Source organism: Neobacillus sp. C211 (assembly GCF_051842875.1).
Lineage (GTDB): Bacteria > Bacillota > Bacilli > Bacillales > Cytobacillaceae > Neobacillus.
This window is the reverse complement of sequence record NZ_JBPXRO010000024.1, coordinates 1-95,822: the sequence shown is the minus strand read 5'-3', so window position 1 is coordinate 95,822 and position 95,822 is coordinate 1. Positions and strand designations below refer to the sequence as shown.

Below are 95,822 nucleotides of genomic sequence, written 5' to 3'. Positions count from 1 at the left end.
CAGGCATTGCCTGTTTTTTATTATTGTGTTTGATAATTAAACAAAATCCTTTACTGGTGCGAAACTTTTTCTGTGATAAGTGGTTATTCCGTGTTTTTGGATGGCTTCGATATGCTCCTTTGTTCCGTAGCCCATGTTGCGCTGAAATCCATAGGCTGGATGGGCCTCTGAAATTTCCTTCATCAAATCATCTCTTGCTACTTTCGCTATAATCGAAGCGGCGGCGATAGAGATACTTTTTGAATCACCCTTAATAATAGATTCAGAGGTAAAGGGGGTTTCCAGTTTCATTGCGTCAATTAGCAATAAATCCGGCTTTGGATCTAAGGATGAGATGGCAGCTTTCATAGCTTTTTTTGTAGCTTCATAAATATTAATTTCATCTATTTCCTTGGCATGGATCATTGCAATACTGAAGGCAATCGCTTCTTTTCTAATAATCGAATCGAATTCCAAGCGTTTTTTTTCAGATAGCTTCTTAGAGTCGTCTATCCCTGCTAAGTAAAAGTCTTTTGGCAAAATGACAGCTGCTGCAACTACCGGACCTGCAAGAGGCCCTCTACCCACTTCATCGATACCGGCAATCTTCTCATATCCTCTTTTGCGCCATTTATGCTCATAGACATTCATTTCAACAAACTTTTCTTTTAGTCGATGATTCTCTGCAAATTTCTTACTCCATCTATGTACCAGCTGTTGGACACCCTTCCGCTCATCTTGAAGAATACCCAACAAGAATGGATCAGTTTCTACTAATATATTTTCCAATTGTCGTTCAATTTCTGCGATTGTTAATTGTTTCATTTTATCACCCATTGAAATTGTTATCTTGGTCATTATGTTAAAAAACAACAAAATAACACCCAATATTCGAGATGAACTTGGGTGTTATTTCATTCCGTTAGGATATAACTAAGTCTTTTAGTTTGAATGTTTTGCTTGTGCCAAAAATTTCTTGTTCAAGTCTTTTTCCTGTCGGTGTCGCTGCAAGACCACCTTCCGCTGTTTCCCTTAAGGCAGATGGCATGGATTGGCCAATTAAGAACATGGCATGAATGACTTCATCGCAGGGGATTCTGCTTGTAATGCCAGCAAGTGCCATATCTGCAGCCGTGATGGCATTGGATGCACCCATTGCATTTCTTTTCACACAAGGAACTTCAACTAAGCCTGCTACAGGATCACAAACTAATCCAAGCATATTCTTCAATGTGATTGCCATCGCTTCTGCAGCTTGCTTAGGTGACCCGCCAGCCAATTCTACAATCGAAGCTGCAGCCATACCACTTGCAGAGCCTACCTCTGCTTGACATCCACCTGCCGCACCAGAAATAGAGGCATTATTTGCGACAACAAATCCGAAAGCTGCTGAGGTAAATAAAAATTCAATCATTTCTTGTCTGGTTGGATTTAATTTTTCTTTTACTGCAAATAATGTACCTGGTACGACACCTGCTGAACCAGCTGTTGGCGTTGCACAAATTACGCCCATTGCAGCGTTCACTTCATTGGTCGCCACCGCTTTACTGACGGCATCTAATAAAATGGTCCCCCCCAGCGCCTTGCCACTTTTAATATAGTTTTGGAGCAATACTGCGTCTCCACCGGTAAGGCCTGTATGTGAGTACACACCGTTAAGTCCTCTTTCCACTGCTTGTTCCATAATCGTTAAGTTCTTATCCATTTTAGCAATAATATCTTCTCTAGAAAGGCCAGAAACTTCTATTTCTTGCCGGATCATAATTTCCGCTATTTTTACTTGATTACTCTCTGCCATCTGAACAAGTTCTGCTACATTTCTAAACATAATGACACCTCCCGCTGGCTAATTAATGGTCTATTCCACCATACGAATAATTTGCGATACACTTGAAAGTTGATGTAGTTCCTCTATTACTAATTCATCAATTTTCTGATCAACTTCAATAACCATTAAAGCCATTTCTCCTTTTTCTAATCGAGAAACTTCCATATGACCGATATTTATTTGATTTTTTGATAACACACTTGTTACTGCTGAGATAATACCAAATCGATCTTGATGAACAACCAAGATTGCGGGATGTTCACCGGAAAGCTTCAACGGAAAGGAGTTTAACTCGGTTATCTCAATCGTACCCCCGCCAATTGAAATCCCAACTAATTCGAGTTCGTTATCATCATTATATAAATTAATTTTTACGGTATTGGGATGATCCATCACAGCCTCTTCAATACAAAAGATCACCTCTAAACCCATTTGTTTTGCTATTTCTAAGGATTGTGGCATCCGACCATCAAAAGTATCAAAATCTAACAGCCCTGCCACTATGGCAAAGTCTGTTCCATGTCCCTTATAGGTTTTTGCAAATGAACCGTATAATGAGATGATGGCTTTCTTTGGCAGTTGACCAAATAAGGTTCTTGCTACCCTGCCAATTCGCGCTGCGCCTGCGGTATGAGAGCTGGATGGTCCAATCATGACGGGACCAATAATATCAAATGCAGATCGATATTTCATTTAGAACGCTCCTTTACTTTCACTCAATTTATTTTACAAGATATACGGCTAAATTGCCTACAATAAATACTGGTAAATTATTACATAAAAAAGACTCTCCGTCTAGGAGAGCTTAAACTATATTTTTTCTTTATTCAACCAAAAAATCAGTCGGTCGTTCAAATGTAATCCGACCAAACTTTTCTGATCTAATTTCCTTGATAACCAATTCTGAAACCTTATCATAATCAACGATACCACCAGCCATAAGACATCCACGCAGTACTCCTATTTTGTCAAACATCTCTACAACATCCTCAGGAAGGGTATCAAGATTGTACCGTTCTTTTAAACGATCTGGATATGCTCGTTCTAAATACTTAAGAGTATAGACAGTAAGATCCTGAAGATTTAATAACGTATCTTTGATTGCGCCTGTAACGGCAAGTTTTTTGCCGACTTCTTGGTCCTCAAATTTTGGCCATAAAATCCCGGGGGTATCAAGCAGTTCCATTTCCTTCCCCACTTTAATCCATTGTTGGGCCTTTGTTACACCAGGCGTATTTCCTGTTTTAGCGATATTTTTCTTTGCCAATCGATTGATTAACGTCGATTTACCAGCGTTAGGAATTCCAACTATCATCGCTCGGATCGCTCTTGGATTATTGACACCTCTAGCTCTTAAACGGTCAAACTTTTCCTTCAATATTTCCTTTGAAGCATTGGCAATGTCTCTCATGCCTTCTCCCGCATGAGAATTTATTGCGAGTGCCTTAATACCTTTATTCGCAAAAAACTCAATCCATTCCCTTGTTGCTTCTTTATCAGCCATGTCAGCCTTATTTAATAGGACAAGCCTTGGCTTATGCTGAATGATTTCATCTATCATCGGATTTCTCGAGGAATAGGGAATCCTCGCATCCACTAATTCAAAAATAATATCTACTAATTTTAACTTTTCCGTGACCTCTCTGCGAGCCTTAGCCATATGGCCTGGAAACCATTGGATCGTCATGCTTGGCCACCTCCCAAACTCTATTTCACTGTTACGATATGTGCATCATTTAACGGCCAGTAAACGAAACTGGTTTTACCGATAATTTTATCATAGGAAATGGTCCCAATATGCCGACTATCTTTACTGAAGCGGCGATTATCGCCCATAACAAACAATTCACCTTCCGGAACCGTTTTACGTCCTATTTTTTCTTCCAAGGTAAATGGATCTGTTAACGGTCCATCCTCTACTTCTTTTTTATATTTATCCAAATATGGCTCTTTATACGCTTTTCCATTAACATATAATGTATCATCTTTATACTCAATTGTGTCGCCGGGCAATCCAATCACGCGCTTTATGTAATCCTTTTGTTCTGGTGCATGAAAGACAATGATATCAAATCGCTTTGGCTCACCAATATTATAACTAAACTTATTTACAATCATTCGATCCTGATCCTTCAATGTCGGCATCATCGATAAACCATCGACAACGATTGGAGCAAAAAGGAAGTACCGGATAACTGCAGCTAATATGACAGCAATCAAAAGGGCCTTTGTCCATTCCCAGAGTTCATTTTTCTTTTTTGTCATAACAATCCCCGCCATTCTCCGTAAAAAAATGTTTTATAAAATTCATTTTACATAATTTCAATAATTTTAACACGATGGGATCATATTTTTAATCAAACTTTAATAATTTGTTAAAAAATCAGCACCAATTTATAAACTCATAATTTAATATTACAAGGGCATCAAATCGATTATATAAAAAAAAGAGCCTGCTCCCGAGCAAGCTCTTTTTCTTTTCATATTATCGAATCTCTTTAATTCTTGCTTTTTTACCACGAAGGTTACGCAAGTAGTAAAGCTTAGCACGGCGAACTTTACCGCGACGAAGTACTTCTAGCTTCGCAATTTTTGGTGTGTGTACTGGGAAAGTACGCTCAACGCCTACTCCGTAAGAAATTTTACGAACTGTAAAAGTTTCGCTAATTCCACCACCACGACGCTTAATTACAACACCTTCAAATAACTGAATACGCTCACGAGTACCCTCGACAACCTTAACGTGTACACGCACAGTGTCACCAGGACGGAAAGCAGGAAGATCAGTACGAAGTTGTTCTTTTGTAATTTCTTCAATCAATTTTTGCATCGTTTTCAACTCCTTCCAACAGACGCTCATGCACATCAAACTCTTAATTATATTGCAGCGGAACATCGTTATAAGACCACAATCTGATTCATATCAGCTCAAGTCACAAGTAGTATCATACCATAATCGCTAAACTCGCGCAATACTACTCGTATTCTTTTTTTACTTCTTTAAGCCATTTTTCCTGTTCATTCGTCAATTCTATTTTCTCAAGTAGGTCTGGACGTCTTAAAATTGTTCGCCGTAACGCTTCTTTATTACGCCATTCTTCTATTAATTTATGATTACCTGATAATAGAACTTCTGGAACCTTTAGTCCCCGGAAGTCAGCAGGTCTTGTGTAGTGTGGATGCTCAAGCAGTCCTGTGCTGAAAGAGTCCTTCATATGAGATTCTTGATTTCCCAGCACTTCTGGTAAGAGTCGGACTACACTATCAACGATAACCATCGCACCAAGTTCACCGCCAGTTAAGACATAATCACCAATTGAGATTTCATCTGTTACTACATGTTCACGAATTCGTTCATCATAACCCTCGTAATGCCCACAGATAAAAATCAAATGCTCTTCCTTTGCCAATTCCTCCGCTTTCCGCTGCTCATATTGTTCACCCTGCGGACAAAGAAGAATCACCCGTGGATTCGTACCTTTTGCTTTTTCCTTGAGGGCTGTTACAGCATCAAAAATGGGCTGCGGTTTTAATACCATACCAGCTCCGCCGCCGTAGGGATAATCATCTACAGTTGAGTGTTTATTATCAGCAAACCCGCGAAAATTGACGACGTTATAGTTGACCGCAGATTTCTCAGCAGCCTTTTGCAAAATCGATTGTCCCAGTACCCCGGTAAACATCTCCGGAAATAAGGTGAGAATATCTATTTGCATCATGAAAGTAACCCTTCGATTGGATCGATTAGTATGACTTTTTCTTTCACATCTACTTTCTTGACCACATCATGGATATAAGGGATTAGTATTTCTTTGCCGCCTTTACCTTTAACCACCCAAACGTCATTGGCACCAGGAGATAGAATTTCAGAAACTTTTCCAAGCTCCTCGCCTTTTGTTGTAGCAACAAGGCATCCAATAATCTCATGATAATAAAATTCATCCTCATTTAATGCACCAAGCTGTGTTTCAGGTACTTTTAGAATTCCATCCCTAAACTTTTCTACTTCATTGATATTGTTATAACCTTCAAATGAAAGTAATTCAAAATTTTTATGGGTTCGGCGGCTTTTAACTGTTAGTTCAATCGGCGAACTAGAATTAGGCATAAACAAATATAATACATTTCCTGCTTTATAGCGTTTCTCAGGGAAGTCAGTCTTTGATATAACTCGGACTTCCCCCTTTAGCCCCTGTGTGTTTACAATTTTTCCGACATTAAACCATTTTTCCATAGCTTTACACCTCTAGCGTATATCTTCTATTATTCCGTCTTTTATGATAATTGTAGGTTGCCCAATCCGCCCGTCCCATATGTCACCTATTTTAATTTCAACGAGGGCTTGTACTTCCTTTTCCTTTAACTCACTGCCTAATGGCAGCATATGTAATTGTTCGATTTGAAACTCAATAAGCTTTTCTTTTTCCAAACGTTTATTGATTTCTTTTTCAAAATGATTCTTTAATGCTCCAGGTGAATATCCCTTGGTTTTTTCCAAACGCTTCAACTCAAATTGAAGCTGACTAATCTCCCTTTGATACTGCAGCTTTTGTGCCTCGTAATGGTCAGCTAATTTTTTCTTACTATTTTCCGTTAGAATTTGTTTTACCACAACAGTTTGAATGATTTGCAAAGAAATGCCTCCCTCAAGCTTCCGCTTCTGCTTTTCTTATAGCAAAAAAGGGAGGAAATAATTCCTCCCTTTTATCTAGATGCAAAAAGCTATTCACCAATTTCTAGAAAAATTTTCTTTTGTTGTGATGATCCTGCTGCATAAACAACAGTTCTAATGGCCTTTGCAACGCGCCCCTGTTTACCGATAACTTTTCCCATATCTGTTTTATTAACAAATAACTGATAGGTTACACGATTGTCATCTTCCACAACATCCACACGAACGTCTTCTGGAAAATCAACTAGGGGCTTAACAATCGTTTCGACTAATTGTTTCATCGTCGTCCCTGAGTTACTTACTTAATTTTGCATTATGGAATTTTTCCATGATGCCTTGATTAGAGAAAAGGTTACGTACTGTATCAGATGGTTTAGCACCGTCTTGTAACCATTTAAGAGCTAATTCTTCATTGATGTCAACCTTAGCTGGTTGTGTTACTGGATTGTAAGTTCCTACAATCTCAATGTAACGTCCATCACGTGGTGAACGAGAATCTGCTACTACGATACGATAGAAAGGAGTTTTGTTTGCTCCCATACGTTTTAAACGAATTTTTACTGCCATTTTAAATAAGCACCTCCGAATAGTTTCACACAAGATAGTATAATATCAATTCTTTTATAGTTTGTAAAGTGTTTTTTCTTTACATACAGTATTACCAATTTTATACAGCTTAAAACGGCTTGAAAGGAAGTTTAAATCCACCTTTTTTCTTACCTTTTTGCTGCATTCCAGTCATTTGTTTCATCATTTTTTTCATATCTTCAAACTGTTTTAACAAACGGTTTACTTCAGTTACAGAACGACCGCTGCCTTTGGCAATTCGGTTTTTCCGTTTGGCGTTCAAGATTTCTGGATTATTTTTTTCAAGAGTCGTCATTGAACGGATGATTGCCTCAACATGAGCAATTTGCTTTTCATCGATTTGAAGATTATTTAACCCTTTAATCTTGTTTGCACCAGGCATCATCTTTAATAGTTCATCAAGCGGACCTAAATTACGAACCTGTCCAAGCTGATCCAAAAAATCCTCCAGCGTAAACGTAGCTGTCCGCATTTTTTGTTCCAACTCTTTAGCCTTTTCTTCATCAACATTGGCTTGTGCCTTCTCAATCAATGTCAGCACGTCACCCATACCAAGGATTCTAGATGCCATACGTTCAGGGTGAAAAGGTTCAAGTGCATCTAACTTCTCGCCTAAACCGACAAATTTAATTGGTGTTTGCGTTACTGCCCGGATTGAAAGTGCCGCCCCGCCTCTGGTATCACCATCCAGCTTTGTTAACACAACCCCAGTTAATCCGAGTTGTTCGTTAAAGCTTTGGGCCACATTGACTGCATCTTGACCAGTCATGGCATCAACGACTAGGAAGATTTCATCAGGTTTAGTCAGTTCCTTAATGTCCTTTAACTCACCCATTAATGCTTCATCAACATGAAGTCGGCCGGCGGTATCAATAAGGACATAGTCTTGATGCTCTTCTTTTGCTTTCGCAATGGCTTGCCTTGCAATTTCGACAGGGCTTACTTGATCACCAAGTGAGAAAACTGGCATGTCTAATTGCTTTCCTAGTGTTTCAAGTTGCTTGATCGCAGCAGGCCGATAAATATCTGCAGCAACAAGCAATGGCATACGGTTATACTTTTTGCGAAGCAAGTTGGCAAGCTTTCCGGATGTTGTTGTTTTACCAGCACCCTGTAAACCGACCATCATAATAACCGTTGGCGGACGATTTGACACCGCGATTTTGCTTTGTTCTCCACCCATCAATTCCGTCAATTCTTCATTAACGATTTTAATAATTTGTTGTCCAGGTGTTAAGCTTTTCAGTACTTCCTGCCCAACGGCACGTTCACTGACCTTTTTCACAAAATCTTTAACAACCTTGAAGTTTACGTCTGCTTCTAGTAAAGCTAGACGTACTTCACGCATCATTTCTTTTACATCCGCTTCTGAAACTTTCCCTTTTCCGCGGATTTTTTGAATTGTATTTTGCAGTCGGTCGGCTAATCCTTCAAATGCCATTCATGCCGCCTCCTAATCTAAATTCTCCAACTCGGCAACAGCTTCTAACATTGCCTGCTTTGAAGGGTGATCCTCATTGAGCAATTCTTTTACATTTCTTAAAAGTTTGCTGCGCTCTTGAAATTTCTGAAATAATAGCAGCTTTTCCTCATATTCCTCGAGCATTGCCTCCGTCCGCTTGATATTATCATAAACGGCTTGGCGGCTTACATCATACTCTTCGGCAATTTCTCCTAAAGAGTAATCATCTAGATAATAGAGAGACATATAGCTTTGCTGCTTTGGGGTTAACAACGAATGGTAAAAGTCATAAAGATAGTTCATTCGTGTCGTCTTTTCAAGCATGCAATCCCCTCCAATGCGCATGTTAAGTGAAAAGCCTTTACATAAGTAGTTTACAAGGTCAGAGATTATCTGTCAAGATAATACCTTTACATCCATTAATCTGCTTTTTCCACTTCATCTGCAAATAAACCATACACATATTTTTCCGCTTCAAATTCTTGAAGGTCATCCATTTTTTCGCCGAGACCAACAAATTTCACAGGAATTTTTAATTCATTGCGGATAGCAAGGACGATTCCGCCTTTTGCCGTTCCGTCTAATTTTGAAAGAACAATTCCACTAACATTTGTCACTTCTTTAAAGGTTTTTGCCTGGATCAGGGCGTTTTGACCAGTTGTTGCGTCAAGGACTAAAATTACTTCATGTGGGGCACCGGGAATTTCTTTTTCTATCACACGTTTTACCTTTTCAAGCTCCTTCATTAAATTTACTTTGTTTTGCAAGCGGCCAGCGGTATCACATAACAAAATATCTGTTTTACGAGATTTAGCTGCCTGTATGGCATCGTACATAACCGCGGCAGGGTCAGACCCTTCCGATTGCTTAATAACATCGACGCCGACTCTTTCTCCCCAGACTTCAAGTTGTTCAATCGCACCAGCACGAAAAGTATCACCTGCTGCTAATAGTACTTTCTTTCCTTCATTCTTAAACTTGTACCCAAGCTTACCGATCGTTGTTGTTTTTCCAACCCCATTAACTCCAACAAATAGAATGACTGTCAGCCCATCCTCTTGAATATTTAATTTTGAGGATTGTTCTTCACCCGCATTGTAGATATCAACCAACTTTTCGGATATTACACTTTGTACTTCCTGTGGGTCTTGGATGTTCCGGCGTTTAACTTCCATTTTCAACTCTTCAATCAGTTTCATCACTGTATCAAAGCCTACATCAGCCTGGATCATAATTTCTTCTAATTCTTCAAAAAAGTCTTCATCTACTTTACGGTACCTGGCAACAAGGTCATTTACTTTTCCTGAGAAATTATCCCTTGTTTTTGTAAGACCTTCCTTAAACTTCTCTGTCACCGTATCCGTGGATTTTGTGATTTTTTCTTTTAATTTTTTAAAAAAACTCATTTTTTCACTTCCTAATTTTAAGATTCAACAAGCTCTTTTGTTTCCTCTAAGCGAACAGATACAAGCTTTGAAACACCTGATTCTTGCATAGTTACCCCGTAAAGCACATCTGCTTCCTCCATTGTTCCTTTGCGGTGGGTAATCACAATAAATTGCGTCTCCTTACTATATCGTTTTAAGTATTGGCTAAAGCGTTGGACATTGGCTTCATCCAATGCTGCTTCTACCTCATCAAGGATACAGAACGGAACGGGCCGTACCTTTAAAATAGAAAAAAGTAGCGCAATCGCAGTTAATGCACGTTCACCACCTGATAATAAACCTAAATTTTGCAGTTTTTTACCCGGTGGCTGCGCAACAATTTCGACACCTGTATTTAACAAATCACCTGGGACAGTTAGAACGAGGTCGGCTCTCCCCCCACCAAAAAGGGTTCTAAATACCGGCTCAAAATGTTCACGAATTCCATTAAAGGTCTGTTCAAAGCGTTTTTTCATTTCTTCATCCATTTCGTCAATAACCTTATAAAGAGTTTCTTTAGCTTCCTGGAGATCATTCTTCTGTTCATTCAGGAACTCATACCGTTCAGAGACACGCTCATACTCTTCAATCGCACCAATGTTGACATTACCAAGTTCTTCAATGGCCAGTTTGATAAGTTTGACCTTTTTTCTCGCTTCTTCAATCGATATCGTTAATGGATATTGTTCCTTTGCACCTTCAAACGATAAAAGATATTCTTCTCTTAACCGTGCAAAACGGTTTTCAAGATCGACATCCAAGCGGTTGATTTTGACTTCCTCGTCTTTTAAAACGACTATCATTCCTCGGTGGAGTCTTTTTAGTTCTTTAACTTCCAATTCTAAGTCTTCTAAGGCGGACCTTAAGGACAAACGTTCTTCTCTTCTAACCGTAATTAACTGTAATGCAGCTTCTTTATCCTGTTGTTTTCTAATTGCAGCTGTTTCTAACTGTTCTTCACCTGATGAACTGTTTGTCATTTCCGAACTTAACAGATTAAGATCTTCAGTATAAAGAGCATGCTTTTGTTCACTCTCTTCTAAATCTGTTAGCAGAAGTGTCAACCGTTCTTTTGTGCTCATATACTGTTCATTTTTAGAAGCAAACGCTACTTTTAAATCATTTATTTCAATAGTTAGAGTCTCTTTCGAAGTCAAATCACTCGACTTTTGTTCGGTAAGCTTCGCTATTTGCGCCTCAAGCTTATCTATCGTTGTTTTGTATGTTTCCATTGCAATGGCTAATTCTTTTTTTCTATTTGTTAAGGTTGTTTTCTCATCAGAAAATTGCCCTTTTTCAAGGTCATAAATAGCTAAGCGTTCATTGATATTTTTTTCTTCGAGCTCTGCTTGCCGAAGGTCACCCTTCAAAGAAAGTTCATTTAATCTCAACTCTTCGCCATCTTTGCGCATTTCTTCAAGTTGCTTTTCTATTCGATGAACATCTTCTTTTAATGACTTTACAAGTTGTTCTAGATGGATCGTTTTTTCTTCCATCACAACTAACTTCTCTTTTAATTCCTCAAGTTCTCCTTTACGAGTTAATAAGGATGAGTTTTTTTGTTTAATGGCACCACCTGTCATTGAACCGCCAGGATTAACGATATCACCATCGATCGTTACCAAACGGCCGCGGTATTGAAGAATTTTCGCTAATTCATTGGCGCCTTTTAAGTCTTTTGTAATGACAACATTCCCAAGCAGACTGCTCATAACCTCCGAGTACTTTTGATCAAATTTAACAAGACTTACGGCTGTTCCAACAAAGGATGGATGATTTTGGATGGAAGCTATTTGCGCGGAAGACAACGGTCTTCCCTTAATGACATTTAACGGTAAGAAGGTTGCACGGCCAAAAGAATTCTGTTTCAAATATTGGATTGCTGTCCGCCCATTTTGTTCATTATCAACGACGATATGCTGCAAAGCCCCGCCAAAGGATGTTTCTAGTGCAGTTTCATACTGTTTCGGAACAGTCACAAGCTCGGCAACCGCTCCCTCAATTCCCTTTAAGTTTTTCCCACGTGCTTTAAGAATTTCTTTTACTCCCTGAAAAAAGCCTGAATAATCTTCTTCCATTTCTTCGAGCATTTCTTTTCTTGACTTTGCCTGTTGGAGAATTTGGTATGCCTGATACAGTGTCTTTTCTTGTTTTTGATAATTATTTCTTGTTGTCTCAAGCTTACGCTGCTTTTCTCGAAAAGATCCTACTTGATCTTCTATTTTTTGTTGTACTTCGTCTAATGCTGATTGGATCGCAGCTTTTTTATCCTTGGCAATTTGCCGTTCCTCAATAAACTTGTCATTCTCAACATCAAGTCGTGAACTTCTTCTTTCCTGCTGTTCCAGCTGCTGTTCAATGTATTTCATTTCATTTTTTGCGCCAGCTTGATCATTTAGCCATTCGATATATTCACTTTTTAAACTCTCTATTTTATCTTCAATATTTTCGGTGAATAACTGCAGTTTCGCCTGTTTTCCCTTTAATTGAGTTTGTAATTCGGTGACCTGCTTTCCAAGATCCTCGGCAGACATTGAAAGAAAGTCGCGATTCATTTTTAGCTGGCTAATTTTTTCATTTAGTTCCGAAATGTTCGTTTGAAGCTGTTCTTTATTTTGTGAAGCATTTTTCTTTCGTTCTTTTAAGACTTCTTTTCGGCCTTCCAGTTTTTCTAACTCCTCCGTAGCATGAAGAAGAACATTCTGCAGGTCGGTGATTGACTCATCAAATGCTGTCATTTGATCTCTTTTTTCAACTATTTTTGCTTCCTTTACTTGCAATTCAGAAGAGATTTTAAGTTCTTCCTCCTGATGTTCGTTCAACAGCTTGGAAAGGCCCTCCCATTTTTGATGAAGATCTTCAATTTCATACACTGTTAAGGCAACTTCAAATTTTTCTAGTTCCTCTTTCTTCTCCAGAAAATCTTTTGCCATCGAGGCCTGAATTTTTAATGGTTCTACTTGGCTTTCAAGTTCGTGTAAAATATCATTTACACGGTTTAAATTGTCTTGTGTTTCAAACAGTTTTACTTCTGCTTTTTTCTTTCGATGTTTATACTTTAGTACTCCAGCTGCCTCATCAAATATGGTTCTTCGTTCTTCTGCTTTACTATTTAAGATTTCTTCCACTTTTCCTTGGCTAATTATCGAAAATGCTTCTCTCCCCAGCCCAGAATCCATGAATAAGTCGATAATATCTTTAAGACGACACTGTTGCTTATTTATCAAGAATTCACTATCACCTGAACGGGATACTCTCCTTGTGACACTTACTTCGTTATAATCAAGTGAAACGCCTTGATCCTGATTATCCAAGGTTAATGTTACTTCAGCAAAATTTAGGGGTTTTCTGGTATCGCTACCCCCAAAAATAATATCCTCCATTTTACTGCCTCTAAGCGATTTGGCCGACTGTTCACCCAATACCCAACGAATAGCATCGGTAATATTACTTTTCCCACTGCCATTTGGACCTACCACAGCCGTTACGCCTGGAACAAAATCAACTCCAATACGATCAGCGAAGGACTTAAAGCCAATAATGTCCAACCGTTTTAAAAACATTTCTAAATCCTCCCTATGCATACAAGCTGGACTACTTGCAAACATTTTGTCATTTCTAAGTTGTTTTTTCCTTTAATATGTCGAGAGCCATTTGGGCGGCATGTTGTTCGGCTTCCTTCTTTGATTTTCCCGTACCTACACCTAATTCCTTGCCATTCAACGAAACTTTCGATACAAATTCTTTATTATGAGCAGGCCCAATTTCTTGAAGAACACGATATTCAATAGCGCCTGTCCCATCCCGTTGAATGAGTTCCTGTAACTGGCTTTTATAATCCATCACATGAGAAAAAGCACCGGCATTAATTTTAGGAAAAACTATTTTCTCGAGAAATTTAATGACTGTTTCAATTCCTTGGTCCAAATAAAGAGCTCCAATGAACGCTTCAAAAACATCTGCTAGTAAGGCGGGACGCTCCCTTCCCCCTGTCATCTCTTCCCCTTTACCCAACAAAACTAATTTTCCGAAGTTCAGTTCGTTGGCAAAGGACACAAGAGATGGCTCGCAAACAATTGCAGCCCGAAGTTTCGTCAATTCTCCCTCTGTCATCGTAGGATATTTTTTGTATAGGAATTGTGAAACAGTTAACTCAAGAACGGCATCTCCTAAAAACTCAAGCCTCTCATTATCTTCAAAAGGCTTTCTTCGATGCTCATTCACATAAGATGAATGAGTAAAAGCTTGTTTTAATAATTTCTCGTTTTCAATCGTAATACCAATCGTATTTTGAAAACCCTTAAATAGATTTTCTTTTGCGCGATTATTTAAATCTTTTTCATTATTATTTCTGCGCATATAAAACGTCTCCACCTTGCATTAAATAATTTACACACCACTCAAGTATAAGTTTAAAAAAAGTATTTAGCAAAACGCAAAGAAACTTGGCATCACAGTTGGAAGCCAAGTTCTATTTTACAGAATAAAGCTCCGTTTGAAAACGGAGCTTTTGTGAATAAATCCAACGATTACTTCGTGCTTTGTATGTAATTAACAGCGTCACCAACTGTGCTAATTTTTTCAGCATCATCGTCAGAAATTTCCATATCGAACTCATCTTCTAATTCCATAACTAGTTCAACTACGTCAAGGGAATCAGCTCCAAGATCATCTTTAAATGAAGCTTCAAGTTTAACTTGAGATTCATCCACGCCTAAGCGGTCAACGATGATTTTTGTTACACGTTCTAATACCTCTGCCATGCCTGTTCACCTCCCCTCAAGCTATTATAGAGTATTTCAACAAAATAATACACCTTGTTTTTATTAAAATTACATTACCATGCCGCCATCAATATGAAGTGTCTGCCCTGTGATATAGGCAGAATCATCAGAAGCAAGGAATGCGGTGATTTTGGCGATGTCTTTAGGCTCTCCTAATCTTGCTAAAGGAATCAGTTTTAACATTTCTGTTTTTACATCTTCAGGTAATTTTTCGGTCATATCCGTTGTGATGAAGCCTGGTGCAATGGCATTTACGGTAATATTGCGAGATGCCAGCTCTTTAGCCGTTGTTTTTGTTAAACCAATGACCCCAGCTTTTGCCGCCACGTAGTTTGCCTGTCCTGGATTCCCACTTACACCAACAATCGATGCAATATTAATGATGCGTCCTACCCGTTGCTTCATCATTTGTCTTGTTACTGCTTTTGTACAAAGGAAGACACCCTTAAGATTGATATTAATTACGTCGTCCCATTCTTCTTCTTTCATTCTCATTAATAAATTATCTCTGGTAATACCCGCATTATTGACGAGAATGTCAAGTTTTCCAAAGCGGTCTATCGTTCCCTTAACCATTTCTGCGACTTCTCCTGAGTTTGAAACATCACATTTTACAGCGAATGCCTCTCTCCCAAGTGCCTTTATTTCATCAACAACCTCATTTGCTTTGGCTTCACTGCCGGAAAAATTAACCGCCACATTTGCTCCTTGTCGTGCAAGTTCAAGAGCGATTTCTCTGCCAATACCTCTTGATGCACCTGTTACAAGGGCTGTTTTTCCTTCAAGATTCATAGTCTTTCCTCCTTTAACGCATCTATTACAGCTTGTGCGCTTTCCTCGTCCGATACAGAATATGTTGACACTGTTTTATCAATTTTTTTGATTAAGCCTGATAAAACTTTCCCAGAACCCACTTCAATGAATGTATCGACACCCAAATCAATCATTTTTCGAACGGAGTCTTCCCATTGTACCGGGGAATAAAGTTGTTCAATTAACTTATCCTTAATTTCTGAGGCAGAACTGATTGGTTTAGCTGAAACGTTTACTACGATTGGGACCCTAGCATCCCTCATTTCAATTTCATCCAATACTTCACGCAATTGAACTGCTGCTGGCTTCATTAACACGGAATGAAAAGGACCGCTTACTTCTAATGGAAGCACTCTTTTTGCCCCTGCTTCTTTCGCTTTCACGGCTGCAAGTTCTACCCCTTTTTTCGAACCTGAAATTACAATCTGACCTGGGCAGTTTAAATTTGCTAAGGACACAGGAAAACCAGCATCACTGATTTCTGCCGTCACATTTGATAGCGGAGTGCGATCCAGACCGAGCACAGCCGCCATCGATCCTTCCCCGTTAGGTACAGCACTTTCCATAAATTCGCCTCGTTTTCTAACAGCATACACCCCTTCTTCGAAAGTAAAGGTGCCCGCTGCAACAAGGGCCGTATATTCACCTAAACTGTGACCAGCAACAAAATCAGCTTTAATCCCAGATTTTTGGAAGTATTTCAATATAGCAATACTTGTTGTTAAAAGGGCTGGCTGTGTATTATAGGTAATTGTCAATTCTTCTTTTGGTCCCTCAAATATAAGTTTACTCAGTTGAGTGTTAAGCTTTTCATCTGCTCTCTTAAAATAATCCATTACCTCGGAGTGTTTCTCTGCTAACTCTTTCCCCATCCCGACGGCTTGTGACCCTTGCCCTGGAAACACAAATGCTATTTTCTTCATTTCAATACTCCTTTACCGTTCTACTTTGGCAATACTCGCTTCTTCTGTTGACATTTTAATTAATCCAACAACATCGTTACTTACCATTTCCCTCGTTTGCCGGATGGCGCTAAAAATAGCTTGCCCATTCGAAGATCCGTGAGCCTTAATTACAGGTGCATTTAAACCAAACAGTGCAGCACCGCCATATTCGGAATAATCCATTGTATTCTTTAAAGTTTTAAGATTCGGTTTTAACACAGCGGCAGCTAGCTTACTTGTAAAACTGCTCATTAAAGCCGTTTTTAACATTTTAAACATGGACAGTGCCGTTCCTTCAATCGTCTTTAACACCATGTTACCCGTAAATCCATCGGTAACAACTACATCAGCTGCACCATCAAGTAAATCCCTTGCTTCCACATTACCGACAAAATTGATATTAGCCGTTTTTAATAGTTCAAAGGCATGCTTGGTAAGTTCATTCCCTTTCTTTTCCTCTGTGCCAATATTTAATAGACCCACTCTTGGTTGTGTAATTCCTCTTACTTTTGCACTATAAATGGAACCCATCAATGCATATTGCAATAGATGCTCTGGTTTGGCCTCAGCATTGGCCCCGACATCTAGTAAAAGGAAGCCTTCGCCGCCAATGGTCGGAAGCGTTGGCGCTAAGGCCGGGCGGTGAATCCCAGTTACCCTGCCAACCACAAAAAGGCCTGCCGCGACTAAGGCACCTGTATTTCCTGCGGAGATGCACGCATCTGCCAATCCATCTGCTACCTGCTGGGCCGCTATCACCATGGAGGCATTCTTTTTGCGGCGAACTGCTTTTACAGGCTCATCTGTTCCGAGAATCACTTCGGTTGTATGTATAACTGAAATCCGTTCATGATCAGTTAACGTTTCTTTAATTTTATTTTCATCCCCGACAAGGGTAATATGTATATCAGAAAATGCTTGTACAGCTTTTAGTGCGCCTAAAACGATTTCCTTTGGAGCATTGTCGCCGCCCATTGCATCAATTGCTAGGTTCATTTTTTTCCTCATCCTTTACCGATTTTTCGAACGGTACATTTCAAATTCTCCGGTAAAAACAAGTTCATTATTTACAAAACTTGTCACTTCGACACTTGTTCTGCCTAAGTTCCCATCGATTTTTGTTACTCTTGCCTTGGCTATGACACGCTCATTTAATTTTACCAAACGCTTAAATTGAATATTCGCCTTTGCTGTCAACGCCAATTCATCGTTAATGACAGCTACTGCTAGGGAATTTGCCTGTGCGAATACATGATGACCACGGGCAATGTTATTACGAATAAACACATGTTCTTTTTTTACATCAAAAATCGAAATGGCATTTTGATCTAATTCTATATGAATAATTTCACCAATGACTTCTTCAAGCGGAAGGGAGCGGACCTCATCATCAAATCGTTTTTCAGCAACAGTCTTAATTCGTTCCCGTAGTTCCGGGATTGATAATTCTAACCGATCAAGACGGATTGTTTGTACACTTACTTGGAATTTTTCAGCTAAATCTTCATCAGTAATAAATGGATTATCTTTTATTGTCGAGGTTAACAATTGCTGGCGCTCTTTTTTACTTTTTCTCATGAATTTTTACACCGTCCGAGATCTTATGACTAGGTACTAATAGTAGTATAAAATTTGAATTAGCAGATTGCAAGAGTTTGTTTTTTATACATAGCATCTGCTTTTTTTATTCTGGAATTCATTTAAAGGGAAAAAAACTTTATTAATCAAGCTTTTCCCCTTCTAATACACCTGATTCTTCAAGCATTTTTCTTAAAAATTGATATTCTTCCGCAGTCCAGAAGGTTTTTGATTGGATAAGCATCATCGCATCACTTCTCGCTGTTTCTAGTGCCCGATAATCATGAACCATATCTGCAACCTTAAATTCAGGAACACCGCTTTGTTTTCTGCCAAAAAAGTCACCAGGACCTCTGAGTTCTAAATCCTTTTCACTTAGAACAAATCCATCGTTTGTTTCTGTCATGATCCGCATTCTTTCTTGGCCCACTTCTGATTTAGGACTGGCAAGCAAAATACAGTAGGATTGATCGCTGCCACGTCCAACACGTCCACGAAGCTGGTGAAGCTGAGACAGGCCAAATCTTTCAGCATCATAAATAACCATCATGGTCGCATTTGGAACATTAACACCAACCTCAACAACTGTAGTTGAGACAAGCACCTGTACTTCGTTGGTACTAAACGACTTCATTACGGAGTCTTTTTCTTCCGAACTTAAACGCCCGTGCATAAGGCCTGCTTTATAACGGTTTTGAAAGTATTGGCTTAAAGTATTAAATACATCGATTGCGTTTTGGACATCAAGCTTTTCTGATTCTTCAATAAGCGGGCAAATTACATAGGCTTGGTGTCCTTTTTGTAATTCTTTTTCAACAAAGGCAAGTACACGCTCAAGCATTTCCGGCTTTGCCCAGTAAGTTTCAATTGATTTTCGGCCAGCTGGCATCTCGTCAATAATAGAAACATCCATTTCACCAAACACCGTGATTGCAAGTGTTCGTGGAATCGGTGTCGCAGTCATAAAAAGAACGTCAGGATTCTCGCCTTTTTCCCTAAGCACTCTTCGCTGCTCGACCCCAAAGCGATGCTGTTCATCGGTAATGACAAAACCGAGTCTTTTGAATGTGACCTCATCCTGTATGAGAGCGTGCGTACCAATTAATAGATCAACATTTCCTTCTGCCAGTTCATGAAGGATTTCCTTTCTCCGTTTACCCTTAATAGAACTCGTTAAAAGCTCGCATCTGACATCAAATGGTTCTAGCATGCTTTTTAAGCTTTGCGCATGTTGCTCTGCTAAAATTTCTGTTGGTACCATTAGAGCACCTTGGTAACCTGCTGTTACACTGGCATATAAACCAATTGCAGCCACTACAGTTTTCCCCGAACCAACATCCCCTTGCAACAATCGATTCATGCGTAGGGGTGATTTTAGTTCCGCTAACAATTCATTGACAACCCGTGTTTGAGCATTTGTTAACGGAAATGGAAGACTATTGATAAAACCCTCTACCTGAGTAACGTTATAGTTTTGGCAAATTCCTGGGGAATGTTCCCGTTCAAATTTCCTTAAGGCCTGCATTTTTAGTTGAAACATAAGAAATTCTTCATAAACAATGCGCCTTCGTGCCTGTTTCACATCCTCTTGGCTGCTCGGAAAGTGCATTGCTTCAATCGCCCCCTGTCTATCAAGAAGGCGATACTTTTTTAAGAATGCTGCTGGCAGTGTTTCTTCAATAAAATGTCCATATTGCTGAAAAGCAATGCTGATAAATTTTCGTATTCCCTTCGTTGTTAATTTCCCTCTTAATGAGTACACAGGCTCAAAATCCTTTGTCTTGGCGTTTGTGCCTGACTGCATTTCATTTGCAGTGATCGTTTGCCGATGGGCATCCCATTTTCCTGTGACCGTTATCGTTTCATTAATAATGATTTTATTTTTCAAATAGGGTTGGTTAAAAAAGACTACTTTGATTAAATGAGAACCAACGAAAAGTCGGATCATTAGTTTGGATTTCTTCCTTCCATAATAGACAAGAGAAGGCTCGCTATGAACCTTCCCTTCCACTGTTACTTTCTCATCATGCTGTACTTCTGTTATTTCACGAAGGCGGTAATCTTCATAGCGATAAGGAAAATATTCCAATAAATCTTGTATCGTAAAGATTTTCATTTCTGAAAAAATCTCAGCAGTCTCTTCACCAATTCCCTTAATGACAGTTATTGATTGATTAAGATGTGGATTCACTATTACCCGACTCCCCCACTAAGCGCTGTTATATCTATTGATATTGTTTTAATTTACTTTTTCTAACTTCTTTTTTACAAAAAAAAAGAAGGGAACTCCCTTCTATTTTAGCGGTTCATTATTCAATTGAAAAGATAAATGAATACAACGGCTGCCCGCCGTTATGGATTTCTACTTCTACATCTTCATAAGTCTCTTCCACAAACTGTGTCAGCTGATTTACTTCTTCTTCGCTAACGTCTTCCCCATAAATGATGGTCAAGATTTCTGAATCGTCTGCGAGCATTTGTGAAAGTAATTCTTCAGCTACTTTTCCTTTGTTCTTGTTCTTTACCACAATTTTCCCCTCAGCAATACCCATAAAATCATCTTTCTCGATTTCTAAACCATCAATCTGGGTATCTCGTACAGCGAAGGTTATTTGACCAGTCTTTACGTGTTTTAGGGCATCATTCATTGCAGACTCATTGGCGTGAAGTTCCGTTGACGGATTAAATGCTAAAAGGGCCGAAAGTCCTTGAGGGACAGTTTTGGATGGTATGACATAAATATCTTCTTCTGCCACATCGGCTGCCTGCTGGGCTGCCATAATAATGTTTTTATTATTAGGTAAAATAAATACCTTTTTAGCATTAACTTCCTTAACAGCTTTCACGATATCCTCCGTACTTGGATTCATCGTTTGCCCGCCTTCTATTACGGCATGGGCGCCAATACTTCTAAATAAATCTGCAATTCCTGCTCCCATGGAAACCGCTACAATTCCGTATTCTTGCGGCTCTTTTGGAGGCTTCTGTTGTACAGCAACGGGTGCAATATGTGTTTCACCAACTATATTGGTATGCTGTTGACGCATGTTTTCAATCTTCATATTTATTAAATTTCCGTACTTTTGTCCGTAGCTTAATACTTCGCCAGGTTGTTCGGAATGTATATGGACTTTTACAACGTCTTCATCCGCTATGACTAATAAAGAATCACCTAATTTGCTGAGGTCATTTCGGAAAACCCCTTCACTGAAAGGATGCTTGGCTGTCTTTTCCTGTTCAAAGCGAACCATAAATTCGGTGCAGTATCCAAATTCAATATCTGCCGTGTTAATATGTCCTTGGACATTTTTGTGGTGTTCAGTATTAACCAATTCATCCATAGAAAGAGATGCAGAAGGGGTATCGGGAAGTTTTTCGCCTCTTAATACCGCAAGAAATCCTTCGTAAACAAACACAAGACCTTGTCCGCCACTATCGACAACACCGACTTCCTTTAACACTGGAAGCAGATCAGGAGTGCGCTTTAATGAAGCTTTTGCTTCTTGTAAAACTTCTTCCATAATTACAATAATATCATTTGAATTCTGGGCAGCTTGTACTCCCTTTTTAGCTGAATCCTTTGCTACAGTTAAAATGGTTCCTTCAACAGGCTTCATTACTGCTTTATACGCAGTTTCTACTCCAGCCTCGAGGGCATGGGCAAAATCATTCCCTGAAATTTGCGCTTTCATTTCTACTGCCTTAGAAAAACCACGGAACAACTGTGAAAGGATCACTCCTGAATTTCCGCGAGCCCCCATCAGCAATCCTTTAGAAAGGGCTACTCCAACTTTACCAATATGTTCTTGAACATTATTTTTTACTTCTTTCGCCCCTGATGTCATTGATAAATTCATGTTTGTTCCAGTATCACCATCGGGCACGGGAAAAACGTTTAGTGCATCAACCATTTTTGCATTTGCAGCCAAATGATTTGCACCTTGAATCACCATCTCGGCAAAACGTTTTCCATCTAAAGCTGTTATTGACACAAACTTTCCTCCTCTACTTGAGGTTCATTACACAAACTTAAGGGTTCGTCACTCGAACTCCCTGAACGTAAATATTTACCGAGTCAACGGCAAGTCCAACAGTCTTATCGAGGGTGTATTTAACCTTTGATTGCACGTTGTGGGCAATTTCGGAAATTTTCGTTCCATAGCTAACAATAATGTACATATCAATATGTAATGCCTCATTTTCTTGGCGGACAATCACGCCGCGAGTGAAATTTTCTCTTCGTAGTATTTCCGTAATTCCGTCTTTAATTTGATTCTTTGAGGCCATACCGACAATTCCATAGCATTCGATTGCCGCTCCTCCAGCAATGGTCGCGATTACTTCGTTTGAAATATCAATTTGTCCGAACTTTGTTTTTAATTCAATGGACATGAATCGTTCCCCCTCTTGAAAAAATTGCTCCTTGACTACAGTCATTTTACTATAGTCAATGCAATATTGAAAGTTATTCCTGCCTGTTTAATATAAGCGCATATAATTAATAGGGATGTCAAGGCTTTTTTCTTGAAAGGTAACTATTGCAATCAAATAAGTTGTATGATAAATTATTAAGGTATCTCAAGTCTAGAAAATTTGTTCAATCAATTTTCTTTTTTCAGATGAGGATCTTAAAGATAGCTGTATAAAGCTTTTGGTAGTTAAGGAGGGAAATCATTATGCCACGTCAATGTGTTGTAACTGGAAAGAAAACAACAACTGGTAACGCACGTTCTCACGCTATGAACGCAAATAAGCGTACATGGGGTGCTAACCTACAAAAAGTACGTATTCTTGTTGATGGAAAGCCTAAACGTGTTTGGGTTTCTGCAAGAGCGTTAAAATCAGGTAAAGTAGAACGCGTTTAATATGGAAAAGGCATCCGTTGAGGATGTCTTTTCTTTATATACAAAAAGTACAATTACTCTATAACCCTATTTAACCAAATAAAAAGCACCCAAATTAAACGGGTGCCATTCGTTAATGAAAAGAATATCTAGATAAAAACCCATGCTATTCGTTCTTTTTAAACGCCCCAATCATCGCACGGACAAGTCCGCCTAAAAATCTCGGCAGTTTAATCGTATAGAATTTCATACTGTCCCTCCTCACAAATCTCCCCAGCTTATTCAACTCAACTTTTTTCGAACGCCCTACCATTTTATTCAAACGAACGAAATCAGTACCAAATTGTTTTGCATATTAATCGTGACTTCTTATCACTATTAATATGCCTTCAGAAAATGAAAAAGTACCATATTCACTAATAAGTTCATTACTAATACATAGTGTTGAGCCCATTGAAATATGACGATTTTCCAAAGGGAATTTAAAGCCTTCTAAGGTGAGATTGCGGACATTAAGTGTTAAAGGAACAAAGGAAATATATTTTTTTTTGTTTATTTTTTCAATTGTATAGTGCCCAGGTTCTTTAATAAAAATGATGTTATAGCGGTCAATCAAGCAGATATCAGCCGATTTTTTGACTTTGAACTGATTCAGCAATAAGTGCACATTGGCAAATAAATGATCAAGTCTCCCCCCAGTTGCACCAAACATACGGATCATACTTGGATTCTGATCAAGTGCCCAATTGAGGGCTAACTCCATGTCTGTTTCATCTTTTTCCGGCTTATACTTCTTCAATTCTACTACACGTTCTTCAATAAACATTAATTCCTCAGATGATACTGAATCGAAATCCCCAAAGGCAATGACCGGAGTTATATTTCTTTTTAACAAATGATAGACACCTCGGTCAACTCCGACCCAAATTGCATCTTTCTCTAGATACTCTGTTAAATCAGGTAATAGGCTTTCAGGTCCTCCGGCTAGAATATTAATAATCATAAAACTAACTCCTTTTCCATATGCAAAAAGCCAGCGCTAAAGCTGGCTCTTATCATTAACCTCTTATTTGCGAAATTGCCTTGGCATAATCTTCTTCATTATAAATAGCCGAACCTGCAACAAGTACATTTGCGCCGGCTTCCATGCATAGCTTTGCCGTTTCTGAATTAACACCGCCGTCAATTTCAATCTCAATGTCTAAGCCTTTTTGTTCTGCCATTTCTTTAACTTTTCTTATTTTCGGAAGTACCTCTGGTATGAATTTTTGCCCACCGAACCCTGGATTAACCGACATTAATAATACCATATCAATGTCTCCAATTATGTGCTGAATGGATTCCACTGGGGTTGCTGGGTTTAAAACAACACCCGCCTTGATACCAAAGGATTTAATATTTTGGACTGTGCGGTGAAGATGACGACATGCTTCCACATGTACGGTAATAAAATCGGCTCCAGCTTTGGCAAATGCCTCAATATATTGATCAGGGTTTTCAATCATTAGGTGTACATCAAGTGGCAGCTTCGTAATCGGACGAATGGCCTCAACAATGAGCGGACCAATCGTAATATTTGGGACAAAGTGACCATCCATGACATCGACATGAATATAGTCTGCTCCACCTTTTTCAACAGCAATAATCTCTTCACCTAATTTCGAAAAATCGGCGGAAAGAATCGAAGGTGCTATTTTTACCATCTTTAATACCTCGGCTTTCTATCTTTTATCTCCTGTAGGAAATCCAGATAATGTTCATATCGGTACTTAGGGATTTCACCTGATTCAACTGCATGTTTCACACCGCATTTCGGTTCTGTCCCATGCAAGCATCCTCGGAATTTACAATTCTCACTTGCTCTTTGCATTTCAGGAAAACATGAAGTCAAATCTTCGGCTTCAATATTGGTAAATTCTAATGAACTGAAGCCTGGTGTATCAGCTATTAATCCATTTCCAATCTTTATTAACTCCACATGTCTTGTCGTGTGTTTTCCACGGCCAAGATGCGACGAAATATCATTTGTTTTCAAATCAAGCTCAGGTCTAAGGACATTTAGCAAAGATGATTTTCCTACACCTGACTGACCAGCAAAAACAGATATTTTATTATCAATGTGTGGACTTAACAGTTCAACCCCTGCTTCGGTTTCGGAAGAAGTTAGGATTACTTTATACCCTGCAGACGAATACTGCTCTGCATAAATCTTAATCTTCTTTTGCTGCTCTTCGTTTGTGAGGTCCATTTTAGTGATACAAATAAGCGGTTCAATCCGATTAAATTCAACTAGCACAAGGAAACGATCTAAAAGAACAGTACTGAAATCTGGTTCAACAGCTGAAAACACAAGGATCGCTTGATCTACATTCGCTATGGGGGGACGAATCAATTCGTTCTTTCGTGTCTTCACTTCCATAATGTAGCCTTCCAAGTCATTTTCTGCTTGAAAAACAACTTCGTCTCCAACGAGGGGGGTAATTTTATTCTTTCTAAATATCCCTCTACCACGGCATTGGATCAACTTGTCATCATCAAGAACATAATAGAAACCGCTTAATGCTTTAACAATTTTCCCTTCAGGCATAGCCGCACTCCTTGTCATTCATTTCGCAAAACATCAACATATCATTCAAAATTCTGTTAACTGATTGGATAAAAGAGCATAGTAATATTAATTACTCTGTTTCTGGATAGTTAATTACGTCCTCTGCTATCACCTTGCTGTCACGAATAATCTTATAGCCCGCTTTTCCGCCATATGGAATAGTAAGTTCTATTTGTTTTTTTGTCGTTTCAGTTATAAAAAATGATTCGGCAGGTTCCGTCATACTATGATTCATATCTTCGATGTAGATTAAAACCTCTTGTTTTTGAACAGGATCTCCTGGCACTGGCACTGGGACAGTCGGTTCATAATCAATTGTTATATCTTTAACTACCGTTTTGGGCGGTTTTTCTTCTTTTCCTTTTGAAATAATGACTGATACCTTATCGCCTTTTTTCAGTTCTGTTCCAGCCTTTGGTGTTTGTGAAATTACCATGCCAGCAGGAATTTTTTCATCATATTTTTCTTCTGAGACATTTAAAGTCAGCCCTACTAATAAGGCATAATCCTCGGCCCCTTTTAAATTGTATTCGGTTAGGTCCCTTAGGACGATTATTTCAGGTCCTTTACTGACTTCAAATTCTAATACAGTATCTTCAGGAATAATTTCTTCACCTCCTGAAGGGTTTTGGCTAATAATGGTTCCTGGGTCACTATCATCGTATTTCTCAGTTTTCAAAATATCTTTAAAACCCCTGTCTTCTAATAAACGGAAAATATCATCATATATCCGGCCAACATAATTAGATAGCTCAATTTTTTCTTTACCAGTACTTATATATAAATTAACTTTTGCGTTCTCCTTGACTGTACTGCCAATTTCGGGGTCGGTTTTGATAACCTTTCCTTCAGCCACCAGATCATCAGGAATTTCAACCTGTTTGTCAACCACTATTCCGCTGAGCTGAAGCTCAGAAATCGCATCATCAACATCCATCCCACTTACGTCAGGTATTTTGACGTCCTTAGCAGACAATAAATCAGGTAAAAATGTAACTGTTAATAGTCCGAGAATGGAAAGTATAAGGAAAGTCGAAATTAAGATCATCGGCCATTTTTTCCGCTTTTTCTTACTAGTTTTCTCCTTATTAGGTGTTTCCTTTTTGACCGGCAATATTTTATCATTACTATGCACTAATGTTTCATCAAGGTTTTTATGTGGACGGTCATCTGTTATGATTGGAATGGCTTTTGTTGCCTCATCATCAATTGGAATAATAAACTTCGGTTCATCCATTCTTTCTGGATTTAGTGCCGTCCTTAAATCCTCCTCCATTTCATCGACACTGTTATAACGATGGAATGGATCCTTTGCCGTTGCTTTTAGGACTATATTCTCTACACTTTGCGGTATAGTTGAATTCCACCTTCTAACAGAAGGTGTTTCTGACTGTAGATGTTTCAATGCAATCGAAACGGCTGATTCCCCTGAGAATGGAAGCCTGCCTGTTAAAATTTCGAACATGACAATCCCAAGTGAATAAATATCTGATTTCCGATTAGCCATTCCCCCACGAGCTTGTTCCGGTGATAAATAGTGGACAGAACCCAACACAGAATTTGTTTGGGTAATGCTTGTCGCACTTAAGGCCATGGCTATCCCAAAATCAGTAATTTTCACACTGCCATTAGGATCAATTAGAATGTTATGCGGCTTTATATCACGATGAATAATATGATTTTGATGGGCATGGGAAATTGCAGATGTTAATTGCATCATTATGTCTAATGCTTTTTCTACACGGAGTGACGAATGCTGGTTTATGTATTGCTTTAATGTTTGCCCATTCACATATTCCATAACAATATAGTAAAGAGAATCCTCTTCACCCACATCATAAATACTAACGATATTGGGATGGGTAAGACTTGTTGCAGATTGTGCTTCTCTATGAAAGCGTCGAATAAATTCTTCATCATTGGCAAAATCAAGGCGGAGCATTTTCACGGCAACTTCTCTGTCCAGTATCATATCATGTGCTAAATAGACATTGGCCATTCCGCCTCCGCCTATCATTTTAAGAATTTTATAGCGGCCGCTTATTCTTTTCCCAATAATCACTGCTCATCACCCAATTCAAAATCATTAGCATATTCTAATATGATCAGGGTAATATTGTCTTCTCCACCGTTATCATTTGCAATATTAATTAATGTGGAAGCCTTTTGTTCAAGTGATTCTTCATTTTGAAGAATACTTACCATTTCCTGTTCGTTGACTTTATTTGACAACCCATCAGAGCATAAAAGGAGAAAATCTCCTTCTTCGAACATTATCGTTTTTATATCGATTTTCACATCCTGTTCTGTTCCTAACGCTCTTAATATCCAATTTTTCCTGGGATGATGTTCTGCATCCTCTTTAGTGATTTGTCCAGTTCGGACTAACTCATTCACAAGTGTATGGTCCTCAGTTAGCTGCTGGAAGCCAGTATCATTTAAGATATAACAACGACTATCCCCCACATGTGCAATCGTTGTAAAATTTTCAGAAGCAATCACTGCCTCTATAGTAGTACCCATACCTTCGCATTCCACGTGACTTCTTGAATGGTCAAACAATAATTGATTAACCTGGAGAACATGGGTTTTCAGCCATGCTTCGGCTTGATCTGCTGTATGAATTCCTTCAGATTTCTCCCACATTTCTTGAAGATGCGTAACGCTCATGCTACTAGCAACATCACCAGCAAGGTGACCGCCCATGCCATCTGCTACGATGGCAAGACGGTGTCCATCCCGATTAACAAAAGTACCACCACTATCCTCATTATTCTGGCGAACTCTACCCTGGTCCGTTTTAAAAACAGCCTTCACTTTTGTCACCTCGTCTCCTCTTTCCGCTCCTTTGCACGAAGTTGCCCGCATGCTGCAGCGATATCTGAACCTTGCTCCCTGCGAATGGTTACATTAATACCTCGGTTTTTCAATGTTTTTTCAAAAGCAAAAATTTTGTCTCGTGGAGTCCGTACATAATCTCTTTCAGGAACATAGTTTACAGGAATTAGATTCACATGACATTTTAATCCTTTTAATAATATAGCTAACTCTTCAGCATGCTCGACTGAATCGTTTACACCGCCAAAAAGACCATATTCAAAGCTTATTCTACGACCTGTCTTATCGATATAATACCTTACTGCTTCCATTAAGTCATCTAGTTTATAAGCCTTATTAATAGGCATTAGCCTTGAACGTAATTCGGTATTGGGAGCGTGGAGAGAAATAGCAAAATTAATTTGTGTATTTTCATCTGCAAATTGATAAATTTTCGGAACGATACCACTTGTTGATACGGTTATATGGCGTGCTCCGATATTAAGAGCCTTTTCATGATTGATTATTTTTAAAAATGATAACATATTATCATAATTATCAAATGGCTCACCAATTCCCATGATAACAACTGAATTTACACGCTCATCTGTTTCATCAAGTGTTTGCTGAACTTTTACAACTTGTGCGACAATCTCTCCTGCCTCTAAGTGTCTTTTTAAGCCGCCTAATGTAGAGGCACAAAAAGTACACCCTATTCGGCAGCCTACCTGTGTCGTAACACAAACGGAGTTTCCATAATCATGACGCATTAGCACCGTTTCAATGGAGTACCCATCTTGAAGTTCAAAAAGGAATTTTATGGTTCCATCAGATGATGTTTGTTGAATCGCCGTATTTAATGTTGTTAATTCAAAATGGCTAGCAAGCTTATCTCTTAAGCCCTTTGATACATTACTCATATCCTCAAATGATGTAATTCGTTTTTTATAAAGCCATTCATAGATTTGTTCGGCACGGAATGCCTTTTCAGCATTTTCAGTCAGCCAATTCTTTAATTCGTTAAGCTGCAATGAATAAATTGATTTCTTCTTAATTTCCTTAGCTGTGTTTGTCTCAGTTGTATTTAATTGTTCCAACTGTTACACCTTCTTCCTTAAAACTGCAATATAGAACCCATCTGACCCAAGATCTTGTGGGAATATCTGTACATCAAAACCTGTAATCAATGGTTGGATAGCTTCAGGCATCCTGTTTTTAAATGATAAATCTCCTTCGAATTCAGGGTTATTCTCTAGGAATGTCTTAACCGTGTATTCATTTTCCTCTTTATCTACTGTACAAGTACTATAGACAAGGATGCCATCCTTTTTCAATAAAGGGGATACGGACATTAATAAGTCTTGCTGGATCGTACTTAACCTCTCAATATCCTTCTCTGTTTTTGTATATTTCATATCAGGCTTTCTCCTCATTACTCCAAGACCCGAGCACGGAGCATCCAGAAGGATACGATCAAATGATTCTTTGTTGAATTTTTCCTGTATTTGTCTGGAATCAGAAACGCTTGTTTTTATATTTTCTAACCCTAGTCGCTTGGCATTATCATTGATTAATCTGACTTTGTGCTGATGGAGATCAACCGATATAACTTCTCCCGTATTATCCATTTTTTCAGCGATATGTGTACTTTTACCACCTGGTGCTGCACAAGCATCAAGGATAAATTCGTTTTGCTTTGCTCCTAATGCATAGGCGGCGAGCATTGAGCTTTCATCTTGAATAGTAAACATTCCATATTTAAAAGCAATAGTAGACGCTAAATTCCCCTTTAACGATCTGATCGCCTCAGGAATAATTGGACTTTTCTCGATTTGAAAACCATCTTCTTCTAAGATCGCAACACATTCATCTCTTGAAATTTTCGTGAGATTAACTCTAGCTGTTTGCAATGGTGCTGTTAGGTTTACTTCACACATTTCTTTTGTTTTTTCATAGCCAAATTGGTTTACCCATCGGGTAATTAGCCATTCTGGGTGGCTAGTTTCAAGTGATAGTCTTTTGTTTGGGTCCGTGATTTCCTCCATGGATGGGAGCCCTTCTCTTTGAATACTCCGCAATACTCCATTTACCAAACTTGCTATCCCCTTATGACCACGACTTTTGGCAATTTCTACTGCTTCGTAGATCGCTGCTCTGTCCGGAATTCGATCGAGATAAATCATTTGATAAAGCGTTAGTCTAAGTAAATGATGAACCCAATTGGCTAACTTTTTATTATCTTTGACAAAAGGCTCTAAATAATAGTCAAGTGCCATTCTTCTTTGTAAGGTTCCATACGTCAATTCCGTTAGCAGTCCGACGTCCTTAGGAGACAATTCGTGTTTTTCAATTGTATTATTAAGAAGTAAATTGCTGTAAGATTGGTTTTTCTCAATAGCAACTAAACTATCCATTGCGATTGCCCGTACATTATTTATTGTTGATGTCATTTTATTCTCCCAGCTTGGTGCCTATTGAAATTTTTGAACCCCGTAAAAATTGTTCACTCATCATTTTTGTTTTTCCAGAGGGCTGAAGTTCAATGATTTTGATTGCCGTTTCATTACCGGTTGATACCGAAAAGCCATCCGATTCTATATTAATAATTGTTCCAGGTACTTCCACATTCTGTCCAGATACCTTTTCTGCCCGCCATATTTTTAAGACCTGGCCATTCAGGGTTGTAAACGCAACTGGCCATGGATTTAGAGCACGGATATGATTAAAGATTTCTTCACCTGATTTTGTCCAATTAATTTTTTCTTGTTCTCGCTTAATATTGGCAGCAAATGTGGCTTCTTCATTGTTTTGAGGCTTAGGCGTCAGACGCCCTTCCAAAAGAAGCGGCAAGGTTTCTGCCAATAATTTTGCCCCGGCTGTACTTAATTTAATGTGCAATGTACCAACATTGTCCTCTTCAGCAATTGGGACTTCAATACTTGTTAAAATATCCCCAGCATCTAATTTTTCAACCATATACATGATGGTAACACCTGTTTTTTGTTTTCCTTGCATAATGGCATAATGAATAGGAGCACCACCACGAAGTTCCGGGAGCAGGGATGCATGAACATTTATACAACCGTATTTAGGCGCTTCTAACAGCTTATTGGGTAGGATTTGCCCAAACGCAGCAGTAACAATTAAATCTGGATTCAAGGAAAGGATTTTTTCAAGTTCTTCTTCTTGACGGATTTTTTCTGGTTGAAAGACAGGAATAGAATGTTTCAAGGCTTCTACCTTAACCGGGGGAGGTGTTAAAATCTTTTTTCTTCCCACCGGTCGATCTGGTTGTGTAACTACTCCAATGACATCATATCCATCTTTAATCAGTTGTTGTAAGATTGGCACAGAAAAATCTGGAGTACCCATAAAAACAATTTTCGTCATTCAACTTCTACTCCTTTTAACTCATCTTCCTCGAGATATCTCGTCACTTTAGATGTAAATAAAATCCCGTCCAGATGATCGATTTCATGTTGAATCGCCCTTGCTAGGAATTCTTCTGCTTCTAATGTGTATTTTCTGCCTTTACGGTCAAATGCTTCAATTTTAACAAAATTGGGCCTTGTCACTTCACCGAATAATCCAGGGAAACTTAAACAACCTTCTGGTCCAGTTTGTTCACCGGATGTTTCTAATATTTCTGGGTTAATCATTTCGATTGTCCCTAATTCATCATCGATATCAACAATTGCGATGCGTGCGTCCAATCCAATTTGAGGAGCAGCTAGTCCCACCCCATCATATTCAATCATCGTGTCATACATATTATCAAGTATTTTTGCAAGCTTTTTATCAAACTTAATCACTGGCTTGCAAGTCTGCTCAAGTATCTCAGCAGGGTAATTTATTACTTTGAGTATAGGCAAATTATTTCCCCCAATAATTCCATTCTTATATAGGCGTTTTAAATTTATTAATTGCTTACATTTTCACCAAAAATGCGAAATAATAACCTTTGATGACCAGGTTACCTTTGGCTAACTTACATTAATATAAATGGATTTACATCTATTGAAACCAATAAGCCGCTTTTAGTATCTTTCTGGTGTTGATCCAAGATGGTTTTTAACATTTTTGTCAAGTTCGGTTCCCGCTTGTATTTTATCAGACATTGATAGCGATATCTATTATTAATCCTAGGAATCGGCGAGGCTGCAGGTCCTAAAACGACGGCATCCTTTGAAACCTGTGAACGTACATAATTAACAATTTTCTCTGTCGCTGTAACGACAGTCATCAATTGGTCATGACTGACTGTTATGAGGGACAGATAATAGAAGGGTGGATAATGATGGGTTTTTCGAATCATCATTTCTCTTTGGTAAAAGAGATCATAATCCTGTGTTCCCGCAAGTTCGACACTATAGTGTTCAGGGGTGTAGGTCTGAATGATGACCTCCCCCGGCAATTGATGACGTCCCGCTCTTCCGCTTACCTGTGTTAATAATTGAAAGGTTTTTTCAGACGCACGGAAATCAGGTAAATGCAGCATCGTATCAGCCGAAAGCACACCAACTAGGGTGATATTTGGAAAATCCAGCCCTTTTGCAATCATTTGAGTCCCGAGGAGAATATCTGCTTTGCCATTCTGAAAATCAGTTAATAATCGTTCATGTGAGCCCTTTCGACCAGTTGTATCAACATCCATCCGAATAACCCTTGCTTCTGGGAGAATTTTACCAAGCTCGTCCTCTACCTTTTGAGTACCAGTCCCAAAATACCGAATATAATCACTGGAACACTCCGGGCATTGCTTAGGAACATGGCTTTCATACCCGCAATAATGGCATTTCATTTGTTCATTTACTCGGTGGTAGGTAAGCGATATGTCGCAGTTTGGGCAGTTCATCACATAACCGCAGTCCCGGCACATTACAAATGACGAATGACCCCGTTTATTTAAAAATAAAACCGATTGTTGTTTTTTTTCTATTCGGTCCTTTAGCATATCAAAAAGCTTACGTGAAAACATTGACCGATTTCCGTCACGAAGCTCCTCACGCATATCAATGATCTCTACTGAGGGCAGGGTTTGATTATTCATCCGGTTAGGGAGCGATAATAGATGATACACCTTCTTTTGAGCCCTGGCAAACGACTCGAGTGATGGGGTAGCGCTTCCGAGCACAACTGGACAGTTATACGTTTTAGCTCTTTCAATTGCAACATCCCTAGCATGATATCGAGGCATATCCTCCTGCTTATAACTTGTTTCGTGCTCTTCATCAATAATAATAATTCCTAAGTTCTCAAATGGGGCAAAAATCGCTGATCTTGCTCCTACAGCTACTTTTACTTCTTTACGTTGAATCTTCCGCCACTCATCATATTTTTCTCCAGCTGACAAACCGCTGTGCAAAACAGCCACTAAGTCCCCAAATCTCCCTTTAAAACGATTCACCATTTGGGGGGTGAGCGATATTTCTGGTACAAGCACTATTGCTTCCTGTCCTCTTTCAATAACTTCTTGAATGGATTGGAGGTAAATTTCGGTTTTTCCGCTTCCTGTTACACCATAGAGCAAGAATACCTCATGTCGATTTGATTCAATCGCGTTTAGAATCGGCCCAATCACGGTCTGCTGGGAATTTGTTAATGGTAAGGGCTTTGTTCGTTTAAAGGTCCTATGTTCAAACGGATCGCGGTAAACCTCCATTTCATACTCAGTAAGAAGTTTCTTTTCTACAAGTGCCTTAACAGTTGAAGATGTCGTATTTAATTCAGCGACAAGCTGCCTCAATTCGACTGGTTCGAAATGATTGATAAAATAGCTCAATACTAGTTTTTGCTTTTCAGCTTTTGCTGGAAATCGTACTACTTCATCTTTCAATTCAGCAAGAGATACAAGTGGGCGGACAAACTTACGCTGTTTCTTTTTGACCTTCTCCTTAACGATGTAAAGGACTTCAAGTTTACCTTTTGCTGCTTCCTTTTGTAATAAGGGAACCACTCCATTATTCAAAGCATCTTCCCAGTCAATCATTGGATTGTTTTCAAAAAGAGTTTGAAGGGGTTCTGATAAATCAGCAGCCTCCACCCCTGCAGTAATCTTCACTTTTTTTTCGTATTTAGCTTTTAACGCGGCTGGAAGCATAACCTGAAAAGCAAAGATTTTAAAACAAAGTGTATTCTCAGTTAGCCAGTCGCCCAGGTCAAGTAAATCCTTGTTTAAGATTGGCTCAAGATCCATGGGCTCGATAATTTCTCTTAATTTTTTAAATTCAGATTGTGTTTTAAGCGATGTGACAAATCCTTGGATTTTTCTCGGACCAAACGGAACGATTACCCTCATTCCCGGCTGGATTGTTCCCCACCACTGCTCTGGAATTAAATAATCGAACGCTCTATCCGTTTGTTTTGCCGGTACATCCACAATCACACTAGCTATTTCCATTTTCATCCATATCCTTCAATAAGGAAGTAATTTCTTTGATAATCCTTTTTGCTACATCACTTTTTGACATAATCGGTAAATCTATATTTGAGCCAGACCGTTTGAAAAGTGTGACAATATTTGTATCTGTCCCAAACCCTGCCCCTTCCGCTTTCACATTGTTTGCAACGATCATATCCGCATTTTTCGCATTTAATTTTTTCCTTGCATATTCTTCAACATTTTCCGTTTCAGCTGCAAAGCCTACAAGCACTTGGTTCTTCTTTCTCTTACCCAACTCAAGCAGGATATCTTTCGTTCGTTCCAACTCTATACTCGAGTCACCGGCTTGTTTCTTTACCTTATGATCAAATGTAATTTTTGGACGGTAATCGGCAACGGCGGCTGTTTTAATGACTACATCCGCAGAGTCATAATACTTCAACACAGCATTGAACATTTCTTCAGCGCTCTCGACCTTTACCACTTCCATACCTAATGGAGCCGGCAACCCAACCGGTCCCGAAACTAATACAACATGGGCACCTTGTTTTTTTGCCTCAGCTGCAAGGGCATAACCCATTTTCCCTGTTGAATGATTGGAAATAAAACGAACAGGATCAATCTTTTCCCGTGTTGGCCCCGCTGTAACCACAACTGTTTTTCCTCTTAAGGTTTGTTGGAATTGATCGGAAAAAAATTGTTGTACGAGCTGGACGATTTTTTCCGGCTCTTCCAAACGGCCCTTCCCTACATATCCACAGGCAAGATAACCTTCACTTGGTTCAATAAATTTATATCCGTACTCAGCCAATATTGAGAGGTTCTTTTTCACAGCAGGATGGTCGTACATATGCACATTCATCGCAGGGGCAATCCAGACTGGTGAGGTTGCTGCAAGCAGGACCGTTGTTATCATATTATCGGCTATTCCACCAGCTATTTTTCCCATCGTATTTGCTGTAGCAGGAGCAACAAGGATTAAATCCGCCCAATCAGCTAAATCAATATGGGCAATGACACGCGGATTTTTTTCGTCAAAGGTATCTACATATACTTCATTACGGGATAACGCCTGAAAAGTTAATGGGGTAACAAATTTCTGTGCAGATTCACTTAAAATGACTTTTACATGAGCACCAGCCTGAACAAGCTTACTTGTTAGTGCCGCTGCCTTATATACGGCGATTCCGCCTGTAACACATAATAATATTTTTTTATCCTGTACCATTATTGGATTCCCCCGCTTCTCGTTCATTTCACTCTTTCTTTATTATGCTAGAATAAAAGCAATTTTTCACCTTTTTCCACTCGTAATTCGACAAATTCTACATAACGAGGATAACCAAAATAAAAAAGGCTGACATGTAAGGATTTCCCCTTTTGTCAGGCCTTCTCTCAGAAATTTACTGTCAATCAATACCTATTTAAGACTACTCAGCAGATGTGTCTGCTTTATTAGAAATTCGGTAGGTTAGTTCACCGCTGTATATTTCCTCTAGTGCTTTTCCAACATGTTTATGGGAAACGTATTTTGGCAATCTTTCATCTCTTACCTGGGACATCACGCGAGCGCGCTTCGCAGCTACGGAAACAAGCGAGTATTTCGAATCAATTTTCTCAAGCAGCGAATCAATAGAAGGATATAACATTATAATTCAACCTCCAGCAATTTTTTATAGCGGTGTTCAACACGTTCTCTGCGGCAATGCTCCGCAGTAACAATGGATTTCACGCGTTCACAGGCGCGCTCCACTTGATCATTTTCAACAACATAATCATATAATTCCATCATTTCAATTTCTTCGCGAGCTGAAAGCAGGCGGTTTTGTATGATGTCATCTGTTTCCGTTCCTCTTGTTACAATCCGGTTCTTTAGTTCAGATAAACTTGGCGGCATAAGGAAAATAAATAATCCTTCAGGGAACTTTTCTCGTACCTGACGGGCACCCTTTACTTCAATCTCTAAGAAGACGTCTTTTCCAGCATCCAGAGTGGAACGAACATAGTCAACAGGGGTACCATAATAATTCCCGACAAATTCGGCATACTCTAACAGTTTGCCCTGTTCAATTAATTGTTCAAACTCTTCTCTTGACTTAAAAAAGTAATCCACTCCATCAATCTCCCCATCTCGAGGTGAGCGGGTTGTCATTGAAATGGAGTATTCAAAAGCTGTATCCGGATGGGAAAAAATTTCTTTCCGAACCGTTCCTTTTCCAACCCCGGAGGGCCCAGAAAGTACAATCAGCAATCCTTTTTCCTGCATTTCATAAATCCTACCCTTCATCAATTATTTCATCACGATCAGCTAAGCGGTGCGCTACCGTTTCAGGTTGTACAGCTGATAGAATAACATGATCACTATCCATAACAATCACCGCTCGTGTCCGCCTACCGTATGTGGCATCAATTAATGCTCCCCGGTCCCGGGCATCTTGAATAATTCTTTTTATTGGAGCAGATTCAGGGCTGACAATTGAAATAATTCGATTGGCAGAAACGATATTTCCAAATCCAATATTAATTAATTTTATCGACATGGTACTCATCCAATCATTAATAATATATTTTGACCGTCTCAAACAGTTTCTAAACAAGGTTCACTCGATATTTTGAACCTGTTCTTTTAGCTTCTCAAGTAGACTTTTAATATCTACAACCTTTTTAGCAATGTTTGAATCGTTTGCTTTTGAACCAATGGTATTTGCTTCTCTATTCATTTCCTGGACGATAAAATCTAATTTTCTTCCAATTGGTTCCATGCTCTCAAGGGTTTGCAAGAATTGTTGAAAATGGCTTTTTAATCGTGTGACTTCTTCATTTATATCTGCTTTATCAGCAAAAACGGCGACTTCCGTCAAGATCCTCGTTTCGTCCAATTGCCCATTAACAAACTCTTCCATTCTTTTTGTTAAACGCTCTTTAAAGGATTGAACAACTAGTGGAGCAAATTTCTGGAGTTCAAAAACATGTGATTCTAATTGAGATAAAATGGCGAGCAAATCCTTTTTTAATTCTTCACCTTCTGCCATCCGCATTTGTGTTAAAAACTTGGCAGCTTCTTCTGTTGCAGCCAGAACTAGATTATCAAGTTCTTCATTGCCAGCTTCACTTTCTTCAATATGTAAAAGTTCACTTCTACTTAGCAAATTCTGAAGTGTTAACGTTCCTTCAACATCATATTTTTCACGAGCCTGTTTGATAAATTGATAATACTCATCTAGCAGTTTCCAATCCACGATGACTTTGCGGGTTACGACGCCTTCACCCTCTAAGCTAACATAAACTTCTACCCTTCCACGGCGGATATACTGATTAAGTTTCTTTTTCATTCTATCTTCTATTTTTAAAAGCTGCCTTGGCATGCGGATATTCATTTCACAGAAACGGTGGTTCACTGTTTTTACTTCCACATTGACAGAGAAGCAATCTGATTCTGTTTTAGCTCTTCCAAAGCCTGTCATACTTATAACCATTTTTGTGCACATCCAATCTTCTGAAAAATTGATCGGCTAGCTATATTTTTCAAAAAAGACAAAAGGTAATAGAGTGGAATCTATTACCTTTTGGATTATAACACACTTTATTTTGTTTTTCTTAACAAAAATGACCCAGCTAGTAAAAAAGTTGGTATCGATGATAAACCAACAATCAACAGCCAATCCTTAGCTGCTACCGGCAGTGTGTGAAAAATAGGCTGTAATGGCGGGTAATAAATAACGACAAACATCAATGCAAGTGAAGATAAAACGGCCCAAACAAGGTACTGATTTCCGAAAGGATTTCTCGAGAGCACTGATTTCTCACTGCGGCAATCAAAAACATGAATCAGCTGAGCCATGACAAGTGTTGCAAAGGCAACAGTTTGTGCATATTGCAACTTGGAAGGATCGTTATTGTAAACAATCATAAAGGATAGTAATGTTACCAGCCCTATTAGGAAGCCACGTGACACAACCTTCCAGCCCAGACCTCGCGAGAAAACACCTTCATTTGGACTGCGGGGTTTACGTTTCATTACATTTTCTTCAGGTCGATCGAGCCCTAGTGCCATAGCCGGCAACCCATCAGTAACCAAATTCACCCAGAGGATTTGGATAGGAATAAGCGGCAGAGGCAGCGCTAAAATCATCGCAAACAACATGACCAAAATTTCACCAACATTAGAAGCCAACAAGTATCGAACAAATTTACGAATATTTTCATAGATATTTCTGCCTTCCACTATCGCAGCCTTAATCGTGGCAAAGTTATCGTCCAACAAGATAAGAGAGGAAGCTTCTTTGGCGACATCTGTCCCGGTAATCCCCATAGCGACTCCAATATCAGCGGCTTTAATAGCTGGCGCATCGTTCACACCATCACCCGTCATGGCGACAATATGTCCGCGATTTTGTAATGCTTTGACAATTTTCAGTTTATGCTCTGGTGAAACCCTTGCAAAAACTGAAACATCATCGACTATTTCTTCAAGCTCTTCGACTGTCATTTCAGATAATGCATTCCCATCAATGACCTTGCTTTTATTCGTTATAATTCCAAGTTGGGAGGCAATCGCTTTTGCAGTGATGACATGGTCACCCGTTATCATGACAGTTTTAATACCTGCTTCTTTACATTCCTTTACAGCCTTTTTCACTTCAGGTCTCGGCGGGTCAATCATTCCTTGAATACCAATAAGCGTTAAATTTTTCTCAGCTTCTCGTTCACTTAAAATAATCGTATTAGCCTGTATTGGTTTAAAGGCAATCGCGATCGTTCGAAGTGCCTGTGATGCGAGTCCATTTATTGCCTCCTGAACCTTCACTTGTGTCTCTTTATTTAAAAATTGTGTTCTCTCGTCCCAAAGAACGGATTCACTTATATCTAAAATGACGTCCGGTGCCCCTTTTGTGACTATAAAATGCCGTCCCTGCTTGTCTTTAACGTGAATACTCATCATTTTTCTGGTTGAGTCAAACGGGAATTCATTTATGATCGTAAACTCATCTAATAATTTGGGACGATCAAAACCTGCTTTCATTGCACTTACCAACAGTGCCCCTTCGGTTGGGTCTCCGTCAAGAATATAATCATCATCCTTAATGACTAAATCTGAATGATTACATAACATCCCAAAAATTAGCATTTGCTGCAATGCCTTTTCATCTTTAGGATTAATATTGCGTTCATTTCTATAGAAATTCCCTCGCGGCTGATACCCTACCCCATCAACTGTCCAAGTTTGACCCCCACTCCATAAATGGGTAACCGTCATTTTGTTTTGTGTCATTGTTCCCGTTTTATCGGAACATATGACCGAAGCACAGCCAAGTGTTTCTACCGCGGGCAATTTCCTGACAATGGCATTTTTCTTAATCATTTTTTGCACACCGAGGGATAATGCCACTGTCACGATTGCCGGCAGCCCTTCAGGTATGGCCGCAACTGCAAGAGAAACACCTGCTAAAAACATCTCATAAATGTCGTGTCCCCGCAAAACTCCAACCACTACAACCAGAACAGTTAATAGTAAGGCTACTGTAATTAGTATTTTTCCCAGCTGCTCTAAGCGGCGTTGCAATGGAGTATCTTGCGCCTCTGCATTTTGAAGCAAATCTGCAATTTGTCCCATTGCTGTTTTCATACCTGTTGCAATGACGACTCCTATCCCGCTTCCCCTCGTAATCATCGTACCCATAAATGCGATATTCTCCATATCTCCTATGCCAGGGTTAGGGTTAGTCAGGATTTCTATATGCTTGGAAACAGGGACGGATTCTCCTGTAAGCGCTGATTCTTCAATTTCTAAACTTTTTGACTCAATCACACGGACGTCGGCACCGATACGGTCCCCACTAACAAACTTCAAAATATCCCCTACCACAATTTCTTTCGAAGGAATTTTGATCCACTGACCATCCCGGAGCACAGAGACTTGTGGTGCAGATAATGCCTTTAATGCCTGTAGTGATTTCTCTGCCCGCCTTTCTTGAAAAAAACCAAGAAAGCCATTGATAATGACGATGGCAATAATAGCAATGGCATCAATATATTCGCCAAGCAATCCGGAGATTAAGGTAGCTGCGAGAAGAACTAAGACCATAAAATCCTTAAATTGACTAAAAAATAAGAGTAAAGCTGATTGCTTTTCTCCTTCGTCCAACTCATTTAGACCGTGCAAATTAATTCTCTTTTTTACTTCTTCCTGTGATAATCCAGAAGAAAAGTCGGTTTCTAGAGACTTTTCTACTTGTTCTATCTGCATTTCATGGAATTTCATCCGACCATCTCACTTCCCCCTTTAAATACCTATAAATACCTGCTCTAAAGAAAGCTTATTCAGGGTCGTCCAAAAAAATGCTATGATATAGTGAAAGATAAATTAGAGAATAAATGGAACCCTATTGATTGGAGCGGAAATCAACGTGCACGTTTAACAGAGTAAAAATAAGACAGTATATTTTTAGTAAGCTATAATTAAATTCATATGAATGTAGTAAAGGATGTTTTCCATGTCATTTGATGGTTTATTTACAAAAGCAATGGTCGATGAACTTGTTCGTTCCTTGAAGGGCGGACGAATCAATAAGGTTCACCAACCCTATAAAAATGAAGTAATTCTCACGATTCGTGCGAATGGAGTTAATCAAAAGCTGCTTTTATCAGCACACCCAAGCTACGCGCGGGTCCAATTCACGAATGAGGCATACGATAATCCTAGTGAAGCCCCGATGTTCTGTATGCTGCTTAGGAAACATATTGAGGGGTATATTTTAGAGGATATATATCAAGTAGAAACAGACCGGATGATAGTACTTGAAATAAAGGGCAGAAATGAGATTGGTGATATTAGCTATAAACAATTAATTATTGAAATTATGGGCAGGCATAGCAATATCGTACTGGTAGATAAAACACGAAATGTCATTCTTGATAGTATCAAACATGTTTCCTTTGCCGTTAATAGCCACAGGGCCATTTTGCCAGGACAACCTTATGTATTTCCACCAGAACAGCATAAGCAAAATCCGTTTCATTCGAGCGAAGATGAACTATTAAGAAAAATTGATTACAATGCAGGAAAACTCGACCGCCAATTAGTTGAGCAATTTGCAGGGATCTCTCCCCTTTTTGCCAAGGAAGTTATATTCCAAAGTGGTCTAGCCAATCGTTCTACAATACCGGGAACGTTTATTCGTATGATTAAAAAGGTGGAAACCGGTGAGATTTCTCCTTCGATTATATCGTCGGGCGGTAAGGACGCTTTTTACTTATTTCCCCTTGAGCATTTAAAAGGAGAAATAAAGACCTTCCCTACACTAAGTGAATTGCTTGACCGTTTTTATTTTGGCAAAGCGGAAAGAGACCGGGTTAAGCAGCAAGGAAATGATATTGAACGATTTATTCAAAATGAAAAAGAAAAGAATGAAAAGAAAATTAACAAACTGAAGGCTACTCTGAAAGAAGCAGAAAAGGCTGATCAATATCAACGCTCTGGCGAGTTGTTAACTGCCAATTTATATGCGGCTAAGAAAGGGATGCGTGATATTGAAGTTCTCGATTATTATGATGAATCTGGTGGAACGATTTTAATTCCGCTTGACCCCAGAAAGACACCATCTGAAAATGCCCAAAAGTATTTTTCAAAATACCAAAAGGCAAAAAATGCAGTTGAAATTGTCGTTGATCAAATTGAAAAGGCACAAGTCGAAGTAGCTTATTTTGATAATTTACTACAGCAGGTACAAGCTGCCTCTCCAAAGGATATTCAAGAGATTCGTGAAGAATTAGTTGAGGGTGGCTATATCCGCGAACGGCAGAAAAAGAAATTGAAAAAGGCTCAGAATGTTAAACCAATTTTAGATCACTTCTTATCTACAGATGGGACGGATATCATCGTTGGAAAAAATAATAAACAAAATGACTATTTAACAAATAAGCTGGCAGCAAGGGATGAGATTTGGCTCCATACGAAAGATATTCCCGGCTCACACGTGGTGATACGCAGCAAGGAACCATCTGATGAAACGATTCGTGAGGCTGCCGCTTTAGCCTCTTATTATAGTAAAGCGAGGAATTCAAGCTCTGTTCCTGTCGACTTTACGAAGGTCCGGTTTGTTAAAAAACCTAGCGGTGCAAAGCCTGGATTTGTGATTTATGACAATCAACAGACGGTTTATGTAACGCCGGATGAAGAATTAGTGCTGAAATTGAAGAAATAGAAGAAAAAGAGGGCACCCGGTAGAACTTGGATGCCCTCTTTTTCTATTTATCAGCGGATATTACCTGTATATCAGCGAAAACACATGATTTATCAGCGTTAAATTCATTTTATCACCGTATTTTCGATTATATCAGCGAATCTGTTTCAACGAACTGTTTGCTCCATTCAGATGGATCTTTCCTCCATAAAAGCAGACTTTTCTGATCCTCTGCCGTAACGTTGCCTTTTGAAATCGCTACTTCTATTAATGTCGGAAAATCAGTCAAAGAAATACTCTTAATCCCGTTTTCCTGAAGCAGTTCTCTTCCTTTTTCCAGCCCATATGTAAAAATGGAGACAACTCCAAGCACTTCACAGCCTGCTTCACGTAATGCTTGAACTGCCGTAATCACACTGCCCCCTGTTGAAATTAAATCCTCAACAACGACAACTTTTTGACCTGATTCAACCTTGCCTTCAATCTGATTTCCTTTGCCATGCCCCTTTGCCTTTGAACGAACATAGCACATTGGTAAATCCATTAGCTCACTCACCCACGCTGCATGTGGGATCCCAGCTGTCGCCGTACCAGCAATAACTTCAGCTTCTGAAAAATTCTCAAGGATGAGTTTTTGCAAGCCAGCAGCAATTTCTCTTCTAACGGCCGGGAATGAGAGTGTTAACCGATTATCACAATAGATTGGTGACCGGAGCCCTGATGTCCAAGTAAATGGATCCTGTGGCTTTAAGGCAACCGCATTAATTTCTAATAATCTTTCAGCAATCACGTGTTTCATTGTCGTATCCCCTTCCATGCTTCCATCCATTTTTCATAGCTTTTCACTGGGTCAACTGACCGAGTAATCGAACGCCCCACAACAATAGAACTTACCCCCGAATTTCTCGCAAATTCCGGTGTAGCCACTCGCTTTTGATCTCCAACCTGATCAGACTCCATGCGAATTCCTGGGCATACGGTCAAAAACGATTGCCCAGCTTTCTCCCTAATAAAAGCAGCTTCCCATGCAGAGCAGACGATACCGTCCAGGCCAGCTTCTTTTGTAAGTAACGCATAATGTAAAACGGATTCTTCCAATGAAACAGGAATGAGCTGTTCTTTATTCATTTGCTCTTCTGATGTACTCGTCAACTGTGTTACCGCGATGCAATCAGGTCGTTTCCGTCCTGCAGAAGTCCCTGCCTCCAGTCCTTCAAGTGCAGCTGCCATCATCTCTTTTCCCCCTGCAGCATGAACATTAACTAAGTCACATTCCAATCGGGCAAGCCCCTTCATCGCACTTTTCACAGTGTTCGGAATATCATGAAGCTTTAAATCCAGAAAAATATGATGACCTTTTTCTTTTAATTGATGAACGATTGAAGGGCCTTCTTGATAAAATAACTCCATACCAACTTTCACAAAAAGCTCCTTGCCTTCAAAAGGCTGCAAAAAACGATTCACTTCGCTGCCATTAGCAAAATCAAGCGCGATGATAAGTGAGTTGTCCATCTTCTTTCCAGCTCCTTCCTGTACATTCACTGATGTGTTCAAAGCCTAATTTTTCTAGTAAAGCTGGTAATTCCTCAATAATGGTCGGACATACGAAGGGATCCACAAAATTTGCAGTTCCAACTGCTATGGCACTTGCGCCTGCATAGAAATACTCAATCACATCAGCAGCCGACTCAATTCCACCCATGCCAATAATCGGAATGGATACAGCCTGACTGACTTCATAAATCATCCGTATGGCAACAGGTTTAATAGCAGGACCTGATAAGCCGCCTGTACGATTGGCTAAAATCGGTTTGCCCGTTTTTAAATCAAGCCTCATCCCAACAAGTGTATTTATCATGGTTAAACCATCGGCGCCCCCAGCTTCCACCGCTTTCGCCATATCCACAATATTAGTAACATTCGGTGACAATTTCACATACACCGGTACTTCGGAAACTTCCTTTACCTTCCGGGTTAATTGCTTAGCTACTTCAGGTATTGTACCAAATGCAATTCCTCCCGTTTTCACATTTGGACAAGAGATATTTAGTTCTAATGCATGCACATTTGGCGCTTTTGAAATACGGCGAGCAACCTCCACATAATCCTCTTCGAGTGAACCTGCAACATTTGCGATAATCGGGACATCGTACTGGGAGAGCCAAGGCAGCTCCGCGCCTAGTACTTTTTCAAGGCCTGGATTTTGCAATCCGATTGCATTTAACATCCCTGATGTTGTTTCTGCTACCCTTGGGGTTAAATTTCCGAACCGCGGTTCTACTGTTGTGGCTTTAATCATAATCGCGCCCAATACACTCAAATCATAAAATTGGCTGTACTCCCGTCCAAATCCAAAACATCCCGAGGCAGGCATGATAGGATTTTTCAGTTTTAAACCTGGTAATTCGATGTTCAAACGGCTCATATCAATACCTCCCCGGCGCGAAAAACGGGCCCATCGCTGCATACCTTTTTATAGGCAACTCCGGTTGGGTCTTCTTTACTTTTACACACGCAGGCAAAGCATGCCCCAATTCCGCAGCCCATTCGTTCTTCTAATGATAAAAACATTTTTTTATCCGAATAACTTTGTTCAATCGCCTTTAACATTGGTGTTGGACCGCATGTATAAATACAATCAAATCGTAAATCCTTCATGACATCTGTTACAAATCCTTTCCTTCCATAGGAACCGTCAACAGTAGTCACATAGGTTTCGCCATTTTCTAAAAATTCCTTTTCGTAAAAAACCGCCGTTTCCGTTTGAAAGCCTAGGACATGGATAACCTTTACACCTTTTTCGACTAATTGGTTAGAAAGTTCATATAGTGGCGGAACACCGATTCCACCGCCAACAAGCAAGGCTGTCTCACCTTTGCTGACCTCATCGACAGGAAAGCCATTGCCGAGCGGTCCAAGGATGTCAAGTTGCTTCCCTGGACCCAATTCTGCTAGCATTGTTGTTCCTCTACCTTCCTTGCGATAGATCATGGTCATGCTCTTTTGTTTTTTATCGAAGGAAGAGATACTAATGGGCCTTCGTAAAAGCGGGTCCCACCCATTTGAGACCCTAATATGCACGAATTGACCCGGGGCACTAATTTGTCCGACCAATTCTCCCTTTACAGTAAGCTCATATATGTCTGCAGCAATTTCTTTTTGGCTGCTGATTTTGCATAACTCTTTTTTAATCAAGCAAAGACAGCCTCCTTTTTCACTGAATCCATCGCTTCAGCCGAGAAGTTCATCGACTCAATCACTTTTAGGATAGCATCTGCTGTGTCTAATGAAGTTAAACACGGAACTCCATTTTCAACGGCTTCCCGGCGAATTCTAAACCCGTCGCGTTGCGGTTGTTTACCTTTGGTCAGTGTATTAATTATAAATTGCGCTTCGCCATGTTGAATGACATCCAAAAGAGTCTTTCCTACCGAACCAATCTTTCCGACCTCTTTGACTCTTAGTCCAGCCGCCTCTAAAACAGCTGCTGTACCAATCGTTGCCATTAAACGATAGCCGTTAGCGGAAAATCGCTTCGCCAGCTTTAAGGCTTCCTGCTTATCTTTATCTGCTACAGTAAACAATACCGTCCCAAACTTTTGGATATTCATACCTGAAGCAACTAATCCTTTATAAAGAGCTTTTTCAAGCGTTACATCCTTACCCATTACTTCCCCTGTCGATTTCATTTCCGGTCCGAGGGTTATATCCACACTTTTGAGCTTTGCAAAGGAGAAAACAGGAACCTTTACGAAAACCCCTTCTTTTTCAGTGGCAAGACCAGGAATGTACCCTTGATCAACAATCGATACGCCCAAAATTGCTTTAGTGGCTATTTTCGCCATTGGAAGATTCGTTATTTTGCTTAAGAATGGAACCGTACGGCTTGAACGCGGATTAACCTCAAGCACATAGACTTGATCCCCTGCCAGAACGTACTGGATATTTAATAATCCGATAATTTTTAAGCCCTTTGCTAATTTCTCTGTATACTCCACAAGAGTTTGTTTTACTGTCTCAGTAAGAGTTTGCGGCGGATAAACAGCAATCGAATCACCAGAATGGACCCCCGCTCGCTCGATATGTTCCATAATTCCAGGTATTAGTACATTTTCTCCATCACAGATGGCATCTACTTCGATTTCTTTACCTGTTAAATAGCGGTCAATCAACACTGGATGATCTGGATTAATTTTTACAGCATTTTTCATGTAGTGTAGCAATTCCTCTTCATGGTAGACAATTTCCATTGCCCTTCCCCCAAGAACATAGGATGGGCGGACTAGAACAGGATATGCGATTTCGTTGGCAATCACCACCGCTTCTTCCACTGATAAGGCTGTTTTCCCTAACGGCTGCGGAATATTTAATTGTTGAAGAGCATGTTCAAACTTATCTCTATTTTCAGCACGGTCTATATCTTCAAGGCTTGTTCCAAGGATTTTGACCCCATTTTCAGCAAGATCTGCGGCAAGGTTGATAGCTGTTTGCCCGCCAAATTGGACCACAACCCCAATTGGATTTTCTAACTCAATAATACTCATGACATCTTCAATCGTCAGCGGCTCGAAGTAAAGCTTATCGGAAATACTGAAATCGGTGGATACCGTTTCAGGGTTATTATTAATAATAATTGCTTCATATCCTGCTTCCTTAATGGCTTTAACCGAATGAACAGTAGCATAGTCAAACTCAATTCCTTGACCAATACGGATAGGTCCCGACCCGAGAACAATCACACTTTTTCTGTCCGTTACGACCGACTCGTTTTCCTCTTCATACGTACCATAGTAATAAGGTGTTTCCGATTCAAATTCTGCTGCACAAGTATCAACCATTTTATAAACAGGGATAATCCCTAGGCTCTTGCGCAGGTTAAAAATCTCTTTTTCAGTACTATTCCAAAGTTCAGCGATTTTTTTATCAGTAAAACCTTTTTGCTTTGCTTCAAAAAGGATTTCGTTATCAAAAGGATTAGAAGCAATTTTTGCTTCCAGACATATAATTCCTTCCATTTTCTTCAAGAAAAATAAATCAATTTTACTCCATTGATGCAAGGTTTCTATAGTAAGTCCTCGTTTTAACGCTTCTGCAATGTAGAAGAGACGCTCATCTCCTGCTTTTCGAATCCGCTTCTCGAGTAATTCATTATCAATTTCCTCCGCACCATTTAATTCAAAATGGAAGACGCCCGCCTCAAGGGAACGAATGGCTTTTAATAGGGATTCTTCAAACGTCCGGCCAATCGCCATAATTTCCCCGGTTGCTTTCATTTGCGTCCCTAGTGAACGATTCCCTGATTCAAATTTATCAAAAGGCCATCTAGGGATTTTTGTTACAATATAATCGAGAGCTGGTTCAAAACTTGCGTACGTTTTCCCAGTAACCGGGTTCAACATTTCATCCAGCGTTAAGCCAACGGCAATTTTTGCAGCAAGCTTGGCAATTGGATAACCAGTGGCTTTTGATGCTAATGCCGAAGAACGGCTAACACGCGGATTTACTTCGATTATATAGTAATTGTAGCTATCTGGATCTAAGGCCAGCTGAACGTTACAGCCCCCTTCAATTCCTAAAGCACGAATGATTTTTAGTGATACATTCCTTAGCAGTTGATATTCTCGATCACTTAGGGTCTGACTTGGTGCAACCACAATGGAGTCCCCAGTATGAACACCCACCGGATCAATATTTTCCATGTTACAAACGACAATTGCATTGTCGTTTCCATCACGCATAACTTCGTATTCAATTTCTTTGAAACCGGCAATACTTTTTTCGAGCAAACATTGATTCACAGGACTATGCTTTAGTCCACTTGCGATGATTTCCTCAAGTTCTTCTGGATTATGACAAATGCCGCCTCCCGTTCCTCCTAGAGTATAGGCAGGACGGACAATCACAGGGAAACCAATCTGTTCAACAAAAGCCTTAGCTTCAGCTAATTCATGAATGATTGCACTATCAGGTACCGGTTCGTTTAACTCATTCATTAAGCTGCGGAATAGGTCCCGATCTTCTGCTTGTTTAATCGCGGAAAGTTTAGTACCAAGAATTTCAACCTCGCACTCAGCTAAAACTCCGGATTCAGACAACTCAACAGCCAGATTAAGACCTGTTTGTCCGCCGAGAGTAGCTAGAAGGGAGTCTGGACGTTCTTTACGAATAATTCTGCTGACAAACTCTACTGTTAATGGCTCGATATAAACAGCATCAGCAATTTCTGTATCTGTCATGATGGTTGCAGGATTAGAGTTTACTAGAATAACACGATAGCCTTCTTCTTTTAGAGCGATACACGCCTGAGTACCGGCATAGTCGAATTCTGCAGCCTGCCCAATGACGATTGGACCCGAACCAATTACTAAAATGGAGTTGATATCTGTACGTTTAGGCATTTGCTGTAACCTCCTGTTTGTTCTCTTCCATTAGGGCAAGAAACTGATCAAATAAGCTGTTTGCATCTTCAGGTCCTGGAGATGCTTCCGGATGATACTGAACAGTAAATGCCGGATAATCTAGGTGTTTTAACCCCTCAACCGTTCCATCATTTATGGCTATATGAGTAATTTGTAATCTTGTGTTTTTGATTGACTCTTCTTCAACTGTATATCCATGGTTTTGTGCGGTAATCGCAACTTTCCCTGTAGTTAAGTCTTTGACAGGTTGATTAGAACCGCGGTGACCAAACTTCATTTTTTCGGTGTTCGCCCCGCACGCCAGGGCAAATAACTGATGGCCAAGACAAATTCCGAATAATGGAACTCTGCCTAATACTCCTTTTAACATATCGATTGCTTCTGGTACATCCTTTGGATCCCCAGGTCCATTTGACAGCATAATTCCGTCTGGACTTAATTGAAGAATTTCTTCAGCCGTAGTGTGATATGGTACAACGATCACATCACAGCCGCGCTGATTTAATTCACGTAAAATTCCATGCTTCATTCCAAAATCAACAAGTACAACTCTTTTCCCGCGTCCAGGACTAGGATAGGCATTTTTAGTTGATACTTGACGTACCTGATCGATTGGAAGCGATGTTCCACGCAATTTTTGTAGAACCTGATTTGCATCTTTTTCAATACTGCAAATTGCTCCCTTTAGTGTTCCGTAGTGGCGGATAATTCTTGTCAATTTTCGTGTATCAATCCCTGCAATTCCCGGGATTTTTTTCATTTCAAAATATTCATTCAACGTATATTCACTTCTCCAATTGGATGGGAATTCAGCCGCTTCTTTAACAATGAATCCCTTCACAGCCGGATTGATTGATTCGAAATCATCACGATTAATCCCATAGTTACCAATAAGCGGATAGGTTAGTGTTACAATTTGTCCACAATAGGATGGGTCAGAAAGGATTTCTTGATAGCCAGTCATCCCTGTATTAAACACCACTTCACCTATCGTTTCAGTATCACTGCCAAATCCTTTACCGATAAAAATTGTACCGTCTTCTAAGATAAGCTGTTTTTTCATGCTAGTACACATCCTTTTTCCCAAGCAATTTGCCCTCCAGCTATGGTCATATCAGGCCAGCCTTTACATTTCCAGCCGCCAAATGGAGTATTTTTTCCTTTTGATAAGAATTCTTCTGGTTTAATTTCATATTCTTCATCGAGGTTCAAGATTACTAAATCTCCTGGTGCGCCTACTTCTATTCTTCCATATGGAAGCCCGAATGCTTCCGCTGGTTTTATTGTTAAAAATTCAATTAATTGGTCAAGCGAGATGATATTTTTTAATACAAAATGTGTATACAGCAGTGGGAACGCAGTTTCTAGTCCAACAATTCCGAATGGAGCGAGAACCATTCCTTCACTTTTTTCTTCTGCTGTATGCGGAGCATGATCGGTTGCAATAAAATCAATCGTTCCATCTAGAAGTCCTTCGATTAGGGCCGTTCTATCATTTGCACCACGAAGCGGTGGATTCATCTTGAAATTCGTATCAAGCCCTGGAATATCATCTTCAGATAACAATAAATGATGCGGTGATACTTCTGCGGTTACATTAATGCCTGCTCGTTTTGCATCCTTTACCACCCGAACCGATTCCTTAGTACTAATATGGCAGACATGATAATGACAGCCTGTGGCTTCAGCTAAGAGGACATCTCTTGCAATCTGAACTGATTCGCAGATGGAAGGAATACCATTCAAGCCATGTTCCTCTGAGAAAGAACCTTCATGGACACAGCCTTTATTAATTAGCGTGTTTTCTTCGCAGTGTGCAACGATTGCCATATTATTGGCTGCTGCTTTCCGCATGGCTGCTAGCATCCTCTCAGCCGACTGAACTCCGACACCATCATCGGTAAAGGCAAACGCTCCCGCTTCTTTTAATGCCTCAAAATCAGTTAGTTCCTGGCCAAGCTGTCTAGTCGTAATCGATGCATATGGCAAAACCCTTACCTTTGCTGTTTCGCTGATTCTGTTTTGCAGCCATTCCATTTGTTCCTTGGTGTCAGGCACCGGTCTTGTATTTGGCATCGCTGCTATTGTTGTAAACCCGCCCCTTGCTGCGGCAAGTGTCCCTGTAGCGATGGTTTCCTTTTTTTCGCCGCCAGGCTCGCGAAGATGAACATGTAGATCAATAAATCCTGGTGAAACTAACTTCCCAGCAGCATCCACTATCCGATCCACAACCGCATCAATGTTCGTTTCAATTTTTGCAATAACACCATTTTCTACCAATATATCAGCTTGTTTTGTTTCCCCATTAGAGGCTATGTAGCATGCGTTCTGAATAAGAATGTTCATAATTTTTTCCTCCTTCAAGACTTTCAATTGATCTCTTAATTGCTGCCATTCTTACATATACACCGTTTTCCATTTGTTTAAAAATTCTTGACCGCTTGCACTCCACAAGACTATCAGCTATTTCTACATTTCTATTTACTGGAGCAGGATGCATAATGATACTGCCCGACTTCATCATTTTTTCTCTTTCCAAAGTGAGCCCAAATTGTTTATGGTACTCATTTGCTGTAAAACTGCTTTTATTATGGTGCCGTTCGTGTTGAACTCGCAGCAGCATTACTACATCTGCTTCTTGTACTGCCTGATCAATTGGCCTATACCTAGATATATCTACACTCCTAGTATCAAACCATTCTTCTGGTCCAGAAAAAACCACTTCCGCTCCCAGCCTGGTCAGAACATCTGCATTGGAACGCGCCACCCTGCTATGTCGGATGTCTCCAATAATGGCAATTTTTAATCCTGCAAATTGGCCAAATTCTTGTTGGATGGTCAATAAATCTAGAAGCGATTGTGTTGGATGATGTCCGCATCCATCACCGCCATTGATGATTGGGATATTAATCTTCCCAACTAACTCATCAAAGTATCGATCCTGATCATGACGAATGACAATCGTATTTACGCCAATTGATTCTAAGGTCTTTACAGTATCATAAAGTGTCTCCCCTTTTTGAACACTTGAGGTTAGAACTTCAAAAGGGATAACTTCTAATCCTAATCTTCTTTGTGCCACTTCAAAGCTGCTCTTAGTTCTTGTGCTTGGTTCGAAAAATAGATTGGCAGTAAACATTTGCCCTTCAGGATGCCACTTCATTCCGTTTTTGAATCCATGAGCATCTGCTAAGATTTGATTAATCTCCTCCACCTTTAATTCATTTGTGGTTAGTAAGTGATTTATCATCCGTTTTTTTCCCGCCTCTCATTTTGATAAAAAAACACCCTGACCATTGGTTGGTTCAGGGTGTAAGAATTCACGACTTAATCCATGAGACTAAAATCATGGCATCAAGCTTACACCCTTATAAATCTCTCTGGATTTATTTAAAAAGTTGAAACTTTATTATGCAGTTTTCCGCTTTTCAGAGGAGTGATTCTCCTCAAGCATATTTTCTTTAATTGGTTCTTTGCCAGGCAGGATGAGATTTAAGAGAACCCCGCAAATTGCTGCCAATGCCATACCTTGGATTTGCAATGAATCAGATACTTTTATCACAGCGCCACCGATTCCAATCACCAGGATGACAGAAGATATAACAAGGTTCCGCTTGTTTCCAAAATCAATTTTGCTATCAACCAGCATTCGCAACCCTGAAGATGCAATAATTCCGAAAAGCAGAATCGAAACTCCGCCCATAACCGGTGTTGGAATGGTCCCGATTAAGGCCGTTATTTTTCCAATAAAACCAAAGATGATAGCGAAGACTGCTGCACCAGCAATGACATATACACTGTATACTCGTGTAATGGCAAGGACACCAATGTTTTCACCATAAGTTGTTTTGGGTGGGCCGCCAACCAAGGCAGAAATAATTGTTGCTGTTCCATCACCAAGAATCGAGCGGTGCAAGCCGGGTTCTTTAATATAATCACGACCCACTACTTTACTTAGTACTAACTGGTGTCCGATATGTTCCGATAAAGTTACAATTGCAACTGGAACCATTAACAGGACTAAATCCCAAGTGAATTTTACTTTATAACTTACAAATGGAAGGATAAATTCAGGCATTTCAAACCACTTAGCATCTAATACTGGTGTGAAATCGACGATTCCAACTAATAGTGCATAGATATATCCCACAATAATCCCTGCTAAGATAGGAATCATGCTTAAGATTTTTTTTGCATAGATCGAGAAAATAATCGTCGCTGCCAAGGTAACAAGTGCGACGGAGAAATGAAGCAAGCTGTACTTGCCAGTCGCTGGATTATTCATTGCCATATTCACCGCAGTTCCAGATAGAGCTAATCCGATAACAATGATAACTGGGCCGACAACAATTGGCGGCAGCAGGTTCATGATCCAGCGGTGCCCCGCCTTGCTTATGACAAGTGCAACAATTCCGTAAACTAATCCTGCGAGAAAAGTACCGACCATCGCACCCCCAGGGCCACCTGCTGCTTTGGCAGCAATGACAGGTGCGATAAAGGCAAAGGATGAACCCAGATAAGCCGGAACCTTGAATTTAGTTATTATTAAAAACGCCAATGTTCCAAGTCCACTTGAAATAAGTGCAATCGCGGGGCTCAAACCCACCAGGTAGGGAACAAGTATTGTTGCACCGAACATAGCAAACAAATGCTGTAAGCTTAATGCTATCCATTGAAATGGTTTTGGAATCTCTTTTACGTCTAAGATAGGCTTATTGTTCATTAGGATTTCCCCCATATGATATACTGCTTTACTTTAGTATCTATTTTTTTCATAAAAAAAACCCTCCTAGCCGTTAAAGGTACAAAGAGGGTATGGAAATGCCTTAATGAAGTCTCATGTTGGCATATTCCCCTTTGTCAGCCTCACAGGACTAAATTTAAAAGGGTAGCTATTTATTTTTCAAAGATACTTACTTGATCAACCTTATCCACTTCGGCTAACTCAACAACGATTTTTTCGTCACTTGAGGTTGGGATATTTTTCCCTACATAATCTGCCCGGATTGGGAGTTCACGATGTCCTCGGTCGACTAATACCGCAAGTTGGATAACTGATGGGCGTCCTATATCCATTAAGGCATCCAGCCCAGCTCTAACTGTTCTTCCCGTATATAAAACATCATCAACAAGAATTACTTTTTTATTATTTATACCAACCGGAATAACTGAGCCTTTAACAAGTGGCTCTTGACTTTCCGTCTTCTTTGTTAAATCGTCTCGATAAAGGGTAATATCTATCTCACCTATAGCAATCGACTTGCCCTCAATCTCTTCAATTTTTGCTGCAAGTCGATCCGCAAGATAGATGCCTCTCGTCCGAATACCAACCAGAATGCAGTCCTCAATACCTTTGTTTTTTTCAATAATTTGGTGGGCAATTCTAGTCAGCGCTCTACCGATAGCTTGTTCATCAAGGACAACAGCTTTTTGGTTCATATTACACCTTCTTCTTTAGTAAAAGTAAAAAACCTCTCACCCAATTCTGGTGAGAGGTTAACTAGTTAATTCATAGATATGGACATAGTACGCCCATAATCTTAACCGTTTCCTTCTCAGCCTCTCGGGACTGTTTTAAAGGCTTATTAAGCTAAAATCATCTTACTTTAAATAAACAACTATGTCAACGATTATTTCGAAGCTGTGTTAGCAACAATTCGATATCTTCTGGAAGCGGCGCTTCAAATTCTAAATATTCGTTAGTTCTCGGGTGGTTAAATCCAAGCACACCTGCATGCAAGGCTTGTCCTTCTATGTCCAGTGTTTTTTTCGGTCCATATTTTGGATCACCAGCGAGAGGATAGCCAATATATTTCATATGAACTCGAATTTGGTGTGTTCGACCAGTTTCTAATTGGCACTCTACAAAAGTAAAGTCTTTAAACCGTTCAATCACATGGAAATGAGTGACGGCATGTTTTCCGTGGTCAACAACTGTCATGCTTTGGCGGTCTTTTGTATCCCTGCCTAGCGGAGCATCAACAGTTCCAAAGTCATGTGGAATGACACCATGGACAATCGCATTATATTTACGAGTGACAGTTTTAGCCACCAATTGATTGACAAGGCTTTCGTGAGCCATATCATTTTTGGCCACCATCAACAGCCCAGTAGTATCTTTATCAATCCGGTGAACAATCCCGGGTCTTAATACACCATTAATACCCGATAAATCCTTACAGTGGAACATTAAACCATTGACTAATGTCCCTGACAAATGCCCTGGTGCCGGATGAACAACCATCCCTCTTGGTTTATTTACAACCAATACATCTTTATCTTCATAAAAAATTTCTAAGTTTAGATCTTCAGGTAAAACATCTAGTTCTTCTGGATCTGGTATTGTGATCTCAATTTTATCATTTGTGCTGCATTTATAATTGGTTTTAATCTGTTGTCCGTTCACAAGGACATTACCTTCTTTTATCCATTGCTGTACTTGTGTTCGGGACCATTCTTCATCAAAGCTTGAGATCACCTTATCAATCCGATCTCCTTTTTGCTCCTCAAGAATGGTGTGTTCCATTTTCTCCATATGATTTCTCCTTTGATTCTCTCTCTTCTAGCAACATTTGAATCATTAACATGATGACACCGATCACTAAAGCTGAGTCTGCGATATTAAAGACTGGGAAATTATAGCCAAAAACATACGTATGAATGAAGTCGACAACTTCCTTACGAATCACACGGTCAATAAAATTGCCTATGGCACCTCCGAGCATTAATGCTAACGATAACCCTAGCAGCCATTTTCCTTTTACTGCTTTGTATAGATAATACATAATAGCAACTATTACAATGACAGTAATTACATAAAAAAGCCACATTTGACCTTGTAATATCCCCCATGCTGCTCCACGATTACGATGAGAAGTAATATAGAAAATTTTATCAATGATGGTAATACTTTCTCCTAGATACATGTTGCTTACAATTAACCATTTCGTAATTTGATCTAATAAAATAACAAAAAGAGCGATTAAGTAATAAAACACTAAGAAATACCTCCACATCAACCTAGACTTGCGATTCTAGGCGCTTTCGCTTTTCATACTTCTTAAGCATTTTAGCATACTTTTTCGCTAAACGAAAATGGAACATTATTAATTAGGAATGGTAAATTGATTTTTTGAAGTAACTTTCCAAATACTCTGAGTCTCTTTGTGATTTTAAGGTGGGAATCATCTTTAATAAATCAGCGGATAAAAATTCACCGGAAATTTCACATTGCCCAAAATTCCCATTTTCTAACTTTTGGATTGCTGTAATAGTATCTGACAATTCCTCTTCCAAAATGGTTGTAAACCAATTTTTTCCTTGTTTATTTTTTAACGAATATTCGATTTCTTCTTTCGTTTGACGGAGTTCAAAGAACAGCTTTTCCTGCGATGCATTCATAGTTGTTACCTCCGTTACTCATTTTTCTTATTATTTCCGTCATCAATTACTTAACTCGGAAAAACATTTGACAACAACTACAACAATTAACGGAGAAGGAAAAAATTAAAAGCCCTGTACATTTTTGCACAGGGCTTCACTTTATTTATGCTAAATGGGTATAGTTTTCTTTTACTACGTCCGCACAACGGTTGCAAAGTGTGGAATGTTCTGGATTTTGACCTACTTCCGGTGTAACAATCCAGCAACGCTCACATGTTTCTCCCTCAGCTTTCGTAATAACAATGGATGCAGTTTCTAACTTCACCGCATGTTCAGGTGCTTCCTCATATGTTCCAGCTACTTCGAAGCCTGAGATAATAAACAACTGTTTCATATTTTCATCAATAGAATCTAATAGCTGTCTCGATTTTTCATTAACATACAGGGTTACTTTTGCGGTTAACGATTTACCAATCACCTTTTGATTACGGGCTTCTTCAAGTGCTTTTAACACATCATCACGCAGATTCATGAATTCAGTCCACTTTTCTTCCAAAGCATTTGCATTGCTCAACTCCTGGTATTCTGGAAGGTCAGTCAATTGAACACTTTCTTCTGTTACAGATGGAATGAATTTCCACACCTCATCAGCTGTATGGGACAGAATTGGCGAAACCAACTTAGTTAAAGCGAAAAGTGATTCATATAAAACTGTCTGGATCGCACGACGCTCATGATTATCTGTTGCCTCAATATAAAGGACATCTTTTGCAAAATCTAGATAGAATGAACTTAAATCAAGGGTACAGAAATTATTAATCGCATGATAAATACCTGCAAATTCATAGTTTTCATAGGCATTACGAACATTTTTAATCAGCTTATTTAATTTAACAAGCATGAATTGATCGACTTCCCGTAGATTTTCATAAGGAACTCTATCTGCAGGGGTAAAGTCTGCTAAATTCCCCAATAAGAATCGGAAAGTATTTCGAATTTTACGATACACTTCAGCAACCTGTTTCAAAATAGCATCGGAAACACGAACATCTGCTTGATAATCAACGGAAGCAACCCAAAGGCGTAAGATATCTGCGCCTAATTGATTCATCACTTTTGCAGGGATCACTACATTCCCGATTGATTTACTCATCTTTCTACCTTCACCGTCAAGAGCAAAGCCATGGCTTAATACTCCTTTATACGGTGCTTCACCTGTCACAGCTACCGCAGTTGATAATGACGAGTTAAACCAGCCACGATACTGATCAGAGCCTTCAAGATAAAGGTCGGCAGGTCGAACTAAATCATCTCTTTCAAGTAACACTGCTTGATGTGAGGAACCTGAATCAAACCACACGTCCATGATATCCGTTTCCTTTGTAAATGTTCCGTTTGGACTTCCTTGATGGGTAAAGCCCTCCGGAAGTAAATCTTTTGCCTCACGTTCAAACCAAATATTAGAACCATACTCACGGAATAAATCTGAAACATGATTGATCGTTTCATCAGTGATGATTTCTTCCCCATTTTCTGCATAAAAAACAGGAATTGGTACCCCCCAGACACGTTGACGGGAAATACACCAGTCCCCACGGTCACGCACCATATTAAATAACCGCGTTTCACCCCAAGCAGGAATCCACTTGGTTTCCTTCACCGCATCGAGTAATTCATTACGGAAATCCTTAATAGAAGCAAACCACTGGGCTGTAGCACGGAAGATAACCGGCTTCTTCGTTCTCCAGTCGTGAGGATAAGAGTGAGTTATAAACGAAAGCTTAAGTAGTGCACCTGCATCTTCTAATGCTTGTGTAATTGGTTTATTAGCTTTATCGTAAAATAATCCTTCAAAGCCCGGTGCTTCACTTGTCATCACGCCTTTATCATCTACAGGGCATAATACTTCTAAACCGTATTTTTGACCTACATGGAAGTCATCTTCCCCGTGGCCTGGTGCTGTATGAACGCATCCAGTACCGGCATCAGTTGTTACATGTTCACCTAACATGACCAATGAATCACGACCATATAGAGGATGGATGGCAAGAATATGCTCTAATTCATTTCCTTTTACCTTCTGAATAACTGTTGCTTCTTCCCAGCCAATTACCTTCGAAACTTCTTCCAGAAGAGCTTCAGCAACTAGGTATTTGTTTTCATTTGCAGATACCACTACATAAGTTAAATCAGGATGCACTGAAATTCCTAAGTTTGCAGGAATTGTCCATGGAGTAGTCGTCCAGATAATAATTTGGGTTTCCGTGTCAAGGACACCTTTACCATCCTTTACCATAAAGCCCACATAAATGGATGCAGACTTTTTATCCTGATATTCAATCTCTGCTTCTGCAAGTGCTGATTCACTTGAAGGGGACCAATAGACAGGCTTAAGACCTTTATAAATATAACCCTTTTTGGCCATTTCACCGAAAACCTTAATTTGTTGTGCTTCATATGCTGGGTTAAGAGTAATATAAGGATTTTCCCAGTCACCACGGACACCAAGACGTTTAAATTGTTCACGTTGATTATCAATTTGTTCAAGAGCATATTTTGTACAAAGTTGACGGAATTCTGCAACCGTCATTTCTTTGCGTTTCACTCCCTTATTGGTTAACGCCTGCTCAATAGGGAGTCCATGTGTATCCCAGCCAGGTACGTATGGTGCATGATAACCACTCATAGATTTATAACGGACAATCATATCTTTTAAAATTTTATTAAGGGCATGGCCCATATGGATATCACCATTTGCATACGGAGGACCATCATGTAAAACAAACATAGGACGTCCTTTGGTCCGTTCCTGGACTTTTTTATAAATATTCATCTCTTCCCATTTTGCCTGAATCTCAGGTTCTCTTTGTGGAAGATTACCACGCATCGGAAATTCAGTTTGCGGCATTAATAACGTATTTTTATATTCCATCTTTTCTTCCTCCTGTAATCCTCTTCATATAACAAAGAATAGCCAATAGACAAACAAAAAAACCCTCTCATCCCAAAATAGGGACGAGAAGGTTTTTTTCCCGCGGTACCACCCTGATAAATAGTACGAAATAATCGTTCTACCCTCTTAAACATTCGTAACGTGAATAACACGCCTAAGCCTACTATCCTTAAAGAAGGAGGTTCGACCTGGAACTCGAGGGTGATTTTCCAATTTCCAACTTTACCGGGCTTCCACCACCCCCGACTCGCTTTTAAAAAGCCATAGAAAATTGTACTTTCCCTTTCATCGTCATTGACCATTCTTTATAACTGTTAAGAAATTATATGCTAAAAAAACGCATTTCGTCAAGCTAATGAATCTTCTTCTTGATGAACTTTTAGCTCTGTCGCATCAACCTCATACTCTAATAAGTGATCCCAATCATCCGTGTTCAACATATCAAGCTGAGCTTCAATCAACATTTTAAACCGAGTTCGGAATACTTTGGATTGTTTTTTTAAATCCTCGATTTCAAGAGCAATTTTCCTTGCTTTTGAAAGTGAATCATTGACAATTCGATCCGCGTTTTTCTCTGCTTCCTTAATGATTAACTTCGCTTCCTTTTGGGCATTACGTTTTACATCTTCCCCAGCTTCTTGAGCAATGATGATTGATTTATTCAGAGTATCCTCAATAGTAACAAAATGACCAAGACGCTCATTCATATCGTTTAAGCGTTCTTCCATTTCTTTTTTCTCTCTGAGTACTAATTCATAATCTTTGATGACTTGATCGAGAAATTCGTTCACTTCATCTTCATCATATCCTCTAAAACCCTTATTAAACTCTTTATTATGAATATCCAACGGTGTTAACGGCATTGATGCCACCTCCATACAATCTCTAATTCTATATGTATAAGCAATTATTCGACAACATTCTTCGAATTTCCTTCTTTACTTATGTAGTTATTTTTGTTTTCCGACATTTATTCGCCATTTTTCTTTTTTTGTTTTCCCTTCGATGGCGAGAATTTTTGCTCTTCCGTATCCTCTAACTGAAATCATATCACCAACATCGCATTCAAATGAAGGATTTTCGGTTAATGTCCAATTCACTTTCACGAGCCCTTGTTGAATAAGAAGTTGTGATTTTTGCCGTGATACATGATAAATACCTGAAATTACAGTATCCAATCGTAGTGAAGATACTGTTAAATCACTATCGACCAATAATTCATTGGTACGGATGGCATTCTCGATATCGGTTTCAGTTAGTTTAACGCCAGCCCTGCCAATTGTTTCGACATTAGTTTTTATATAGTCGCTTATTTCCTTTGCAGCGAAAAATTGGCATTTATCATCCTTATTGAGGATATCACCAAATTTCCCTCGCTTTAGCCCTAAAGACATTAACGTACCCAATACCTGTCGATGTTCGATCGTGACGAACTTGGTTGGATAATGGATTTCAAAAAGACTGATTTGAAATTCTTCTTCCGTGGCGGTTAGATAATCTGGAAAGATTAAGGCTCTTTTTCGTTCAACATCCGGGCTGCCGCCAAAAAGTTTATAATTTACTTGGCCATGTTCACCAATTAATATTTTTAGAATATGCTGTTCCCTTGGATCAAGAAAATCTGTTAACTTAGGAGTATATTGCGTCTCGACATAATCCTTCCAATTTAACACTTGGTCAATATATTCTCGTTCTTCTGGCCGGAAATGCTGGTAAATATTCATTTTTCAAAACACAACCTAGTTTCAGTATTCTTATGCAAGCCAGCGATATACACTGCCTAAACCACTGCTCGCGAAGTTTAAAACAAGAAATCCAACAATAGGTGATATATCCATCATACCAAGAGGTGGGATGATTTTTCTAAATGGCTCTAAATAAGGTTCACAAACTTTTGCTAAAAATTGACCAATTGAGGACTCTCTAGCATTTGGAAACCAGGACATTAAAATATAAATAATTAATGCCCACGAATAAACTTGAATTAACTGTTGTAATAAACTAAATACAAATGCCATTTAACATTACCACCTCATATTTTGATTATCAAAGTCAGGAATCAGATCGGATATATTTCCTGACACCTCAACATTATCAGGAGTACATAAAAATATACTTAAACCAATTTTTTGAATGTCACCCCCGAGGGCATAGACAACTCCGCTTAGAAAATCAACAATTTGCCTGCCTTGTTCACTATCAATCCGCTGCAGGTTCACTACAACTGCCCGGCGATTTTTTAAATGGTCTGCAATATCAGTTGACTCAGAATATGTACGTGGTTCAACTAATATTACCTTGGATGACTTTGATGAAGTGGTAGTTTTTTGGACGCTTTGCAAGCTAACAACATTTTGGTTTTTTACCACTGGCAGATGCTGTTGTTGTTGCTTTTGCTTTACAGGAGCCGGTTCAACTGTTTGTGCATAATCATCATTAGTATCATCATATTCATCATCTAAAAAGAAAAATGTTTTTAATTTTGATTTAATCGTCATTATCTTCTCTCCTAACCATCTTCACCAACAAGAGCTGTGCCTATTCTTACCATTGTTGACCCTTCTTCAATAGCAATTACATAATCATTAGACATACCCATCGAAAGCTCTGTGCATGGGGCATAATCCAAATTTAGGGCTTGAACTTGATCGCGAAGTTCTCTTAATTTGCGAAAACATTCTCGAATTTGGTCTTCATCATCCGTTAATGGTGCCATTGTCATTAAACCTTCCACGCTAATCCTCTCAAATTTGCGAAGTGATTCAATAAAGACTATCGCATCTTCAGGACTTAAGCCGTGCTTAGATTCTTCTCCAGAGACGTTGACTTGAACCAGGCATTTTACCTTTTGTTCTGCTCGTTTATTGATTTCTTCTGCAAGAGAAATCCGATCCAAAGAATGAATATATTCAACTATATTAATTATATTTTTTACTTTTCGCGTCTGAAGCGAACCAATGTAATGCCAATTAGGCTTGTCCTTAAGAACTTCCCACTTATGAAGGAGCCCCTCATCACGATTTTCACCTAAATTTATGATGCCAGCTTGTAATGCTTCAATAGCTCTCTCCGTACTAACATATTTCGTAACGCCTATCACTTTCACCTCTTCAGGGTCCCGCTCTACTCGATGGCATGTCTCAATAATTTGTTGTTTTATTTGTTCAAACTTTACTGCAACCCTCATAAACTTTTCGTAGTCTCCTTCCAGCCAATAAAACTTACCATTCTTCCTGTCCTACCTTGATCACGTCGGTGGGAAAAAAACTCTTTATCACAACTAGAACAAAATCCAGTCATCTGAATATTAATATCAGGTACACCTGAATTGACAATAATTTGTCTGTTTACTTCACGTAAATCTAAAGAGTATTGGCCATCATTAATTAAATTATAGGGTAATGTTTCGACATCTACTAGTGTATTTTCAACTAAATTTATAACACGCTGATCAACAATATAACATTTTTCACAAATTGATGGGCCAATTGCCACAAAAATCTGTTGGGGATTAATTCCTTCTCTTCCCCATGCATTTATCATTTCCTTGGCAATTTGACCAACGGTCCCTTTCCAGCCAGCATGAGCAATTCCAATCATCCTTGATTCAGGTGCAATAAAAAAAAGAGGGACGCAGTCGGCAAAGCAAAGCGATAAAAGAATACCCTCCTCATTCGTATAAAAACCATCAGTGTCTTTAAAAGAATCTTCATAGGATTTTGACCCTTTACCTCGATCTGCTTTTGAAATTTTCTTAAGATGAATACCATGTGTTTGTTCTGCCCCAACCCAGGTGTTTAGAGGAAACTTCAGAAGTTCAGAAACTTTTCCTCGGTTGATGCAAACATCGCTTCTGTCATCTCCAACATGAAAGCCAAGGTTTAGGGTTTCGTAATTCCCTTTACTCTCTCCTCCATTTTTGGTTGTCATACCCGCAGCCAAACCAGGAAATTGCCTTATCCAGCTTTCTATTGAAAAAAATGACTCATTCTTTAAAACAAAGGGTTCCATTACCATACCTCTTTTGTTTTTTTCTATAGTTTACCATGAAATGAAAAAATGGTCACCGCAAATAACTATTGTCAAACCTCTGTTTCCGCTGGAAATCTCTCTTCATTTCCTTTATACCTTACCAAAATTACGTCCTGACCAATTTTAATGATATTTTTCCACGGAATAACCACGTCATCATCTTTTCCAAAAAAGCCAAGTACTCTGCCGCTGCCACTAATCACGACGGCATCAATTTTACCTGTGGTTAAATTGATCTCTATATCACCTATATTACCAAGCCTTTTTCCGTCTGATACATTAACCACATCTTTTATTTGGAATTCGGAAATTTTCACCATCATCTCTCACTCCCAATTTTATTACTATAGAAAATATATGATTGTTGATATCATTTTAGTAAAAAGAATAAAAATAAAGCTGCCCAAAGGACAGCTTAACTTTGAATATTTTTATTCATTTGTCTTATGGCCGCTTTCTCTAGTCGAGAAACCTGAGCTTGAGATATCCCGATTTCATCCGCGACTTCCATTTGTGTTTTTCCTTGAAAAAATCGTTTACGTAAAATTAATTTTTCACGATCGTTTAACCTTCGCATTCCTTCTTTTAAAGCAATTTCTTCAATCCAGTGGATATCTTTATTTTTCTCGTCGCTTAATTGGTCCATTACATAAATTGGGTCGCCGCCATCATTATAAATTGGCTCGAAAAGGGACACTGGGTCCTGTATGGCATCAAGGGCGAACACGATTTCTTCGTGTGGAACTTCTAAGACCTTTGCAATTTCTTCTGCAGTGGGTTCACGTGAAGTTTCGCTCATCAATCGCTCCCTTACTTGGAGGGCCTTATAAGCTATATCCCTCAAGGACCTTGAAACGCGAATTGGATTATTATCACGTAGATACCTTCGAATTTCTCCAATAATCATTGGTACGGCATAAGTCGAAAACTTTACGTTTTGACCTAAATCAAAGTTATCGATTGATTTCATCAGTCCAATACAGCCAACCTGAAACAGGTCGTCAACAAACTCGCCTCGATTGTTAAATCGTTGAATGACACTTAATACGAGTCTTAAATTACCGTTGACGAGCTTTTCTCTGGCATAAATATCGCCCTCTTGCATTTGCTTGAAGAGTATTCTCATTTCTTCATTTTTTAATACAGGAAGTTTTGCTGTGTCCACACCGCAAATTTCAACTTTATTTCGAGTCAATCCTTTTCCCTCCTCACAGGAGTTGCTGTACAAAAAACAGTATTTCCTTGAGGAGGAAAAATATGCACTTATCCACGATGGTGGACAAGTGCATATTTGTCGAAAAATGTAATTAAGTCGCGAAATTCTTAGGTTTTTCGAATGAAAAAAATTTTCTTTTCTTAAACCATCTTATTAAATTCTTTTCTTAGTCTTTTTATGATTCTTTTTTCTAATCTTGATATATAGGATTGGGAAATTCCCAGCATGTCAGCTACGTCTTTTTGGGTTTTTTCTTCCCCGTTGGTCAGACCAAACCGAAGCTCCATTATTTGTTTTTCACGGTCTGTAAGCTGATGCAGTGCTTTTGTTAATAACTTTCGGTCCACATTGGCCTCTAGGTCTTTTGTGATAATATCATCATCTGTTCCTAATACATCAGATAATAAAAGCTCATTTCCATCCCAATCAATGTTCAAAGGTTCATCAAAGGAAACCTCTGATCTGATCTTATTATTACGTCGTAAGTACATGAGAATCTCATTCTCGATACATCTAGAGGCGTATGTAGCAAGTTTTATTTTTTTCTCAGGATTAAAGGTATTTACGGCTTTAATCAATCCAATGGTCCCGATACTAATTAAATCCTCGATATTAATACCTGTATTCTCAAATTTTCTAGCAATATATACAACTAGACGGAGATTACGTTCAATTAATATCGACCTTGCGGCTTTATCACCACCAGGTAGTTTTTTTAACAATAACTCTTCTTCATCTTTACTCAAAGGAGGCGGTAATGCTTCGCTGCCACCAATATAATAAACTTCATCCGTTTTTAAGCCCAATTTCATTAATAGTTTATACCAGTAGTAGGATAAGCGAATCCTCCATTTTTTCATGCGTGTTCCTCCTTCTAAAATATGTTTTTCTGAGTATAGTAATATTAACTCACCTTAACGGTTTCAGTTTGCTGTTTATGCCCAGTTAGCATTTTTGGATGAACAATACATTGAAATGCATCCTCACTAGAGAGTTGCTTTATTGTAAAAGATACAAGGCCTTTTTCACATAGATACTGAGTGCCGTTATGTTCGATCAATATGCTTTCAGGTTTAACCGCTATAATAAGCTGATGCTCTTGTCCGATCACGCGAGTAGGGATGATCCTAAGCCTGCTTTGCCATTCCTCTGGGATTTCTCCACTCCCTTTTAAAAGTATTTCTGGATCATCCGCCAGTTTCTGTATCGTTTCTGGGATTGTATCTAGTTGGTTTTTAATTGAGACGAACATAACAGGAAGCTTTGACAACGGATCATAAAGTTGGTTTCCACTATCCACTAATCCTTTAAAAGTAAGTGTTTCATTGTCAATTTGCACGGTTACTTTAACAATTTGATCAAATTGAATTTTGGTCATCTCCATACTTTCTACATTTTTTCTTGAGAAATGCCAGGCAACCGGAAAACCAATAAGAACGAATACCCAACTAATTGGGTCTCCAAAACCTTTTACACTGGTCATTAGGACCTTAGTTGTCAATTCAGAGTCATATTGAATAAAATAATGTGCCCCCATTAATGCCCCGCCAATTAAAAAAGTTGAAACATATAGCGTCATTAAGGCTTTAATGAAAAAAGTCATTCGCTTATACCCAAAGGTAATTAACACCATCAAGATTGAAAACATGAATTTTGAAATTGGATGGCTTGTATAGACATTTAATGGTGTAAATGATAATAAAATTATCATTGAACCAATAAATCCGCCGGCAAGTAGTCTCCCTAATTTAATTTCTCTTTTTAGAAAAATAGCTGTTAAATACAGAAGCAGGCTATCAAAAAACAAATTTAGTGCCCAAATCACATCTAAATAAATAGTCAGGCGAGCTTCCTCCCTTTAAATTGTCAGCTTTTCCTTTCTGTTTACGAAAAAGTATAACGTACTTGCATGGCTGAAGTGTGTCACTTTCTGTAATCAAAAAAACAGAATTTTCCACTATTCACAACGGATTTTGTCAGATAGATTTTGTTGCAATAAATAAAAGCTCTGTATACTGCCTGTTGATTTCCGCTCCAGGCACTTCGCTTTCCGCTCCAATTAACATAGTGTCAAAATCAACAATGAGCTTTAACATCACCTAAATAAAAAAAGACATGACCCATAATTGGCCATGCCTTTCTTAGATGATTCGTTATTTATCTTCTCCGATTACGGTTACGTAAGAAGGTTGGAATATCCAAAGTTTCTTCTTGGGAAACTTGGGTGTGTCGAACGGGTTCTTGCTGAACCTCTTCGCGTTTTGGCTGCTCTCTCTTAACATTGCCAATTGTCGGCTTGGTTTGTCCAAAAGTAGGACGAGTTGCTTTTGGCTGCATGCTTTCTTCTTTAAAGCCTGTTGCGATGACTGTAACAATAATTTCTTCTTTAAGCGTTTCATTGATAACAGAACCAAAAATCATATTTACTTCCTGGTCAGATGCGGTTGCTACAATATCGGCAGCTTCTTGAACTTCGTAAAGACTTAAGTTTGTGCCACCTGTAATGTTCATAAGTACTCCTTGTGCTCCATCAATAGAGGTTTCTAATAAAGGAGAACTAATTGCTTTCTTAGCGGCTTCAGCTGCACGATTTTCACCGGCAGATACACCAATACCCATTAACGCTGAACCCTTATTAGACATAATTGTTTTTACGTCTGCAAAGTCCAAGTTAATTAGACCAGGGACAGCAATTAAATCTGATATACCTTGTACACCCTGCCTGAGGACATTGTCTGCTTCACGGAAAGCTTCAAGCATTGGCGTACTTTTGTCAACGATTTCTAGAAGACGATCATTAGGAATCACAATTAGTGTATCTACAGCTTCCTTCATCGCACCGATTCCGCCTGATGCTTGACCTGATCGTTTTTTACCTTCAAATGTAAACGGACGTGTGACAACACCCACCGTCAATGCACCTAAGTCACGGGCAATCTGAGCAATAACTGGTGCAGCACCAGTTCCTGTTCCTCCACCCATTCCAGCTGTAACAAATACCATATCTGCTCCGCTTAATGCAGCTTCAAGCTGTTCTTTACTTTCTTCTGCTGCTTTCTTTCCCACATCAGGATTAGCACCTGCACCTAGTCCACGAGTAAGTTTTGCGCCAATCTGCATCTTAACTTCTGCTTTAGAAAGATTTAATGCTTGAGCATCAGTATTTACAGCGATAAATTCTACCCCTTGAACGCCATGTTCAATCATTCGGTTTACCGCGTTATTACCACCGCCGCCTACACCGATTACTTTTATTGTTGCAAGAGAATCTAAATTTGTATCAAATTCTAACATGACAATCCTCCTAATTCGTCGCTTCCCTTTTTGATTTTCCTATTCAAAAAAGTAACCAAGGAATTTTTTTACTTTTGATGACATCTTTTCTTCCGGATGTTTTTCTACTTTTGCTTTAGGTTGTTGTTGTTGTTGTTTTGGTACTCTCTTTTCTACAGGTTCAGAAATAGTCGATGAACCAATGGTACCACCTGGTAATCTAGCATTCTTGTAGGCATATTTAATTAAACCGACAGCTGTAGTATATTGAGGTTCTCTCACACCAATATAGTCAGGGACGGCAATCCGTACTCGATTTTGTAAAATCACCTGGGCAAGTTCTAGAACACCTTGCATATTAGCCATGCCGCCAGTTAAAACATAACCGCCAGGAAGATCACTTAATCCTAGGCGTTTCATTTCGTGTAAAACTAGTTCAAAAATTTCTTCCATTCTTGCTTCAATAATATCAGATATCTCAAGCTGATTAAATTGTTGATGCTGATCACTGCCGATTATTGGTACACTGAATACTTCATCCTCTGAAGCCTCATCATAAAATGCGTGTCCATGTTTTACTTTGATTTTTTCTGCATCTTCTGTCGAAGTCCGTAACCCTACAGAAAGATCTTTCGTGATATAATCTCCGCCAACTGGAATGACACTCGTTTGTGTGATAAATCCTTCTTCGAAAACAGCGATCGTTGTAGATCCTCCACCAAGGTCAATAAGAGCTACCCCGAGGTTCTTCTCATCCTTTGACAAAGCATAATCTCCTGCAGCCAAAGGCTGAAGGACAATGTCTACAATCTCAAGTCCAGCGCGTTCTACACAGCGAAGTGTATTAATGATGATCGATTTGGATCCGGTAATGAGTGTTCCATCCATTTCCAAGCGAACCCCAATCATACCGCGGGGATCATTAATTTCATCTTTTCCATCCAGTATAAATTGTTTTCGAATAACGCCAATGTTCTCTCTCTCAGGCGGGATTGAACCAACGTGGGATGCTTCAATAACACGAATGACATCCTCATTCGTTATCTCTCGGTTTTGGCTTGAAACAGCTACAATACCATGACATTGTTGAAGCATAACATTGTTTCCAGAAATGCCAACCACCACATCTCTGATTTCCATCCCAATCATTCTTTCTGCTTGCTCAATTGCCCTTCTAATCGAATGAACGGTGTCGTCCATGTCCACTATCGACCCTTTGCGCAATCCTTCGGATTGCACATTTCCAACACCAATTATATTTAACGAGTCTTTACCCGAGTCATTGACCATTTCACCAATGATAACTTTCACACTGGATGTACCGATGTCAAGACTAACATATATTTCATTGCTGTTCATTCTTTGGCACCTCCTTTAGATTTCCTTAAGTTGAACAACAACTATTTTTTTTGTTCAATAAAAGTTTCCATAGTAATATTTAAATTATTCGTCACAACTATATGATTCCCTTTAAAAAATTTCAATTTTTTTCTACTTTTTCTTTGCTTGTTGACCATTTCGTCAATATTATTCGCCTTATTACGGCAATATTCTGAAATAATCTGACACCAAACGCGAAAACTGCCGCTAAATACAAGTCTACACCAAGATGAACACCGAGAAAAGCTAAACTTGCAGCTAGCATTATATTAAAAAAGAATCCTGAAACAAACACTTTTTCATCATATATATTTTGCAGGTATGCCCTGATGCCGCCGAAAAGTGTGTCGAATGCCGCTAAGACAGCAATCGACAAATAATTGGAATATTCTTCAGGTATTCGAATCTCCGTTAACAAACCAAGTATGATTCCAATTATTAATCCAATGAATGGAAGCCACATTAAGAATCGCCTCCTTCTTTTGTCGGTTCCATGTATCGGATACGAATGGAATTATCATAGGCAGGTACCGTTACGTTCGGATTTGGTTTTGAAATGGAAAGTCTGAGATTTTCAATAAAAAATTCTTCCGTAGATTTAGATACTTTCATCCGATTGTATAATTTTTCAGCTGTATTATTATCATCTACACCCACGATAACTTCTATCGGCAAACTATTAATTGTATGTCCATCGATCTTTGTTTCCCGATTGATGTCTCGAATGACAGTCGTATTAATAATTCTTCGTCCATCAATCGCAACATATTTTGCTTCGTACATATTCAATTCATTAAGTAATCTTTTTAAAAGTTCTGGTGAAACCACCCTATTAACTGGAGTACCCGGCTTTATTTCTTCGATTACTGGTTCAATATGTAAGGTAATTCCTGGAACAGTAATTTTGGATAATCCAGCTTCAATCTTTAATTCATCTAATGTATCCTTTAAAGCTTGTTCCTTACTTTGTTTTCGCTTAGATTCATATGCTGCCAGCTTTTCTTCATTTGAACGAATTTCACTTAATAAATTGGATTGAAGTTCTTTTTCTTTAAGTAACGCTTCACGAAGCTGCCAAATATCGCGTGTGTCACGTTCAGCAGGTTTTTTTACTGTTTGAAATTGGATTGCAATCATGAAACCGACCAAAATTGCTATTAATGTAAAACTTGCATTAATTTTTTGGTTGTCCACCTTTTTTCACCTAACCTTTTATATAATCATCCCGTGGACACTACTCCTGAAAATGGCTAACTTCCTAGAATTGGATTTAGGACAATTTCATCATTTTTTTCTAATGTAAAAACAATATTATCGTTCACTAGTTGATCCTTAACCCCTCCAACTAAGTTTATTGATGATGAAAGGACGTCAGGGTCTCCGATTGCTGTAATAATAAATGGTGCTGGATGTTCAATTCCATCCACAGTAATAACCGGTCCATTACAAATAATATAAGAATGACTTGTCAGCCTTTGCCCATTTATAGCAACAGCTGCTGCTCCTGATATATATAGTTCATTCACCACTTTAAATACATGGTGTTCATGAACAAGATAATTATTAATATTGTCTTCTTTTGGATCGTAGGCACCGTCAGTGAGAGTAATCTTAACCCCTTTACCCTGTACCTTCACCTTCCCTAAGAACATACGATATTTTTCGGCATCCTCAGCAAGATTAAGAAAGACCTGTGCTTCCTTTGAGAGGTCTTTTTCATTTTTTAGAACCAAATCTTGTTTTTGATGTAACTCCTTTTGCAGTTCTCGATTACTCTTTTCTTCTTCAATTAATTGATTTCTTAATGCAAGTGTCTTTTCCCACTGTTTACCCGATACATTCGGCTTCTCATTTTTATTTTCTATTTGCGTCAAATGATAAGAAAAGGCAATCATAAATCCTAATACAAGGCAGACGAGGGACAAGATAACATGTTTACCCTTCACCTTTATCTTGCTCAACTTCTTTTTCCTCCCCTTCTGTTTCAAAAGCCTTAAAGTAAGATCCAACTTCTAAGTCAATAATTCCCTTTTTGTTAGGATCTAATTGGGAGATAATTGAGGGATAATGCACCATTTTTTCTGAAAAACTTCTTAATGTCGCACTCACCTCGAATCCATCATTCATAAATAAGGATATATGAAATGGATCTGTTTTCTTGGGAGTATAATGGATTTCAGAGATCGAGTTTGTAATTTCTCTAGGAAGTTTTTCTAACTCTTTAACCAATTGATTGAGGGCTACCCCTTCTTTAAACTCAAATAAAATTGGAGAATTAACAGGAATTTTATTTGCTTCTTGATTTTTTAAAATTTTCCCATTATCCATAACTGGAAGGAAATTATTCCCTTGTTTTAGATAGGCAATTCTTTTATATTCTTTTACTTGAATAATAACTGTACTAGGCCAGTGAATCTGAATTTCAGCTTTTTTGATCTCGGATAATCGCTGTAATTTTACAATGGTTTCGTCCTTCTTTATTTTCCAAATATTCGTATTATTCGAAAGGCCGCTCTGACTGACTAATTCTTCAGCGGAATACACTCCATTGCCTTTTATTGTTATCGTCTTTACATGACTTAATGGTGATTGTGAGTAGGCGATAACTACTATCATTGTAAAAAACAGAATTAACAGGAGCACAAGGCGTCTATTCGCTTTTCGTCGTCTTTGCTCTTTAAGTTGAGGGATACGATCCTCGAGAGCAACGATTTTACCTTTTTCCATTTATTATTCCTCCAAATAAAAAGCAGCTGCCTCAGGAATAGCTAACTAAGCCTGTCCAAACATTCGATAGTGTTACCTTGAAAAGAGAAACAACGGCACGAAAAATCATGCCGTCAGTTACTTTTCGAGGTTTCACCTATAATATTATCAGTAATTATAACACAATATTTGTCATTCGTACGATTATTTCTTTCTTATTTCCGTCCGATTATTTCTACCTCTGTTTCCATTTTTACATTATAAAGGCTGTAAATGGTATCCTTTACATGCTGAATTAAGGCAAGCACATCTGCTGCAGTAGCATTTCCAGCATTTACTATAAAATTCCCATGCATTTCCGATATTTTTGCACCGCCAATACTATATCCCTTTAACCCAGCATCTTCTATTAATTTTCCTGCGTAATTCGGAAGCGGGTTCCTGAATATACTGCCAGCACAGGGAAAATTCCATGGTTGGGTATCTTTTCGATAATCCTTATTCTTGATCATTTGTGATACAATGACTGCTTTATCACCTTCGACAAGTTGAAATGCAGCTTCTACAACAATGCCTGGTCTAATTTTCTGTAAGACAGATGTTCTATACGAAAATTTCATTTCGTCATTCGAAAGCCACTCCATCGTCCCATCTTCAAATAAAATATGAGCCCTTGTCAGTATTTTGCTAATATCTGAGCCGTGTGCACCAGCATTCATATAAACAGCACCGCCAACAGATCCAGGGATTCCACTGGCAAATTCTAATCCGGCCATCCCTTTCTTGCTAATAAGTGTAGCCAAACTTATCAGGGAATGTCCGCCTCCTACTGTAATCTCTGAGCCATTAATTTTAAGTCCATCCACTCCAGAGCCAAGTTTAATTACCGCTCCTTCGATTCCTTTGTCAGAGACTAAAAGATTAGAACCTCTGCCAATCGCCCGCCAATTTAAGCTGTGTTTTTTCACCAACCCCATCACCTGTTTTAAATTTTCAACTGATGAAGGTTCAATAAAAAGATCAGCAGGACCGCCGATTTTGATTGTGGTATGGTTGACAAGAGGTTCACTTATTTTCACTTTTCCTATATTTGAATATTGCAATTCCGTTATTATTGCGTCCATATTTACCACCTATCTTTCGAAGATGCATTTATTTCAGTTTATGCTAAAAACAATTTTGGGCTACCTTTGATTTGTTTTTACAAGCTCTTGCATTAAGGAATACAGTCTAATAGCTGAATCAGGCACACCCATTTTTTTAGCTTTTAGCTTCATTTCCTTTAAATTTTCATTATTTAAGAGAATACGATCGATGTGGTTCACAAGACTTTTATTATTTAAATCTTTTTCTAATAGTAATTCTGCCGCACCATGGTCACTTAAAGATTTAGCGTTTTTCTCTTGATGATTATTTGTAACATACGGGCTAGGAATAAGAATGCTTGGAATACCGAGCGAGGTAATCTCTGCTAGTGTCGTTGCTCCTGCTCTTGAAACGACTAGATCAATCCCCGCAAGAACCTCTGGCATATTATGAATAAATGGCTTAATTACTACATTTTTAGGGTTTCCAATTAGATCTACTTCTTTTTTAACATCCTCAAAATGTACGTCTCCTGTAATATAAAGAATTTGATATGGCTTTTCTGCCAATTCCCCAAATGCCTTTACAACAGCCTCATTAATTGGCCTGGCACCACGGCTGCCGCCAAAGATTAAAACTGCTGGTATCGTTGTACTAAGCCCAGCAGCAAGACGTCCTCGAATCCCATCCTTGCCAATTACTTCGGATGCACGAGGATTACCTGTGAAAACAGTCTTCTCTTTCGGAAAGAATTCTTTGGCTTCTTCAAAACAAATCGCAATTTTATTTACATAACGGCTTAAAAATTTATTAGTAAGTCCAGGAACACTATTTTGTTCGTGGATAATCGTTGGGATACCGAGCTTTGACGCAGCATATACAACAGGTCCGCATACATATCCGCCTGTTCCAATGACAATATCAGGTTTGAACTCTTTTAACATTCTTTTACTGTCTTTGACTCCTTTTAGAAAACGTAGGACAGTTCTTATATTTTCAAAGGAAAGCTTTCTTTGAAAACCAGTAATATGAATAGCTTTAAAAGAAATATTCTCCATCGGAACTAGCTTACTTTCCAAACCATTTTTAGTCCCAATATATAAAAATTGTGCATCTCTATTCTGTTTCTGAATTTCTCGAATTAGTGCGAGAGCAGGATAGATATGTCCGCCAGTCCCTCCACCGCTAACAACTATTTTCATTTTTCCACCTCATTAACTATTTAACACCTGATTGCCATAACTATCTTACTATAAAAACGAACGAAATAATGCATATGAAAAAAGAATGTTATCTAATTGTAACCTTATGAATTAGATTTCGCTAAAAATAAAAAGAACCCTGCTGCTAAACAGGGGTAAGGTTCAAAAGCGAGAATACCTGCTAATATTAAGGAGAACACCGATCGCCATTAACATCAGGGTCAAACTAGAGCCTCCATAGCTCAAAAATGGCAAGGTAATGCCCGTAACAGGCATTAGCCCTGTGACAACTCCAATATTAATCATTACCTGAATAGCCACCATGGCGATGATCCCTACGGCTAAAAAGCTGCCATATAAATCCGGTGCACCTAGGGCGATTCGAATACCTCTCCACAACAACAGTGCAAATAATAATAATATAAATGAACCACCGATAAAACCTAATTCTTCAGATAGTATCGCAAAGATAAAGTCGGTCTGTGGTTCTGGTAAGTAAAAAAACTTCTGTCGGCTTTCGCCAAGTCCAAGTCCAAACAATCCGCCGGGACCTATCGCGTAAAGCGATTGAATAATTTGAAATCCACTCACCAGCGGGTCCGACCAAGGATCCAAAAAAGAGGTGATCCGTTTAATCCGATATGGAGCGGAGGCAATTAAGCCGACAAACCCGGCTAGTCCCAAGAGTCCTAAAAAGGCAAAATGACTAACGCGTGCCCCAGCAATAAAAATCATGACGACACAAGTTCCCATCATAACTGTTCCCGTACCTAAATCAGGTTGGAGCATGATTATTGAAAAGGCTAAAAAGGCAAGCCCTAATGATGGAACAAGACCTTTCTTGAATGAAGTTATGAGCTTTTGCCGTTCGGACAGATATTTTGCCAAAAAGGCAATCATCGCCAGTTTCATAAATTCTGAAGGTTGAACTGAAAAAGCGCCTACACCAATCCAACTTCGAGATCCATTTCTTTCATTACCAATTCCCGGAATTAAAACAAGAATAAGTAGGACAAAACAAATAATGATAAAGGTTTTCGACCAGGTCCTCCACGTCCAATAGTTGATGTTCATAATAAAAAACATAGCAGCGACTCCTACCCCTGCAAAAAGAGTTTGTCTTTTCGCAAAGAAAAAGGAATCATTAAATTTATATTCAGCCCAGATAGCACTTGCGCTGTAAACCATGATAAGCCCTATTGCCAGAAGCGTGAATGTTACGATCATTAAAATAAAATCGGGAGTTGTTTTTTTTGTCGGCACCACAATACACCTCAACTGCTAGTTTTAGGGCTTTGCAGAACCACGCAAGGTACAAGCCCTTACTTAAGCTTATGCACCGCTTCGATAAAAATGTCTCCCCTTACCTCAAAAGTTTTATATTGATCCCAGCTCGCACAAGCAGGAGATAACAATATTACGTCACCTGATTCGGAGTATCGATAAGCTTCAGGCACTGCCTTGTCAACATTATCGACACGGATGATTGTTTTTATTCCAGCCAATGTCCCGACCCGTTCCATCTTAGGAGCGGTTTGCCCAAATGTAATCATTGCTTTTACATTTTTTAAATAAGGCAGGAGCTCATCAAACTCGTTACCGCGATCCAAACCGCCTGCGAGCAGAATAACAGGTGCTTCAAACGCAGCTAAAGCATTAATGGATGCCAGAATATTCGTCGCTTTAGAATCATTATAGAATTTTCTACCGTTCACTTCTGTAACGAATTGCAGGCGGTGCCTGACACCAGTAAATGTACGCAGAACCCTTTGAATCGCGCTATTTTCTACGCCTGAAAGCTTTGCCGCAGCCATTGCAGATAAAATATTTTCAAGATTGTGGTTGCCCGGCAGAGCTATTTTCTCAATTTCCATCACTTTTTCACTATTAAATATAATCCAGCCATCGGAAATATAAGCACCTTCCGACAGTTTCTTCTTTGTAGAAAAAGGAATGATGCTGGCCTTAGAGTGACGAGCAACTTCTAGAGTCTCTTCTTGATCCGCATTGACAATGAGATATTCAAGTTCTGTTTGATTTTTTGTGATGTTTGCCTTTGCCGCAATATATTCTTTTTTTGCCCCATGATAATCCAAATGGGCATCATATAAGTTTGTAAGAATGGCAATTTTAGGATTAAAATTGACAATCCCCATTAATTGAAACGAAGATAATTCAATGACAATCGTATTGTCTGCTGTTGCTTCCTCCGCAACACCTGATGCCACTGTACCAATATTCCCTGCAATTAGCGGGTTCTTTTCATCCTCTTTCAACATTTCATAGACTAAAGTTGTTGTTGTTGTTTTCCCGTTTGTTCCTGTAATAGCAATAAATGGGGCTTCCGATACCTCATATGCAAGCTCTACCTCGGTGATAACCGGAATTCCTTTTTCAATCGCTCCAGCAATCATTGGGTTGTTATAAGGAATACCCGGATTCTTGACAATCAGCTCGAATCCTTCATCTAGAAGTTCAATAGGATGTTCACCACATATCACTTTAATCCCTTGTTCTAATAGCCCTTGTGCCTCAGGATTTTCCGAGAATGGCTTTTTATCATTAACCGTCACAAATGCTCCAAGCTTATGTAATAGAGCGGCTGCTGTTACCCCGCTTTTCGCCAAACCAAGGACAAGAATTTTTTTATGACTGAAAGTTTTAATCTGTTTCAATTTATAACCACACCTCTATATAGATTCCTAGTATCGCAAGGATTAATCCAACACTCCAAAAAGTGACGACAACACGCCATTCCGACCAACCTACTAATTCATAATGGTGATGCAATGGGCTCATACGGAAAATCCGTTTACCGGTTGTTTTAAAGGAGATAACCTGTAAAATAACGGATAATGTTTCAATGACAAATACTCCTCCGATAATGATAAGCAAAATTTCAAGTTTGGTAAGAATTGCGATAGTGGCAATTGCACCTCCAAGGGCAAGTGAACCGGTATCTCCCATGAAAACCTTGGCTGGATGGGCGTTAAACACCAAGAACCCTAACACAGCTCCTACAACCGCCACAGAAAATATCGCAATTTCCATCTGTGATTGATTCCAAGCAAGTACTGCTAGTGCACCAAAAGCAATTGCTGCGGTACCTGACACCAGGCCATCAAGTCCATCGGTTAAGTTGACCGCATTTGAAAAGCCAACTAACCAGAATATGATGAAAAAGATGAAAAACCAGCCTAAATCAAATGTTGTATCAGTAAATGGGATACTAATTTCGGTAGAGAAACCTTGTTGTTTATAGATAAGATAAAAGATAATTGAAATAATGATTTGACCTGCTAGCTTTTGTTTAGATGTTAATCCTAAATTTCGTTTTAAGGCGACTTTGATAAAATCGTCTAAAAAACCAAGCAATCCAAAACCGAGCGTTACAAGAAGCAGCAAATATGTTTTAACAGTCGGTTCAGAAAATTTGCCTGTCATCACAAGTGTCGTAATAACGATCGAAAACAAGATCATCACACCGCCCATGGTTGGTGTGCCAGATTTTTTCTGGTGGGATTTTGGCCCTTCTTCACGAATGCTTTGTCCAAATTTCAACCTTCTTAAGAAGGGAATAAATACAGGAGAAAGCAATACTGATATAAGAAAGCCCATAATTATTGTGAAAAAAATAACTTGTTCAAGCATTTTATTCCCTCCTTTCAGGTTTATTTTTATTAATTACTTCGTTTAATAACACAGATATATCATATGTTTCGTTATTTTTATTAAGAAGTTTTTTATTTGAAAATTTAAAGTTAGTTATCGCCATAATTTTGTCTGTTTCTCCATTTAATTTTTCAATATATCTATTTAAAATTGTTACAATTGCATCAGCAGGATCGTTTGTAAAAAATACTGGAAAATGGTTCGGAGTATACCTTGGAAGATCGTATTCTTGATTCCAAATAGCTGCGATTGCTCCATTTGCAATCGCTTCTGACAGTTCACCATTCATTCCGTTATATGACACAAATAATCCTTTTGGCTGCGGTTCTTTTGCTTGGTCGCTAACCGAAGCAAACAAAAAATCGTCTTGGATTCTACGGCTAGAATCAAATAGACCTCCCAAGTCTTTCAAAGCTAAATACATAGCTATCTCCCCTCAATCGCTTCCCGTGCTACCAACCTGTCATCAAAATCGTGAACGACATTGCCAATAATTTGATATGTTTCATGGCCCTTACCGGCTATTAAGATCACATCTCCTATTGTTGCCTGTTGTATTGCTGTATGAATCGCTTCTTTACGGTCAGGTATGATCTTATATTTTTCACCCTCAACCCCCGCTTCCATTTCCTTCAATATTGCTAATGGGTCTTCACTTCTAGGGTTATCTGAAGTGAGGATAGGATCTGTGGCCAATTGACAGGCTATCTGAGCCATCAATGGCCGTTTCGTACGATCACGATCCCCACCGCAGCCTACGATGACGAAGATTCTTTTTTTTGCAAAATGCTGAACCGTCTTTAATACATTTTCAAGGCTGTCAGGTGTATGGGCATAGTCAACAATAACCGTGAAATCTTGTCCTGCATTTACAAGTTCAAACCTTCCTGATACACCCTCTACACTTTCAATGGATTTGATAATTTCATTAATTTCGACTCCGGACACAAGTGAGGCAGCAATACTTGCTAAAACATTATAAACACTGAATCTCCCAATTAATTGCATTTGGATCGGAAATTTTTCCGTTTCGACAAAGAGATTGAAATGAGTACCAGCGGAAGTCATTTGGATGTTTTTCGCTTGAATATCTGCCTTGTTGTCGATTCCATATGTAATTACATGTGCGGCAGTTGACCTGCTATACATATCCGAGGCAGGGTCGTCTGCATTTAAAACAGCAAATTTTGGTTTATGATGATCAAATGTATTACCGAGCTGGGCAAATAATAAACTCTTCGCACGCTTATATTCATCCATTGTCTTATGATAATCCAGGTGGTCCTGCGTTAGATTTGTAAACACAGCCACATCATAATCGCAGCCATGGACCCTGCCAAGGTCTAAGGCATGCGAAGAAACCTCCATTACGGCCGTATTTACACCTGCTTCAACCATTTGCTGAAAGGTTTTTTGAAGTGTCAAGCTTTCAGGTGTGGTGTTTTTGGTTTCAATCGTCTTGTCAGCAATTTTAGTGTACATCGTGCCAATCAAACCGGTCTTTTGACCAGCATCTACCATTATTTTTTCAATTAAATGACTGGTGGTTGTTTTTCCGTTTGTTCCTGTGATCCCAATTAAATGCAGCTTTTTAGTTGGCTGCCCATAAAGAGTATCAGCTAACACAGCCATTGCTCTTGTTGTATCTTTTACAAGAATAACAGGCACACCAAGTGATAACGGACGTTCCGCAAGTATGGCTGCTGCGCCGTTTTTTACAGCTGATTCTGCAAAATCATGACCATCAACTGTATAACCTTTAATACAAATAAATAAGCTCCCTTGTTGCACCTTCCGATTATCGTTTTCGATCGATGTAATTTCCAGATCTTCACCTTTAAAAGGAACTAAAAGATGCAAATTCTTAAGCAGCTTTTGTAGCTTCATTTCTCTCAAATCCTCTCATGACCGTACATACATATTACCAGTATTTACCTCAAGATTCTTCTTAACGAAAGTTCCATCTTATTTTACATTAAAATATTTTATTTTGCTATTTAGTTATATAAGCTTAAAGAAAAAATTAGGCGGCGGAAAACATTCCGACCGCCCTAACAATAAGAAATCCAACTCGAGTTATTCTTCTTTACCAAAATAAAGCCTAATTTTTGACCCTTCCTTCACTTTGGTTCCGGCTACAGGAGATTGCCTAATAACCTCATCTCCCTCCCCGCTGGCATCTACCTTTAAGTTAATAAGCTGATCCATTAACTCCATTTTTGTTAAACCGGTAAAATCAGGAAGTTTTATTAAAGGAGTATCTGGCCATTTTAGTTCTTTTTCAATTTGATCCTTTCTCGGCTCAACCCCCATTGCTTTCATACTATCCTTCATAATATTACCTACAATTGGAGCGGTAATGGTTCCCCCAAATGCCGTAACTCCTTTTGGGTTATCAACAGCAACATAAACGACAATCTGTGGGTCATCAGCAGGGGCAAAGCCCATAAAAGAAACAATAAAGTTATTTTCTAAGTATCTGCCGTTTTGTGCTTTTTGCGCAGTCCCTGTTTTTCCACCCACACGATAGCCATCAACAAATGCCCTGCCACCTGTCCCTTGGGCCACTACACTTTCAAGTGCATGGCGGATTTCCTTTGAAGTCTTCTCGGAAATTACTCTTCTTTTTTCAACTGGAGAATTCCTCATTACAATCTCTTTGGTTACAGGATCAATTAACTCTTTCGCAATGAACGGCTTGTATAATATTCCGCCATTGACCGCTGCTGACACTGCGGTTACCTGCTGGATCGGTGTTACAGATACTCCTTGTCCAAAAGCAGTTGTGGCCTGTTCAACAGGACCTACTCGGTTCAAATTAAATAAAATCCCTGTTCCTTCACCTTGTAAATCAATTCCAGTTTTCTGCCCAAATCCAAAATCCTTAACATATTTAAAAAGCTTTTCTTTTCCTAGTCGTTCACCTAATTCAACAAATCCAGGGTTACACGAGTTTTCAACAACCTCTAAAAATGTTTGATCACCATGCCCGCCCCGTTTCCAGCATTTTAACCTTGCACCTGCTACTTGAACCGACCCAGAATCATGGAAATGTTCCTTTTCCAAGTTAACTTTTCCTTCATTCAATGCTGCAGCAAGGGTAATAATTTTAAAAGTTGAACCAGGTTCATAGGTTGACCAAACTGGCAGGTTCCGATTATAGACCTCTTGGGGTACATTCCGGAAATTAGCAGGATCAAAAGTTGGTCTGCTGGACATCGCTAGAATTTCACCACTATTTGGGTTCATAGCAATGGCGATAATACCATCTGGATTGTATTTTGCCTCAGCAATATCTAGTTCTCTTTCGACAATGGTTTGTATCTTTGAATCGATTGTCAGCTTCAAATCGAGACCGTTGATCGGCTGCTCATAATCATCTGCCATATCGTTCATTCTTTCACCTTTAGCATTCGCATAGAACTTAACTGAGCCCCGTTCACCACTTAGCTCTTTATCATAATATTGTTCTAGTCCCATCAACCCCTGGTTGTCCACTCCTGCAAACCCAAGTACATGTGAGAGATAACTCCCCATGGGATAATGACGCTTGGAGTCTTCCCCAATATAGACCCCTTCAAGACCCAGGGATCTGATTTCCTTAGCCTTTTCATGAGAAATTTTTCTGCCTTCCTTTATACGAACAATTCTCTCCTTTAAGGTGATATCCCGGTATGCCTTTTCTTTTGACATATTTAAAACGGAGGCCAGCTTTTCCGCGGTTGTTGCCGGGTCCTTTATTTGTCTTGGGACTACCCAAACAGTGGGGGTACTTATATTCGTTGCCAACGGCACCCCATTACGGTCTACAATTTCTCCTCGTTCAGGTTCGAAAGGGATATTACGGCTCCAAGAGTCTTTTGCTCCTGCAGTCAACCAATCACCCAAAACAAATTGAACATATCCAAGCCGCACATCAATAATTAAGAAGGTTAGAATACCAACGAATAGAGCTATCATTAATCGTTTACGGACAGTTACATTTGAAACTCGCATATTTTGAACGACCCTCCTTTTTCTATCGTTCATTTATATGCTTGTACTTTTTTTATTAGAACGCCGACTAACGTTAATAAATAAGAGAAAATCCCGCTCTAGTAAGCGGGATTAACGTTTAATCTTGGACTATGTCTTCAATGGTTTCTTCTGATTGGTCTTGACCATTTGAATTAGCCTGATTTTCATGAGTCCACTGTTCTTCAGGCGTTTTTAAATCAACTATTAAGAAATCACCGTTTCGCATAATCGTTTTTTGTTTGATATTTTGATGAGTTACATAGCCTTGTCCCTTTGAATTCAGTTTTAAGCCAGCAATATTGGCTACTTTCATTACATCTCTAAGTGACCAGCCTGTCATATCTGGGGCCAGTTTATCTCCATTTGTTTGGATGATTACCTTTTCCCCCTCTAAAACAGTCGTACCTGACTCTGGTAGTTGTCTGACAACTTTTGTTCCGTTGCCTATTACAACGGTTTCAATGTCTTTTGCCTTTAGTTCTTTTTCTGTTGCCTCGACCGACTTCCCAATAAAATCTGATAGTTTATTTAATTGTGCTTTTTGACTCTTAGAAGGTTGGATATTTAAATATTGCAAGCTGTTTTTCATGACAGGATTAAAAATAGCCGAGACAGGAAGGGCACCTAAGCCGGTTCCATCAAGATCAGGCTGCTGAACAGCAACATATACAATCAACTTGGGATCATCCTTAGGGGCCATGCCTAGAAACGAAAACATATAGTTATCCGCCCCTTGTAAATATCTTCCGTTCGGTCCTGGGATATTAGCTGTCCCCGTTTTACCAGCGACACTGTAGCCATCAATTTTGTAACGGCCACCCGTTCCTTTAGGTGAAGTAACAACGGTTTCAAGGATATCACGAACCTGTTTGGCAGTCTCTTTTGATATAGGAGTTGAAACGACCTCAGGAGTCGTTGATTTAATCGTTTCTCCTGTGTCATGATTGACAATTTTTTTGACAACATGCGGCTTTATCATTTTCCCGTCATTAGCTATCGCTGTTGCCGCTTGAATTTGTTGAATCGGTGTAATTGCCGTTCCCTGCCCGTATGCAGTAGTAATTTTTTCAATCGGATAAGTAAACTGAATCTTTCCTGAGGTTTCATCAGGAAGATCAATGCCCGTAGGTTTATCAAAACCAAATTTTGTTAAATATTCTCTAAACTTTTCAAAACCCAACTTCTCCTTCGCAATCTTCGCAAATGCAACGTTTGATGAACGTTGAACACCCTCAAGATAGGTGATGGTCCCCCAGCCGGAGTAATTATGGTCATGAATTGCTTTATCCTTTTTGGTAACTTGATAGGAACCAGATTGATAGGTTTCATTCGGATTAAAAACCTTTTCTTGCACCGCTGCTGCAAGTGTAAATATTTTCATTGTCGATCCAGGTTCAAATGAGGTTTCAATAGCCTCATTATGCCAGCCTTTATCAATTCCTTCTTTTGTTATTGGATGGAAGGATGGCCGTTGCCCCATCGCTAATATTTCTCCTGTTTTCGGATCGGCTACAATCGCAATAATTTTTTGAGGTTTATATTCCTTATCTACCTTGTTCATAGCATCTTCTAAAAAGGTTTGAATTTTTTGGTCTATGGTCAAATAGACATCATTCCCATTTTGAGCAGGAGTAATTTTTTCCTTCTTGTCCGGAAGTATATAGCCCCACAAATCACTCTCAAAATTTAATTTGCCATTTTTTCCTGTTAATTCATCATTTAGAATTTTCTCGATTCCCATTTTCCCAATTGATTTAATCGTTTTATCCTTTTGCTCAATCCGGTCTGCATACCCAACTAAATGTGAAGCAAAAACTCCGTTTGGGTAAAAGCGTTTCGAATCCCGAATAAATGTAATTCCTGGAAGCTTAAGTTCTTCAATCTTTCTCTTTGTTTGGTGAGTAATATCTCTGCCCGCCTTGCCAAACTCAACCTGGAATTTCTTATTTTCTTTCCCTTTGGATAATATACTATAAATTTCTGATTGATCCATTTCCAAGTACTTTGCTAATTCTTTTGCTGTTTTGTCTAAATTTTTTACGTGTTGTGGCTTTTTGGGATTTGTCGTCATCTTCTTATCTAAAATAGCAATCAAGGTATATGCATTGGTATCTTCTGCAATTACCTCACCATTCCGATCAAAGATATCGCCCCTTAAGGCCGCCAAATTCCCTTCCCTGCTATATTTCTCTTGAGCTTTCGCAGCAAGAGGCTGCCCGTCTACTTCTCCAGAGATTTGAATCGAAAAATACCTGAAGAGTAATACAAAAAAGAGCAAGCCAAATATTCCAAATAAAATGGCTGCTCCTGCATTCATATATGGTTGTTTCTTGTTCATTTTAATGCACTACCTTGACATTATTTTCATTTTTAATAAGGCCCATTTCCTTAGCCTTTTGATAAATTCGGTCATATGCACTTAATTCGCTTACCTGAACCTGTAAATCACTATTTACCTTCTGTTGTTCGGACACCTTTGCTTCAATAACCTGGATGTCCTTATTTACCTCGTAAATTTTAGATTGGTTCGAAATAATGTGAATCGACCCAAAACATACAAATCCAGCAAAGGCTAATCCAATTATTTTTTCTCCTGGTGTAAGCCAGGATTTTTTGATAATTACTTGACCTTTTTTTTGGACTTTCTGCTCTGTTTGTTGCTGCTCTAAATACTTCCTGGCAAGATTACTCAAACGCTTCCCCTCCAGATTTTATTCATTTTCTACCACCACTGCCTAGGTCATGATATTTTTTATAATTTTTCTGCAATACGGAGCTTTGCAGATCGGGCACGATTGTTTTGTTCTAATTCTTCTTCAGATGGAAGAATTGGTTTCCGTGAGATTAGCTTTAAGATCGGTTTATACTCATCTGGAATGATTGGTAAACCTGGAGGTAAATTAGGGGTTTCACTTGCTTTCTTAAGGGCTGCCTTGCAAATCCTGTCCTCTAGAGAATGAAAGGTAATAACACTTATTCTTCCCTCTGGGTTTAATAAGTCAATTGCTTGATTTATCGATTTTTCAAACACAGCTAATTCATCATTTACAGCAATTCTTACTGCTTGAAAAACTCGCTTTGCAGGATGTCCACCTTTTCTTCTAGCAGGTGCTGGAATAGCATCCTTAATCAATTCAACTAATTCTGCCGTTGTTTCAATTGGTTTTGCAAGTCTTGCCGCTTCAATTTTACGTGCTATTTGTTTAGAGAATTTTTCTTCGCCATAGCGAAAAAAGATGCGAACTAAGTCTTCATATGCCCAATGATTAATCACATCATAGGCAGAAACATCAGCATCATTATCCATCCTCATATCGAGTGGTGCATCATGATGATAGCTAAAACCTCTTTCTGGTGTATCCAATTGTGGTGAGGATACCCCAAGATCGTATAGGACCCCGTCAACTTTAGCAATTCCTCGATCATTAAGCTCTTCTTTTAAATATAAGAAATTGCTTTTTATTATCTCTAATCGGTCTCCATATTGTGCCAACTTCTCTTTAGCATGTGCAATAGCTGTTTCATCCTGGTCAAATGCAAATAGTTTACCTCGGGCTCCGAGTTTCGAAAGAATCAAGGAACTGTGTCCCGCCCCACCCAAAGTACAATCAACATAAATACCATCTGACTTAATATTTAATCCATCAACAGCTTCCTTTAACAACACAGTTGTATGTTCAAACATGTAGTAACCACCTTTTCCAATCGAACGATATATAACAGAAAATATATTAACATAATTTATCCATTATATATCAAAGCCAATCATATTTTCTGCAATTTCCGCAAAAGATTCTTCAGACTGTGAAAAATAGTCTTCCCAAATCTGTTTGCTCCAAATTTCAATTCGATTGGAAACACCCAAAATTACACATTCTTTTTCTAGCTTTGCATATTGCAATAGTGGTGCTGGGATATTAATTCTTCCTTGCTTATCAAGTTCACTCTCTGTTGCTCCAGAAAAGAAGAAGCGAGTAAAAGCACGGGCATCTTTTTTTGTCAGAGGTAAGCCTTTTAACTTTTCTTCAATAAGCTCCCACTCTGATATGGGGTAACCAAATAAACATTGATCCAATCCACGTGTGATAATGAACATTTCACCAAGCTCATCACGGAATTTGGAGGGCACAATCATGCGGCCTTTATTATCAATGCTGTGATGGTATTCACCCATGAACATACCCATGACCCCCACTTTCTATTAAAAATGTACCACATTCCCCCACTTTCCACCACCTATTTTTAACTATTCTCGTTATTTCTTAATAATCCTGTTTCATTATGTTATTTTTTTACAAAAAAAAGAAAAACTCCACAATGTAAGTGAAGTTTTTCTATATTTTCATGACCTTGTGCCTTCCATCAAATTCGAATCTTCCTGTCATTAAGTCATTAATAAAATTCAATCCATATTGATTTAGATAATAAAATACATTCCAAACCCTCTCTTGCGGAAAACCATCAGGTCTTAAAGCTAGATCGACACGCGCATATTTTTTGATCATATTATCGTGCTTTAATCTTACTGCTTCATCAAGTTTCTTTTCCAAGAAATCGATTTCTTTTAATAAGTAACCTTCGTTTTTCTTAAATAATGGTAGGAGGCCGCGGTCTAACTGAGCTGTTTTTGCTTCAATTTGTCTATATTGCTTTACTAATTGGTCTTTAGTAATTGAAAATAGTGACTCTACTTCTTTGTCTTTTATTGCTTCTAGAAATTGGTGTCTGCCTTTGTCCGTTCCAATGCTCAAAACTTCTGCTAAATTTAGATGCAATTCTGCAACATCTGTTTCCACCGATCGATCAAGGATGGTAATATTCAAACGGGGAACGATCGGCGGCATCTTCATATCAAAATGCTCAAAAACTAGTTTGAGTTCTGCCCAGTATGATATTTCACCTGGCCCCGCAATGAAAGCAACAGTTGGAAAAAGCCATTCCTGCATTAACGGACGCGTCACCACATTATTGCTTAAATTTGCCGGATTCTCCTCGGCTAGCACCACTAATTGTTCTCTCGTAAATGCCAAGGTCCCATTTTTCCCCACAAACCGATCATTTCCTCGATCGTACTCAAGTAGAATCCGTTCACTCATTTTCTGATCATAGTAGAATAGGTTGGCATTTTCTTCACTTGCATCAATCGTAATCGGAAAACCCTTTATTCCAATTTCCCTTTGTTGTTCCAATAATTTGTTTGTTATCTCTTCATGGTGAAGAATTTGACTTTTTAAAAATTCTTTCTGCAGCAACCGAAACTCTTTGTTACCTGAATCAACAATTAATAACCCATAATCCTTGAACAATTCCATAATAATATTTGCGAAGAAATCGACAAAGGTGGTTGATATGGATATTTGTTCTTTTGCAAATTCTAATAGTGAATTCGTATGCTCTGTCTCACCGAAATTCTCAATTAGATTATTAACCCATGATAGACAGCTTTCCTTGTTTAACTGAATATCGGAGACCATTTTCTTATTAACTACTCTCTCCGGATAGGTCCATTTATCTACCTTTCGATTAACTGGCACAAACACATGATTAACTTCTTGGAAATCATGATCTTCGCCAGCAATCCAAAATACTGGAACGACTGGTACTCCAAGCTGCTCTTCCTTTTGCTCTGCTAATTTAATAATTGAAATGACTTTATGTATTGAATAAAGCGGCCCTGTAAGGATCCCTGCCTGCTGACCACCAATAACTACGAGGCTATTATTTGTTTTAAGTTTATCAATTGACTTGATAACAGCTTCAGACGATGGAAACTGCTTCATAAAGCTCTCAATGTGTTCAGCAACCTCTACGCGAGGAAATGACCGGTTACTTAATTCTGAAACCCTTTTGGCATCATCGGTTAATTCATTATACCTGTAATGAAAAAAAGGCTCGATTTCAGTAGACTGTTCCAAATAATTCGAAGCAAACCGATTTGTTGCTGGTAAAGAGAGATTTAAAATCTCCATTCATGTACTTCCTTTCTGATTACCCAAATTCATTCTTTTTAGAGTATACCACTACCAACCGGATTTGAAAAAAACTTTGGCTTGAAATCAGTTGGAAAAGGTAAATATTAATGCACGATGGATTAATCCATATAGCGTTAAGGTGATGTATGCAAGGAGAAAAAGGATAAAATTAAAACGCCAAAAACCCTTCATCACTTTTTTCAAAACAATTTCTTCTTTTACCTTCCAATGAACAAATACAAAAATCATCGCAATTAAAATCATTATTAGTATTATTAACCAAAAAAGTGATTTACCCCAAATAGTAGCAATTAAAAAATGAACGGAAATAATAAATAAAATCGTTGTATAATCAAGTGACATGTGGACAGATTTTCGAGTATTTTTTGTCACCAGTTTTGTTATAAAAAAAACGATGAATAATCCTAAAAATGGTAAAGTGAATAAAATAGATATTATGGAGGATAGAAAAGTAATCAAGAGTTCGCCTCCTTTACCACTTCTTTCCCTTTTATTAAATAATAAAGGTTCTCAACCTGAGGTGCGGTCATTTCCTTAAATTGTGCTTCTTCTAAAATATACCCTAGGATTGCATCTATTTCTGTCATTTTGTTCGCTTCAATATCCCTAAGCATGGAGGAGTGGTTTTCGGAGGTTTTTTTACAAATATCAATAATTTGTAGTTGATGTACTTCAGCATTTTTCAAATTTAATACCGTAGAAATTTCGGAAAATAAATTTTTTAATACATGAAAATAGTATTGATTATTTATTAATTCGCCATTTTTAACCTGAAGAATAGCCGTTAATGGATTAATGACTGCGTTGACAATTAATTTATTTTGCAGCATTTGAAAGTAATCCTCTTTGAGAACAAGTGGAAATTCGATTGGTGCTGAAAAAACAAATTCACTCAAAAGTGTAGTATCTCCCTTGAAAACAGCCACATTAGTTATACCTTCACCATTATGGGATACAGTATATGAATTTTCTTTAAGGGCTCCGTGCTCCACTGATCCCACATAAATATTAGTAAACGGGATTGTTTCAAGCTGCTTTAAATGCCCCATGCCATTCTGTAAAAATAATAGATTGTTAGGAATTACCGGTAATTGATTTATTTTCTCAATAATTGGATAAAGATGATACTGTTTGACCGCGATAATTGTTATATCCTCTACTCCCTCCCACTCTGTAATTGGCAGGGCCTGTACAAAGGATATCGTTTGTTCTCCTTTTTTCTTTAGTACGATTCCATTTTTATTTATCTCAGATGTTTGCTCTGTTGATCTGCAGTATATCGTAACCTCAAACACCCTACTAATATAAGCGGCAAATAATAAGCCAATTGATCCAGCACCTATAATTCCAACCCTCATGGTAACCCCTCTTTTTAGTCATCTTTACCCATATTTTATCAGATGCAGTCGATAGTTTGTTAGAAAGATTAGAAAAAATAAACCCTATCCGACAACCGCCAAATAGGGTCTATAAAATTATACGGGGTAAACAGGATGCTTACGGACACTGAAATTTAATTCTTTCGTTTCATAGTAAGCAAAGCGTTGAATAAGTATATTTCGTAATTCAGACGGAGCGACGATTTCATCGATTATAAGCTCTGAAGCAAGCTTGTAAATGTCGATATGCTCTTTGTATTCTTTCTGTTTTTCTTGGACAAAAGCAATTTTTTCTTTCGGGTCGGTTATTTCATTAATTTTGTTTGAATAGACCGCATTGACAGCGGCTTCAGGACCCATAACGGCAATTTGTGCGGTCGGCAACGCGATGCAGCAATCAGGTTCAAAAGCGGGACCTGCCATCGCATATAGTCCAGCACCGTAAGCTTTTCTAACAATTACCGATATTTTCGGAACAGTTGCTGAGCTCATTGCAGCAATTAATTTTGCCCCATGACGGATAATTCCTGCACGTTCAACCTTTGTTCCGATCATGAAACCAGGTACATCTGCCAAAAATAATAGCGGAATATGAAAAGCATCGCAAAGCTGAATAAATTTTGCAGCTTTATCAGCGGAATCAACAAACAAAACGCCGCCTTTTACTTTTGGCTGATTAGCAATAATTCCAATAGCTCTTCCATCGATTCTAGCTAATCCCGTTATCAATTCTGGGGCAAATAATTTTTTAATTTCATAAAAGCTATCTTGGTCCACAAGTCTATCAATACATTCATACATATCAAACGGTGCGTTTTGGTTTTCCGGAATGATCGCTTCTAGTTCACGGCCTTGTTTCGCTGCTGCGCCTTCAGTCATCTTTGGTTTTTCTATAAAACTGCTTGGAAAGAAACTAATATACTTTTTTGCTGATTCAATCGCATCTTCCTCACTATAAGTGAGAACATCTCCACAGCCGCTGACAGAACAATGCATCCTGGCACCGCCCATTTCCTCAAGCGTTACCTTTTCGCCGATTACCTTTTCTGCCATACGTGGTGATCCCAAATACATCGAAGCATTTTGATCAACCATAATAACAATATCGCAAAATGCAGGGATATAAGCCCCACCAGCAGCGGACGGGCCAAACAGAATACATACTTGGGGAATCATCCCGGAAAGCTTCACTTGATTATAAAAAATTTTTCCCGCACCTCGTCGATTTGGAAACATTTCTAATTGATCTGTTATTCTTGCTCCTGCTGAATCAACCAGATAAAATAACGGAACTTTTAATTTCTCCGCTACTTCTTGAATACGGATTATTTTTTCAACCGTTCTTGCTCCCCATGACCCTGCTTTGATTGTTGAATCATTTGCCATGACACAGACAATCTGACCTTTAATTTTACCAATCGCTGTTACGACACCATCTGCAGGAAGGTCACCAGCCTTAAAATTGGCAAATTTACCATCTTCTTCGTATTTTCCTTCATCAAGCAATAATTGAAGACGCTCACGAACAAAGAGCTTTTTTTGTTGTTTAGCCTTCTCATGATATTTTGGTTGTCCGCCGGATTCAATTATTTTACGGTTCTCGTACAATTGATTATTCAATAATTCTCCTCCTCAAAAAACGTCCGTTAATATGTTTCTTCATCATTTTCTAAATTTCCTGCAATCTTTGAAAACGCTATCTGAACTTATTTGAAGAATTTTTTGAGTTTTTGTTATATAATAAAGGTGATTCATTTGTTCCTGAATAACATAATGCAAAATTAATTTCATATCATGTTATTCAGGAACAAATGAATATATACAAGATTATGATGTTTTCATATTTAGGAGGTCGACTATGGCAATTAAAGTGGAAAGACTAAAAGTAAACTTTAAGACACTAGAAGAGTTTAAAAAGTTTAAAGAATATGGGATTCAAGAATTGTCTATGCTTGAAGATCTTGAAGCAAATATGGTTGATAACAATAGCGACTCACCATTCTATGGAATTTATTTCGGGGACAAACTAGTAGCACGAATGAGTTTATATCAAATTGATGCAAAATTTGACCGCTACTTCTATCCGCCGCAAAATTACTTAGAACTATGGAAGCTCGAGGTATTGCCTGATTATCAAAGTAATGGGTATGGCAAAGTGCTTGTAGAATTTGCGAAGAACTTTGGTCTCCCGATTAAAACGAACCCTAGAGTTCAATCAAGGAGTTTCTGGGAAAAAATGGACTTTGCCAATGTAGAATATGATATGGAGCGTGACCGTGGAGAAAATCCATTGGTTTGGTATCCTAAAGGCGTCGAACCACAACATCATAATTAAAAAAAATGAAAAAGCGGACATTAGGTCCGCTTTTTCTACTTTTCTACTCTTTCAAGGTTACCGTTTTTATCCATTTGAAATTTTACCTTTTGTTGTCGGTCCTCATCTTGAAGGACGACCATTTTTCGAGCTCTTTCCATAATTTCAATTAATGATCGATAATCCTCTTCGATTGCTTTTAAATTTTTGGATAATCTTTCATTTTCTGCAGCTAAATAGAATGCCTTCTTTTCCAACTCTTTGATTTTTTCAAAAGACCTCTTCCTGTCTGCTTCAAAATCGGATGAAACTTGCGCTTTTTGATGGAGACCCTCTAAAAATTGAATAACAGCCGAAAACGTAATTGTGCTGCTTGGCACATTTCCTTTTGGTGAAGGAACGCTTTCTACTTTAACCGCTTCCTGAATAGTCTCTACTTCATTCGAGACTGGCTGCTTTTTCAACTCTTTACGCTGCTTTTTGGCAAGCTCTATCCCTGATTTATATTGTTTTCTTACAAATGAATTCCAGCGAAACCCACAGGCTGCAGATGTACGCGTAAGCTGCTTCCCTACTTCCTCAAACGCTTGCAACTGTGTCCCGCCTTCACGGATGTGCCGTAACACAACTTCAGCAAGCAACAAGTCTTCGTCTTGGGACCATGCATCTTGTCGAGTTGGTGACATTAAATCATCCCTCCTAGTGTTTTTATAATACATATGCATCTACTAGAAAAGATAGACTTAATCAAAAGCGGTGTTTTAATCTTTATTCATTGTTTTTACCTATAAAAGTTTTTACATATTGATGATGGGCATCACTTTCCCACAATAAGGAACAATTTCTTACCTCTTCCTCTATTCTTTCACGGAGTTTAGTTTCCTCCCACTTTCTAACCCAAAGCATTTTATAGGATTTCAGCACACTTCGATCATTTGTTAACATTTTCTCAAGGTATTCTTCACAAGCCTTAAGAGAGTTACCCCTATATAAAGCATCTATAAAACCAATTTCGTTTAAATATGACGCTGTTTGCAGTTCAGCTTCCATTAAAAGCTTCATAGCAGCTGAGACTGGGAACTTTTCTGTTAAAATTGAACCTCCACCCCAGCCTGTTGTTATCGCTTGCTTGCCTTGTACAAACCCTGCCGTTATACCTTCTCGCGCAATACGAAAGTCGCAAGCTGCTGCAAGTTCGCACCCGCCGCCAATCACTGTTCCATTTATGAGAGCCATGGTCGGAACCGCTAATGTTAGCAGCGAATAAAGAATATTAGCCATTTTAGAAAGCATTGGGTACGCTTCTTCCTTTGTGTGAAGCTTATGAAAAACAGATAAATCTCCTCCCGAACAAAAAGCCCGATCGTCTTTTCCAGTAATCACAAGTGCCTTTATATCTGGTTCAGAGGCTCTTTTTATCGCCTCAGCTAAGCCTTCCATCACGTCAAAATTAATAGCATTTCTTTTTTCACTTCTATTAATCGTAAATAATAAATAACCCTTTTCCTGTTTTTCAATCGAATAAGACAATCTATCTCAACCTTTCATTACTTATTTAGAGTATGTATTTTTCTTAAAACGACAAAAGCACAAGGGCTCTAACACCCTTGTGCTTTCTATCTTACCTTAAAATTAGTCGTTCACTACGTCTTTTCCTTTGTATGTTCCGCAAGCTTTACATACGCGGTGTGAAAGTTTCATTTCACCACAGTTTGGGCAGCTTACCATACCAGGTACGTTTAATTTAAAATGAGTACGACGTTTTCTTTTTGCAGTTTTAGAAGTCCTTCTAAAAGGTACAGCCATTCTTCCCACCTCCTTAAAGAGTATTAAGAAAGTAATGAAGGCCAGGAATTCTGGTTCTTCACTTTGCTTCTTAGATTTGTCGATTATGATTCGGAAGAAGAATTGTTTTCGTCAAAAAACTTTGCGAGACCAGCAAGTCTCGGATCCATTTTTTTAGATTGATCTTCCTGATGAACAACTTCCCAATCCTTGCCAGACTGTGGAGCAGCATCTTCATGATTAACATCGTCACAAAAAACTTGCATTGGAACTTCAAGTAAAAGAATTTCTCGAAGGATTGGCATTACATCAATCACATCACTATTTACTTGATATGCTTCCTCCTCAGTTTCATAAACTGAACCTTGCAAGAGGAACGTTTCAGTCGTTTCGACATTAATTGGAAGTTTTACATCCACTAAAGTACGAGAACAAGGAAGTATTAAGTAACCTTCGATTTTTAAATGGAATGTCACTTTTGTTGAATCGATATCTCCCCGACCAGTAATATGCATCGGAGAAACTTCTCGGATGGTTGGATCATCTTGTTTGATCTCATCCACACGAACCATCTCATCAATCATAAAATCCTTGTTTCGATATTTTTGTAATTGACTTAATGTCCATTTCAATTGAATCACCCCAAGGCAACAAAGGTAATTATAGCCTTCGATAAATTTTTTGTCAATGTTTTTTCTTTACACCCCGTCAGGTGATAAAAAGCAATCGCTCATAAAGGTTTCCTTTACTAGTTTAACCAGTTAAGCTATTTGCAAACATCTTTAATATCTTATCATATAATTTGATTGGTTTCCTTACATTATTGATATAATGTTAGTAGTTTTAAAAAAAAAGGGAGAAAATAAATGAAATCTGTAGGATTAATAGTGGAATACAACCCTTTTCATAATGGACATGCCTTTCATTTACAAGCATCAAAGGAGGCTGCAGAGGCAGATGTTGTCATTGCAGTAATGAGCGGAAACTTTTTACAGCGCGGGGAACCGGCACTTGTTTCCAAATGGCAGCGCACCAAGATGGCATTGCTTAATGGAGTAGATATAGTCTTTGAGCTTCCCTATCGCTTCGCTACTCAAAAAGCGGAAACGTTCGCAAACGGTTCTGTGTCAATTTTAGATGCAGTCGGCTGCGACTCTCTATGTTTTGGCAGTGAAAGTGGGGATTTATCCTCGTTCATTCAAACTATCGATTACTTAAAAGATCAGCAAAACTCATTTAATGAAAACATCAAATGGCACTTAGATACTGGTGTCAGCTATCCTAAAGCCCTTTCCTTAGCTTTTAAACAATTGCCTAATGCAAATAATTATTTAGATTTAGCAAAACCAAATAATATTCTTGGACTTGAATACATAAAAGCAATCCAACGACAAAAGAGCTCAGTCAGTCCGATGACAATCCCTCGAAAAAACGCTGACTATCACGATGAACATTTTGCTTCTGCAACAATTGCCAGTGCGACGAGTATTCGTAAAGCCATTTTTACAGATAACGCAAGCCAAACAGAAATTAATCAATATGTACCAGAGCAAACAAAACTTTTATTAAAAGAGTATGTACAACAATTTCAGGGATTTCACCAATGGGAAAATTATTGGAGCTACCTTCAATTTCGCTTGATTCATTCTAGTCCCAGTGAACTCAGGGAAATTTATGAGATGGAGGAGGGACTTGAGAACCGACTTCAAGCAGCAGCTCTTGTAACCGATAACTTCCATAAATTTATGCAGCAAATTAAAACAAAAAGATATACATGGACAAGGCTGCAAAGGTTATGTGTTCATATTTTAACAAACACAAAAAAGGAGGAAATGACGAGAGACTCGGAAAAAGCCTCTTATCTAAGACTATTAGGAATGACCAGTATAGGCAGGGAATACTTAAATAAGAAGAAGTCTCACCTTAGTCTCCCCCTTATTTCAAAACTAGCCTCATTTAAAGAAAAAGAAATAAATCTTGATATTAAGGCAGCTCGAATTTATTCTCTAGGGATTCCTAGTCATTTAAAAAACAAAATGCTTCGGCAGGAATTTGAGCAACCGCCAATTTATATACAGGAAAAATAAAAATGATGATGCAGAT

95 protein-coding genes and 1 other annotated feature are annotated in these 95,822 nt (G+C 38.8%); of the genes, 4 read left to right on the top strand and 91 right to left on the bottom strand.

The window, feature by feature from the left end; all coding sequences use genetic code 11:
• Positions 1-36 precede the first annotated feature (36 nt).
• The 24 genes from ACSU6B_RS20635 to ACSU6B_RS20520 form a co-directional block, all read right to left on the bottom strand.
• On the bottom strand, positions 37-804 hold the full coding sequence (locus tag ACSU6B_RS20635; protein ID WP_410888168.1) for a ribonuclease HII: 768 nt from the start codon (positions 802-804) through the stop codon (positions 37-39).
• A 97-nt stretch (positions 805-901) separates the two neighbouring features.
• On the bottom strand, positions 902-1,807 hold the full coding sequence (sdaAA, locus tag ACSU6B_RS20630) for an L-serine ammonia-lyase, iron-sulfur-dependent, subunit alpha (RefSeq protein ID WP_410888166.1): 906 nt from the start codon (positions 1,805-1,807) through the stop codon (positions 902-904).
• A gap of 30 nt (positions 1,808-1,837) precedes the next feature.
• Positions 1,838-2,500 (bottom strand): L-serine ammonia-lyase, iron-sulfur-dependent subunit beta, encoded by a 663-nt coding sequence (gene sdaAB / locus ACSU6B_RS20625; protein ID WP_215000348.1) that lies wholly within the window; start codon positions 2,498-2,500, stop codon positions 1,838-1,840.
• Positions 2,501-2,630: 130 nt separating this feature from the next.
• Entirely contained in the window at positions 2,631-3,494 is an 864-nt protein-coding gene (gene ylqF / locus ACSU6B_RS20620) for a ribosome biogenesis GTPase YlqF (RefSeq protein WP_215010243.1), read from the bottom strand.
• Between the two features lie 20 nt (positions 3,495-3,514).
• Positions 3,515-4,072 (bottom strand): signal peptidase I, encoded by a 558-nt coding sequence (gene lepB, locus ACSU6B_RS20615; protein ID WP_088086366.1) that lies wholly within the window; start codon positions 4,070-4,072, stop codon positions 3,515-3,517.
• 220 nt (positions 4,073-4,292) lie between these two features.
• Positions 4,293-4,637: a 50S ribosomal protein L19 gene (gene rplS / locus ACSU6B_RS20610; protein ID WP_026566443.1), complete on the bottom strand. Its 345-nt coding sequence runs from the start codon at positions 4,635-4,637 to the stop codon at positions 4,293-4,295.
• Positions 4,638-4,782: 145 nt separating this feature from the next.
• The gene (trmD, locus tag ACSU6B_RS20605; protein ID WP_410888163.1) at positions 4,783-5,526 is read right to left on the bottom strand and encodes a tRNA (guanosine(37)-N1)-methyltransferase TrmD; all 744 of its coding nucleotides are present in this window, start codon (positions 5,524-5,526) and stop codon (positions 4,783-4,785) included.
• The gene (rimM, locus tag ACSU6B_RS20600; protein WP_215000342.1) at positions 5,523-6,041 is read right to left on the bottom strand and encodes a ribosome maturation factor RimM; all 519 of its coding nucleotides are present in this window, start codon (positions 6,039-6,041) and stop codon (positions 5,523-5,525) included. Before rimM ends, trmD begins: the two co-directional genes overlap by 4 nt.
• Before the next feature lie 12 nt (positions 6,042-6,053).
• Positions 6,054-6,440 (bottom strand): YlqD family protein, encoded by a 387-nt coding sequence (locus tag ACSU6B_RS20595; RefSeq protein WP_168242760.1) that lies wholly within the window; start codon positions 6,438-6,440, stop codon positions 6,054-6,056.
• An 89-nt stretch (positions 6,441-6,529) separates the two neighbouring features.
• On the bottom strand, positions 6,530-6,760 hold the full coding sequence (locus ACSU6B_RS20590; protein ID WP_088086362.1) for a KH domain-containing protein: 231 nt from the start codon (positions 6,758-6,760) through the stop codon (positions 6,530-6,532).
• A 13-nt stretch (positions 6,761-6,773) separates the two neighbouring features.
• Complete coding sequence (gene rpsP / locus ACSU6B_RS20585) at positions 6,774-7,046, bottom strand: 30S ribosomal protein S16 (RefSeq protein WP_215000338.1); 273 nt, start codon at positions 7,044-7,046, stop codon at positions 6,774-6,776.
• Between the two features lie 109 nt (positions 7,047-7,155).
• Positions 7,156-8,508, bottom strand: coding sequence for a signal recognition particle protein (gene ffh / locus ACSU6B_RS20580; RefSeq protein WP_410888159.1), 1,353 nt, complete (start codon positions 8,506-8,508; stop codon positions 7,156-7,158).
• 12 nt (positions 8,509-8,520) lie between these two features.
• Positions 8,521-8,853, bottom strand: coding sequence for a putative DNA-binding protein (locus ACSU6B_RS20575; RefSeq protein WP_215000334.1), 333 nt, complete (start codon positions 8,851-8,853; stop codon positions 8,521-8,523).
• A 95-nt stretch (positions 8,854-8,948) separates the two neighbouring features.
• Positions 8,949-9,935, bottom strand: coding sequence for a signal recognition particle-docking protein FtsY (gene ftsY, locus ACSU6B_RS20570; protein ID WP_168242757.1), 987 nt, complete (start codon positions 9,933-9,935; stop codon positions 8,949-8,951).
• 17 nt (positions 9,936-9,952) lie between these two features.
• A complete protein-coding gene (smc, locus tag ACSU6B_RS20565; protein ID WP_410888157.1) occupies positions 9,953-13,519 on the bottom strand; it encodes a chromosome segregation protein SMC in 3,567 nt (1,188 codons plus the stop codon).
• Between the two features lie 55 nt (positions 13,520-13,574).
• Positions 13,575-14,315, bottom strand: coding sequence for a ribonuclease III (rnc, locus tag ACSU6B_RS20560; RefSeq protein WP_168242755.1), 741 nt, complete (start codon positions 14,313-14,315; stop codon positions 13,575-13,577).
• Positions 14,316-14,485: 170 nt separating this feature from the next.
• Positions 14,486-14,719 carry an acyl carrier protein gene (gene acpP, locus ACSU6B_RS20555; RefSeq protein ID WP_026566432.1) on the bottom strand — a complete coding sequence of 78 codons (234 nt, stop codon included), beginning with the start codon at positions 14,717-14,719 and terminating at the stop codon, positions 14,486-14,488.
• A 69-nt stretch (positions 14,720-14,788) separates the two neighbouring features.
• Positions 14,789-15,532, bottom strand: a complete 744-nt coding sequence (gene fabG, locus ACSU6B_RS20550) for a 3-oxoacyl-[acyl-carrier-protein] reductase (protein WP_410888154.1) — start codon at positions 15,530-15,532, stop codon at positions 14,789-14,791.
• A complete protein-coding gene (fabD, locus tag ACSU6B_RS20545; protein WP_410888152.1) occupies positions 15,529-16,476 on the bottom strand; it encodes an ACP S-malonyltransferase in 948 nt (315 codons plus the stop codon). Before fabD ends, fabG begins: the two co-directional genes overlap by 4 nt.
• Before the next feature lie 12 nt (positions 16,477-16,488).
• Positions 16,489-17,493, bottom strand: a complete 1,005-nt coding sequence (gene plsX / locus ACSU6B_RS20540) for a phosphate acyltransferase PlsX (protein WP_410888150.1) — start codon at positions 17,491-17,493, stop codon at positions 16,489-16,491.
• Positions 17,494-17,508: 15 nt separating this feature from the next.
• Positions 17,509-18,075: a transcription factor FapR gene (gene fapR / locus ACSU6B_RS20535; protein WP_088086352.1), complete on the bottom strand. Its 567-nt coding sequence runs from the start codon at positions 18,073-18,075 to the stop codon at positions 17,509-17,511.
• A 142-nt stretch (positions 18,076-18,217) separates the two neighbouring features.
• On the bottom strand, positions 18,218-20,266 hold the full coding sequence (recG, locus tag ACSU6B_RS20530) for an ATP-dependent DNA helicase RecG (RefSeq protein ID WP_410888148.1): 2,049 nt from the start codon (positions 20,264-20,266) through the stop codon (positions 18,218-18,220).
• A 118-nt stretch (positions 20,267-20,384) separates the two neighbouring features.
• On the bottom strand, positions 20,385-22,067 hold the full coding sequence (locus ACSU6B_RS20525; protein WP_410888146.1) for a DAK2 domain-containing protein: 1,683 nt from the start codon (positions 22,065-22,067) through the stop codon (positions 20,385-20,387).
• A gap of 37 nt (positions 22,068-22,104) precedes the next feature.
• A complete protein-coding gene (locus ACSU6B_RS20520; protein ID WP_088086349.1) occupies positions 22,105-22,467 on the bottom strand; it encodes an Asp23/Gls24 family envelope stress response protein in 363 nt (120 codons plus the stop codon).
• Between the two features lie 284 nt (positions 22,468-22,751).
• Here ACSU6B_RS20520 and rpmB point away from each other — a divergent pair, with 284 nt between their 5' ends.
• Positions 22,752-22,940 carry a 50S ribosomal protein L28 gene (gene rpmB / locus ACSU6B_RS20515; RefSeq protein WP_026566424.1) on the top strand — a complete coding sequence of 63 codons (189 nt, stop codon included), beginning with the start codon at positions 22,752-22,754 and terminating at the stop codon, positions 22,938-22,940.
• Between the two features lie 145 nt (positions 22,941-23,085).
• Here the strand turns inward: rpmB and spoVM are convergent, their stop codons facing one another.
• The 17 genes from spoVM to ACSU6B_RS20430 form a co-directional block, all read right to left on the bottom strand.
• Positions 23,086-23,169 (bottom strand): stage V sporulation protein SpoVM, encoded by an 84-nt coding sequence (spoVM, locus tag ACSU6B_RS20510; protein ID WP_007087787.1) that lies wholly within the window; start codon positions 23,167-23,169, stop codon positions 23,086-23,088.
• A gap of 105 nt (positions 23,170-23,274) precedes the next feature.
• On the bottom strand, positions 23,275-23,922 hold the full coding sequence (locus ACSU6B_RS20505) for a thiamine diphosphokinase (RefSeq protein WP_410888143.1): 648 nt from the start codon (positions 23,920-23,922) through the stop codon (positions 23,275-23,277).
• A 55-nt stretch (positions 23,923-23,977) separates the two neighbouring features.
• Entirely contained in the window at positions 23,978-24,622 is a 645-nt protein-coding gene (gene rpe, locus ACSU6B_RS20500; protein WP_088086347.1) for a ribulose-phosphate 3-epimerase, read from the bottom strand.
• A gap of 2 nt (positions 24,623-24,624) precedes the next feature.
• Positions 24,625-25,506, bottom strand: coding sequence for a ribosome small subunit-dependent GTPase A (rsgA, locus tag ACSU6B_RS20495; protein ID WP_410888141.1), 882 nt, complete (start codon positions 25,504-25,506; stop codon positions 24,625-24,627).
• A gap of 91 nt (positions 25,507-25,597) precedes the next feature.
• Positions 25,598-27,589, bottom strand: coding sequence for a Stk1 family PASTA domain-containing Ser/Thr kinase (gene pknB / locus ACSU6B_RS20490; protein ID WP_410888139.1), 1,992 nt, complete (start codon positions 27,587-27,589; stop codon positions 25,598-25,600).
• Entirely contained in the window at positions 27,586-28,344 is a 759-nt protein-coding gene (locus ACSU6B_RS20485; RefSeq protein ID WP_410888175.1) for a Stp1/IreP family PP2C-type Ser/Thr phosphatase, read from the bottom strand. Before ACSU6B_RS20485 ends, pknB begins: the two co-directional genes overlap by 4 nt.
• 5 nt (positions 28,345-28,349) lie before the next feature.
• Positions 28,350-29,441, bottom strand: coding sequence for a 23S rRNA (adenine(2503)-C(2))-methyltransferase RlmN (rlmN, locus tag ACSU6B_RS20480; RefSeq protein WP_168242744.1), 1,092 nt, complete (start codon positions 29,439-29,441; stop codon positions 28,350-28,352).
• Positions 29,442-29,444: 3 nt separating this feature from the next.
• Positions 29,445-30,794, bottom strand: a complete 1,350-nt coding sequence (rsmB, locus tag ACSU6B_RS20475) for a 16S rRNA (cytosine(967)-C(5))-methyltransferase RsmB (protein ID WP_215000307.1) — start codon at positions 30,792-30,794, stop codon at positions 29,445-29,447.
• Position 30,795: 1 nt separating this feature from the next.
• Entirely contained in the window at positions 30,796-31,734 is a 939-nt protein-coding gene (fmt, locus tag ACSU6B_RS20470; protein ID WP_410888136.1) for a methionyl-tRNA formyltransferase, read from the bottom strand.
• Positions 31,731-32,216 (bottom strand): peptide deformylase, encoded by a 486-nt coding sequence (gene def / locus ACSU6B_RS20465; RefSeq protein ID WP_215000302.1) that lies wholly within the window; start codon positions 32,214-32,216, stop codon positions 31,731-31,733. Before def ends, fmt begins: the two co-directional genes overlap by 4 nt.
• 116 nt (positions 32,217-32,332) lie before the next feature.
• The gene (gene priA / locus ACSU6B_RS20460; RefSeq protein WP_410888173.1) at positions 32,333-34,744 is read right to left on the bottom strand and encodes a primosomal protein N'; all 2,412 of its coding nucleotides are present in this window, start codon (positions 34,742-34,744) and stop codon (positions 32,333-32,335) included.
• Complete coding sequence (coaBC, locus tag ACSU6B_RS20455) at positions 34,731-35,954, bottom strand: bifunctional phosphopantothenoylcysteine decarboxylase/phosphopantothenate--cysteine ligase CoaBC (protein WP_410888134.1); 1,224 nt, start codon at positions 35,952-35,954, stop codon at positions 34,731-34,733. The genes priA and coaBC overlap by 14 nt, the downstream gene beginning before the upstream one ends.
• 202 nt (positions 35,955-36,156) lie before the next feature.
• Positions 36,157-36,375, bottom strand: coding sequence for a DNA-directed RNA polymerase subunit omega (gene rpoZ / locus ACSU6B_RS20450; RefSeq protein WP_215000299.1), 219 nt, complete (start codon positions 36,373-36,375; stop codon positions 36,157-36,159).
• Positions 36,375-36,992 (bottom strand): guanylate kinase, encoded by a 618-nt coding sequence (gene gmk / locus ACSU6B_RS20445; protein ID WP_214731260.1) that lies wholly within the window; start codon positions 36,990-36,992, stop codon positions 36,375-36,377. Before gmk ends, rpoZ begins: the two co-directional genes overlap by 1 nt.
• 10 nt (positions 36,993-37,002) lie before the next feature.
• On the bottom strand, positions 37,003-37,266 hold the full coding sequence (gene remA, locus ACSU6B_RS20440; RefSeq protein WP_026566410.1) for an extracellular matrix/biofilm regulator RemA: 264 nt from the start codon (positions 37,264-37,266) through the stop codon (positions 37,003-37,005).
• Between the two features lie 60 nt (positions 37,267-37,326).
• The gene (locus ACSU6B_RS20435) at positions 37,327-38,202 is read right to left on the bottom strand and encodes a YicC/YloC family endoribonuclease (protein WP_215000297.1); all 876 of its coding nucleotides are present in this window, start codon (positions 38,200-38,202) and stop codon (positions 37,327-37,329) included.
• Positions 38,203-38,309: 107 nt separating this feature from the next.
• The gene (locus ACSU6B_RS20430; protein WP_410888131.1) at positions 38,310-40,988 is read right to left on the bottom strand and encodes a calcium-translocating P-type ATPase, SERCA-type; all 2,679 of its coding nucleotides are present in this window, start codon (positions 40,986-40,988) and stop codon (positions 38,310-38,312) included.
• A gap of 232 nt (positions 40,989-41,220) precedes the next feature.
• Here ACSU6B_RS20430 and ACSU6B_RS20425 point away from each other — a divergent pair, with 232 nt between their 5' ends.
• Positions 41,221-42,930 carry an Rqc2 family fibronectin-binding protein gene (locus ACSU6B_RS20425; RefSeq protein WP_410888129.1) on the top strand — a complete coding sequence of 570 codons (1,710 nt, stop codon included), beginning with the start codon at positions 41,221-41,223 and terminating at the stop codon, positions 42,928-42,930.
• Positions 42,931-43,057: 127 nt separating this feature from the next.
• Here ACSU6B_RS20425 and pyrE read toward each other — a convergent pair whose 3' ends face one another.
• From pyrE to ACSU6B_RS20195, 46 genes are all read right to left on the bottom strand, one after another.
• Positions 43,058-43,708 (bottom strand): orotate phosphoribosyltransferase, encoded by a 651-nt coding sequence (gene pyrE, locus ACSU6B_RS20420; protein WP_215000292.1) that lies wholly within the window; start codon positions 43,706-43,708, stop codon positions 43,058-43,060.
• Positions 43,705-44,421, bottom strand: a complete 717-nt coding sequence (gene pyrF, locus ACSU6B_RS20415; RefSeq protein WP_168242735.1) for an orotidine-5'-phosphate decarboxylase — start codon at positions 44,419-44,421, stop codon at positions 43,705-43,707. The genes pyrE and pyrF overlap by 4 nt, the downstream gene beginning before the upstream one ends.
• A complete protein-coding gene (locus ACSU6B_RS20410; protein WP_410888127.1) occupies positions 44,393-45,334 on the bottom strand; it encodes a dihydroorotate dehydrogenase in 942 nt (313 codons plus the stop codon). The genes pyrF and ACSU6B_RS20410 overlap by 29 nt, the downstream gene beginning before the upstream one ends.
• Entirely contained in the window at positions 45,331-46,104 is a 774-nt protein-coding gene (locus ACSU6B_RS20405) for a dihydroorotate dehydrogenase electron transfer subunit (protein ID WP_215000287.1), read from the bottom strand. Before ACSU6B_RS20405 ends, ACSU6B_RS20410 begins: the two co-directional genes overlap by 4 nt.
• Positions 46,101-49,307, bottom strand: coding sequence for a carbamoyl-phosphate synthase large subunit (gene carB, locus ACSU6B_RS20400; protein WP_410888125.1), 3,207 nt, complete (start codon positions 49,305-49,307; stop codon positions 46,101-46,103). Before carB ends, ACSU6B_RS20405 begins: the two co-directional genes overlap by 4 nt.
• Positions 49,300-50,391 (bottom strand): carbamoyl phosphate synthase small subunit, encoded by a 1,092-nt coding sequence (locus ACSU6B_RS20395; protein WP_410888123.1) that lies wholly within the window; start codon positions 50,389-50,391, stop codon positions 49,300-49,302. Before ACSU6B_RS20395 ends, carB begins: the two co-directional genes overlap by 8 nt.
• Positions 50,388-51,674, bottom strand: coding sequence for a dihydroorotase (locus tag ACSU6B_RS20390; RefSeq protein WP_410888121.1), 1,287 nt, complete (start codon positions 51,672-51,674; stop codon positions 50,388-50,390). Before ACSU6B_RS20390 ends, ACSU6B_RS20395 begins: the two co-directional genes overlap by 4 nt.
• Positions 51,634-52,575 (bottom strand): aspartate carbamoyltransferase catalytic subunit, encoded by a 942-nt coding sequence (locus ACSU6B_RS20385; RefSeq protein ID WP_410888171.1) that lies wholly within the window; start codon positions 52,573-52,575, stop codon positions 51,634-51,636. Before ACSU6B_RS20385 ends, ACSU6B_RS20390 begins: the two co-directional genes overlap by 41 nt.
• Positions 52,576-52,737: 162 nt before the next feature.
• Positions 52,738-54,051 carry a solute carrier family 23 protein gene (locus ACSU6B_RS20380; RefSeq protein ID WP_410888119.1) on the bottom strand — a complete coding sequence of 438 codons (1,314 nt, stop codon included), beginning with the start codon at positions 54,049-54,051 and terminating at the stop codon, positions 52,738-52,740.
• Positions 54,052-54,224: 173 nt separating this feature from the next.
• Positions 54,225-54,767 (bottom strand): bifunctional pyr operon transcriptional regulator/uracil phosphoribosyltransferase PyrR, encoded by a 543-nt coding sequence (pyrR, locus tag ACSU6B_RS20375; RefSeq protein WP_215000273.1) that lies wholly within the window; start codon positions 54,765-54,767, stop codon positions 54,225-54,227.
• Between the two features lie 184 nt (positions 54,768-54,951).
• The gene (locus ACSU6B_RS20370) at positions 54,952-55,863 is read right to left on the bottom strand and encodes an RluA family pseudouridine synthase (protein WP_410888117.1); all 912 of its coding nucleotides are present in this window, start codon (positions 55,861-55,863) and stop codon (positions 54,952-54,954) included.
• On the bottom strand, positions 55,835-56,344 hold the full coding sequence (gene lspA / locus ACSU6B_RS20365) for a signal peptidase II (RefSeq protein ID WP_251032892.1): 510 nt from the start codon (positions 56,342-56,344) through the stop codon (positions 55,835-55,837). Before lspA ends, ACSU6B_RS20370 begins: the two co-directional genes overlap by 29 nt.
• Before the next feature lie 94 nt (positions 56,345-56,438).
• The gene (locus ACSU6B_RS20360; RefSeq protein WP_215000269.1) at positions 56,439-56,729 is read right to left on the bottom strand and encodes a hypothetical protein; all 291 of its coding nucleotides are present in this window, start codon (positions 56,727-56,729) and stop codon (positions 56,439-56,441) included.
• Positions 56,730-56,874: 145 nt separating this feature from the next.
• Positions 56,875-59,643 (bottom strand): isoleucine--tRNA ligase, encoded by a 2,769-nt coding sequence (gene ileS / locus ACSU6B_RS20355; protein WP_410888115.1) that lies wholly within the window; start codon positions 59,641-59,643, stop codon positions 56,875-56,877.
• Between the two features lie 76 nt (positions 59,644-59,719).
• Positions 59,720-59,962 (bottom strand) — a binding site (T-box leader).
• Positions 59,963-60,011: 49 nt separating this feature from the next.
• Complete coding sequence (locus tag ACSU6B_RS20350) at positions 60,012-60,527, bottom strand: DivIVA domain-containing protein (protein WP_215000265.1); 516 nt, start codon at positions 60,525-60,527, stop codon at positions 60,012-60,014.
• An 87-nt stretch (positions 60,528-60,614) separates the two neighbouring features.
• Complete coding sequence (locus ACSU6B_RS20345) at positions 60,615-61,388, bottom strand: RNA-binding protein (protein ID WP_410888113.1); 774 nt, start codon at positions 61,386-61,388, stop codon at positions 60,615-60,617.
• Positions 61,389-61,418: 30 nt separating this feature from the next.
• Positions 61,419-61,682 carry a YggT family protein gene (locus ACSU6B_RS20340; RefSeq protein ID WP_215000262.1) on the bottom strand — a complete coding sequence of 88 codons (264 nt, stop codon included), beginning with the start codon at positions 61,680-61,682 and terminating at the stop codon, positions 61,419-61,421.
• 6 nt (positions 61,683-61,688) lie between these two features.
• The gene (locus ACSU6B_RS20335; protein ID WP_410888111.1) at positions 61,689-62,162 is read right to left on the bottom strand and encodes a cell division protein SepF; all 474 of its coding nucleotides are present in this window, start codon (positions 62,160-62,162) and stop codon (positions 61,689-61,691) included.
• 11 nt (positions 62,163-62,173) lie between these two features.
• On the bottom strand, positions 62,174-62,851 hold the full coding sequence (locus tag ACSU6B_RS20330) for a YggS family pyridoxal phosphate-dependent enzyme (protein WP_410888109.1): 678 nt from the start codon (positions 62,849-62,851) through the stop codon (positions 62,174-62,176).
• On the bottom strand, positions 62,848-63,675 hold the full coding sequence (gene pgeF, locus ACSU6B_RS20325; protein WP_410888107.1) for a peptidoglycan editing factor PgeF: 828 nt from the start codon (positions 63,673-63,675) through the stop codon (positions 62,848-62,850). The genes ACSU6B_RS20330 and pgeF overlap by 4 nt, the downstream gene beginning before the upstream one ends.
• Before the next feature lie 71 nt (positions 63,676-63,746).
• Positions 63,747-64,016, bottom strand: a complete 270-nt coding sequence (locus tag ACSU6B_RS20320; RefSeq protein WP_215000655.1) for a YlmC/YmxH family sporulation protein — start codon at positions 64,014-64,016, stop codon at positions 63,747-63,749.
• 95 nt (positions 64,017-64,111) lie between these two features.
• The gene (sigG, locus tag ACSU6B_RS20315; RefSeq protein ID WP_026566385.1) at positions 64,112-64,891 is read right to left on the bottom strand and encodes an RNA polymerase sporulation sigma factor SigG; all 780 of its coding nucleotides are present in this window, start codon (positions 64,889-64,891) and stop codon (positions 64,112-64,114) included.
• Positions 64,892-65,052: 161 nt separating this feature from the next.
• On the bottom strand, positions 65,053-65,772 hold the full coding sequence (gene sigE, locus ACSU6B_RS20310) for an RNA polymerase sporulation sigma factor SigE (RefSeq protein ID WP_215000257.1): 720 nt from the start codon (positions 65,770-65,772) through the stop codon (positions 65,053-65,055).
• Between the two features lie 44 nt (positions 65,773-65,816).
• A complete protein-coding gene (gene spoIIGA / locus ACSU6B_RS20305) occupies positions 65,817-66,749 on the bottom strand; it encodes a sigma-E processing peptidase SpoIIGA (RefSeq protein WP_308162501.1) in 933 nt (310 codons plus the stop codon).
• A 320-nt stretch (positions 66,750-67,069) separates the two neighbouring features.
• Entirely contained in the window at positions 67,070-68,206 is a 1,137-nt protein-coding gene (gene ftsZ, locus ACSU6B_RS20300) for a cell division protein FtsZ (RefSeq protein WP_215000255.1), read from the bottom strand.
• Between the two features lie 39 nt (positions 68,207-68,245).
• A complete protein-coding gene (gene ftsA, locus ACSU6B_RS20295; protein ID WP_214715978.1) occupies positions 68,246-69,544 on the bottom strand; it encodes a cell division protein FtsA in 1,299 nt (432 codons plus the stop codon).
• 121 nt (positions 69,545-69,665) lie between these two features.
• Positions 69,666-70,028, bottom strand: coding sequence for a small basic family protein (locus tag ACSU6B_RS20290; RefSeq protein ID WP_215000253.1), 363 nt, complete (start codon positions 70,026-70,028; stop codon positions 69,666-69,668).
• Entirely contained in the window at positions 70,028-70,759 is a 732-nt protein-coding gene (locus ACSU6B_RS20285; RefSeq protein WP_168242717.1) for a DUF881 domain-containing protein, read from the bottom strand. The genes ACSU6B_RS20290 and ACSU6B_RS20285 overlap by 1 nt, the downstream gene beginning before the upstream one ends.
• Positions 70,760-70,815: 56 nt before the next feature.
• The gene (locus tag ACSU6B_RS20280) at positions 70,816-71,526 is read right to left on the bottom strand and encodes a DUF881 domain-containing protein (RefSeq protein ID WP_251032891.1); all 711 of its coding nucleotides are present in this window, start codon (positions 71,524-71,526) and stop codon (positions 70,816-70,818) included.
• The gene (locus ACSU6B_RS20275; protein ID WP_410888103.1) at positions 71,501-72,292 is read right to left on the bottom strand and encodes a cell division protein FtsQ/DivIB; all 792 of its coding nucleotides are present in this window, start codon (positions 72,290-72,292) and stop codon (positions 71,501-71,503) included. The genes ACSU6B_RS20280 and ACSU6B_RS20275 overlap by 26 nt, the downstream gene beginning before the upstream one ends.
• A 194-nt stretch (positions 72,293-72,486) precedes the next feature.
• Positions 72,487-73,395: a UDP-N-acetylmuramate dehydrogenase gene (gene murB / locus ACSU6B_RS20270; RefSeq protein ID WP_410888101.1), complete on the bottom strand. Its 909-nt coding sequence runs from the start codon at positions 73,393-73,395 to the stop codon at positions 72,487-72,489.
• A gap of 60 nt (positions 73,396-73,455) precedes the next feature.
• Entirely contained in the window at positions 73,456-74,559 is a 1,104-nt protein-coding gene (murG, locus tag ACSU6B_RS20265; protein WP_410888099.1) for an undecaprenyldiphospho-muramoylpentapeptide beta-N-acetylglucosaminyltransferase, read from the bottom strand.
• A gap of 162 nt (positions 74,560-74,721) precedes the next feature.
• Positions 74,722-75,822, bottom strand: coding sequence for a stage V sporulation protein E (gene spoVE, locus ACSU6B_RS20260; protein ID WP_215000245.1), 1,101 nt, complete (start codon positions 75,820-75,822; stop codon positions 74,722-74,724).
• Between the two features lie 59 nt (positions 75,823-75,881).
• On the bottom strand, positions 75,882-77,234 hold the full coding sequence (gene murD, locus ACSU6B_RS20255; RefSeq protein WP_410888097.1) for a UDP-N-acetylmuramoyl-L-alanine--D-glutamate ligase: 1,353 nt from the start codon (positions 77,232-77,234) through the stop codon (positions 75,882-75,884).
• A gap of 1 nt (position 77,235) precedes the next feature.
• Positions 77,236-78,210, bottom strand: coding sequence for a phospho-N-acetylmuramoyl-pentapeptide-transferase (gene mraY / locus ACSU6B_RS20250; RefSeq protein WP_168242711.1), 975 nt, complete (start codon positions 78,208-78,210; stop codon positions 77,236-77,238).
• Position 78,211: 1 nt separating this feature from the next.
• A complete protein-coding gene (locus ACSU6B_RS20245; RefSeq protein WP_410888095.1) occupies positions 78,212-78,655 on the bottom strand; it encodes a hypothetical protein in 444 nt (147 codons plus the stop codon).
• Between the two features lie 2 nt (positions 78,656-78,657).
• A complete protein-coding gene (locus ACSU6B_RS20240; protein ID WP_410888093.1) occupies positions 78,658-80,118 on the bottom strand; it encodes a UDP-N-acetylmuramoyl-L-alanyl-D-glutamate--2,6-diaminopimelate ligase in 1,461 nt (486 codons plus the stop codon).
• A 189-nt stretch (positions 80,119-80,307) separates the two neighbouring features.
• Positions 80,308-82,227, bottom strand: coding sequence for a stage V sporulation protein D (locus ACSU6B_RS20235; RefSeq protein ID WP_215000237.1), 1,920 nt, complete (start codon positions 82,225-82,227; stop codon positions 80,308-80,310).
• A gap of 118 nt (positions 82,228-82,345) precedes the next feature.
• Positions 82,346-84,586, bottom strand: coding sequence for a penicillin-binding protein (locus ACSU6B_RS20230; protein WP_410888091.1), 2,241 nt, complete (start codon positions 84,584-84,586; stop codon positions 82,346-82,348).
• Position 84,587: 1 nt separating this feature from the next.
• On the bottom strand, positions 84,588-84,941 hold the full coding sequence (gene ftsL / locus ACSU6B_RS20225) for a cell division protein FtsL (RefSeq protein ID WP_410888089.1): 354 nt from the start codon (positions 84,939-84,941) through the stop codon (positions 84,588-84,590).
• 59 nt (positions 84,942-85,000) lie between these two features.
• Positions 85,001-85,933, bottom strand: a complete 933-nt coding sequence (rsmH, locus tag ACSU6B_RS20220) for a 16S rRNA (cytosine(1402)-N(4))-methyltransferase RsmH (protein ID WP_214715958.1) — start codon at positions 85,931-85,933, stop codon at positions 85,001-85,003.
• 63 nt (positions 85,934-85,996) lie between these two features.
• Positions 85,997-86,428 carry a division/cell wall cluster transcriptional repressor MraZ gene (mraZ, locus tag ACSU6B_RS20215; RefSeq protein WP_066252575.1) on the bottom strand — a complete coding sequence of 144 codons (432 nt, stop codon included), beginning with the start codon at positions 86,426-86,428 and terminating at the stop codon, positions 85,997-85,999.
• Between the two features lie 154 nt (positions 86,429-86,582).
• Positions 86,583-88,217 carry a bacillithiol biosynthesis cysteine-adding enzyme BshC gene (gene bshC, locus ACSU6B_RS20210; protein ID WP_410888087.1) on the bottom strand — a complete coding sequence of 545 codons (1,635 nt, stop codon included), beginning with the start codon at positions 88,215-88,217 and terminating at the stop codon, positions 86,583-86,585.
• An 87-nt stretch (positions 88,218-88,304) separates the two neighbouring features.
• Entirely contained in the window at positions 88,305-88,700 is a 396-nt protein-coding gene (locus ACSU6B_RS20205; protein ID WP_215000229.1) for a DUF3397 domain-containing protein, read from the bottom strand.
• Positions 88,697-89,599, bottom strand: coding sequence for a 2-dehydropantoate 2-reductase (locus tag ACSU6B_RS20200; RefSeq protein ID WP_410888085.1), 903 nt, complete (start codon positions 89,597-89,599; stop codon positions 88,697-88,699). Before ACSU6B_RS20200 ends, ACSU6B_RS20205 begins: the two co-directional genes overlap by 4 nt.
• A 117-nt stretch (positions 89,600-89,716) precedes the next feature.
• A complete protein-coding gene (locus ACSU6B_RS20195) occupies positions 89,717-91,240 on the bottom strand; it encodes an acyl-CoA carboxylase subunit beta (RefSeq protein ID WP_410888083.1) in 1,524 nt (507 codons plus the stop codon).
• Between the two features lie 238 nt (positions 91,241-91,478).
• On the opposite strand from ACSU6B_RS20195, the gene ACSU6B_RS20190 reads away from it, so the two are divergent.
• Positions 91,479-91,955: an N-acetyltransferase gene (locus ACSU6B_RS20190; RefSeq protein ID WP_410888081.1), complete on the top strand. Its 477-nt coding sequence runs from the start codon at positions 91,479-91,481 to the stop codon at positions 91,953-91,955.
• A gap of 35 nt (positions 91,956-91,990) precedes the next feature.
• Here the strand turns inward: ACSU6B_RS20190 and ACSU6B_RS20185 are convergent, their stop codons facing one another.
• From ACSU6B_RS20185 to ACSU6B_RS20170, 4 genes are all read right to left on the bottom strand, one after another.
• Entirely contained in the window at positions 91,991-92,620 is a 630-nt protein-coding gene (locus ACSU6B_RS20185; RefSeq protein WP_410888079.1) for an RsfA family transcriptional regulator, read from the bottom strand.
• Positions 92,621-92,702: 82 nt separating this feature from the next.
• A complete protein-coding gene (locus ACSU6B_RS20180) occupies positions 92,703-93,464 on the bottom strand; it encodes an enoyl-CoA hydratase/isomerase family protein (protein ID WP_410888077.1) in 762 nt (253 codons plus the stop codon).
• Between the two features lie 102 nt (positions 93,465-93,566).
• Positions 93,567-93,740: a 50S ribosomal protein L32 gene (rpmF, locus tag ACSU6B_RS20175; RefSeq protein ID WP_026566356.1), complete on the bottom strand. Its 174-nt coding sequence runs from the start codon at positions 93,738-93,740 to the stop codon at positions 93,567-93,569.
• 83 nt (positions 93,741-93,823) lie between these two features.
• Positions 93,824-94,351, bottom strand: a complete 528-nt coding sequence (locus tag ACSU6B_RS20170) for a YceD family protein (protein WP_410888075.1) — start codon at positions 94,349-94,351, stop codon at positions 93,824-93,826.
• Positions 94,352-94,585: 234 nt separating this feature from the next.
• Between ACSU6B_RS20170 and ACSU6B_RS20165 the strand changes: the two genes are divergently transcribed.
• The gene (locus ACSU6B_RS20165) at positions 94,586-95,806 is read left to right on the top strand and encodes a nucleotidyltransferase (protein ID WP_410888073.1); all 1,221 of its coding nucleotides are present in this window, start codon (positions 94,586-94,588) and stop codon (positions 95,804-95,806) included.
• The last annotated feature ends 16 nt before the right edge of the window (positions 95,807-95,822 follow it).

Bases quoted from the DNA above. Each gene is read 5' to 3' on its own strand.
- ftsA (WP_214715978.1), bottom strand. From the start codon at position 69,544: ATGAACAGCAATGAAATATATGTTAGTCTTGACATCGGTACATCCAGT.
- rpmF (WP_026566356.1), bottom strand. From the start codon at position 93,740: ATGGCTGTACCTTTTAGAAGGACTTCTAAAACTGCAAAAAGAAAACGT.
- plsX (WP_410888150.1), bottom strand. From the start codon at position 17,493: ATGAACCTAGCAATTGATGCAATGGGCGGCGACAATGCTCCAAAGGAA.
- ACSU6B_RS20370 (WP_410888117.1), bottom strand. From the start codon at position 55,863: ATGGAGAAAATGGAACACACCATTCTTGAGGAGCAAAAAGGAGATCGG.
- lspA (WP_251032892.1), bottom strand. From the start codon at position 56,344: ATGTGGAGGTATTTCTTAGTGTTTTATTACTTAATCGCTCTTTTTGTT.
- fabD (WP_410888152.1), bottom strand. From the start codon at position 16,476: ATGAAGAAAATAGCATTTGTGTTTCCAGGGCAAGGGTCACAAGCCGTC.
- ACSU6B_RS20410 (WP_410888127.1), bottom strand. From the start codon at position 45,334: ATGAGCCGTTTGAACATCGAATTACCAGGTTTAAAACTGAAAAATCCT.
- ACSU6B_RS20165 (WP_410888073.1), top strand. From the start codon at position 94,586: ATGAAATCTGTAGGATTAATAGTGGAATACAACCCTTTTCATAATGGA.
- carB (WP_410888125.1), bottom strand. From the start codon at position 49,307: ATGCCTAAACGTACAGATATCAACTCCATTTTAGTAATTGGTTCGGGT.
- fabG (WP_410888154.1), bottom strand. From the start codon at position 15,532: ATGAATCTTGAAGGAAAAACAGCCCTTGTAACAGGTGCATCAAGAGGT.
- pyrF (WP_168242735.1), bottom strand. From the start codon at position 44,421: ATGGACAACTCACTTATCATCGCGCTTGATTTTGCTAATGGCAGCGAA.
- ACSU6B_RS20590 (WP_088086362.1), bottom strand. From the start codon at position 6,760: ATGAAACAATTAGTCGAAACGATTGTTAAGCCCCTAGTTGATTTTCCA.
- bshC (WP_410888087.1), bottom strand. From the start codon at position 88,217: ATGGAGATTTTAAATCTCTCTTTACCAGCAACAAATCGGTTTGCTTCG.
- ACSU6B_RS20340 (WP_215000262.1), bottom strand. From the start codon at position 61,682: ATGGCATTTGTATTTAGTTTATTACAACAGTTAATTCAAGTTTATTCG.
- ACSU6B_RS20395 (WP_410888123.1), bottom strand. From the start codon at position 50,391: ATGAAAAAACAGCTTATCTTAGAAGACGGTACAATTTTTATCGGTAAA.
- pgeF (WP_410888107.1), bottom strand. From the start codon at position 63,675: ATGGAACCCTTTGTTTTAAAGAATGAGTCATTTTTTTCAATAGAAAGC.
- ACSU6B_RS20330 (WP_410888109.1), bottom strand. From the start codon at position 62,851: ATGAGGGTTGCAGTAAAGTTTGAACAAATAAAACAACAAATTATTGAG.
- murB (WP_410888101.1), bottom strand. From the start codon at position 73,395: ATGGACGCAATAATAACGGAATTGCAATATTCAAATATAGGAAAAGTG.
- ACSU6B_RS20520 (WP_088086349.1), bottom strand. From the start codon at position 22,467: ATGTCCATTGAATTAAAAACAAAGTTCGGACAAATTGATATTTCAAAC.
- ACSU6B_RS20240 (WP_410888093.1), bottom strand. From the start codon at position 80,118: ATGAAGCTACAAAAGCTGCTTAAGAATTTGCATCTTTTAGTTCCTTTT.
- rsgA (WP_410888141.1), bottom strand. From the start codon at position 25,506: ATGCCTGAAGGGAAAATTGTTAAAGCATTAAGCGGTTTCTATTATGTT.
- rsmH (WP_214715958.1), bottom strand. From the start codon at position 85,933: ATGTTTGAACATACAACTGTGTTGTTAAAGGAAGCTGTTGATGGATTA.
- sdaAB (WP_215000348.1), bottom strand. From the start codon at position 2,500: ATGAAATATCGATCTGCATTTGATATTATTGGTCCCGTCATGATTGGA.
- ACSU6B_RS20575 (WP_215000334.1), bottom strand. From the start codon at position 8,853: ATGCTTGAAAAGACGACACGAATGAACTATCTTTATGACTTTTACCAT.
- ACSU6B_RS20245 (WP_410888095.1), bottom strand. From the start codon at position 78,655: ATGTATTTAGCTTTGAAAGACTTGGGAGGTCTATTTGATTCTAGCCGT.
- mraZ (WP_066252575.1), bottom strand. From the start codon at position 86,428: ATGTTCATGGGTGAATACCATCACAGCATTGATAATAAAGGCCGCATG.
- ACSU6B_RS20360 (WP_215000269.1), bottom strand. From the start codon at position 56,729: ATGAATGCATCGCAGGAAAAGCTGTTCTTTGAACTCCGTCAAACGAAA.
- gmk (WP_214731260.1), bottom strand. From the start codon at position 36,992: ATGCAGGAAAAAGGATTGCTGATTGTACTTTCTGGGCCCTCCGGGGTT.
- sigE (WP_215000257.1), bottom strand. From the start codon at position 65,772: ATGAAAAAATGGAGGATTCGCTTATCCTACTACTGGTATAAACTATTA.
- ACSU6B_RS20275 (WP_410888103.1), bottom strand. From the start codon at position 72,292: ATGGAAAAAGGTAAAATCGTTGCTCTCGAGGATCGTATCCCTCAACTT.
- ACSU6B_RS20350 (WP_215000265.1), bottom strand. From the start codon at position 60,527: ATGCCGTTAACACCGTTGGATATTCATAATAAAGAGTTTAATAAGGGT.
- ACSU6B_RS20390 (WP_410888121.1), bottom strand. From the start codon at position 51,674: ATGAACATTCTTATTCAGAACGCATGCTACATAGCCTCTAATGGGGAA.
- trmD (WP_410888163.1), bottom strand. From the start codon at position 5,526: ATGATGCAAATAGATATTCTCACCTTATTTCCGGAGATGTTTACCGGG.
- rplS (WP_026566443.1), bottom strand. From the start codon at position 4,637: ATGCAAAAATTGATTGAAGAAATTACAAAAGAACAACTTCGTACTGAT.
- acpP (WP_026566432.1), bottom strand. From the start codon at position 14,719: ATGGCAGAGGTATTAGAACGTGTAACAAAAATCATCGTTGACCGCTTA.
- ACSU6B_RS20190 (WP_410888081.1), top strand. From the start codon at position 91,479: ATGGCAATTAAAGTGGAAAGACTAAAAGTAAACTTTAAGACACTAGAA.
- pyrE (WP_215000292.1), bottom strand. From the start codon at position 43,708: ATGAAACACGTGATTGCTGAAAGATTATTAGAAATTAATGCGGTTGCC.
- ACSU6B_RS20185 (WP_410888079.1), bottom strand. From the start codon at position 92,620: ATGTCACCAACTCGACAAGATGCATGGTCCCAAGACGAAGACTTGTTG.
- spoVM (WP_007087787.1), bottom strand. From the start codon at position 23,169: ATGAAATTCTATACGATTAAACTGCCGAGATTTTTAGGCGGACTTGTC.
- ACSU6B_RS20505 (WP_410888143.1), bottom strand. From the start codon at position 23,922: ATGATTATTAATATTCTAGCCGGAGGACCTGAAAGCCTATTACCTGAT.
- ACSU6B_RS20425 (WP_410888129.1), top strand. From the start codon at position 41,221: ATGTCATTTGATGGTTTATTTACAAAAGCAATGGTCGATGAACTTGTT.
- rsmB (WP_215000307.1), bottom strand. From the start codon at position 30,794: ATGACATCAACAATAAATAATGTACGGGCAATCGCAATGGATAGTTTA.
- smc (WP_410888157.1), bottom strand. From the start codon at position 13,519: ATGTTTTTAAAACGGTTGGACATTATTGGCTTTAAGTCCTTCGCTGAT.
- rpsP (WP_215000338.1), bottom strand. From the start codon at position 7,046: ATGGCAGTAAAAATTCGTTTAAAACGTATGGGAGCAAACAAAACTCCT.
- ylqF (WP_215010243.1), bottom strand. From the start codon at position 3,494: ATGACGATCCAATGGTTTCCAGGCCATATGGCTAAGGCTCGCAGAGAG.
- ACSU6B_RS20345 (WP_410888113.1), bottom strand. From the start codon at position 61,388: ATGAATATTTACCAGCATTTCCGGCCAGAAGAACGAGAATATATTGAC.
- ACSU6B_RS20435 (WP_215000297.1), bottom strand. From the start codon at position 38,202: ATGGTTATAAGTATGACAGGCTTTGGAAGAGCTAAAACAGAATCAGAT.
- ACSU6B_RS20290 (WP_215000253.1), bottom strand. From the start codon at position 70,028: ATGTGGCTTCCATTCATTGGATTAATAATTGGAATCATACTTGGTTTG.
- ACSU6B_RS20320 (WP_215000655.1), bottom strand. From the start codon at position 64,016: ATGGTGAAAATTTCCGAATTCCAAATAAAAGATGTGGTTAATGTATCA.
- rpoZ (WP_215000299.1), bottom strand. From the start codon at position 36,375: ATGTTATATCCTTCTATTGATTCGCTGCTTGAGAAAATTGATTCGAAA.
- lepB (WP_088086366.1), bottom strand. From the start codon at position 4,072: ATGACAAAAAAGAAAAATGAACTCTGGGAATGGACAAAGGCCCTTTTG.
- priA (WP_410888173.1), bottom strand. From the start codon at position 34,744: ATGGAAATAGCTAGTGTGATTGTGGATGTACCGGCAAAACAAACGGAT.
- murG (WP_410888099.1), bottom strand. From the start codon at position 74,559: ATGAAAATAGTTGTTAGCGGTGGAGGGACTGGCGGACATATCTATCCT.
- ffh (WP_410888159.1), bottom strand. From the start codon at position 8,508: ATGGCATTTGAAGGATTAGCCGACCGACTGCAAAATACAATTCAAAAA.
- fapR (WP_088086352.1), bottom strand. From the start codon at position 18,075: ATGAGAAAAAGTAAAAAAGAGCGCCAGCAATTGTTAACCTCGACAATA.
- ACSU6B_RS20430 (WP_410888131.1), bottom strand. From the start codon at position 40,988: ATGAAATTCCATGAAATGCAGATAGAACAAGTAGAAAAGTCTCTAGAA.
- ftsY (WP_168242757.1), bottom strand. From the start codon at position 9,935: ATGAGTTTTTTTAAAAAATTAAAAGAAAAAATCACAAAATCCACGGAT.
- pyrR (WP_215000273.1), bottom strand. From the start codon at position 54,767: ATGAACCAAAAAGCTGTTGTCCTTGATGAACAAGCTATCGGTAGAGCG.
- rimM (WP_215000342.1), bottom strand. From the start codon at position 6,041: ATGGAAAAATGGTTTAATGTCGGAAAAATTGTAAACACACAGGGGCTA.
- ileS (WP_410888115.1), bottom strand. From the start codon at position 59,643: ATGGAATATAAAAATACGTTATTAATGCCGCAAACTGAATTTCCGATG.
- ACSU6B_RS20380 (WP_410888119.1), bottom strand. From the start codon at position 54,051: ATGAACAATAAGCCTATCTTAGACGTAAAAGAGATTCCAAAACCATTT.
- mraY (WP_168242711.1), bottom strand. From the start codon at position 78,210: ATGCTTGAACAAGTTATTTTTTTCACAATAATTATGGGCTTTCTTATA.
- ACSU6B_RS20235 (WP_215000237.1), bottom strand. From the start codon at position 82,227: ATGCGAGTTTCAAATGTAACTGTCCGTAAACGATTAATGATAGCTCTA.
- rpe (WP_088086347.1), bottom strand. From the start codon at position 24,622: ATGGTAAAAATAGCACCTTCGATTCTTTCCGCCGATTTTTCGAAATTA.
- remA (WP_026566410.1), bottom strand. From the start codon at position 37,266: ATGTCGATAAAATTAATTAATATTGGATTTGGAAATATCGTTTCTGCC.
- ACSU6B_RS20230 (WP_410888091.1), bottom strand. From the start codon at position 84,586: ATGAACAAGAAACAACCATATATGAATGCAGGAGCAGCCATTTTATTT.
- fmt (WP_410888136.1), bottom strand. From the start codon at position 31,734: ATGACGAAAATTGTTTTTATGGGTACTCCAGATTTTTCTGTGCCAATC.
- ACSU6B_RS20335 (WP_410888111.1), bottom strand. From the start codon at position 62,162: ATGACGATTAAATCAAAATTAAAAACATTTTTCTTTTTAGATGATGAA.
- ACSU6B_RS20635 (WP_410888168.1), bottom strand. From the start codon at position 804: ATGAAACAATTAACAATCGCAGAAATTGAACGACAATTGGAAAATATA.
- ftsZ (WP_215000255.1), bottom strand. From the start codon at position 68,206: ATGTTAGAATTTGATACAAATTTAGATTCTCTTGCAACAATAAAAGTA.
- rpmB (WP_026566424.1), top strand. From the start codon at position 22,752: ATGCCACGTCAATGTGTTGTAACTGGAAAGAAAACAACAACTGGTAAC.
- ACSU6B_RS20200 (WP_410888085.1), bottom strand. From the start codon at position 89,599: ATGAGGGTTGGAATTATAGGTGCTGGATCAATTGGCTTATTATTTGCC.
- coaBC (WP_410888134.1), bottom strand. From the start codon at position 35,954: ATGGTACAGGATAAAAAAATATTATTATGTGTTACAGGCGGAATCGCC.
- rnc (WP_168242755.1), bottom strand. From the start codon at position 14,315: ATGCGCAGAAATAATAATGAAAAAGATTTAAATAATCGCGCAAAAGAA.
- sdaAA (WP_410888166.1), bottom strand. From the start codon at position 1,807: ATGTTTAGAAATGTAGCAGAACTTGTTCAGATGGCAGAGAGTAATCAA.